The sequence below is a fragment of the Pseudomonas sp. IT-P100 genome, from assembly GCF_949767185.1.
GTDB lineage: Bacteria > Pseudomonadota > Gammaproteobacteria > Pseudomonadales > Pseudomonadaceae > Aquipseudomonas > Aquipseudomonas fluorescens_B.
Window position 1 is genome coordinate 1 of the sequence record NZ_CATKQK010000003.1, and the last position, 114925, is coordinate 114925.

General features: G+C 60.3%; 102 protein-coding genes and 3 pseudogenes (1 of these 105 cut by a window edge). 59 read left to right on the forward strand and 46 right to left on the reverse strand.

Features of this window, described 5'->3' with window-relative positions; translation table 11 throughout:
* Window positions 1–130 precede the first annotated feature (130 nt).
* Window positions 131–1594 (reverse strand): glyceraldehyde-3-phosphate dehydrogenase, encoded by a 1464-nt coding sequence (locus tag ACM6IQ_RS02060; protein WP_017339878.1) that lies wholly within the window; start codon window positions 1592–1594, stop codon window positions 131–133.
* Between the two features lie 363 nt (window positions 1595–1957).
* On the opposite strand from ACM6IQ_RS02060, the gene mfd reads away from it, so the two are divergent.
* Genes mfd through ACM6IQ_RS02075 form a run of 3 tightly spaced genes read left to right on the forward strand, consistent with a single transcriptional unit; the run spans window position 1958 to window position 8689 of the window.
* Window positions 1958–5407 carry a transcription-repair coupling factor gene (mfd, locus tag ACM6IQ_RS02065; RefSeq protein WP_414877973.1) on the forward strand — a complete coding sequence of 1150 codons (3450 nt, stop codon included), beginning with the start codon at window positions 1958–1960 and terminating at the stop codon, window positions 5405–5407.
* A 10-nt stretch (window positions 5408–5417) separates the two neighbouring features.
* A complete protein-coding gene (locus ACM6IQ_RS02070; RefSeq protein ID WP_414877974.1) occupies window positions 5418–5984 on the forward strand; it encodes a CsiV family protein in 567 nt (188 codons plus the stop codon).
* An 11-nt stretch (window positions 5985–5995) separates the two neighbouring features.
* On the forward strand, window positions 5996–8689 hold the full coding sequence (locus ACM6IQ_RS02075) for a DEAD/DEAH box helicase (protein ID WP_017339881.1): 2694 nt from the start codon (window positions 5996–5998) through the stop codon (window positions 8687–8689).
* An 89-nt stretch (window positions 8690–8778) separates the two neighbouring features.
* Here ACM6IQ_RS02075 and ACM6IQ_RS02080 read toward each other — a convergent pair whose 3' ends face one another.
* Window positions 8779–9597, reverse strand: coding sequence for a shikimate 5-dehydrogenase (locus tag ACM6IQ_RS02080; RefSeq protein ID WP_414877975.1), 819 nt, complete (start codon window positions 9595–9597; stop codon window positions 8779–8781).
* A 246-nt stretch (window positions 9598–9843) separates the two neighbouring features.
* Here ACM6IQ_RS02080 and ACM6IQ_RS02085 point away from each other — a divergent pair, with 246 nt between their 5' ends.
* From ACM6IQ_RS02085 to ACM6IQ_RS02095, 3 genes are all read left to right on the forward strand, one after another.
* Window positions 9844–10212 (forward strand): hypothetical protein, encoded by a 369-nt coding sequence (locus tag ACM6IQ_RS02085; RefSeq protein ID WP_031319047.1) that lies wholly within the window; start codon window positions 9844–9846, stop codon window positions 10210–10212.
* 442 nt (window positions 10213–10654) lie between these two features.
* Window positions 10655–10849 (forward strand): hypothetical protein, encoded by a 195-nt coding sequence (locus tag ACM6IQ_RS02090; RefSeq protein WP_017339884.1) that lies wholly within the window; start codon window positions 10655–10657, stop codon window positions 10847–10849.
* 112 nt (window positions 10850–10961) lie between these two features.
* Window positions 10962–11144, forward strand: a complete 183-nt coding sequence (locus tag ACM6IQ_RS02095) for a hypothetical protein (protein WP_017339885.1) — start codon at window positions 10962–10964, stop codon at window positions 11142–11144.
* Here the strand turns inward: ACM6IQ_RS02095 and ACM6IQ_RS02100 are convergent.
* A complete protein-coding gene (locus tag ACM6IQ_RS02100; protein WP_017339886.1) occupies window positions 11141–12202 on the reverse strand; it encodes an AI-2E family transporter in 1062 nt (353 codons plus the stop codon). The genes ACM6IQ_RS02095 and ACM6IQ_RS02100 overlap by 4 nt on opposite strands.
* Before the next feature lie 163 nt (window positions 12203–12365).
* On the opposite strand from ACM6IQ_RS02100, the gene yegQ reads away from it, so the two are divergent.
* Window positions 12366–13691 carry a tRNA 5-hydroxyuridine modification protein YegQ gene (gene yegQ, locus ACM6IQ_RS02105; protein WP_414877976.1) on the forward strand — a complete coding sequence of 442 codons (1326 nt, stop codon included), beginning with the start codon at window positions 12366–12368 and terminating at the stop codon, window positions 13689–13691.
* Between the two features lie 175 nt (window positions 13692–13866).
* Here the strand turns inward: yegQ and ACM6IQ_RS02110 are convergent, their stop codons facing one another.
* Window positions 13867–14730 carry a LysR substrate-binding domain-containing protein gene (locus tag ACM6IQ_RS02110; protein WP_414877977.1) on the reverse strand — a complete coding sequence of 288 codons (864 nt, stop codon included), beginning with the start codon at window positions 14728–14730 and terminating at the stop codon, window positions 13867–13869.
* Between the two features lie 96 nt (window positions 14731–14826).
* Here ACM6IQ_RS02110 and ACM6IQ_RS02115 point away from each other — a divergent pair, with 96 nt between their 5' ends.
* A complete protein-coding gene (locus tag ACM6IQ_RS02115; protein WP_414877978.1) occupies window positions 14827–15732 on the forward strand; it encodes a DMT family transporter in 906 nt (301 codons plus the stop codon).
* A gap of 165 nt (window positions 15733–15897) precedes the next feature.
* Here the strand turns inward: ACM6IQ_RS02115 and ACM6IQ_RS02120 are convergent, their stop codons facing one another.
* Window positions 15898–16059 (reverse strand): hypothetical protein, encoded by a 162-nt coding sequence (locus ACM6IQ_RS02120; RefSeq protein WP_017339890.1) that lies wholly within the window; start codon window positions 16057–16059, stop codon window positions 15898–15900.
* 89 nt (window positions 16060–16148) lie between these two features.
* Window positions 16149–16865, reverse strand: a complete 717-nt coding sequence (locus tag ACM6IQ_RS02125) for a FadR/GntR family transcriptional regulator (protein ID WP_031319049.1) — start codon at window positions 16863–16865, stop codon at window positions 16149–16151.
* A 280-nt stretch (window positions 16866–17145) separates the two neighbouring features.
* Between ACM6IQ_RS02125 and ACM6IQ_RS02130 the strand changes: the two genes are divergently transcribed.
* Together ACM6IQ_RS02130 and gudD are read left to right on the forward strand one after the other, a co-directional pair.
* The gene (locus tag ACM6IQ_RS02130) at window positions 17146–18492 is read left to right on the forward strand and encodes an MFS transporter (RefSeq protein ID WP_017339892.1); all 1347 of its coding nucleotides are present in this window, start codon (window positions 17146–17148) and stop codon (window positions 18490–18492) included.
* A 24-nt stretch (window positions 18493–18516) separates the two neighbouring features.
* The gene (gene gudD, locus ACM6IQ_RS02135; RefSeq protein ID WP_414877979.1) at window positions 18517–19860 is read left to right on the forward strand and encodes a glucarate dehydratase; all 1344 of its coding nucleotides are present in this window, start codon (window positions 18517–18519) and stop codon (window positions 19858–19860) included.
* Window positions 19861–19896: 36 nt separating this feature from the next.
* On the opposite strand, the gene ACM6IQ_RS02140 is transcribed toward gudD, so the two are convergent.
* Window positions 19897–20778 carry a LysR substrate-binding domain-containing protein gene (locus ACM6IQ_RS02140; RefSeq protein ID WP_017339894.1) on the reverse strand — a complete coding sequence of 294 codons (882 nt, stop codon included), beginning with the start codon at window positions 20776–20778 and terminating at the stop codon, window positions 19897–19899.
* Between the two features lie 160 nt (window positions 20779–20938).
* On the opposite strand from ACM6IQ_RS02140, the gene ampC reads away from it, so the two are divergent.
* On the forward strand, window positions 20939–22105 hold the full coding sequence (gene ampC / locus ACM6IQ_RS02145; protein WP_414877980.1) for a class C beta-lactamase: 1167 nt from the start codon (window positions 20939–20941) through the stop codon (window positions 22103–22105).
* A gap of 101 nt (window positions 22106–22206) precedes the next feature.
* Here the strand turns inward: ampC and ACM6IQ_RS02150 are convergent, their stop codons facing one another.
* A complete protein-coding gene (locus ACM6IQ_RS02150; RefSeq protein ID WP_414877981.1) occupies window positions 22207–22569 on the reverse strand; it encodes a DUF6124 family protein in 363 nt (120 codons plus the stop codon).
* 616 nt (window positions 22570–23185) lie between these two features.
* On the opposite strand from ACM6IQ_RS02150, the gene ACM6IQ_RS02155 reads away from it, so the two are divergent.
* Complete coding sequence (locus tag ACM6IQ_RS02155; RefSeq protein WP_414877982.1) at window positions 23186–24553, forward strand: AAA family ATPase; 1368 nt, start codon at window positions 23186–23188, stop codon at window positions 24551–24553.
* Entirely contained in the window at window positions 24546–25181 is a 636-nt protein-coding gene (locus ACM6IQ_RS02160; RefSeq protein ID WP_414877983.1) for a retron system putative HNH endonuclease, read from the forward strand. The genes ACM6IQ_RS02155 and ACM6IQ_RS02160 overlap by 8 nt, the downstream gene beginning before the upstream one ends.
* Window positions 25182–25256: 75 nt before the next feature.
* Here ACM6IQ_RS02160 and ACM6IQ_RS02165 read toward each other — a convergent pair whose 3' ends face one another.
* The gene (locus ACM6IQ_RS02165; protein WP_414877984.1) at window positions 25257–25808 is read right to left on the reverse strand and encodes a DUF4174 domain-containing protein; all 552 of its coding nucleotides are present in this window, start codon (window positions 25806–25808) and stop codon (window positions 25257–25259) included.
* 177 nt (window positions 25809–25985) lie between these two features.
* Between ACM6IQ_RS02165 and ACM6IQ_RS02170 the strand changes: the two genes are divergently transcribed.
* Window positions 25986–26354 carry a VOC family protein gene (locus ACM6IQ_RS02170; protein WP_017339897.1) on the forward strand — a complete coding sequence of 123 codons (369 nt, stop codon included), beginning with the start codon at window positions 25986–25988 and terminating at the stop codon, window positions 26352–26354.
* 18 nt (window positions 26355–26372) lie between these two features.
* On the opposite strand, the gene ACM6IQ_RS02175 is transcribed toward ACM6IQ_RS02170, so the two are convergent.
* Window positions 26373–27158 (reverse strand): sulfite exporter TauE/SafE family protein, encoded by a 786-nt coding sequence (locus tag ACM6IQ_RS02175; RefSeq protein ID WP_017339898.1) that lies wholly within the window; start codon window positions 27156–27158, stop codon window positions 26373–26375.
* 225 nt (window positions 27159–27383) lie between these two features.
* Window positions 27384–28133 (reverse strand): hypothetical protein, encoded by a 750-nt coding sequence (locus tag ACM6IQ_RS02180; protein ID WP_414877985.1) that lies wholly within the window; start codon window positions 28131–28133, stop codon window positions 27384–27386.
* Between the two features lie 236 nt (window positions 28134–28369).
* Between ACM6IQ_RS02180 and ACM6IQ_RS02185 the strand changes: the two genes are divergently transcribed.
* The 3 genes from ACM6IQ_RS02185 to ACM6IQ_RS02195 all read left to right on the forward strand — a co-directional run bounded on the left by ACM6IQ_RS02185 (window position 28370) and on the right by ACM6IQ_RS02195 (window position 31203).
* Window positions 28370–29518 carry an aldose epimerase family protein gene (locus ACM6IQ_RS02185; RefSeq protein ID WP_414877986.1) on the forward strand — a complete coding sequence of 383 codons (1149 nt, stop codon included), beginning with the start codon at window positions 28370–28372 and terminating at the stop codon, window positions 29516–29518.
* 363 nt (window positions 29519–29881) lie between these two features.
* On the forward strand, window positions 29882–30703 hold the full coding sequence (locus ACM6IQ_RS02190) for an aldo/keto reductase (RefSeq protein ID WP_414877987.1): 822 nt from the start codon (window positions 29882–29884) through the stop codon (window positions 30701–30703).
* Between the two features lie 29 nt (window positions 30704–30732).
* A complete protein-coding gene (locus ACM6IQ_RS02195; protein WP_017339902.1) occupies window positions 30733–31203 on the forward strand; it encodes a DUF1810 domain-containing protein in 471 nt (156 codons plus the stop codon).
* Here the strand turns inward: ACM6IQ_RS02195 and ACM6IQ_RS02200 are convergent.
* Window positions 31168–33528: a DNA polymerase II gene (locus ACM6IQ_RS02200; RefSeq protein ID WP_414877988.1), complete on the reverse strand. Its 2361-nt coding sequence runs from the start codon at window positions 33526–33528 to the stop codon at window positions 31168–31170. The two genes, ACM6IQ_RS02195 and ACM6IQ_RS02200, sit on opposite strands and share 36 nt — an antisense overlap.
* A gap of 217 nt (window positions 33529–33745) precedes the next feature.
* Between ACM6IQ_RS02200 and ACM6IQ_RS02205 the strand changes: the two genes are divergently transcribed.
* Window positions 33746–34186, forward strand: coding sequence for a CBS domain-containing protein (locus ACM6IQ_RS02205; protein WP_017339904.1), 441 nt, complete (start codon window positions 33746–33748; stop codon window positions 34184–34186).
* Window positions 34187–34256: 70 nt separating this feature from the next.
* Here the strand turns inward: ACM6IQ_RS02205 and ACM6IQ_RS02210 are convergent, their stop codons facing one another.
* Complete coding sequence (locus ACM6IQ_RS02210) at window positions 34257–34880, reverse strand: glutathione S-transferase (protein WP_017339905.1); 624 nt, start codon at window positions 34878–34880, stop codon at window positions 34257–34259.
* Window positions 34881–35026: 146 nt separating this feature from the next.
* Here ACM6IQ_RS02210 and ACM6IQ_RS02215 point away from each other — a divergent pair, with 146 nt between their 5' ends.
* The 5 genes from ACM6IQ_RS02215 to ACM6IQ_RS02235 all read left to right on the forward strand — a co-directional run bounded on the left by ACM6IQ_RS02215 (window position 35027) and on the right by ACM6IQ_RS02235 (window position 38386).
* The gene (locus tag ACM6IQ_RS02215) at window positions 35027–35821 is read left to right on the forward strand and encodes a DUF4349 domain-containing protein (protein ID WP_414877989.1); all 795 of its coding nucleotides are present in this window, start codon (window positions 35027–35029) and stop codon (window positions 35819–35821) included.
* A gap of 128 nt (window positions 35822–35949) precedes the next feature.
* Window positions 35950–36471 (forward strand): DUF3455 domain-containing protein, encoded by a 522-nt coding sequence (locus ACM6IQ_RS02220; protein WP_414877990.1) that lies wholly within the window; start codon window positions 35950–35952, stop codon window positions 36469–36471.
* A 114-nt stretch (window positions 36472–36585) separates the two neighbouring features.
* Window positions 36586–37113 (forward strand): sigma-70 family RNA polymerase sigma factor, encoded by a 528-nt coding sequence (locus tag ACM6IQ_RS02225; protein ID WP_031319051.1) that lies wholly within the window; start codon window positions 36586–36588, stop codon window positions 37111–37113.
* Window positions 37110–37820, forward strand: a complete 711-nt coding sequence (locus ACM6IQ_RS02230) for an anti-sigma factor domain-containing protein (RefSeq protein WP_017339909.1) — start codon at window positions 37110–37112, stop codon at window positions 37818–37820. Before ACM6IQ_RS02225 ends, ACM6IQ_RS02230 begins: the two co-directional genes overlap by 4 nt.
* 203 nt (window positions 37821–38023) lie before the next feature.
* On the forward strand, window positions 38024–38386 hold the full coding sequence (locus ACM6IQ_RS02235) for a hypothetical protein (RefSeq protein WP_154911523.1): 363 nt from the start codon (window positions 38024–38026) through the stop codon (window positions 38384–38386).
* Between the two features lie 77 nt (window positions 38387–38463).
* Here the strand turns inward: ACM6IQ_RS02235 and ACM6IQ_RS02240 are convergent, their stop codons facing one another.
* Window positions 38464–39558, reverse strand: coding sequence for a DUF1615 domain-containing protein (locus tag ACM6IQ_RS02240; protein ID WP_017339700.1), 1095 nt, complete (start codon window positions 39556–39558; stop codon window positions 38464–38466).
* A 211-nt stretch (window positions 39559–39769) separates the two neighbouring features.
* On the opposite strand from ACM6IQ_RS02240, the gene ACM6IQ_RS02245 reads away from it, so the two are divergent.
* Window positions 39770–41305, forward strand: coding sequence for an FAD-dependent oxidoreductase (locus ACM6IQ_RS02245; RefSeq protein WP_414877991.1), 1536 nt, complete (start codon window positions 39770–39772; stop codon window positions 41303–41305).
* Between the two features lie 26 nt (window positions 41306–41331).
* Here ACM6IQ_RS02245 and hemB read toward each other — a convergent pair whose 3' ends face one another.
* From hemB to ACM6IQ_RS02260, 3 genes are all read right to left on the reverse strand, one after another.
* On the reverse strand, window positions 41332–42306 hold the full coding sequence (gene hemB / locus ACM6IQ_RS02250) for a porphobilinogen synthase (RefSeq protein WP_017339702.1): 975 nt from the start codon (window positions 42304–42306) through the stop codon (window positions 41332–41334).
* Window positions 42307–42440: 134 nt separating this feature from the next.
* Entirely contained in the window at window positions 42441–43283 is an 843-nt protein-coding gene (locus ACM6IQ_RS02255; RefSeq protein ID WP_414877992.1) for a PhzF family phenazine biosynthesis protein, read from the reverse strand.
* Window positions 43284–43316: 33 nt separating this feature from the next.
* A complete protein-coding gene (locus ACM6IQ_RS02260; RefSeq protein WP_017339704.1) occupies window positions 43317–44015 on the reverse strand; it encodes a glutathione binding-like protein in 699 nt (232 codons plus the stop codon).
* 367 nt (window positions 44016–44382) lie between these two features.
* Between ACM6IQ_RS02260 and ACM6IQ_RS02265 the strand changes: the two genes are divergently transcribed.
* Window positions 44383–45057 carry a hypothetical protein gene (locus tag ACM6IQ_RS02265; protein WP_017339705.1) on the forward strand — a complete coding sequence of 225 codons (675 nt, stop codon included), beginning with the start codon at window positions 44383–44385 and terminating at the stop codon, window positions 45055–45057.
* 152 nt (window positions 45058–45209) lie between these two features.
* On the opposite strand, the gene mnmH is transcribed toward ACM6IQ_RS02265, so the two are convergent.
* The 5 genes from mnmH to ACM6IQ_RS02290 all read right to left on the reverse strand — a co-directional run bounded on the left by mnmH (window position 45210) and on the right by ACM6IQ_RS02290 (window position 49575).
* On the reverse strand, window positions 45210–46313 hold the full coding sequence (gene mnmH, locus ACM6IQ_RS02270) for a tRNA 2-selenouridine(34) synthase MnmH (protein ID WP_414877993.1): 1104 nt from the start codon (window positions 46311–46313) through the stop codon (window positions 45210–45212).
* Window positions 46313–47347, reverse strand: a complete 1035-nt coding sequence (gene selD / locus ACM6IQ_RS02275) for a selenide, water dikinase SelD (protein ID WP_017339707.1) — start codon at window positions 47345–47347, stop codon at window positions 46313–46315. Before selD ends, mnmH begins: the two co-directional genes overlap by 1 nt.
* Before the next feature lie 169 nt (window positions 47348–47516).
* Window positions 47517–48473, reverse strand: a complete 957-nt coding sequence (locus tag ACM6IQ_RS02280; protein WP_414877994.1) for a quinone oxidoreductase family protein — start codon at window positions 48471–48473, stop codon at window positions 47517–47519.
* A 30-nt stretch (window positions 48474–48503) separates the two neighbouring features.
* Entirely contained in the window at window positions 48504–48677 is a 174-nt protein-coding gene (locus ACM6IQ_RS02285) for a DUF1427 family protein (protein ID WP_008035179.1), read from the reverse strand.
* A 127-nt stretch (window positions 48678–48804) separates the two neighbouring features.
* Complete coding sequence (locus tag ACM6IQ_RS02290) at window positions 48805–49575, reverse strand: AraC family transcriptional regulator (RefSeq protein ID WP_414877995.1); 771 nt, start codon at window positions 49573–49575, stop codon at window positions 48805–48807.
* 145 nt (window positions 49576–49720) lie between these two features.
* Between ACM6IQ_RS02290 and ACM6IQ_RS02295 the strand changes: the two genes are divergently transcribed.
* Together ACM6IQ_RS02295 and ACM6IQ_RS02300 are read left to right on the forward strand one after the other, a co-directional pair.
* On the forward strand, window positions 49721–49948 hold the full coding sequence (locus ACM6IQ_RS02295) for a DUF6555 family protein (protein ID WP_017339710.1): 228 nt from the start codon (window positions 49721–49723) through the stop codon (window positions 49946–49948).
* 31 nt (window positions 49949–49979) lie between these two features.
* Window positions 49980–50258, forward strand: coding sequence for a hypothetical protein (locus tag ACM6IQ_RS02300; protein WP_017339711.1), 279 nt, complete (start codon window positions 49980–49982; stop codon window positions 50256–50258).
* Between the two features lie 27 nt (window positions 50259–50285).
* On the opposite strand, the gene ACM6IQ_RS02305 is transcribed toward ACM6IQ_RS02300, so the two are convergent.
* The 3 genes from ACM6IQ_RS02305 to ACM6IQ_RS02315 all read right to left on the reverse strand — a co-directional run bounded on the left by ACM6IQ_RS02305 (window position 50286) and on the right by ACM6IQ_RS02315 (window position 51469).
* On the reverse strand, window positions 50286–50450 hold the full coding sequence (locus tag ACM6IQ_RS02305) for a metallothionein (protein WP_017339712.1): 165 nt from the start codon (window positions 50448–50450) through the stop codon (window positions 50286–50288).
* 72 nt (window positions 50451–50522) lie between these two features.
* Window positions 50523–50978 (reverse strand): DMT family transporter, encoded by a 456-nt coding sequence (locus tag ACM6IQ_RS02310; protein WP_017339713.1) that lies wholly within the window; start codon window positions 50976–50978, stop codon window positions 50523–50525.
* Window positions 50978–51469: a DMT family transporter gene (locus ACM6IQ_RS02315; protein WP_017339714.1), complete on the reverse strand. Its 492-nt coding sequence runs from the start codon at window positions 51467–51469 to the stop codon at window positions 50978–50980. The genes ACM6IQ_RS02310 and ACM6IQ_RS02315 overlap by 1 nt, the downstream gene beginning before the upstream one ends.
* Before the next feature lie 240 nt (window positions 51470–51709).
* On the opposite strand from ACM6IQ_RS02315, the gene ACM6IQ_RS02320 reads away from it, so the two are divergent.
* Window positions 51710–52645 carry a LysR family transcriptional regulator gene (locus ACM6IQ_RS02320; protein ID WP_414877996.1) on the forward strand — a complete coding sequence of 312 codons (936 nt, stop codon included), beginning with the start codon at window positions 51710–51712 and terminating at the stop codon, window positions 52643–52645.
* 137 nt (window positions 52646–52782) lie between these two features.
* Here ACM6IQ_RS02320 and ACM6IQ_RS02325 read toward each other — a convergent pair whose 3' ends face one another.
* Both ACM6IQ_RS02325 and ACM6IQ_RS02330 read right to left on the reverse strand, forming a co-directional pair.
* On the reverse strand, window positions 52783–54465 hold the full coding sequence (locus ACM6IQ_RS02325) for a methyl-accepting chemotaxis protein (protein WP_017339716.1): 1683 nt from the start codon (window positions 54463–54465) through the stop codon (window positions 52783–52785).
* Window positions 54466–54629: 164 nt separating this feature from the next.
* The gene (locus ACM6IQ_RS02330; protein WP_162491081.1) at window positions 54630–55946 is read right to left on the reverse strand and encodes a Na+/H+ antiporter family protein; all 1317 of its coding nucleotides are present in this window, start codon (window positions 55944–55946) and stop codon (window positions 54630–54632) included.
* Window positions 55947–56582: 636 nt separating this feature from the next.
* On the opposite strand from ACM6IQ_RS02330, the pseudogene ACM6IQ_RS02335 reads away from it, so the two are divergent.
* Both ACM6IQ_RS02335 and ACM6IQ_RS02340 read left to right on the forward strand, forming a co-directional pair.
* Window positions 56583–57653 (forward strand): annotated as a pseudogene (locus ACM6IQ_RS02335) (HAMP domain-containing protein); the annotation flags it as partial.
* 261 nt (window positions 57654–57914) lie between these two features.
* Window positions 57915–58511 (forward strand): annotated as a pseudogene (locus ACM6IQ_RS02340) (methyl-accepting chemotaxis protein); the annotation flags it as partial.
* A 159-nt stretch (window positions 58512–58670) separates the two neighbouring features.
* Here ACM6IQ_RS02340 and ACM6IQ_RS02345 read toward each other — a convergent pair.
* From ACM6IQ_RS02345 to ACM6IQ_RS02360, 4 genes are read right to left on the reverse strand one after another with little or no spacing between them, the layout of a single operon-like run.
* On the reverse strand, window positions 58671–59984 hold the full coding sequence (locus tag ACM6IQ_RS02345; RefSeq protein ID WP_017339719.1) for a sensor histidine kinase: 1314 nt from the start codon (window positions 59982–59984) through the stop codon (window positions 58671–58673).
* Complete coding sequence (locus tag ACM6IQ_RS02350) at window positions 59981–60649, reverse strand: response regulator transcription factor (protein WP_414877997.1); 669 nt, start codon at window positions 60647–60649, stop codon at window positions 59981–59983. The genes ACM6IQ_RS02345 and ACM6IQ_RS02350 overlap by 4 nt, the downstream gene beginning before the upstream one ends.
* A 3-nt stretch (window positions 60650–60652) precedes the next feature.
* Window positions 60653–60958, reverse strand: a complete 306-nt coding sequence (locus ACM6IQ_RS02355; protein ID WP_017339721.1) for a PepSY domain-containing protein — start codon at window positions 60956–60958, stop codon at window positions 60653–60655.
* Window positions 60958–61266: a PepSY domain-containing protein gene (locus ACM6IQ_RS02360; protein ID WP_414877998.1), complete on the reverse strand. Its 309-nt coding sequence runs from the start codon at window positions 61264–61266 to the stop codon at window positions 60958–60960. The genes ACM6IQ_RS02355 and ACM6IQ_RS02360 overlap by 1 nt, the downstream gene beginning before the upstream one ends.
* 262 nt (window positions 61267–61528) lie before the next feature.
* Here ACM6IQ_RS02360 and ACM6IQ_RS02365 point away from each other — a divergent pair, with 262 nt between their 5' ends.
* Window positions 61529–62608: a patatin-like phospholipase family protein gene (locus tag ACM6IQ_RS02365; RefSeq protein WP_017339723.1), complete on the forward strand. Its 1080-nt coding sequence runs from the start codon at window positions 61529–61531 to the stop codon at window positions 62606–62608.
* Window positions 62609–62682: 74 nt separating this feature from the next.
* A complete protein-coding gene (gene queD, locus ACM6IQ_RS02370; protein ID WP_017339724.1) occupies window positions 62683–63039 on the forward strand; it encodes a 6-carboxytetrahydropterin synthase QueD in 357 nt (118 codons plus the stop codon).
* Window positions 63040–63109: 70 nt separating this feature from the next.
* On the opposite strand, the gene ACM6IQ_RS02375 is transcribed toward queD, so the two are convergent.
* Window positions 63110–65764 carry an RHS repeat-associated core domain-containing protein gene (locus ACM6IQ_RS02375; RefSeq protein ID WP_414877999.1) on the reverse strand — a complete coding sequence of 885 codons (2655 nt, stop codon included), beginning with the start codon at window positions 65762–65764 and terminating at the stop codon, window positions 63110–63112.
* A 152-nt stretch (window positions 65765–65916) separates the two neighbouring features.
* On the opposite strand from ACM6IQ_RS02375, the gene ACM6IQ_RS02380 reads away from it, so the two are divergent.
* The 3 genes from ACM6IQ_RS02380 (at window position 65917) to codA (ending at window position 69456) form a co-directional block, all read left to right on the forward strand.
* Complete coding sequence (locus tag ACM6IQ_RS02380) at window positions 65917–66738, forward strand: alpha/beta fold hydrolase (protein ID WP_414878000.1); 822 nt, start codon at window positions 65917–65919, stop codon at window positions 66736–66738.
* Window positions 66739–66923: 185 nt separating this feature from the next.
* On the forward strand, window positions 66924–68195 hold the full coding sequence (codB, locus tag ACM6IQ_RS02385) for a cytosine permease (RefSeq protein WP_414878001.1): 1272 nt from the start codon (window positions 66924–66926) through the stop codon (window positions 68193–68195).
* A 13-nt stretch (window positions 68196–68208) separates the two neighbouring features.
* Window positions 68209–69456, forward strand: a complete 1248-nt coding sequence (gene codA / locus ACM6IQ_RS02390) for a cytosine deaminase (protein ID WP_017339728.1) — start codon at window positions 68209–68211, stop codon at window positions 69454–69456.
* A 129-nt stretch (window positions 69457–69585) separates the two neighbouring features.
* Here the strand turns inward: codA and ACM6IQ_RS02395 are convergent, their stop codons facing one another.
* The gene (locus tag ACM6IQ_RS02395; protein WP_017339729.1) at window positions 69586–70578 is read right to left on the reverse strand and encodes a diaminopimelate epimerase; all 993 of its coding nucleotides are present in this window, start codon (window positions 70576–70578) and stop codon (window positions 69586–69588) included.
* Between the two features lie 165 nt (window positions 70579–70743).
* Between ACM6IQ_RS02395 and ACM6IQ_RS02400 the strand changes: the two genes are divergently transcribed.
* Complete coding sequence (locus tag ACM6IQ_RS02400; RefSeq protein ID WP_414878002.1) at window positions 70744–71895, forward strand: MFS transporter; 1152 nt, start codon at window positions 70744–70746, stop codon at window positions 71893–71895.
* A 130-nt stretch (window positions 71896–72025) separates the two neighbouring features.
* Here ACM6IQ_RS02400 and ACM6IQ_RS02405 read toward each other — a convergent pair whose 3' ends face one another.
* From ACM6IQ_RS02405 to ACM6IQ_RS02415, 3 genes are all read right to left on the reverse strand, one after another.
* Window positions 72026–74464: a TonB-dependent siderophore receptor gene (locus ACM6IQ_RS02405; RefSeq protein ID WP_414878003.1), complete on the reverse strand. Its 2439-nt coding sequence runs from the start codon at window positions 74462–74464 to the stop codon at window positions 72026–72028.
* 97 nt (window positions 74465–74561) lie between these two features.
* Window positions 74562–75545 carry a FecR family protein gene (locus ACM6IQ_RS02410; protein ID WP_414878043.1) on the reverse strand — a complete coding sequence of 328 codons (984 nt, stop codon included), beginning with the start codon at window positions 75543–75545 and terminating at the stop codon, window positions 74562–74564.
* A gap of 148 nt (window positions 75546–75693) precedes the next feature.
* Window positions 75694–76194, reverse strand: a complete 501-nt coding sequence (locus tag ACM6IQ_RS02415) for a sigma-70 family RNA polymerase sigma factor (RefSeq protein ID WP_017339733.1) — start codon at window positions 76192–76194, stop codon at window positions 75694–75696.
* Window positions 76195–76398: 204 nt separating this feature from the next.
* On the opposite strand from ACM6IQ_RS02415, the gene tynA reads away from it, so the two are divergent.
* Window positions 76399–78687: a primary-amine oxidase gene (tynA, locus tag ACM6IQ_RS02420; RefSeq protein WP_414878004.1), complete on the forward strand. Its 2289-nt coding sequence runs from the start codon at window positions 76399–76401 to the stop codon at window positions 78685–78687.
* A gap of 69 nt (window positions 78688–78756) precedes the next feature.
* Here tynA and feaR read toward each other — a convergent pair whose 3' ends face one another.
* From feaR to paaY, 3 genes are all read right to left on the reverse strand, one after another.
* Complete coding sequence (feaR, locus tag ACM6IQ_RS02425) at window positions 78757–79671, reverse strand: transcriptional regulator FeaR (protein WP_017339735.1); 915 nt, start codon at window positions 79669–79671, stop codon at window positions 78757–78759.
* Between the two features lie 86 nt (window positions 79672–79757).
* Window positions 79758–80681, reverse strand: coding sequence for a phenylacetic acid degradation operon negative regulatory protein PaaX (paaX, locus tag ACM6IQ_RS02430; protein WP_017339736.1), 924 nt, complete (start codon window positions 80679–80681; stop codon window positions 79758–79760).
* A 154-nt stretch (window positions 80682–80835) separates the two neighbouring features.
* Window positions 80836–81432 (reverse strand): phenylacetic acid degradation protein PaaY, encoded by a 597-nt coding sequence (gene paaY, locus ACM6IQ_RS02435; RefSeq protein ID WP_017339737.1) that lies wholly within the window; start codon window positions 81430–81432, stop codon window positions 80836–80838.
* 351 nt (window positions 81433–81783) lie between these two features.
* Between paaY and paaF the strand changes: the two genes are divergently transcribed.
* The 17 genes from paaF to ACM6IQ_RS02520 all read left to right on the forward strand — a co-directional run bounded on the left by paaF (window position 81784) and on the right by ACM6IQ_RS02520 (window position 100893).
* Entirely contained in the window at window positions 81784–82557 is a 774-nt protein-coding gene (gene paaF / locus ACM6IQ_RS02440) for a 2,3-dehydroadipyl-CoA hydratase PaaF (RefSeq protein ID WP_414878005.1), read from the forward strand.
* A 48-nt stretch (window positions 82558–82605) separates the two neighbouring features.
* Window positions 82606–83397 carry a 2-(1,2-epoxy-1,2-dihydrophenyl)acetyl-CoA isomerase PaaG gene (gene paaG / locus ACM6IQ_RS02445; protein WP_017339739.1) on the forward strand — a complete coding sequence of 264 codons (792 nt, stop codon included), beginning with the start codon at window positions 82606–82608 and terminating at the stop codon, window positions 83395–83397.
* A 3-nt stretch (window positions 83398–83400) separates the two neighbouring features.
* Entirely contained in the window at window positions 83401–84918 is a 1518-nt protein-coding gene (gene paaH / locus ACM6IQ_RS02450) for a 3-hydroxyacyl-CoA dehydrogenase PaaH (protein WP_414878006.1), read from the forward strand.
* Complete coding sequence (gene paaI, locus ACM6IQ_RS02455; RefSeq protein ID WP_017339741.1) at window positions 84911–85360, forward strand: hydroxyphenylacetyl-CoA thioesterase PaaI; 450 nt, start codon at window positions 84911–84913, stop codon at window positions 85358–85360. The genes paaH and paaI overlap by 8 nt, the downstream gene beginning before the upstream one ends.
* Window positions 85353–86564 (forward strand): 3-oxoadipyl-CoA thiolase, encoded by a 1212-nt coding sequence (pcaF, locus tag ACM6IQ_RS02460; RefSeq protein WP_414878007.1) that lies wholly within the window; start codon window positions 85353–85355, stop codon window positions 86562–86564. Before paaI ends, pcaF begins: the two co-directional genes overlap by 8 nt.
* Window positions 86565–86663: 99 nt before the next feature.
* Complete coding sequence (gene paaK, locus ACM6IQ_RS02465) at window positions 86664–87989, forward strand: phenylacetate--CoA ligase PaaK (RefSeq protein WP_017339743.1); 1326 nt, start codon at window positions 86664–86666, stop codon at window positions 87987–87989.
* A gap of 603 nt (window positions 87990–88592) precedes the next feature.
* Complete coding sequence (paaA, locus tag ACM6IQ_RS02470; protein ID WP_017339745.1) at window positions 88593–89582, forward strand: 1,2-phenylacetyl-CoA epoxidase subunit PaaA; 990 nt, start codon at window positions 88593–88595, stop codon at window positions 89580–89582.
* 28 nt (window positions 89583–89610) lie between these two features.
* A complete protein-coding gene (paaB, locus tag ACM6IQ_RS02475) occupies window positions 89611–89892 on the forward strand; it encodes a 1,2-phenylacetyl-CoA epoxidase subunit PaaB (protein WP_007943393.1) in 282 nt (93 codons plus the stop codon).
* 8 nt (window positions 89893–89900) lie between these two features.
* Entirely contained in the window at window positions 89901–90662 is a 762-nt protein-coding gene (gene paaC, locus ACM6IQ_RS02480; protein WP_414878008.1) for a 1,2-phenylacetyl-CoA epoxidase subunit PaaC, read from the forward strand.
* The gene (paaD, locus tag ACM6IQ_RS02485) at window positions 90649–91182 is read left to right on the forward strand and encodes a 1,2-phenylacetyl-CoA epoxidase subunit PaaD (protein WP_153649706.1); all 534 of its coding nucleotides are present in this window, start codon (window positions 90649–90651) and stop codon (window positions 91180–91182) included. Before paaC ends, paaD begins: the two co-directional genes overlap by 14 nt.
* 33 nt (window positions 91183–91215) lie before the next feature.
* Window positions 91216–92292 (forward strand): 1,2-phenylacetyl-CoA epoxidase subunit PaaE, encoded by a 1077-nt coding sequence (paaE, locus tag ACM6IQ_RS02490; RefSeq protein WP_017339748.1) that lies wholly within the window; start codon window positions 91216–91218, stop codon window positions 92290–92292.
* Window positions 92293–92467: 175 nt separating this feature from the next.
* On the forward strand, window positions 92468–92776 hold the full coding sequence (locus ACM6IQ_RS02495; RefSeq protein ID WP_017339749.1) for a DUF485 domain-containing protein: 309 nt from the start codon (window positions 92468–92470) through the stop codon (window positions 92774–92776).
* Window positions 92773–94419, forward strand: a complete 1647-nt coding sequence (locus ACM6IQ_RS02500) for a cation acetate symporter (RefSeq protein WP_414878009.1) — start codon at window positions 92773–92775, stop codon at window positions 94417–94419. Before ACM6IQ_RS02495 ends, ACM6IQ_RS02500 begins: the two co-directional genes overlap by 4 nt.
* Before the next feature lie 32 nt (window positions 94420–94451).
* The gene (locus ACM6IQ_RS02505) at window positions 94452–95705 is read left to right on the forward strand and encodes an OprD family porin (RefSeq protein ID WP_414878010.1); all 1254 of its coding nucleotides are present in this window, start codon (window positions 94452–94454) and stop codon (window positions 95703–95705) included.
* A gap of 59 nt (window positions 95706–95764) precedes the next feature.
* Window positions 95765–97819 (forward strand): phenylacetic acid degradation bifunctional protein PaaZ, encoded by a 2055-nt coding sequence (gene paaZ / locus ACM6IQ_RS02510; RefSeq protein ID WP_414878011.1) that lies wholly within the window; start codon window positions 95765–95767, stop codon window positions 97817–97819.
* 363 nt (window positions 97820–98182) lie between these two features.
* A complete protein-coding gene (locus ACM6IQ_RS02515) occupies window positions 98183–99304 on the forward strand; it encodes an HlyD family secretion protein (RefSeq protein WP_414878012.1) in 1122 nt (373 codons plus the stop codon).
* The gene (locus ACM6IQ_RS02520) at window positions 99301–100893 is read left to right on the forward strand and encodes a DHA2 family efflux MFS transporter permease subunit (RefSeq protein WP_414878013.1); all 1593 of its coding nucleotides are present in this window, start codon (window positions 99301–99303) and stop codon (window positions 100891–100893) included. Before ACM6IQ_RS02515 ends, ACM6IQ_RS02520 begins: the two co-directional genes overlap by 4 nt.
* A 33-nt stretch (window positions 100894–100926) precedes the next feature.
* Here the strand turns inward: ACM6IQ_RS02520 and ACM6IQ_RS02525 are convergent, their stop codons facing one another.
* Window positions 100927–103512 (reverse strand): putative mucin/carbohydrate-binding domain-containing protein, encoded by a 2586-nt coding sequence (locus ACM6IQ_RS02525; protein ID WP_414878014.1) that lies wholly within the window; start codon window positions 103510–103512, stop codon window positions 100927–100929.
* A gap of 227 nt (window positions 103513–103739) precedes the next feature.
* Window positions 103740–104180, reverse strand: coding sequence for a carboxymuconolactone decarboxylase family protein (locus ACM6IQ_RS02530; RefSeq protein ID WP_017339756.1), 441 nt, complete (start codon window positions 104178–104180; stop codon window positions 103740–103742).
* Window positions 104181–104439: 259 nt separating this feature from the next.
* On the opposite strand from ACM6IQ_RS02530, the gene ACM6IQ_RS02535 reads away from it, so the two are divergent.
* The 3 genes from ACM6IQ_RS02535 to ACM6IQ_RS02545 all read left to right on the forward strand — a co-directional run bounded on the left by ACM6IQ_RS02535 (window position 104440) and on the right by ACM6IQ_RS02545 (window position 108436).
* Window positions 104440–104946 (forward strand): sigma-70 family RNA polymerase sigma factor, encoded by a 507-nt coding sequence (locus ACM6IQ_RS02535; RefSeq protein WP_017339757.1) that lies wholly within the window; start codon window positions 104440–104442, stop codon window positions 104944–104946.
* Window positions 104946–105905, forward strand: a complete 960-nt coding sequence (locus ACM6IQ_RS02540; protein ID WP_414878015.1) for a FecR domain-containing protein — start codon at window positions 104946–104948, stop codon at window positions 105903–105905. The genes ACM6IQ_RS02535 and ACM6IQ_RS02540 overlap by 1 nt, the downstream gene beginning before the upstream one ends.
* A gap of 101 nt (window positions 105906–106006) precedes the next feature.
* Complete coding sequence (locus tag ACM6IQ_RS02545; RefSeq protein WP_414878016.1) at window positions 106007–108436, forward strand: TonB-dependent siderophore receptor; 2430 nt, start codon at window positions 106007–106009, stop codon at window positions 108434–108436.
* A gap of 148 nt (window positions 108437–108584) precedes the next feature.
* On the opposite strand, the gene ACM6IQ_RS02550 is transcribed toward ACM6IQ_RS02545, so the two are convergent.
* The 3 genes from ACM6IQ_RS02550 to ACM6IQ_RS02560 all read right to left on the reverse strand — a co-directional run bounded on the left by ACM6IQ_RS02550 (window position 108585) and on the right by ACM6IQ_RS02560 (window position 111774).
* Window positions 108585–110027: a mechanosensitive ion channel domain-containing protein gene (locus ACM6IQ_RS02550; RefSeq protein ID WP_017339760.1), complete on the reverse strand. Its 1443-nt coding sequence runs from the start codon at window positions 110025–110027 to the stop codon at window positions 108585–108587.
* Window positions 110028–110208: 181 nt separating this feature from the next.
* On the reverse strand, window positions 110209–110835 hold the full coding sequence (gene ycaC / locus ACM6IQ_RS02555) for an isochorismate family cysteine hydrolase YcaC (protein ID WP_007907677.1): 627 nt from the start codon (window positions 110833–110835) through the stop codon (window positions 110209–110211).
* Between the two features lie 72 nt (window positions 110836–110907).
* Complete coding sequence (locus ACM6IQ_RS02560; protein WP_414878017.1) at window positions 110908–111774, reverse strand: pirin family protein; 867 nt, start codon at window positions 111772–111774, stop codon at window positions 110908–110910.
* 104 nt (window positions 111775–111878) lie between these two features.
* Here ACM6IQ_RS02560 and ACM6IQ_RS02565 point away from each other — a divergent pair, with 104 nt between their 5' ends.
* On the forward strand, window positions 111879–112787 hold the full coding sequence (locus tag ACM6IQ_RS02565) for a LysR substrate-binding domain-containing protein (protein WP_017337618.1): 909 nt from the start codon (window positions 111879–111881) through the stop codon (window positions 112785–112787).
* Between the two features lie 96 nt (window positions 112788–112883).
* Window positions 112884–113114: pseudogene (locus ACM6IQ_RS02570) on the forward strand (PaaI family thioesterase); the annotation flags it as partial.
* A gap of 72 nt (window positions 113115–113186) precedes the next feature.
* Here ACM6IQ_RS02570 and ACM6IQ_RS02575 read toward each other — a convergent pair.
* Window positions 113187–113591, reverse strand: a complete 405-nt coding sequence (locus ACM6IQ_RS02575) for a TetR family transcriptional regulator (protein ID WP_192417984.1) — start codon at window positions 113589–113591, stop codon at window positions 113187–113189.
* Window positions 113588–114925: the 3' portion of an integrase gene (locus ACM6IQ_RS02580; RefSeq protein ID WP_414878018.1), read on the reverse strand. 558 nt of this gene lie beyond the right edge of the window; the window shows 1338 of its 1896 coding nt (coding positions 559–1896); the start codon falls outside the window, past its right edge; the stop codon is at window positions 113588–113590. Before ACM6IQ_RS02580 ends, ACM6IQ_RS02575 begins: the two co-directional genes overlap by 4 nt.

Sequence of the window (114925 nt, forward strand, 5' to 3'; positions counted from 1 at the left end):
TGGCGTTCACAAGCCCCCTGTGGGAGCTAGCCTGCTAGCGATGAGGCCGGTGCCGGCAACAACGATCCAACAGACACACAAACAAAAACGCCCCGACCAAAGTCGGGGCGTTTTCATTTCCAGCTAAGGCTTAGCGCGGGAATGCTGGCGGGTTTACCCCGGCCATGTCTTCCATCACGCGAACCACCTGGCAGCTGTAACCGAATTCGTTGTCGTACCAAACGTACAGAACAACACGGTTGTCTTGAGTGATGGTTGCTTCAGCGTCCACAACGCCTGCGTGGCGCGAGCCAACGAAGTCGGTGGAGACCACTTCCTGCGAATTGACGAAGTCGATTTGCTTGTGCAGATCGGAGTGCAGCGCCATGTAGCGCAGGTACTCGTTCATCTCTTCACGGGTGGCGGCTTTCTCAAGGTTCAGGTTGAGAATGGCCATCGACACGTTCGGCGTCGGAACACGGATCGCGTTACCGGTCAGCTTGCCGGCCAGCTCAGGCAGAGCCTTGGCAGCAGCGGTGGCAGCACCGGTCTCGGTGATCACCATGTTCAGCGCGGCGCTACGGCCACGGCGATCGCCCTTGTGGAAGTTGTCGATCAGGTTCTGGTCGTTGGTGTACGAGTGAACGGTTTCGACGTGACCATTGATGATGCCGAACTTGTCATTCACAGCCTTGAGCACCGGCACGATGGCGTTGGTGGTGCAGGAAGCGGCGGACACGATCTTGTCTTCAGCGGTGATTTCACTGTGGTTGATGCCGTGAACGATGTTCTTCAGCTTGCCTTTGCCAGGCGCGGTCAGAACAACGCGGTCGATACCCGGGCACGCCAGGTGTTGACCCAGGCCTTCAGCGTCACGCCATACGCCGGTGTTGTCCACCAGCAGCGCGTCTTTGATGCCGTACTGGGTGTAATCCACCTCGGTCGGGTTCTTCGCGTAGATCACCTGGATCAGGTTACCGTTGGCGGTAATGGTGTTGTTTTCTTCGTCGATGACGATGGTGCCGTTGAACGGACCGTGTACCGAATCGCGACGCAACAGGCTGGCGCGCTTGACCAGGTCGTTCTCGGCGCCTTTACGCACCACGATGGCACGCAGGCGCAGGCCGTCGCCGCCACCGGTTTTTTCGATCAGGATGCGCGCCAGCAGACGGCCGATGCGACCGAAGCCGTACAGGACAACGTCGGTGCCTTTGCGAGCGGTGGCGTTTTGCTGGCCAACCACATCCGCCAGTTCTTCACGGACGAACTGCTCGGCAGTGCGGCCTTTGCCTTCGACGCGGAATTTGAACGCCAACTTGCCCAAGTCTACCGAGGCCGCGCCGAGCTTGAGCTCGCTCATGGCTTTAAGCAGAGGGAATGTTTCGTGGACGGAGAGTTCGCTATCGTCGGAAGAACGATGGCGAGCAAAGCGGTGAGCTTTGAGAATCGCGATGACAGACTGGTTGATCAGGCTGCGGCCATAGATCGAGCTCACCACGTTGTTATTGCGGTAGAGCTGACCGATAAGCGGAATCATCGCTTCTGCGAGTGCTTCACGGTCGATCCATTCACCAAGACACTGGTCGGGCTTCTGAGTCACGGGAACCTTCCACATGTAGGGGCAGAAAAAAGGGGCTACATTATGCCGCCGAGTGCTCCCCGTAGCAATGCGCGCCTGTCGTGCGAGCCGTAACAAATTTCCGTTCAAAAAAATCACGCATTGCCGCAGCCCTGTAAAACCGCGGCTTTCAGCGCAGTCAATTTTTTGGAGACACCGCTGTCTTATCCGTAACCCTCCGTAACACTCGACCGTTTTGCCACTACATAATCCGTGATTTTCAGGAAAAAACGGGCGTTTTTTGTCTTTACCACTACATTTCGCCAAACCTGCGTAATAGACACAGTCAGCAACTGACAGGCGGCACCCGAGGCCGCTACAATTACCGACTTTGTCGCAACGCTTGGAGCTCAACCTTCCGTGCCCGTTCTGCGTCTACCGCATCTCCCTGCCGCGGCAGGTAAACAGCACTGGGGCAACCTGCCCGGTGCCGCCCTGAGCCTGGCCATCGCCGAGGCCGCCAGCGCTGCCAAGCGCTTTACCCTGCTGCTGACTGCCGACAGCCAAAGTGCCGAACGGCTGGAACAGGAGCTGAGCTTCTTCGCCCCGGATTTGCCGGTGCTGCATTTCCCGGACTGGGAAACCCTGCCCTACGATCTGTTTTCGCCGCACCAGGACATCATTTCCCAGCGCATCGCGGCTTTATACAGGCTGCCGGAGCTGAGCCATGGCGTACTGGTGGTGCCGATCACCACAGCCCTGCATCGCCTGGCACCGACCAAATTCCTGCTCGGCAGCAGCCTTGTTCTGGACGTCGGCCAGAAGCTCGATGTCGAGCAGATGCGCACCCGACTCGAGGCCAGCGGCTATCGCTACGTCGACACGGTGTATGAGCACGGTGAATTCACCGTGCGCGGCTCGCTGATCGATCTGTTCCCGATGGGCAGCAAACTGCCCTTCCGGATCGACCTGTTCGACGATGAAATCGAGACGCTGCGCACCTTCGATCCGGAAAACCAGCGTTCCATCGACAAGGTGGACACCGTTCGCCTGTTGCCGGCCCGCGAGTTCCCCCTGCAAAAAGACGCGGTCACCCGCTTCAAGGCGCGCTTCCGTGAGCGCTTCGATGTCGACTTCCGTCGCTGCCCGATCTTCCAGGACCTGAGCAGCGGGATTACACCGGCGGGTATCGAGTATTACCTGCCGTTGTTCTTCGACGAAACGTCCACGCTGTTCGATTACCTGCCCCAGGACACGCAAGTGTTTTCCCTGCCGGGCATTGAACAGGCGGCGGAAAACTTCTGGAACGATGTGCGCAATCGTTATGAAGAGCGCCGCGTCGATCCATCCCGTCCTTTATTACCGCCGGCAGAGCTGTTCCTGCCGGTGGAAGATTGTTTTGCCCGCCTCAAGAGCTGGCCGCGTGTGGTGGCCAGTCAACAGGATGTTGAAATCGGCGTCGGCCGCGAGCGCTTCCCGGCGCGGGAGTTGCCGAACCTGGCCATCGAGGCCAAGGCAACACAACCTCTGGCGGCGCTGGCTGGTTTCCTCGACGAGTTCCCGGGTCGCGTGCTGTTCACCGCCGAATCCGCGGGCCGTCGTGAAGTACTGCTGGAACTGCTCGAACGCCTGAAACTGCGACCGAAAACCGTCGACAGCTGGCCGGACTTTGTCGCGAGCAAGGATCGCCTGGCGATTACCATTGCGCCGCTCGACGAAGGCCTGGTGCTCGACGACCCGGCGCTGGCGCTGGTGGCTGAAAGCCCGTTATTCGGTCAGCGCGTCATGCAGCGCCGTCGCCGCGAAAAACGCGCAGACGCCAATAACGACGCTGTCATCAAAAACCTCACCGAGCTGCGCGAAGGCGCGCCGGTGGTGCACATCGATCACGGCGTCGGTCGGTATCTCGGTCTTGCGACACTGGAAATCGACGATCAGGCCGCCGAGTTCCTGACCCTGCAATACGCTGAAGGCGCCAAGCTTTACGTGCCGGTCGCCAACCTGCACCTGATCGCACGTTACACCGGCAGCGACGATGCCTTGGCTCCGTTGCATCGCCTGGGTTCGGAAACCTGGCAGAAAGCCAAACGCAAGGCCGCCGAACAGGTGCGAGATGTGGCGGCCGAATTGCTCGACATTTATGCACGCCGCGCTGCTCGTGAAGGCTATGCCTTCGAAGATCCGAAAGCCGATTACGCCACCTTCAGCGCCGGCTTTCCGTTCGAAGAAACCCCGGACCAGCAAACCACCATCGACGCGGTGCGCGCCGACATGCTCGCACCGAAACCAATGGACCGCCTGGTCTGCGGCGACGTCGGTTTCGGCAAGACCGAAGTGGCGATGCGCGCCGCGTTCATTGCGGTGCATGGTGGTCGCCAGGTCGCGATTCTGGTGCCGACCACCCTGCTCGCCCAGCAGCACTACAACAGTTTCCGCGACCGCTTCGCCGACTGGCCGGTGACTGTGGAAGTGATGAGCCGCTTCAAGTCGACCAAGGAAGTGAATGCCGCCGTGGCGGATCTCGCCGAAGGCAAGATCGACATCGTCATCGGCACGCACAAACTGCTGCAAGACGATGTGAAGATCAAAAACCTCGGGCTGGTGATCATCGACGAAGAGCACCGTTTCGGTGTCCGTCAGAAAGAACAGCTCAAGGCCCTGCGCAGCGAAGTCGACATCCTCACGCTGACTGCCACGCCGATTCCGCGCACGCTGAACATGGCGGTGTCGGGCATGCGCGACCTGTCGATCATCGCCACGCCGCCGGCCCGTCGCCTGTCGGTGCGGACCTTCGTCATGGAGCAGAACAAGAGCACGGTCAAAGAGGCCTTGCTGCGTGAGTTGCTGCGTGGCGGTCAGGTCTACTACCTGCACAACGACGTGAAGACCATCGAGAAATGCGCCGCCGACCTCGCCGAACTGGTGCCGGAAGCGCGGATCGGCATCGGCCACGGGCAGATGCGCGAACGCGAACTCGAACAGGTGATGAGCGACTTCTATCACAAGCGCTTCAACGTGCTGATCGCCTCGACCATCATCGAGACCGGCATCGACGTGCCGAGCGCCAACACCATCATCATCGAGCGTGCCGACAAATTCGGCCTGGCGCAGCTGCACCAGTTGCGCGGCCGCGTCGGTCGCAGTCACCACCAGGCCTACGCGTACCTGCTGACACCACCGCGCCAGCAAATCACCCCGGACGCAGAAAAGCGCCTGGAAGCGATCGCCAATACCCAGGATCTCGGCGCGGGCTTCGTGCTCGCCACCAACGACCTGGAAATCCGTGGCGCCGGCGAACTGCTGGGCGACGGGCAGAGCGGGCAGATCCAGGCCGTCGGTTTCACCCTGTATATGGAGATGCTCGAACGCGCGGTGAAGTCGATCCGCAAGGGTGAACAACCGAATCTCGATCAGCCGCTGGGCGGTGGTCCGGAAGTCAATTTGCGTGTACCGGCGTTGATTCCCGAAGACTACTTGCCGGACGTGCATGCCCGACTGATTCTGTACAAACGCATTGCTTCGGCCACCGACGAGGAAGGCCTGAAAGACCTGCAAGTGGAGATGATCGATCGCTTCGGCCTGCTGCCGGAACCGACCAAGAACCTGATGCGCATTACGGCGCTGAAGTTGCAGGCCGAACTGCTGGGCATCAAGAAAGTCGACGGCGGCCCGCAAGGCGGTCGAATCGAGTTCGCGGCGCAGACGCCGGTCGACCCGCTGACACTGATCAAACTGATTCAGGGCCAGCCTAAACGCTACAAATTCGAAGGCGCCACGATGTTTAAATTCATGGTCCCGATGGAGCGCCCGGAAGAGCGCTTTAATACTGTAGAGGCACTGCTTGAATGCCTCATTCCGAAAACTGCTTGAAGGACGCCGCATGCGCCTGTTTCGCTCACTGACTTTGCTGATGACCCTGGCCGCCCCCACAGCGTTTGCCGATGACCTGTATCAGATTGAAATGATTCTGGTCCGGCAGAACGCTGTGCCTGCCATTGTCAGCAAAGCCGCGCCGGAAGACTGGGCTGCCGGTGCCCAACTCGTCAGCAAGGACAGCCTGCGCACGCCAAGCCTGAATAGCGAAGTGGGAAAACTCACCGCCAGCAAAGAATACACCGTGTTGCTGCACAAGGCCTGGCAGCAGAACCTCGGCGAAGAAGCCCGCAAAATTGCAATCAGCGATGGCAAGGAACAGTTCGGCCAGTACCCGATCGAGGGCACGCTGAACCTGAAACTGGGACGCTTCACTGATGTTGACGCCGACTTCTGGGTCAACCAGATCGACGCCAATGGCCTGGTCACTGCCAGTGAACGCCTGAAAACAGAAAGCCATACCAAAAACGGACAACTGAATTTCCTCGACGCCGGTCATCTTGGAATGCTGATCAAGATCACCTCACTGACAGCCCCCGCACCTCGGCCAGTCCCCGATGAAATTCCGGACTGATTGAAGTCCTTATGCCCCCGACCCTGAGTAAACCTCTGGCGCCTTCCTGGGTCAGCCGATTCAAGGAACAGAGCCTGGAACGTGGCCGACGCTACGCGCTGGAGAATCGTGTCAGGATCGTCGAGGTCGGAGACGCAACCATTACCGCCGCCTGCGAAGGCTCTGGCGGCAACGTTTATCGTCAGACCATTCGCCTGCGCGAGTCGGCTAAAGCCACCTTGCTGATGGTCGACGCCACTTGCACGTGCCCGGTTCGCAGCAACTGCAAACATTGCGCCGCGGTGCTGCTGAAGGTGCAGGAAACCCTCGCCTACCCCGCCGCCGCGCAAGACGCCGAACTGCTGGAAAAACTTCAGGCCGTACTGGAAAACCGCAGCCCGAAAGCGCCGCCGCAAGTGCTGGTGGACAACGTGCAACCGGTGCCACGCCTGTGGCTGGCGAGCATCGAGTTCAGCGCCTTCGAACCGCGCAACGGCAAGATGCAGCGCTACATTCAGCATCGTGCAGCGCTGTCCTTCAATTACCTGGATGAATACGTCAGTGGACAGAAAAACGCCGACGTCCTGATTCGCCAGGAAACGCAGACGCTGCGGATAAAACGCCACCCGGAAGTCGAACAGACCTACAGGGAACAACTGCGAATCCTCGGCTTCAAGGTCGCCACCCGTCAAAGCAAAGCCCTGCCGGAAAGCGCCGGCGAACTCTACGAGATGGTCAACGACAGCGCCTGGCTGACCTTCACCCTCAATGAGCTGCCGAAGCTGCGCACTCAAGGCTGGGAGTTGCAGATCGATGAGGATTTCGGTTTCGACCTGACCGCCGTGGACGACTGGTACGCCACCGTCGAACAGGCACCGGAGCGTGACTGGTTCGATCTTGAGCTGGGGATCATCGTCAATGGCGAGCGCCTGAGCTTGCTGCCCATCCTGCTGAACCTGATGCGCTCCCACACCGAAATCCTCAACCCGGAACGTCTCGCCCGACGTCGCGATGACGAGTTGATTTTGGTGAACATCCCCAATCGCCCGAATTCCGAACACGGGCCGCTGCAAGTCGCCCTGCCCTTTGGCCGCTTGAAACCGGTACTGGCGACCCTCGGCGAGTTCTACCTGCAAGAACCCGGCGAGACCACGCTGCGCTTGAGCAAGGCCGACGCCACGCGCCTGAATCCTTTGGAAGACTTGCCGCTGCTCTGGGAAGGTGGCGAGCAGATCCGCACGTTTGCCCAGCGCCTGCGGGACATCAAGGATTACACCGCGACTGCACCGGAAGGCTTGAACGCAACATTGCGCCCGTATCAGCTGGAAGGCTTGAGCTGGATGCAATCGCTGCGGCAACTGGAAGTCGGCGGGATTCTCGCGGACGACATGGGACTGGGTAAAACCCTGCAGACCCTGGCGCACGTTCTCAGCGAGAAAAACGCTGGACGCCTCGATCGACCCTGCATGGTGGTGATGCCCACCAGCCTGATCCCGAACTGGCTCGACGAAGCCGCACACTTCACGCCGCAACTCAAAGTGCTGGCGCTGTACGGCGCCAGTCGCAAGAAGCATTTCGACACGCTGGCCGATTACGACCTGATCCTGACCACCTATGCACTGCTGCCCAAAGACGTCGAACGCCTGGCCGCGCAGCCGTTGCACGTCCTGGTGCTGGACGAAGCACAGTACATCAAGAACCCCAACAGCAAGGCCGCCCAGGCTGCGCGCGAACTGAATGCGCGCCAGCGCCTGTGCCTGAGTGGCACGCCGCTGGAAAACCACCTGGGTGAACTGTGGTCGCTGTTTCACTTCTTGCTGCCCGGCTGGCTTGGCGATGTGAAAAGCTTCAACCGCGATTACCGCGTGCCGATTGAAAAGCGCGCCAGCGAGGTCAGGCTTCAGCACCTCAATGGCCGGATCAAACCGTTTCTGTTGCGCAGGACCAAAGAGCAAGTGGCGACGGAGTTGCCGCCGAAGACCGAGATCGTCCACTGGGTCGAACTCAACGAAGCGCAACGCGATGTCTACGAAACCATGCGCCTGGCCATGGACAAGAAAGTCCGCGACGAAATCACCCGCAAGGGCGTGGCGCGCAGCCAGATCATCATTCTTGAGGCGCTGCTGAAGCTGCGTCAGGTGTGCTGCGATTTGCGCCTGGTCAACGACGCTGCGCTGCCGGCTCGCGGAAGTACCTCGGGCAAACTCGATAGCCTCATGGAAATGCTGGAAGAATTGTTCGAGGAAGGTCGACGGATTCTGCTGTTTTCCCAGTTCACTTCGATGCTCGCGTTAATCGAGATCGAGTTGAAAAAACGCGGTGTTGAATATGCGTTGTTGACCGGGCAGACCCGTGACCGACGTTCTCCGGTGAAAGAATTCCAGAGCGGCAAGCGTCAGATCTTTCTGATCAGCTTGAAAGCAGGTGGTGTGGGCCTGAACCTGACCGAAGCGGACACGGTGATTCACTACGACCCGTGGTGGAACCCGGCGACGGAAAACCAGGCGACTGATCGTGCGTACCGCATTGGCCAGGAGAAACCGGTGTTCGTCTACAAGATGATTGCCCGAGGCACGGTGGAAGAGAAGATTCAGCACCTGCAGAAAGAAAAATCCGACCTGGCGGCAGGCGTGCTGGATGGGCGCAAGACCGGGGACTGGAAGTTGCAGAGCGATGATATTGAGGCCTTGTTTGCGCCGTTGCCGGAAAAGCTGGAGAAACGCTGAGATGGGCGGCGCCTGGTGGATCGCCTTCCTCGGAACGCCGCCCGGACCAAGCCGGTGTTCCGAGGAAGGGGCCGACACAGCCGGAATGATCAGCTTCGGGCAAACTCCACCGCCTTCTGGAACTGCTCCTCCGTCGGACGCACCCCGGTATAAAGCACAAACTGCTCCAGCGCCTGGATCGCGATCACTTCCAGCCCGGTAATCACTCGCTTGCCTTCGGCGCGACCGCGCACGATCAGCGGCGTTTCCGAGGGGATCGCCACCACGTCGAAGACAGTCTGCGCAGCCGCAATGACCTCCCCGTCAAAGGCCAGTTGATCGGCCTCAGGCCCGCCCGTCATACCGATCGGCGTCACGTTGATCAGCATCTGCGGGCGTCGGGTGCCCAACTCGGCTTGCCACTCATAACCCAGTGACTCAGCCAGGGCACGCCCGGCGCGTTCGTTACGGGCGACGATCAGGCCGTTCTTGTAACCGCCATCGCGCAAGGCACTGGCCACCGCCTTGGCCATGCCGCCGCTGCCGCGCAGGGCAAAGGTCGATTCCTTGGGCACCTGATGGGTGTCCAGCAATTGAGCGATGGCGATGTAATCGGTGTTGTAAGCCTTGAGGTGACCATCGGTGTTGACGATGGTGTTGATCGACTGGATGGCGGCGGCGGACGCGTCCAGCTCATCGACCAGCGCAATACACGCTTCCTTGAACGGCATCGATACGCCACAACCGCGAATGCCCAGGGCGCGAATACCCGCGACGGCACCGGTCAGGTCCTGGCTGCGAAAGGCCTTGTAGTAGAAATTCAGACCCAGCTGTTCATACAAGTGATTGTGAAATCGCAGGCCAAAGTTCCCCGGGCGCCCCGACAGGGACATGCACAGCTGAGTGTCTTTGTTGGGGTTCATCTGCATGAAGAATCTCCTTCGGTAGCACTTTCAGATGGACGGGATTAGCCATTCCATCGAGATCTGATCGATCATATCGGCGTGCCTGCTCGTGGCAGCGCACGTGGGTAAGGAAGCCGGTACAGACCTTACACAAAATTTACCCAACGGCTGTGCTGATTTTCAAAAAAACGCTGTCTTAGAAGTATCCCCGCGACAATCCTTGGGTCTATTGCAGACGCAAGCGCCGGGTTGAAGAACCGAGGAATGATCATGATCCGTAAAATTCCCACAGTGGCCTTGCTGATCGGTGCTCTTGCTATCGCAGGGCAGGCAGAGGCTGGCGGCGGTCACGGTTGGCAAGGTCCAGCGGTATTTGGCGCGATCGTTGGCTCGGCCATCGTCGGTTCGGCCATCATCAACAGCAACCGGCCCGTTTATGTCCAGCAGCAACCGGTTTACTACCAGCCGCAACCGGTGTACGTGCAGCAACCGCCACCGGTTTACTACCAGCCGGCGCCGGTCTACGTGCAACAACCGGTCTATTACGCCCCGCCACCGGTCTACTACGGTCCGCCACGTGGCTATTACGGCCCGCCACGCGGTTATTACGGCCATCCCCATGGTTACGGCCGCTGGTAACAGGCGCACAAGGCCCCGCTTTTATAGCGCAATGTTGTTCACTTAAGAGTGTCTGAATCAAAGGAAACTTGTGGCGAGGGAGCTTGCTCCCGCTTGAGTGCGTAGCACTCACAAAACTCGGCAATAGTTGTCAGATTTTTGGGGCCGCTACGCAGCCCAGCGCGAGCAAGCTCGCTCGCCACAAAGGTATGCACGATTCAAGAGCGCGCTTAAGTGAACAGCATTGCTTTTATAGCGGGGCTTTTTTATGCCCGTTCGTCGGCGAAGGTCTGAAAAAATCTCGCCAAGGTCGCTATCGGGACAGTCCCGCCGGTTCAAGCGGGCAAGATTGACTTGAGCGCCCTTTCCCCGCGCAGGGGAACCGGTCATGTTTATGTCATGTCAGGTCCGCAAGCTTGGATCTGTCCGTCAACAACAGGTTGATAACAACAAGGACGACCTCATGCCCACGCAAAATCCGCACCGCGATATCAGCTTGTGCACTTCCAGCAAGGTGTACAACACCCTGACCGAACTCAAGCACCTGGAAGGCCATCGCAGCGCCAAGTTCTTATCGCTGCTGACCGAAAACCTGGTGCGCAAAGGCCTGCTTAACGAGCACGAAGTGGTCCACATGCTGGATCTGGTGGTCGACTGACGGATAGACGGTCGTTTGGGACCGCTAACGTCAATGACGACTATCGAAAGCGTTGATTTCTCGTTCAAGCGCAAGATCCGTAAGGTAGCTCCATAGATTGATGGAGGTACTTATGTCCCAGGTTCAGATCATGTCCGTTATCGGCAGCGCCGTTCCCGCCCCGCTCAGAGAGCTGGGATTGCTCGCCTGTTGGTATCTGGTGCAGGACGGCGAAGCAATCAGCGGTCCGCTCACCTCGCTTAACGCCGCCAAGGCCCTGTCGCAGAGCCTCGACACCGGTCGACTCAGCGCCTAAGGCAGCTGTACCCGCGGTTTGGTTTCGATGAAAATCGCCCAGCTCGACATGAACAGTGCCGCGATCAGGGGCCCGATGACAAAGCCGTTGAGCCCGAAAATCGCCAGGCCGCCCAAGGTCGAGATGAGAATCAGATAGTCCGGCATCTTGGTGTCCTTGCCCACCAGGATCGGTCGCAGCACATTGTCCACCAGGCCGATCACGAACACGCCGAACAGCCCCAGCACCACGCCCTGCCAGATCGCTCCGGAGAACAGGAAAAACGCCGCCACCGGCGCCCAGACAATCCCCGCGCCCACCGCTGGCAACAGCGATAGAAACGCCATCAACACCGCCCAGAGCAAAGCGCTCGGGATGTCGAGAAACCAGAAAATCAAACCGCCCAAGGCGCCCTGCGTAATGGCCACCAGCAGGTTGCCTTTCACCGTGGCGCGCACCACGCGGTTGAACTTGAGCTGCAAGCGGCGTTTCTGGTGTTCCTCCAGCGGCACGGCTGCGCGAACCTTGCGTGCAAGCTCTGCGCCGTCGCGCAAAAAGAAGAACAGCAAGTAGAGCATGATGAAAAAACCCACCACGAAATCAAACGTACCCTGCCCGAAACTGAACACCTGCGTGGCGACAAACTCGTTGCCCGTCACCGCACTCTTGATGATTTTTTCCCGCAGCCCGTCCAGCTCACCGACCCCGGCCCGATCGAGCAAGTGCTGAAAGTACGGGGGCAGGCTGTGTTTGAAATGCGTCACGTACCCTGCGATGTCCAGCTCGCCGCTTTCGATGCTTTTGTACAGCGTGGCCCCCTCTTGCACCAGCAGGATACTGAGGATGATCACCGGCAGAATAGCGATGATCAGGCAGATGCTCAGGGTGAGCAGCGACGTCACGTTGCGTTGCCAGCCAAACTTCAGTTGCAGGCGACGCTGCAGCGGTGCGAAGAGGATGCCGAGGATCACCGCCCAGAACACCGCGCCGTAGAACGGCAGCAGAATCCAGATAAACGCCGCCGTCACCAGCCCAAGCAGAATCACCAGTGATTTGTTTTTTACCGTCTCTTCGTTCATGTCCGATCCATGTCAGTCCGCAGGGACGCAATGTCGCGTCCTGATGCTTAGTCCGCCACGGTTCGCGCGAGTGCCATCCGCTTGTTCATCAAGCATAGATCCAGATCAATGAAACCTGTGGGCAAGCCGATTACCCTCGCGGTCTTTTGCGATCGACCCGCCCATGACCCTCGCCACGCCTGAACTGCTCGCCCCCGCCGGCACCCTGAAAAACATGCGATACGCCTTCGCCTATGGTGCCGATGCGGTGTACGCCGGCCAGCCGCGCTACAGCCTGCGGGTGCGCAACAACGAATTCGATCACGCCAACCTCGCGCTCGGCATTCGCGAAGCCCAGGCCCAGGGCAAGCGTTTCTACGTGGTGGTGAACATCGCCCCGCACAACGCCAAGCTCAAAACCTTTCTCAAGGACCTCCAACCGGTGATCGCCATGGCACCGGACGCGCTGATCATGTCCGACCCCGGCCTGATCATGCTGGTGCGCCGGCACTTCCCGCAGATGCCGATTCACCTGTCAGTGCAGGCCAACACGGTGAACTGGGCGAGCGTCGAGTTCTGGCAGCAACAAGGCTTGAGCCGGATCATCCTGTCGCGTGAGCTGTCTCTGGAAGAAATCGCCGAAATCCGCCAGCAAGTGCCCGCCATGGAACTCGAAGTGTTCGTTCACGGCGCACTGTGCATGGCCTATTCCGGACGCTGCCTGCTGTCGGGCTACATGAACAAACGCGATGCCAATCAGGGCAGTTGCACCAACGCCTGTCGCTGGAAGTACACCGCGCAAGAAGCCACGGAAAACCAGCTCGGCGAAATCGTGCAGATGTTCCAGCCCGAACCGACGCTGGGGATTGGCGCACCCACCGGTCAGGTGTTCCTGTTGCAGGAAGCCAATCGTCCGGACGAACTGATGCCGGCGTTCGAGGACGAACACGGCACCTACATCATGAATGCCAAGGACCTGCGCGCCGTGCAGCATGTCGAGCGTCTGACGCAGATGGGCGTGCACTCATTGAAAATCGAAGGCCGGACCAAATCCCATTTCTATTGCGCGCGGACCACTCAGGTGTATCGCCGGGCAATCGACGATGCGGTGGCCGGTCGTGAGTTTGACCGCGGCCTGATGACCGATCTGGAATCCCTCGCCCAGCGCGGTTACACCGAAGGTTTTCTGCGTCGCCATGTGCATGACGAATACCAGAACTATCAGCATGGCAGCTCGGTGTCGGAACGGCAGCAGTTTGTCGGTGAGCTGACCGGCGAGCGGCGTGACCGCTTGGCGGAGGTCAAGGTGAAGAACCGGTTTGGCCTGGGCGACCACATGGAACTGATGACGCCCAAGGGCAACTTCCACTTCGATCTGCATCAGCTGCAGAACGTCAAAGGCGAGGCCATCGACGTGGCGCCGGGGGACGGGCACACGGTGTACCTGCCAATTCCGGATGCGGTGGATTTGCGGTTCGGGTTGTTGATGCGGGATGTGGGTATGAAGTAGCCCGGTAGTCCAGATAAAACCTGTGGCGAGGGCGCTTGCTCCCGCTCGAGCGCGAAGCGTTCGCCAAGGGTGATCAGTGTTCAACCTGAAGAAATCCATGTTCTGGTTTGGGGGTACTTCGCTCCCAGCGGGAGCAAGCTCCCTCGCCACAAAGTCCCCTGTTTCACAATGTCGTCTACGCGAACTCCTCCCGCAACATCGCCACAAATGCCTCTCTCGCCGGGTGCACCCCGGCGTTTTCGTGCCAGTAAAACAGGTTGTCGATGGCCGTCAGCTCAGGGAATTCGTACCCCGCGCACCCGGCGCCCTTGGCGTATTGATCGAACACACCTTTGGGCACCAGCGCGACACCCGCCCCTGCGCTGACGCAACCGACAATCGCGCCATAACTGGCCAGGCTGACAATCGGCAGCGCCTGCCCCTGACGCAACAACCAATGCTCCAGCGCCGCGCGGTATGGGCAGCCCTGCGGCCACATGAACACGGTTTTGTCCTGCAAATCGGCAATGTCACGCACCGGCCCCAGGGACGTCGAGGCGATCAGCAGCAGCTCCTCGCGGTACATCGGCGTGCGTTTGAGGTGCGCACGCTCGACATCCACCGCGACGATCGCGCCGTCGAGCCGGTGGCTGACGGTGTCATCGAGCAATTGGCCCCAGGTGCCGGTGGTCAGTTCCAGCGCCACCGCCGGGTAGCGCTTGTGGAACTTGGCGAGCAAGCGCGGCAAGCGCCCGGTGGCCGAGGATTCGATGGCGCCGATGCGCAGCGGGCCAGACGGCTCGGCCGCGGGATCGACCGCGCGTTTGGCCTCCGCCGTGAGCGCGAGAATCTTCGAGGCATAGGCCAGAAACGTCTGTCCCGACGGGCTGATGCGCAATCCCCGGCCTTCCCGTAGAAACAGCGCGACGCCCAATTCCGCCTCCAGCGCCTTGATCCGTGCCGTGATGTTCGACGGCACGCAATGCAGCAACTCGGCCGCACGGGCGATGCTGCCGACGTCGGCAACGGTCTTGAACATGCGAATCTGCGCGAGCTCCATACATCACCCAAAGTGAACAGTAGGCGCAGTATAAGTCAGTTGTGGCGAATGGTTGGAGTTCTGATACTCGATGCATCTGTCCACAGGTGCTCGACCATGCAAACGCACACTCATCCTTCGCCCTTCAAAATCATGCTGGCCATGGCGTTTGTCGTGGCCTGCTGGGGTTATTCCCCGACCGGCATTCACATCGGCCTGCAAGCCTATGACCCAGGGCATCTGGCGCTGCTGCGGTTCCTGGTGGCGTCTGTGTTCATGGCGCTGGTCGCGCTGGTCAACGGCATCAGCCTGCCCAACCTGCGTGATTTGCCGCTGCTGTTCGGCCTCGGTTTTTTTGCCGTGAGCCTGCATCACGTGGCGATCAATTTCGGCCAGCAAGGTGTCAGCGCCGGCGCGTCCAGCGTGCTGGCGCAAACAACGCCACTGTTCAGCACGCTGCTGGCGCGTTTCGTGTTCAAGGACCACGTGAGCGCCTGGCGTTGGGGTTGTGTTTTTCTGGGGCTGGTCGGCGGAGTGATCGTGGTCGCCGGGGATCGCGGGGTGGGCAGCATCGACGCCCACGGCTTGTTGATCCTGCTGGCGGCGGTGTCCTGGAGCTTTTACTTCGCGTTGCAGAAACACCACTCCGGGCGCTACGACGGACTGACGCTGGTTTGCTACACGGTGTGGTCGGGAACGGCGTTGTTGCTGGTGTACCTGCCGGGGTTGGCGGCGCAAGTGGTCAACGCACCGATGCATGTACAACTGGCGGTGATGGCGCTGGGGGTGTTTCCAAGTGCGCTCGCGTACCTGGCCTGGGCGTTTGTGTTGGCTCACGTTGATTTGAGCCGGGCGACGATGACCTTGTATCTGGTGCCGCCGACGGCGATGGCGATGGCCTCGTTTGCGCTGGGCGAGCGGCCGACGTTGATGATTGTCGTGGGGGGCATCGTGGTGTTGGTGAGTGTGTTGGCGTTGAATCTGGAGCGGCGGTGGGTGGCGATTCGGGTGGCGGAGGTTTGATTGGGGATTTGTGGTGATGCGTCTGGCGTTATCGCGAGCAGGCTCGCTCCCACATTGACCTCACCAACACTGAAGATCCCCTGTGGGAGCGAGCCTGCTCGCGATGAACGATGACGTGGCCAACCGGCCAGGCACAAAAAACCCGGCACACTGGCCGGGTTCTGTTCAGCGCCTGTCATCGGACAGCGGCGTGGGTTCATCCGGCGGAGGCACGTCCTCCTCCGCGGCGGGGTCCATCCAGTCTTCAGGTCGGTCAGGCTCTGCGGCGGCCGGGTCCCGCGCAGGGTCCATGCCAGGTGGAGCATCGTGATCCATTGGGTTAGCCATGGCGCACCTCATTGGTGAGGTCCAGCAAATCTGGGCCGTATTCGTTGGAAGCAAGCGCACGAACGGCGTGCTATCGAATAGACAGACGGCTAGTCGCGATCCGCCAAAAACCGGTCCCGACTGTTGGTCAGGTGCAGCCACATGGCCGCCCGCGCCGCGTCCGCGTCCTGGCGTTTGATGGCGTTGAGAATCGCCTCGTGCTCAAGGTTGGCAAGGTGCCCGAGCTTGCTCAAATCCGCCGCGCCACGCTCGGCGGCATTGACCCGGGTCCGGGGAATCATGGCGCTGCCCAGGTGCTGCATGATTTCGGTGAAGCAGACGTTGCCGGTGGCTTCCGCGATCAACAGGTGAAAACGCTTGTCGGCTTCGACGCAGCTGTCGTTGTTGGCGAGCAGGCTTTGATAGTCATCCAGCGCTTCGCGCATTTGCGCCAGTTGCTGATCCGTGCGACGCATGGCCGCCAACGCGGCGGCCTGGGTTTCGAGGCCCATGCGCAACTCCAGAATGCTGCGCACCCCCAGCGCCGTATCGACATTCAGTCGCAGCCCCTGCTCCGGCGCGCGTTCGATCACGAACGTGCCGATGCCGTGCCGGGTTTCCACCAGGCCGGACGCCTGCAATTTCGAGATCGCCTCGCGTACCACCGTGCGACTGACGCCGTGCTCCAGAACGATCGTGTTCTCCGAGGGAAGTTTGTCCCCCGGCAACATCTGGCCCAGCAGAATGCTCTGGGTCAGTTTCGCGACCAGGTCGTGGGCCAGGTTGTGAGTGCGCTTGCGGGCAGGCGCGTCGAGGTCTTCTTGCATGGCGGTCATCCGAGAGCAGAGCTGACGGAATCGTAGCACCGCGATCAAGTGAAAGCCCCAAAAAATACCACCCTACTTGTATGACAACACTCAACAACGGCAGCAAATCCAGTTCAAAAAGACCGACTCACAACCAGCCACCACCACAAAAATTTCGAGATAACAGCCATTTTATTGGACATTGCAGCTTGCAGAATAAAAAAACGCAGTTGTATGATGTCTAGCAACAACGCAGCACCCGCAACACCCCGCATAAAAATAATCAGTGGGAGAAAACCAAGTGAATACATCCATCTCCGGGATGCACGACGGCGCCGATTCGGTCCTGAAATCCGCCATCTCGAAAGTGAAACGCCACGTTCTGCCGCTGTTCGTGATCATGTTCATCGTCAACTACATCGACCGCGTGAACATCGGCTTCGTCCGCGCCCACATGGAACACGACCTGGGCATCGGCGCTGCCGCCTACGGCCTCGGTGCCGGTCTGTTCTTCATCGGTTACGCGCTGTTCGAAGTCCCCTCCAACATCCTCCTGCAAAAAGTCGGCGCGCGAATCTGGCTGACCCGCATCATGCTGACCTGGGGCCTGGTGGCCGCATGCATGGCCTTCATCCAGAACGAAACCCACTTCTATATCCTGCGATTCCTGCTGGGCGTGGCTGAAGCCGGGTTCTTCCCGGGAGTGATTTATTACTTCACGCGCTGGTTGCCGGGGGTGGAACGCGGCAAGGCCATTGCGATTTTCCTCAGCGGCTCGGCGATCGCTTCGCTGATCTCCGGCCCGTTGTCCGGGTTGCTCCTGCAGATCAGCGGGTTCGGGATGCACGGCTGGCAATGGATGTATTTCATTGAAGGCATGTTCTCGGTCGGGCTGTGCGTGTTCGTCTGGTTCTGGCTCGACTCCAAACCCCACGACGCCAAATGGCTCAGTCGCGAAGAACAGGACGCACTGGTCAAGGCCATCGACGACGAACAACTGGCCCGCGAAGCCGCGACGCCGATCAAACCGTCGCTGGGCAAGTTGCTCAAGGATCGCCAGATCATCCTGTTCTGCCTGATCTATTTCTTCATTCAGCTGACCATCTACGCCGCGACCTTCTGGCTGCCAAGCATCATCAAGAAGATGGGCGACCTCAGCGACATTCAGGTCGGGCTGTTCAACTCGATCCCGTGGCTGCTGTCGATCGTCGGCATGTACGCCTTCGCATCGCTGTCCGCGAAATGGAAACACCAGCAAGCCTGGGTGGCCGCTGCCCTGCTGATCGCGGCGGCCGGCATGTTCATGTCCACCACCGGCGGGCCGGTCTTTGCCTTCGTGGCGATCTGCTTCGCAGCACTGGGCTTTAAATCCGCTTCGTCACTGTTCTGGCCGATTCCCCAGGCGTACCTCGATGCACGGATCGCCGCAGGCGTCATCGCACTGATCAATTCGGTGGGCAACCTCGGCGGCTTCGTTGCACCGACTACGTTCGGCCTGCTGGAAGAACACACCGGCTCGATTCAGGGCGGGCTGTATGGCCTGGCCGCCACGTCGATCATTGCTGCGATCATCGTCTTCTCCGCACGGAACACACCGAAAACCGTACCTGCCGTTGCCTTGGACGAAACCGCGCCCCACCGCGCCTGAACATTGCTTTTTAAGGACAAGAAAATGAATCCACAAGACACCGCAAAAGCCCCGATCATCACCAGCATGCAAGTGGTTCCGGTGGCGGGTCACGACGGCATGCTGCTCAATCTGAGCGGTGCCCATGGTCCGTTTTTCACCCGCAATATCGTGATCCTCAAAGACAACGCCGGCCACACCGGCGTCGGCGAAGTGCCCGGTGGCGAGCGTATTCGCCAGACGCTGGAAGATGCGCGCAGCCTGGTGGTCGGCAGCCCGATCGGCTCGTACCAGAAGATCCTCAATCAGGTGCGCCAGACCTTCGCCGATCGCGATGCCGGTGGCCGCGGTTTGCAGACGTTCGACCTGCGCATCACCATCCATGCTGTCACCGGCCTGGAAGCGGCGTTGCTCGACTTGCTCGGTCAGCACCTGGACGTGCCGGTCGCCGCCCTGCTCGGTGAAGGCCAGCAGCGCGATGAAGTGAAGATGCTCGGCTATCTGTTTTATGTCGGTGATCGTCACCAGACTGACCTGGCCTATCGCAGCGAACCGGACGCGGACAACGAATGGTTCCGCGTACGTCACGAAAAAGCCATGACCGCCGACGCCGTAGTGCGCCTGGCCGAAGCCGCCCACGCCAGTTACGGCTTCAAGGATTTCAAACTCAAGGGCGGCGTGCTCTGTGGCGATGAAGAAATCGAAGCGGTCACCGCGCTGGCCGAACGCTTCCCCGAGGCGCGCATCACCCTCGATCCGAATGGCGCCTGGTCGCTGAAAGAAGCCATTCGTTTGTGCCGGGACCAGCATCATGTTCTGGCCTACGCCGAAGACCCGTGCGGTGCGGAAAACGGCTTTTCGGGCCGGGAAGTCATGGCTGAGTTCCGCCGCGCCACCGGCCTGAAAACCGCAACCAACATGATCGCCACCGACTGGCGGGAAATGGGTCACGCGATCCAGTTGCAATCGGTGGACATTCCGCTGGCCGACCCGCACTTCTGGACCATGCAAGGCTCTGTGCGCGTGGCGCAGATGTGCCACGAATGGGGCCTGACCTGGGGCTCGCATTCCAACAACCACTTCGATATTTCCCTGGCGATGTTCACGCATGTCGCGGCCGCCGCACCCGGCGACATCACCGCCATCGACACCCACTGGATCTGGCAGGACGGCCAACGCCTGACCAAAGCCCCGCTGCAAATCGTCGACGGTTGCGTGCAAGTGCCGAAGAAGCCGGGGCTCGGGGTCGAGCTGGACATGGACCAGTTGGCCAAGGCCCATGAACTGTACAAAGGCATGGGGCTGGGTGCGCGGGACGACAGCGTGGCGATGCAGTTCCTGATTCCGGGGTGGACATTTGATAACAAGCGGCCGTGCCTGGTGCGCTAGGCCCTTCGAAACCACCTCATTTTGTGGGGGCTGTGTTCACCCGTTTTGCTGTGCCGTTTGCAACAGCCAGCTCTTGAACGCCGCCATCGCCGACGTCTCGGCCCGCGACTGCAAGCGGGTCAGCCAGTAGCTGCCGGTGGTGATGCCGATGGCGAAGGGTTGCTCGATGGCGCCCGTTGCCAGCAGTCGGGCGAACATCAGCGGTGGTGCCAATGCCACGCCCATTCCTTGCAGTGCCGCCTCCATCATCGCCAGCGAGGAATCGAAGACGATGCTCCGGGGTGGCGCGGCATGGGCCGCAAGGCCGGTGGCCTGAAACCATTCGGGCCACTCATCCGTGCGATAGGAACGCAGCAGCGTTTGCTGCAACAGATCGGCCGGCGTGCGCAGTTGCCGGGCAATCTCGGGCACGCACAACACCGATAACGGCGCCTCGATCAAGCGCACCGCTTCAATCCCGTGCCACGCCCCCGCGCCAAAGCGAATCGCGTAATCCAGCCCTTCCGCCGCCACATCCACCCGATTGTTGTGGGTCGACAGGCGCACATCTATGAACGGATGTTTCGCCTGGAAGTCGGACAATCGCGGCAACAACCAGCCCACCGCAAACGTTCCCACCGCGCCCACCGTCAGCACTTCGCGAAAATGCCCGCCCTCGAAGCGCTCGAGGGTTTCAGCGATGCGGTCAAAGGACTCGCGCAGCACCGGCAACAACGTCTCCCCTTCACTGGTCAGCATCAGGCCGCGGGGCAAGCGTTTGAACAGCGTAACGTTGAGCTGGGCTTCCAGGCTTTTGACCTGGTGGCTCACCGCTGCCTGCGTGACGCACAACTCTACTGCAGCCCGTGTGAAACTCAGGTGGCGTGCCGAAGCCTCGAAAGCGCGTAGTGCGTTAAGCGGTAATTGCGGCCGAATCATGCCAACCCCTAATTTTTCTAATGGCTCATCTGAAATAACGTCGTTTGTCGATGGCCGGCAAAGTGACTAGATTTGGCACGCTCATTCGGCGCACCACTGTGCAAACCGCTCGCTGTGTAGCGGGCACACCTCTTGAAAACTCATGGACAGCGGCACACACATGCAGAACTTCAGACTCAGCAAGGTCTTATCCTACAGTGCTTTCAGCCTTTTCCTCGGCGCGGGCTACTGCGTTGCCGCAACCCCCACGGACCCGCAGATCGAAACAGCGGTCAAAAACGCCGTCGTTCCGGTCATGCAGCAACAGCACATTGCGGGGATGGCGATCGCCATTACCGTCAACGGCAAACCGCATTACTTTAACTACGGCGTGGCCTCGAAGGAAACCGGAACGGTTGTCACCCAAGACACCCTGTTCGAGATCGGTTCGGTGAGCAAAACCTTCACCGCCACCCTCGCCGCCTACGCCCAGGCCAGTGGCAAACTGTCCCTGTCCGACAAGGCCAGTCACCTCCTGCCGGCTTTACGTGGCAGTGCGTTCGATAACATCAGCGTGCTGCAACTGGGCACCTACACCGCCGGTGGCCTGCCGCTGCAATTCCCAAGCGATGCCGATGCGCCGGACAAGATGCTCGGCTATTTCAAACAGTGGAAACCGGTCTACGCGGCTGGCAGCCATCGGCAGTATTCGAACCCGAGCCTGGGGCTGTTCGGTTATCTTGCGGCCCACAGTATGGGCCAGCCGTTTGAGGCGCTGATGGAAAAAACCTTGCTGCCGAAACTCGGGTTGCAGCACACCTTCCTGAAGGTGCCGCCCACGCAAATGGCGCTTTACGCCCAGGGCTACAGCAAGGATGACAAGCCTGTGAGGGTTGAGCCAGGCGCACTGGACTCAGAGGCGTATGGCGTGAAAACCAGCGCCTCGGACTTGCTCCGATACGTCGAAGCGAACATGAAGCCAACGGGCCTGGAAGCGCCGATGCAGCAGGCAATCGCCGCGACGCATACCGGCTACTACACAGTTGGCGACATGACTCAGGGCCTGGGCTGGGAGCGTTACACCTACCCGATCGCCCTCGACAAACTGCTTGCCGGCAACTCGTCGCAGATGGCGATGGAGGCTCATAAAGTCCAGTGGTTGAACCCGCCGCAACCGCAACCGGCCAATGCGCTGTTCAATAAAACCGGCTCAACCGGTGGCTTCGGTGCCTACGTGGCGTATGTGCCTTCGAAGGACATTGGCATCGTGATTCTGGCCAACAAAAACTACCCGAACCCGGAGCGGGTCAAAATCGCGCACTCGATTCTGAGCGCGCTGGCTCCCTGACCGAAGATCGATGTGAACAAAAATGGGCGACCTCTTGAGGTCGCCCATTTTCGTTTGCAAGTCGGCATCGAACTCGAGCGTGTTTTAACTGCTGTTGCCGGCTACTCAATGGGGTCGAGTTGATCCAGTGCGCGGTTCACTTTGATTTCCGCCAACATGATGATTTCAGCAACGCCCAGCAGGGAGTTGCGACTTGTGCCCGTCTCCCGGTCGGCGACATCCATGATGATGACGCAGGCGGATGCCAGCGACTCGCTCGCAGAGCCAAGCAGGGTTTGCACATCAACTTCAGGGTTGACGATGTACATCGAGCAGGGCGTGCGCGGGATGGCTTTGATGTCGGCGCAGGAGAAGTGAGCGTCATCGACGTCACGGTCGGTGGCGGCAACGGGATTTTCTTTATGGGGGCTTTGGTGCGGAGACTCGTTGTCCGCATTCGGTGGGTTAGGAGTTACTTTCGGCATAAACAACATTCCCTATTGGTGCCAACCCCCCTTCGCTGCTAAACGAAAAAGGGTGGCAGCTGCACGCAGGTTAGCAGACCGGGGAACGTTGCAAAGCCGGCGCGCCCTAAGGCGCCCTGCGTACAGCCACCATCAAACCGCAGGCATGAAAACACCTGTGCGATGGATGCACGTGCAACGATAGCCGCAGGCTGCTAAACCCGGCCACTGATGAGCAGTGGCAGGCCAACGATAGAACCCGTGGTCAGGCTGCACAAGCCGGCGGAGTCTGGCGTAACCGTAGGCAACGGCGCAAGGTTGTGTGGCTTACAAGAAGTAAAACCAAACGCAGTTAAACAGACGTGGCAAGCCAGTCACACCTCTGACATACGCGACTCCCGAGCGAGTTTTTCCGGCGTAAATTGAGGAAGCGTCTGACGAGGTCACCGACTCTCGTGACTACGCCTGAAATCGTCTTTGGAGTTTTGATGGAATATGCTGCAACTGGTTTTTACTGACGGCCATTGTGATGCGATCGAAACCGTTGTATCTAAACGGCAGCAGATCAATCCATGGCAGGGAATGACATAATGCGCGCCAAAGCCTTCAAACCGACAGACCCCAAAAGGGCGATGTAATGGAAATCTACAGTTTCACGCTCACGGACGTCGGTCGGTTTACCGATATAGATATTCGGTTCGCCCCTACCGACAGACACCACTCGAACGTCACGGTGCTGGTGGGAAACAACGGTGCCGGGAAAACCACACTTCTAAAGTCATTGGCAACCTCACTGAGTTGGTTGGTTGCCAGGATTCGTACCGAGAAAGGCAATGGCAGTCATATTGCTGAAGAAGACATTCGAAACGGCGCCCCGGCCGCATTGATTATTATTGGTGTGATAGACGATTCGCAGGTCCGTTCAGATTCTTTCGATGCTGATATTGAAGATGGAATGTTCACGTGGGGCATCGCACGCACCAGGCAAGGGCGAAAGTCGGTTGTCCATAGCTCGTTAGTAGATGTTAGCCGGCTAGCCGATCACTACCGGAACGGACTAACTGCGTCTGATAAAGCCTCGCTCCCTTTGATAGCTTACTACCCGGTCGAGCGCTCAGTCCTCGAAATCCCGCTAAAAATCAAAACCAAACACACCTTCGATCAACTCGACGGCTACGACAACGCGCTGAATCGCGGCGTCGATTTCCGTCGCTTCTTCGAATGGTTTCGCGAACGCGAAGACAGTGAAAATGAGAGCGGAGTATCCAGCACGGCTTTGGCAGAAATCTCCGACAAGTTCGGAAAAGACAGTGACATCTGGAAAACCCTTTCCCAGCTGAAAGCCTCATCCCGTGATCGTCAGTTGACAGCCGTTCGCTCCGCCATCGCCGCGTTCATGCCAGGGTTCAGCAACTTGAGAGTGCAGCGCAAACCACGCCTGCACATGGCCATCGACAAAGATGGCGTGACACTTAACGTATCCCAGCTCTCGCAGGGGGAAAAATCGATGATGGCGTTAGTCGGTGACATCGCTCGCCGACTGGCGATGATGAATCAATCTTTGGACAATCCGTTAGAAGGCGACGGCATCGTACTGATCGACGAAGTCGATTTGCACTTGCATCCCAAATGGCAGCGCAGTTTGATTCGGCAGTTGAGCGAGACGTTTCCGAACTGCCAGTTTGTGCTGACCACCCATTCGCCGCTTGTCATCAGTGATGCAAAAGATGTGCTGTGTTACGTGCTGGACGACGGGGAACTACAAGAGCGCAATGACCTTTATGGACTGGATGCCAATCAGGTTCTTCTGGAAGTCATGGACACTGACATTCGTAACAGCGATGTGCAGCAGCGCTTGAACCGATTGCTGGAGCGTTTGCAGGACGGAGATTTGGACGAAGCTAAAAAACTGTTTACCGAGCTTTCACTGGAGCTACCAGAAGGTCATCTAGAGCTGGCAAAGGCAGCATTGCTGATCCGAAAGTTGGAGCTACGGCGTGCGTAAGATCGACAAAGGCATGGAACCGCAATCACTATCCCGCTGGAAACGCTCGAACAACGCGCTACGTTACCGGGACTTACCACCGGAAGAGAGCCGGTCCATACGTTCTTCATGCATCTCGGAACAGTACGGTTTATGTGCGTATTGCTGTCAGTCGATCACAATTGATAACGCTCATAACGAGCATGTCCAGGCTCAGGATCACGCACCGAATCGGACGTTGGATTTTTCCAACATCGTCGCCAGTTGCCAACGCGCACATCAATGCGGTCATGGTCGCGGTACACAACCGTTGCCGCTCACGCCATTAATGGCTAAATGCGAAACCGAGCTGAAGTTCTACTTGTCCGGGTTGGTCAAAGGACAGACTGAGCGGGCAAGAGTTTCTATTGCAGCATTAAATCTGGGTCATACCGAAAAGAGTAATAGAGGACTTATCGGTAGACGCAAAGCAATGATTGATGTGTTGATTTATAACTTAGGCGCGCGTCCGGAAGACTTGCTGGATGAAGATGCAGAACTCCTGAATTTAATTCTTGCGGATCTGAAAATGCCCGGTGCAGCGCAAAGCTTGCAGCCTTTTTCACCCGTACTGGTCAATGTAATCCATCACTTTCTGACTCAACCTTGAAATAGCCTCAACGCCCCTTTACGACTGCTTCGCAGCCGGACGCACGTTGCGCCAGCTGCTACACAAGGTCCGGGCTCAATCGTCAGGCATTTCCGGTGGCTTGGCAGGCTTCGTCGGCTTGCCCGGTTTGGTACCTTTCGCACCTTTGGCCGGTTCGGCTTCGGTGACCGGCGGCGTGGGCGTGGGCACCGTGGCTTCTTTTTCGGTCGGCGGCAATTGGTCGATGGTGCTGAAGATCGCCTTCAGATCAACCGCATCCGATTGCTCGAGTTTCTTTTCGCCATCCTTGCCGACCAGAATCACTTTGGTCTTTGCACCAGCGCCCAGCTTGAGCGAACGGATCAGTGCCGCCGTGTCTTGTGGTCCCAGGTCTTTGCCTTCGCGCTGGCCCATCAGGTTTAGCACGGTGTACAGGACCATATTCCGGTCGGTGAATTCTTTGCGATTGGCCGGCTCATCCAGCGACTTTTTCAGGCTGACCCACGTCGGATCGACCGTGCTCGGAGCGATGACAATCAATGGCCGGGACCTGCCCTTGTCCATGTCCAGCGGTGAGTCGCCATCGGCGGCGAGCAAGGGGCCGGCAATCGCCAGCAGGGTTGTCAGGGTCAATGACCTGATGAGCATGCGCATCTCCTTTTGATATCCACGCTCTAATGATTGCGCATCGCGGCGTTCGTTCCGGGTGACGCACCGCAATTGTGTCTCGCCTTGACCCAAGTTTAGGTCAGGGCGGTCATTGCGCAACAGGCTGAGCTAATCTCATGACTCGATACGCACCTGAACCGCCGTGAGGATCACACCATGAGCGCTCAGTTGAATCACACCATCGTCTGGTGCCAGAACAAACACATATCCGCGACGTTTCTCGTCGAGATTCTCGGCTTGCCGCCCCCCGAGCCCTTCGGGCCGATGCTGATCGTGAAACTCGATAATGGCGTGTCGCTGGACTACTACGACAATGATCCGCCGATAGCCTCCCAGCACTATGCGTTCCTGATCGGCGACGACGATTTCGATGCGGCCTTCGCGCGCCTGCAAGCCAGAAAACAACCCTGGTGGGCTGATCCAGGCAAGCAGCGCCCAAAAGAAATCAATGATTTTGCGGGAGGACGGCGCGTGTATTTCGATGACCCGGACGGGCATCTGCTGGAGATTTTCACCCGTGAATGACTGACGCCCGGACAACCATCAGAACGCCAGTTTGTAGCCGATCAACACCAGCATCGTGGCCAGGCAAGGACGCAGCACTTCATCGGAGATGCGGCCCGTCAGGTGACTGCCCAGGTAAATGCCCGGCAGTGAACCGATCAGCAAGAAGCCCAGTACATGCCAATCCATGTTGCCCATGCTGGCATGGCCAAGACCGGCGACCAGGGTCAGTGGCACGGCGTGGGCGATTTCCGTGCCGACCAGGCGGCGTGTCGGCAGCAGCGGATAGAGGATGAACAACGCCACGGTACCCAGCGCACCTGCGCCGATGGAGGTCAGGGCCACCATGGTGCCGAGGACGAGGCCGGTAATCACGGTCAGCACATTCAAGCGCTTGCCGCTTGGGTTGTACTCGCCGCCCGCGCGTTTGTGGGCGAAGTCGAGCAAGCGCTTCTTGAAGAAAATCGCCAGCGCCGTGGCAAACAGCACAAAGCCCAGCGCCTGTTTGATGACGGCGTTCATCGCGTCGGGGGAAGTTTGCAAACTGCTGAGGAACCACAGCGTCAGCGCCACCGCCGGCACACTGCCGAGGGTCAGCCAACCGGTAATCGCCCAGTCGATGTTCTTGTTCTTGCGGTGCACCAGCACACCACTGGACTTGGTGATCGCGGCGTACAAAAGGTCCGTGCCCACCGCGGTGGCAGGATTGATCCCGAACCACAGCAAGATCGGCGTCATCAACGAGCCGCCGCCCACGCCGGTCATGCCGACGATGAAGCCCACCACCAAACCTGCAACCACCAACCCGAAGTTAACGAATTCCATTAACACGCCCACTGAAAACGCACGAGAAATCTGGCCCGCAGCATAGCGATTTTTCTTATAACCACTTATATCGATAAGGACTATCGTTATGCCTTCCCCAATGGGTAGCGAGCCTTTGTGGCGAGGGAGCTTGCTCCCGCTGGGCTGCGTAGCGGCCCCTTTTGTGAGTGCTGCGCACTCAAGCGGAAGCAAGCTCCCTCGCCACAAAGGGGTTACACATCAGGATCACTGCACAGGCAGGAAATTGAGGAACAGCAGACTCTGCGCGTAATTCAGGCCGATCCGTCGGTAGCGTTCGTCCAGCATCTGGGTCAGCAGGTCCAGGCGCGCGACGATCTTGCCGAACTCCACGGCGAAACTCAGGTTGCTGCCCTCCTCCGAGATTTCGTTGGAGAACAGCAAGGGTTCGCCGTTTTTGTTCTGCCGCTGACTGAGGATCCAGGTGGCTTTCTCGATGTTACGCGCGGCGTTGTTGACGAAGGTCGGGTTGATCGCATCGGTCATGTAGAACTCCAGCCGGTTGCCGTGCGCGGTGACCAGCATACTGCCGATGGCATAGATGAAGGCACCGACCCGGTCGCCGAGGAACTCCGGACTCATGGCGTAACTCAGCGCCGCCAGATCCTTCTTGCCCCCCAGGGTCGGCAGCGGCTGTTGTTGCTCAATGGCCATGCGCACCTGTTTGCCGGCGGTGCGGGCGTCGAGGAATCCGGACTTTTTCAGCTCCTGCGGGTTACGCAGGTAGAGCTTGCTCATCAGCAGGTAGAGGCTGTCGAGGTTGTCGCGCATCGCCAGGGTGGCCATGCGGTCGACGCTGGTCTGGAGGAATTCCTGGGGCCGGCCTTCGCGAAACTGGCTGACGATGTCGCGGCCCTGCTGCTGGCTGCAACCGGTCGTGATGAGCATCGACAACACGGCGAGCAGCAGACAATGGCGGCGGATGTGCTCAGCGGTGAGGGGTAAAACTCGGGCCATGGGCGCTTGAACTTGGCATGGGCCGGCGGAGGGGATCGCCGCGGGCTGACCAAAGATAGAGCCGTGGATGTCGAAAAAGTGCAGTGCCTGCAGTCCACAAACATGAGCGACAAGCTAATTAGTCTGACTTTATTCAGACGCAATCGCAAATATCGACTATAAATCCTTCCTGATCGATTTATTGATCAACAACTAGTATGACTACTTCATAAAAAACAAAAACAGGAAGGTCAACCATGCTTCTATCCCGGTACCCACTTTGCGGCCTCGGAGTGTCCCTGATGATCGCCACCCTCACCTCCCAGGCCGCCGGCCTGTCCAGCGAACACAAAGCCTTCGGCAAAACCAATGACGGTACGCCCGTCGAGCAATATGTGCTGCGCAACAGCCACGGCATGCAAGCCACTGTCATCACCTATGGCGCGACGCTGCAGGCGCTAGAGGTGGCGGATAAAAACGGCAAGTTCGAGGACGTGGTGCTCGGCTTCGACGATGTCCAGGGTTATCAGAAAGGCACCGCCTACTTTGGCGCGACCATCGGCCGCTTCGGTAATCGCCTGGCCAACGGCGCGTTCGAACTCGACGGCAAGCGCCTTCAGGTGCCGCTCAATGACGGCACGAATTCGCTGCACGGCGGGCCGCTGGGTTTTGACAAACATGTGTGGAAAGCCGAACCGGCCAAAGGCAAGGACTCGGTTGGCGTGACACTGACGTACCTGTCGGCGGACGGCGAGATGGGTTTCCCCGGCAACCTGAAAACCGAGGTCACTTACAGCCTCAATGACAAAAACGAGCTTCGCATCGAGTACAAGGCATCCACCGACAAACCCACGGTGTTGAACCTGACCAACCACAGCTACTTCAACCTGGCTGGCGCGGGTAATGGCGACGTGTTGCAACAGGTCGCGACGTTGTATGCGAGCCATTACACGCCGGTCAACGGCACGTTGATCCCTACCGGCGAAATCGCGCCAGTGGCTGGCACGCCGATGGACTTCACCCACCCCACTGCAATCGGCAAAAACATCAAGGCCGATCATCCGCAGTTGAAATTCGCTGAACCGAAACACGGTGGCTTTGATTTCAACTGGGTGCTGGACGCCAAGGGTGACCAGGGCAAACTTGCCGCCGACGTCAGCGATCCGCAGTCCGGGCGCCGCTTGCAGCTCTACACCACTGAGCCTGGCGTGCAGTTCTATACCAGCAACTTTCTCGACGGTTCAGTCAAAGGCAAAGCCGGCAAGACGTACGCGCACTGGAGTGCATTTACCCTGGAGACCCAGCATTATCCGGATGCGCCGAATCAGCCGAACTTCCCCTCTACGCGGCTGGATCCGGGCAAGACGTATACCCAAAGCACTGTGTTGAAATTTTCAGCTCATTAAAATACCGAACGCCGGTTCAGTCGGGTTTGGTGTCGGAGCGTTTGGGGTATCTGCGTCTCGGCGGTAACGGCTGACAGGGGTTTCCCCCCTGCGGCGGGCTACGTGGAGAAACACAACGCCGCCCGGCACCCGGAAACCGGGTGCACCGGCAATTTTGGCGAACCCGGTGTTCGGGTATGACACCGGTCAACTGGAGCTGGCTTGCCGGCTCCTACAAGGGAAATACGTACGCCCCGCCGCAATTAAGGACAACGCGGATAGCAAAAGAGCCAGGCCGGCCGGCAGGCCGTCTCGGCAACGAACGGAACCCATGGGCTATTCTGCTGCCAACCTAAGTATCCATCGAATACACAGGAGGTTTGCATGCGGACCCTGGAACTGGCCGGCATCCACGTACCCGTCATCGGCCAAGGCACCTGGCGCATGGGCGAGGATCCCGCTCGATACCGCGAAGAAGTCGCCGCGCTGCGCCTGGGCATCGAGTTGGGCATGACCCTGATCGACACCGCTGAAATGTATGCCGAAGGTGGCGCCGAAGAGGTGGTGGGCGAAGCGATTGCCGGCAGGCGCGACGAGGTGTTTCTCGTCAGCAAGGTCTATCCGCACAACGCCAGCCGCAAAGGCATTCCGCAGGCCTGCGAACGTAGCCTGCGCCGCTTGAACACTGACTACATCGACTTGTACCTGTTGCACTGGCGCGGCCAGTATCCGCTTGAAGAAACCGTCGAAGCCTTCGAGCGCCTGCGCGAAGACGGCAAGATCGGTCGGTGGGGCGTGTCCAATTTCGATGTGGATGACCTTCAGGAACTGGCCTCCCCGGCGTGCGCCACCAATCAAGTGCTCTACAACCTGGAGGAACGAGGCATAGAATTTGATTTACTGCCGTGGTGCCAGCGGCATCGGCAGCCATTGATGGCGTACTGCCCCATCGGCCAGGGTGGGAAGTTGCTGACCCACCCGACGCTCAATCAGGTGGCCGCTCGTCACAGTGTGGCGCCGGCACAGATAGCGCTGGCATGGATTCTGCGACAGGAGGGTGTGATCGCCATTCCCAAAGCGGTTCTGCCTGAACACGTGCATTTGAATGCGCAAGCCGCGCAATTACGGCTTGAGGCCGGGGATCTGGAGGCGCTGGACCAAGCGTTTCGCGCGCCACAACGCAAACAGCGACTGGCCATGGTCTGAGCCAGCGCGGTGTTGTCAGAGGGCTTCTCATGAGAAGCACCGATCAGCTCGACGCCTTCAACCTGCAGCGCTTTATCCAGGCGCAGGACCCGGTGTTCGAGCGAGTGAAAAAAGAACTCGGCACAGGACGAAAGCGCAGTCACTGGATGTGGTTCATCTTTCCGCAATTCGCCGGGCTGGGCGGCAGCAAGATGTCTCAGCACTTCGCAATCCGTTCAGGCGCAGAGGCAACGGCCTACCTGAACCATCCCCGGCTGGGTGCCCGCCTCCTTGACTGCACACAAAAGGTGCTGGATATCCCGGACGGCTCCATCAGCGAAATTTTCGGCCATCCGGACGACATTAAATTTCGTTCATCGATGACCCTGTTCGCGCAGTTCGCCCCGGATGACAGCCTGTTCCATCAGGCACTGGACCGCTATTTCCACGGTATTGCGGACGAGTGGACGTTAACCCTGCTGGACTCAAAACAAGCCCAGTTGCCCCCCAATCAGGGTTGAGAAATCGTCGTCCACGAACGGCAGGATCGCATCGGCCACCGGTTGCAGCTGCCGGGTGACGTAATGGTCGTAATCGATCGGCGCACTGCGGATCTCCAGCGGCTCGGGCCCGGCGACGGTGATCACGTAGCTGATCCAGCCGCCGTTCTGGTATTGCCGCGGCCGACCCTGCTGATCGTTGTAATCGTCGGCAGTCCGCGCCGCGCGCACATGCGGGGGGACGTTGCGTTCGTAGTCATCCAGGGTCCGGCGCAGGCGCTTGCGATAGATCAAGCGATCATCGAACTCGCCCGCCAGGGTTTTGCGCACGTACTCACGCACATAATCCTGATAAGGCTGGCGGTGGAAGATCCGCGTGTACAGCTCTTGCTGGAATTGCCGCGCCAGCAGCGACCAGTCGGTGCGTACGGTTTCCAGCCCCTTGTAGACCATCTCGTCAGTGCCGTCGTCACGTGTGACCAGCCCGGCATAACGCTTCTTGCTGCCCTCTTCGGCGCCACGAATGGTCGGCATCAGAAAGCGTTTGTAGTGGGTTTCGAACTGCAACTCCAGTGCGCTTTCCAGCCCGTATTCCTGTTGGACATGCTCGCGCCACCACTGGTTGACGTGGTCCACCAGCGCGCGGCCGATCTGCGCCGCTTCCTGCTGACCGTGGGCTCGGCGCAACCAGACAAATGTCGAGTCGGTGTCACCGTAGATCACCGTGTGCCCCTGGGCTTCGATCAGTTGCCGGGTGCGCAGCATGATTTCGTGGCCGCGCAAGGTGATCGACGAGGCCAGACGTGTATCGAAGAAGCGGCAACCACTGGAACCGAGTACGCCGTAGAAGGCGTTCATGATGATCTTCAGCGCCTGGGACAACGGCGCGTTGTGTTCGCGCTTGGCGGTTTCGCGGCCTTCGGCGACCCGGGCGACGATGGCCGGCAGGCAATGCCGGGTCCTGGAAAAACGCGCACCGCGGAAACCGGGCACGGACTCGCTGTCATCGGGATGCTTGAGCCCTTCGATCAGGCCCACCGGGTCGATGAGGAAGGTGCGGATGATCGACGGATAGAGGCTTTTGTAGTCGAGTACCAGCACCGATTCGTACAGGCCCGGCTGCGAGTCCATGACAAATCCGCCGGGGCTGGCCTGCGCCGGTTTGGTGCCGAGGTTGGGCGCGACGAAACCCTGGCGGTGCATCAGCGGCATGTACAGGTGCGTGAAGGCCGCTACCGAACCACCACTGCGATCCGCCGGTAATCCGGTGACGCTGGCTCGCTCAAGCAGGAAAGTGAGCAATTGGGTCTTGGCGAAAATCCGCGTGACCAGTTCGCAGTCCTTGAGGTTGTAGGTGGCCAGGGCCGGTTTGTCCTCGGCGAACATGCGGTTGATTTCGTCCATGCGCTGGTACGGCGTACTGATCGCCTTGCCTACGCCAAGCAAGGTTTGCGCGACGTTTTCCAGGCTGAACGAGGGGAAACTCCAGGTCGCCGAGCGCAGGGATTCGATGCCATCGATGATCAATCGCCCGGCGGCCGAAGCGAAGTAATGGTTGCGGCTGCCGTGTTCACGCCACTGCATTTCTTCGCCGCCCCGCCCCAGTTTCAGCGGCACCGCGAGCCGTCGTGCGTGTTCGTGCAGCACGCGCAGATCGAACTGCACAACGTTCCAGCCGATGATCGCGTCCGGGTCATGCCGGGCGAACCACTCGTTGAGTTTTTTCAGCAGCAGGGTTCGGGAGTCGCAATATTCGAGCTGGAAATCCACCTCGCTGTCGTCGCCATTCGGCGGGCCGAGCATGTAGACCTGGCGTTCGCCGCAGCCTTCCAGGGCAATGGAATACAGATCGCCTTGCGCGGTGGTTTCGATGTCCAGGGACACCAGCCGGAGCGTTGGCCGATAGTCGGGGTCGGGTTTCATCTGCGCGTCGAGCAGCAGGCCTTCGGCATTCGGTGTGCCACCGAAGATCACCGGCGCCGTGATGAAGCGCTCCATCATGTAGCGTTCCGGCGGGCGCACATCGCCCTCGAACAGCTCGACGCCAGCCCTGCGCAGCGCGGTGTCCAGGCGCATCAACTGACCGTGCTGCCGGCAATACAGGCCGAGCACCGGGCGATGTTCGAAATCCAGCAGTGCCAAGGGTTTGAGCTCGACGTTTTTTTCGTCGCGCAGCACTTGCTCCGCCTGTTCACGCTGCTCGGCCGGGATGAACGCCACCGACGGTTGATGCGGCAGGCGGATGCACCGGGGACCGGTATCGGTCGCCAGCCAGAACTCGACTTCCGTACCGGCCGGGGTATCGCGCCAATGCCGGGTCAGGACGAAGCCCCGCTGTAAATCCACCACTGCAACCTCAAATCCGATTCAGGTGGCAATTCTACGCGTCATCGCAGGCGATAGCGCTCCTGAAGTGGGTGCCCGCAGTGGGTGCGCGTTTGCGTTTTTTTGAAGAAAAACCGCTGAATGACGTTTTTTGCGCGTTATCTGCCGCTTTCTGCCTTGCCCTCAGCGCTTGCGTCTACGATTCTTCAAGAACAACGACAACACCCGAGAAGCCACCATGAAAACCGTCGCCCAACTGCTCAAGTTGAAAGATCAGAAAAATCAGGAAGTGCATCAGATCAAGCCGGATCACATGGTGCTGGAAGCGCTGATGAAGATGGCCGAGAAGAACGTCGGTGCCTTGCTGGTGGTAGAGAATGAAGAAGTGCTGGGCATCATCAGTGAACGTGACTACGCGCGCAAACTGGTGCTGCATGGCCGTTCTTCGGTGGGCACGCCGGTGCGCGACATCATGGTGTCACCGGTGATCACCGTGGACACCCATCAAACCGTCGATACCTGCCTGGGCATCATGTCCGACAAACGCCTGCGCCACCTGCCGGTGGTGGAGAACGGCAAGCTGATCGGGTTGCTGTCGATCGGCGACCTGGTCAAGGAAGCCATCGCCGAACAGGCTGAACTGATTCGTCAGTTGGAGCAGTACATTCGCGGCGAATAAGTGCAGATCAAAAGATCGCAGCCTTCGGCAGCGCCTACATTGAGAGGGTGTTTACACTCTAGCGATCTTTTCAGGATGGCCAATGCCGCGCAAAGACCGGTGCCAGTGTCGGGTGCCGGTCGATTCGCTCCAGCCAGGCGAAAAACCCCGGTCGGGCGCTGCGCAAATGTTCCCGGCTGCCCGCCCAACGCGTAATTACCGCCGCCAACACATCAAGCGCCCCGGGCGACTCATCGCCCAGATACAACTCGCCCGAGAACTGATCGGCGAACACCTCCCAACTCCAGTGCAGTCGGTCGCGAGCGCCCGCCATGAGGTTGTCTCTGGAGGGCTTGTCCGCCACGGCCAGCCACCGTTCCGGATAGTCGATGATGCCGATCGCCGCATAACAATTGCTGACGATATACACCAGGCCACGGATCGCCTGGTCGCGTTCGACAGCGTTATCCGGCAGCAGGTTCGACTTGGGAAACGTGAGCCCGAGATGAATAAGGATCGCCGCACTTTCCGTGAGAACGCTGCCGTCGGGCAGCTGCAAGGTCGGAATCTGCTTGAGCGGGTTGAGTTTCTCCAGGGCGTGGGCCGCCTCCGTGGAGACCTCGACGTCGATGAAGCGGTAAGGAATCTCGCAGAGTTCCAGCGCGGCTTCGATGGCGGCGGCGCCGGAGTTCTGGTGTCCGTATAGCTGATACATATCGCGCTCCTGGCGAGACGAACAGATAGTCAGTAGACGAGCGGGTACAGGTCACGTTCCCTGCCATTTGGCGGATCGATGCAGGTAAGATGCGCGATCCCGGGGCTCTCTTTCAGTACCCCCGCAGCACTCTTCAAGGAAAGACCATGCGCCAACAGGATGGCCAGCGCGCCTCACTTTTTCGTACCTTCGGGTTCATTCTGGCCTGCCTGGCGATAAGTGCCTGCTCGCCGAGCGACCATTCGTCATCGGCCAGTCTAGCCGGTGAACAAGGGCGTGGCGGGGCCATGCTCGCCTACGAACACGAACTGCAGCTGTTGCTGCCCCAGGCACTCATCGCCCCGCGCTTGCAGGCCACACGTGAGGCGTGCGAAACCGCGCGTTTCGGCGCCTGCAACGTGTTACGCATCGAGCAAGGCGCAGGCCGTGCCGACATCACCCTGCGCATCGCTCCGGCCGGCGTCGAACCGCTGGTGGCCATGGCCGCCGAGGGTGGAGAACTGGGTCAGCGGATCACCAGTGCCGAAGACCTGGCCGATGCCGTGGACGACACTCGCCGACGTCAGGAACGACTCAAGGCCCAACAGCAGCGTCTGGATGAACTGGCGACCCGCAAGGACATCAGCGTCACTGACCTGATCACCCTGAGCAAGGAACAGGCCGGGATCGAGAACGATCTGCAAGCCCTGGCGCAGATTGCCGCCGGGCACCAGCGGCGTCTGGACACCAATCGGGTCACGCTGTCGTTCCTGCCAACGGGCGCCAGCAGTCGCTCGTCGCACCTGAGCCAGGCGTTCAGCAATTTGCTCGACAACCTCGCCGACGGCGCCGCCGATGCGCTGGAAAAAACCAGCTACGCGCTGCCCTTCCTGATCCTCGCGTTCCCGCTGTTCATGCTGTGGGTCTGGTTGTGGCGCAAATTTGTTCGGCGTCGGACCTGAGTCGGGCGGGCGCCAACGGCATTCAATTATTTTTTTTTGCCACTGCATCCAAATCGCTTTTCGCCGGGTAGTCCTTGTAGCAGCCCTTGTTGCTGCACAGCGGATGACTCATTAACGGAGAGAATGTCATGAACGCCAGTCACCTGATTTGCCTTGCTGCTTTGTTCACCGCAGCGCCTGCGGCCTTTGCCCAGACCGGTCTGCCCGACACCATCAAGGTTCCGGACGGGCACAAGGTTGCCATGGAAACCACCGGCGTCGGTGAGATCACCTACGAATGCCGTGACAAGGCCAACATGGCCGGCCAGACAGAGTGGGTGTTTGTCGGGCCCAAGGCGGTGCTCAATGATCGCGCAGGCAAGCAAGTCGGCACCTACTTCGGCCCCCCGGCGACCTGGCAAGCGAAGGATGGCTCGAAAGTCACCGGCACCCAACTGGCCGTCGCACCGTCGAGCCCGGGCAATCTGCCCTATCAACTGGTCAAGGCCAATCCGGCCGAGGGCAAAGGTGCGATGAGCGGCGTCAGTTACATCCAGCGCGTGGCCCTCAAAGGGGGGGTCGCCCCGAGCGCCGAGTGCACGGCGGCTGACAAGGGCAAGCAGGAAGTGGTGAAGTATCAGGCGGATTACATTTTCTGGGCGGCCAGCTAACCCTCGGCCTGACGCAATCCTGTGCAGGAGCCGGCTTGCTGCGAGCGGTTCCTACAGGAATGGGGATTGTTTGCTAGATTGCATTTGGACTGCCCCACATTACGGCTGAGATCTGTGTCCTTGCCCGAACCCATTTTCGACTATGAAGCTCACCTCGCCGCGTGTGGTCGGGGCGAGCGTCAGGCCTTGCGCGATTTGTATGTGCAGGAGAGTCCGCGCCTGCTCGGCGTGGCCAGGCGCCTGGTGCGCGACACCGCGTTGGCCGAAGACATCGTCCACGATGCGTTCCTCAAGATCTGGGCCGGCGCTGCGGGTTTCGACCCGACGCGGGGGTCGGCACGGGGCTGGATGTTCAGCGTGACCCGGCATCTGGCGCTCAACTTCATCCGTGACAACAGCCGCGAAATCCAGGGCGATATCGACGTGCAGAACGACGCTGAAACCTTCGATGCCCAGGTGCACTCCTCGCGCATTCATCTGTGCCTGGAGCAGTTGGACCCTGCGCGGCGCAGCTGCATCCTGCACGCCTACGTCGACGGTTATTCCCATGCACAAATTTCACGCAAACTCGGCACCCCGCTGGGCACTGTCAAAGCGTGGATCAAAAGGAGCCTGACGGCATTGCGGGAGTGCATGGGATGACGATCAGGCCTGTGGATGAGACCCCGGAGCAACTCGACGAACTGGCCAGCGAGTATGTGCTGGGTACGCTCTCGGACGAACGACGCCGCACGGTACAGCGACGCCTGCCCGACGATGCCGAACTGCGCCAGGCGGTCGACACCTGGGAGCGTCGCTTGTTGGGCCTGACTGACTTTGCCCAACCCGAGACGCCCTCGCCCGCGCTGTGGCAGCGCATCGAGCGCAGCGTCACCGCCCTGACCCGAGCGCCAAAGGTCGAACCGTCATCCTGGTGGAATCGGTTACCGCTGTGGCGCGGGCTCGCCGGTGCGGGGCTGGCGGCCACGTTGCTGCTCGGCACGCTGCTGCTCACGCAAACCACGGTCAAGCCGACCTACCTGGTGGTGCTGGTCGCGCCACAGGACAAATCACCGGGCTGGGTGATTTCTGCCAGCAATCCCAGGGAAATCCAGTTGATTCCGCTGGGGGTCGCGCAGGTTCCGGAAGACAAGGCGCTGGAGTTCTGGACCAAGGCCGAAGGCTGGCAAGGGCCGGTGTCGCTGGGCTTGGTCAAACCGGGGCAAACGCTGTCGGTGCCTGTGGATAAACTGCCGCCGCTGCAACCCGACCAATTGTTCGAACTGACCCTGGAAAACCGCACCGGCTCGCCGATCGGCAAGCCGACAGGGCCGATTCAGTTCATCGGGCGGGCGGTGAAGGTGATCTGAACGTCACGCGCCTGCCCCCGTGTAGAAGCGTCGGTCAACTGACCTTAGCCAGTCGACGAATGAACCATCACGCCCACGCACGGGGAGTTACCCGATCCATCATTGCCGTCGATGTTCACCATCACGTCAATGAAGTTCTCTTAAAAATTCTGCGGCGTAACATCGGCTCCATACCAAACAACTACACCCCGGAGCACACACTCATGAAACGCCAAATCCTCCTCAGCATCGCTTTCTCGGTTTTTGCAGTTAACGCTTTCGCCGCTTCTTCTGCTCACCCGGTTGTCGCTGAAGGCGGCTCGGATCGTCTGATTGAAAGCCGTGTGGCTGAGGGTGGTTCGGATCGTCTGATCGAAAACCGCGTCGCCGAAGGTGGCTCTGATCGTCTGATCGAAAACCGCGTCGCCGAAGGTGGTTCCGACCGTCTGATCGAAAACCGCGTCGCCGAAGGTGGCTCTGATCGTCTGATCGAAAACCGCGTTGCCGAAGGTGGTTCTGACCGCCTGATCGAAAACCGCGTCGCCGAAGGTGGTTCCGACCGCCTGATCGAAAGCCGTGCGGTGTGAATGAATGGCGTTACCGCAAGACTCGACAAAAAACCCGGCCTCATCAGCCGGGTTTTTTTACGCTTTCTTGAAACCGGTCACTTCCCTGCCCGCGCCATGCAGCGCTGATAACGTTCGTCGACCCGCTTGGCAAACCACGCTGTCGTGAGTTTGCGGGTTATTTTCGGGCTCTGCAGCACGATCCCCGGCAACACCGCACGCGGCAATGAACGGCCTTCGGCTTGTTCGGCCAGCTCGAAGACCCGCTGATACAACCGGGTGTCCTCGAATTCAAGGCTTTTGCCCTCCTCCAGTTGATCCCTGATGGTCGTGTTGCGCATGCCCAGGCGCTTGCCGAGGGTACGCACGGCCAGTTCCGTGGTGCCGGGCATGATCGAGTCGTAGCGCACCAGATCGCCGTCCAGCGCCAGAGGGATGCCCGAGGCACGGCTCACAGCATTCTGAAACGCGGCATTGCGGCTCGCGTACCAGCCAGCGTTGAAATCGGCGAAGCGGTACAGCGGCTGTTTGTAGCTCACCGGATAACCGAGCAGGTGAGCGATGCCGAAATACATGCCGCCGCGACGGCTGAACACTTCATGCCGAATCGTGCCGTCCACCGGGTAGGGGTAATTCCGTGCCTGTTGCTCGGCGAAGTCGATGCTGACCTGCATCGGGCCACCGGTGTGCACCGGGTTGAAGCCGCCGAACAGCGTCCGCCCCATGGGCACCATGCCGATGAAGTCATCGAAGATCGCGCTCAGCTCCTTTTCACTGCGCGCGGCATTCAAACGGTCGCTGTAGCTTTTGCCGTTGCTCGAACTCACCTGCAACGCCCCGCTCACCAGCAGGCCGGGAATGTGGACCTTCGCGGCACGCCGGTCGATTTCATCCCGGGCGATCTTGCCCAGGCCCGGCACCGACGGATCAACCTGAAAGGTCGATTCCTGCTCGGTGACGGCCAGAACGGAACACAGGTTTTGTGTGGATGGATAAATGTCCTGCGCGACAAAGGCGGCGTAAATATCCGTGGCCCAGCCTTGGCGGTCCGCGGTTTTGGCTGGCAGCAGGCGCACGATCTCTGCCTTGACTTCGGCAGATGGTCGGGCCGGGGCTTCCTGGCTGCGTTGCGTTCCGCAACCGGCCAGCACCAAGAGCGTCGCGACGCTCGTGATCAATCGATTGGCTTGCATGCTGCTCCATCAAATCCGTTGGGCCGGGGTAACCATACGATCAATCCCATGACGCAGGCTATGACTGTACTGACGACACACTGTTCCCTGCACAGGTTCAACCCTTGGATTCCACTCCACGGCTGTAGGGCCTTTTTCCGTTGGGCAGTCCGTCTGGCGGCCCTCCCCGCCTGAACCATACTTGAGCCAAACGCCCGGGGAGGACAGGCGCATGAACCGTAGCGATGTATTGATCATCGGCGCCGGTCCCACCGGGCTGGTGCTCGCACTGTGGCTGAGCAAACTGGGGATCCGCGTGCGGATTCTCGACAAGACATCGGCACCCGGCACCACATCCCGGGCGCTGGCGGTGCAGGCGCGGACGCTGGAGCTGTACCGCCAGCTCGACCTTGTCGACGCCGTGATACAGGGCGGTCATCGCGTGGCAGCGGCCAACTTCTGGGTCAAGGGCGAACCGGTAGCGCGCTTGCCGTTGAGCCGGGTGGGCGAAGGGTTGACGCCCTACGCGTTCCTCGAAATATTTCCTCAGGACGAGCACGAGCGTTTGCTGATCGAACGCCTGGAAGCCTTTGGTATCCGGGTCGAGCGCAATACCGAGCTGGAGGGTTTCGAGGAAACCGGCGACGGCATCACCGCACGCCTGCGCTTGCCGGATGGCCAACAGGAAACCTGTCAGGCCTGTTACCTCGCCGGATGCGACGGTGCCCGCTCGATCGTGCGCAAAACCCTGGACACCGGATTTCCCGGCGGGACATACCAGCAGATTTTCTATGTGGCCGACGTGCAGGCCCGCGGGCCGACGTTCAATGGCGAACTGCACGTGGATCTCGACGAGGCGGACTTTCTCGCGGTGTTTCCATTGGCCGGCGAAGGCCGCGCGCGGCTCATCGGAACGGTGCGCGACGAACGCGCCGAGCATGCGGAAACCCTGCAATTTGAAGACGTCAGCAGCCGGGCCATCGAGCATCTGAAGGTGCAGATCGAACAGGTGAACTGGTTCTCGACCTACCGCGTGCATCATCGGGTAGCTGACCACTTTCGCAGCGGCCGCGCGTTTCTATTGGGCGACGCGGCGCACGTCCACAGCCCCGCGGGCGGCCAGGGCATGAACACCGGGATTGGCGATGCCATCAACCTCGCGTGGAAACTCGCCGCCGTGTTGAGCGGCGGTGCCGCGCCGCATTTGCTCGACACCTATGAAACCGAACGCATTGCGTTTGCCCGCAAACTGGTCGCCACCACCGACCGGGTGTTCAGCTTCGTCACCGCCGAAGGACGCGTGGCCGATTTGCTGCGCACCCGTCTGGCACCGTTCCTGCTGCCGAAAATGGCCGCGTTCGAGACCTCCCGCGAATTCCTGTTCCGCACGGTGTCGCAGATCACCCTCAATTATCGCGGGATGCCATTGAGCACCGGTGTTGCCGGACACGTGCATGGCGGCGACCGCCTGCCTTGGGCGCACGACGGTGAAGGGGATAATTTCAGGCCGCTGAAATGCCTGAGCTGGCAGGTGCATGTGTACGGCGACACCAGCGACGAAATGATCGCCTGGTGCAACGAACATCACTTGCCGTTGCATGTGTTCGACTGGCGGCCGGCGTTTGAAGCGGCAGGCCTGGGGCGTAACGGGTTTTACCTGTTGCGGCCGGATACCTATGTGGCGATTGCCGAGACGTGCTCGGACCCGAAAGTGATCGAGCGGTATTTCCGGGATCGCGGGATACGGCCGTTTTTTGGCCCTCTCTGATTCACACATTGGGTGTTGTGTATTTTTCAGATCCCGGCCAGGGCCAGGTCCATCGCAAAGTAGGTAAAGATCAAATCCGCCCCCGCCCGTTTGATCGCGCCAAGGCTCTCGCGTACCACGCGGTCTTCATCGATCGCCCCGGCCTGTGCGCCGAACTTGATCATCGCGTACTCGCCGCTCACCTGATACGCCGACAGCGGCAGGCGCGAGACTTCGCGGATGTCGCGGATGATGTCCAGGTATGCACCGGCCGGTTTGACCATCAGCGCGTCGGCGCCTTCCTGCTCGTCCATCAGCGACTCACGCACCGCTTCGCGGCGGTTCATCGGGTTCATCTGATAGCTTTTGCGGTCGCCCTTGAGCGCGCTGCCGCCGGCCTCACGGAACGGGCCGTAGAGCGCGGAGGCGAATTTGGTCGAATAGGCCATGATCGCGGTCTGGGTGAAACCGGCGTCGTCCAGCGCCCGGCGAATCGCCTGGACCTGCCCGTCCATGGCCGCCGACGGTGCAATCACATCGGCACCGGCACGGGCCGCCGCAACGGCTTGCCTGCCGAGGTTGATCAGGGTCTGGTCGTTGTCGACTTCGTGGTTGTGCAGCACGCCGCAATGACCGTGATTGGTGTACTCACAAAAGCAGGTGTCGGACATCACGATCATGTCCGGCACTGCGTCCTTGGCGATGCGCGACATGCGCGAGACCAGGCCATTGTCGTTCCAGGTGTCACTGCCGCTGCTGTCCAGGTGATGCGACACGCCGAAGGTCATCACCGACTTGATCCCTGCCCGGGCATAACGCTCGATCTCGCCGGCCAGTTTCGACTCCGGAATTCGCATCACGCCGGGCATGCTCTTGATCGGTACGAAGTCGTCGATTTCTTCCTCGACGAAAATCGGCAGCACCAGGTCGTTCAGGGTGAATTCGGTTTCCTGGAACAGGCTGCGCAGGCTCGCATTGCGGCGCAGACGGCGTGGACGTGCTTCGGGGAACTGGCTGGACATGGGGGTTCCTGAATTCGGAGGAAGAGACGAAAGTCGTAAGGGCCGGAAGCTTATGCCCTGTGTGCTATCAGTGACAAACCTCAGCGGAGTAAAAACCCTTACCGCTTCGGCAACAATTCCCGCTCCCACAGGTTTCAGAGGTTCAGCGTGCCGGTAATGCAGGTCACAACGGAACCGCCAATCCAGATCTCATCGCCGATCCGCTCGACCTGAATACGCCCCGCGCGCCCCATGGTCAGGCCCTGGCTGACCACGTAGGACGCCGGCGCCAGCCCCTCGCCGAGCAACCACTGGGCAATCCCGGCATTCAGGCTGCCGGTGGCAGGGTCTTCCGGCATGCCGTCGCCGGAGATGAATGCACGTACTTCGAACTGGGCATCATCGCCGTCACGCTCCGGACGCCACGGCGCGATCACGCCGACCGCGAGGCCAAGCATGTGCGTGTGATCCGGTTGCAGGTCCAGCACCTGCTGGCGATCCTCGACCATCACCGCCAGCCAGCCCGCACCGTTATCAACCCACTGCGCCCGCACAATGGCATCCGGTTGCAGCCTGAGCCCGCGTCGGACGCGCTCCATGACATCGGCTTCCACCGGCCCGGTCCTGAGCAGTGGCGGCGCGAGAAAAGCCAGTTCCGCACCTTGTCGACGCACCCGCACCAGGCCGACGCCGCATTCCTGAATGATCTCCTCGCCCCTGGGCACGCCACCGGCTTCGAGCCAGGCATGACAAGTGCCCAGCGTCGGGTGCCCGGCGAACGGCAACTCGCTCTGCGTGGTGAAAATCCTCACCCGGTAATCGGCCCGGGGATCCTGCGGCGCGAGGATGAACGTGGTTTCACTGAGGTTGGTCCACGTGGCGAATGCCGCCATGCGCTCATCGCTGAGCTCGTCCGCGCCGAACACCACGGCCAACGGATTGCCCTTGAGGGCGACGCGACTGAAGACATCTACTTGCTTGAAATCGAATGAATGCATGGCCTGCCCTGGTCCTGATGAAATCGAAACGTCCTATTTGGGAATTTCCAGCCCGCGCATCACTGCTGGACGTGCGAGGAAGCGCTCCAGCACCCGCGTTACGTTCGGGAAATCCTTGATGCCCACCAGATCGCCCGCCTCATAGAAACCGATCAGGTTGCGCACCCACGGGAATGTCGCGATGTCGGCGATGGTGTAGCGCTCGCCCATGATCCAGTCGCGGCCTTGCAGGCGTCCATCAAGAACTTTTAACAAACGTTTACTTTCCTCGACATAGCGATCCCGAGGACGTTTGTCTTCGTAGTCCTTGCCGGCGAATTTGTTGAAAAAACCGAGCTGGCCAAACATCGGTCCGATACCCCCCATCTGAAACATCAGCCACTGGATCGTCTCGTAACGCGCCGCCGATTCCTGGGCCAGCAATTGCCCGCTCTTGTCCGCGAGGTAGATCAGAATCGCCCCGGATTCGAACAGCGGCAGCGGCTTGTCGTCCGGACCGTGGGGGTCGAGGATCGCCGGGATCTTGTTGTTGGGGTTCAGCGAAAGAAACTCGGGAGACAGCTGGTCGTTGGTATCGAAGCCCACACGATGCGGTTCGTAGGGCAGACCGATCTCTTCGAGCATGATCGACACCTTGACGCCGTTGGGGGTCGGCAAGGAGTAGAGCTGAATCCACTCGGGGTACTGGGCCGGCCATTTCCGGGTGATGGGGAACGCAGACAGATCGGTCATGGGAAGGATCCACGATGAGATTGAGGAAGACGATCATAGTGTGAGCAGCCGAAGGGTGCGATGTCTGGGTATCGATATTGATGATTAGCAAGATCAATGCAATGCAGCGCTCTGCGCGGCCATCCCCGTGTACCGTGTCCATAAATCCGCAACATCCTGCCGGTAACCTGTGTTCCAACCCGTTCAAGGTTGTCGGTGGATTGCTGCTTGCTCCGCCGGAATCGAACCAAACGGGCTTCAGTGGACTCTGAGTGTTGCCCTTTCGGAAACGGACCGGCTTAACGACATGGAAAACACCCGACGCTGGGAGCGCGGGGTGTAAAGGTTTGTCAGCCTTAACCGAATGCGCTGAAGACTCCCTATTTCCATGATGAACTTTCTGAAATTCGTCCAACGCTTCAAGCATCGCGCGTATGTCGTGCTGCCCTCCCTGTTGGCGGCCAGTGCGCTCTTCCTGTCACTGGAATCCAGCGAAAGCCGCGCCCAGCCGGTTGACGGCACCCAGACCCTGGTGTTCCTGCGTCACGCCGAGAAACCTGCCGGCGGCCTGGGCCAGCTCAACTGCCAGGGCCTGAACCGCGCCATCGACCTGGCGACCCTGCTCCCGGAAAAATTCGGCAAGGCCAATTACGTGTTTGCGGCCAACCCGACGCGCAATGTCGAGGAAGGCGAACTGGACAATTCCTACAGTTACATTCGCCCCCTGATGACCATCAGCCCCAGCGCAATCAAGCTCGGTTTGCCGGTGAACATCAACTTCTCGGCCAATGACACCAGCGACCTGGCCGATGAGCTGCTCCACGACAAGTACCACAACGCAGTGATCTACACCGCCTGGTCCCACGGCTACCTGCCCGAACTGATCAACAAGGTCGCTGGCGAAGCCGTCGGCAAGAAACAGAAGATCACTGAAGACTGGGAGTCCAGCGATTACGACTCGTTGTTCGTGCTGACCCTGACCTGGCATAACGGCAAGGCCAGTCTGCAGAGCCACAGTTACAAGCAAGGGCTGGATAACGGTCGGGAAACCTGTCCGACTTGAGGGTGATGGTTGAAATCTTGTAGCGGCTGTCAGGGCCCTATCGCGAGCAGGCTCGCTCCCACACTGGATCTTCAGTGGACATGAATTAAGTGTCCGACAGAAATCAAATGTGGGAGCGAGCCTGCTCGCGATGAGGCCGGAAAATCAACACATCACCCCGGGCGATGGCCACGCGCTTGCAGGTATTCGATAACCGCCCCCCGCTCCCCGGCAAACTCGATCCGCGCCCCTTTCTTCTCCCGCTGGAACGCGTACATCGGGTCGTAATATTCACGCAGCAACCCTTCGATCCAGCCCCGGTGCAAATCCACCGCCCCGCTGCGCGCCTGCTCCGCCAGCGCATCCTCCATCAGGATCAGCATCCGCCGATGACGCTCGCCGCCCAGCCGCTTCTGTACGTTGTTCAGGCTCGCCAGCAAGCGTTCGGCAAACAGCCCGAAACCTTCCTCGCCATGCACGTCGCTGAACTCGGCACTCAAGTCCACCACGTAATCACGCAGGATCCGTTCGACCCGTCCTTCAAGGCTGTCTTCGAGCCAGACCATCGGAAATTGCTGCATGCCCTGATACAACGGCAACGGCAGCGCGCAACTGCCGATCGCGCGGCTTTCATCTTCCAGCACAAACTGCTCGATACCGCGGCTGCGTTTCTTCAGCACGTCCACGGCCAGGCGGTTTTCAAAATCGATGTTGGACGGCTGGCCCGTGGCGCGTTTGCCGAAACTGGAACCGCGATGGTTGGCATGGCCTTCAAGGTCCAGGCCGTTGCGCAGTTGCGTGAGCACTTCGGTCTTGCCGGTGCCCGTCATGCCGCCCAGCAGGACAAAATCACACTGAGCCATCGCCTGATCGATCGTCTCCAACAGGAAGCCACGCAGGGCCTTGTAGCCGCCGCCGACCCGCGGATAATCGATACCCGCCTCACTCTTCAGCCATTGCTGAACGATCTGCGAGCGCAAGCCACCGCGAAAACAATACAAAAGCCCTTCGGGATGAGCCCGGGCAAACTCGGCCCAGGCCTGAATTCGCGCGGCCTTGATCTCGCCTGACACCAACTGATGCCCCAACGTTATAGCCGCCTGCTGACCCTCTTGCTTGTAGCAGGTGCCGACCCGTTGCCGCTCGTTATCATTCATCAGCGGCAGGTTGATCACACCGGGGAAGGAACCCTTGATGAATTCGACCGGCGCGCGCGCATCCATCATCGGCCGGTCATTGAGGAAAATGTCGCGGTAATCGGTGAATTCGCTTGCCATCAGAACACCTCGACCGCGTTCGTCTGTCGCTCGACCAGTTCACCGATCGGCGCCAGAGTCAGGCCCAGTTCGGCAGCGACGCTGAGGAATTGATCGTTGCCTTCGGGAGTGACCGCCACCAACAGACCGCCACTGGTTTGCGGATCGCAGAGCACGCGTTTGTGCATTTCCTGCAGTCGCCCGAGTTTGCTGGCGTAGCTGTCGAAGTTGCGCAGCGTCCCGCCCGGCACGCAACCCTGGTCGAGGTAATACTCGACGCCCGGCAGACGCGGCACGCGGTCATATTCGATGCGTGCTGTGAGGTTGCTGCCGTCGGCCATTTCCACCAGGTGCCCGAGCAGGCCGAAACCGGTGACATCGGTCATCGCGGTCACGCCGTCGAGCTTGCCGAAACGGCTGCCGGGCTTGTTGAGGGTGCACATCCAGTCGCGGGCCAGGCCGATGTCGGCGTGGCGCAACTTGCCCTTTTTCTCGGCGGTGGTGAGGATGCCGATGCCCAGGGGTTTGGTGAGATAGAGCAGGCAACCGGCAGTGGCCGTGTCGTTGCGCTTCATGTGGCGCTTTTCCACCAGCCCGGTGACAGCCAGGCCGAAGATCGGCTCCGGCGCATCGATGGAGTGCCCGCCCGCCAACGGGATCCCGGCTTCATCGCACACCGAGCGCCCGCCGCGAATCACTTCCCGGGCAATCTCCGGCGCCAGCACATTCACCGGCCAGCCAAGGATCGCGATGGCCATCAACGGATCGCCGCCCATGGCGTAGATGTCGCTGATGGCATTGGTGGCGGCGATGCGGCCGAAATCGAACGGGTCGTCGACGATGGGCATGAAGAAGTCGGTGGTCGAGACCACGCCGCGTTCTTCATCGATGGCATACACCGCCGCGTCATCGCGCGAGGCATTGCCGACCCAGAGTTTGGGATCAAGGTTCTGCGCCCCGCTGCCGGCCAGAATCACTTCCAGCACCTGGGGGGAAATTTTGCAGCCACAGCCTGCGCCGTGGCTGTATTGGGTCAGACGAATCGGCTCGCTCATGGGGGCATCTCGTGAAGTCAGTGCCGATGAGTCTACAGCAAGGTTATTTTCAGGGGCTTTAACGAACAACACAAAACCTGTGGGAGCCAGCCTGCTGCGATGGGGTGTCAGCCGCCATCAATGCAGCTGATACACCATCGCCAGCAGGCTAGCTTCCACAGTGGTCGGGTTACGGCAGCAGGATTACCTTGTCGCCACTGCCCTGATTCACCTCGGCATAGCGCTCCAGCCCCTCTGCCAACGGCGACTCAAACAACCCTTGCGGCAATGGCAACAGGTCCTGATCGAAGAACCGGCCGAACTGATCGAGCATCGCCGCGCACGCCTGTACCCCGTACAGAAGCGAGTTGATCCCCACCACCGAACCACCCTTGCGATACAACGCCAGGGCCGGCAATTGCACCAGACCATCCACCGGCGCGGCGATGATCGCGATGCGGCCGAACGGTGCCAACGCGGCGACCGAGGCCGGCAGCCAGAACCCGGTGGTGTCGAAAATCACGTCGGCGCCACCGGCATAAACCCCGTTCACCTGTGCGCCCAGCTCTTCGGGTTTATCCAGTTGCATGGTTTGATAACCCTGATCCTGCAAGTCCTTCACCTGCTCCGGCCGTCGCGCCGCCGCCAGCACCTGGGCGCCGCGCACCTTGGCCAGCGCCAGCGCCGCACTGCCGACTGCGCCGCCGCCGATCACCAGCAACCGTGTTTGCGCGGTCACCAGGCTGCGTTCCAGCGCATCCCACGCCGTGGTGTAAGGCACGCCGAGGCTGGCGGCCTGCGCGAAGCTCAAGTGGGTCGGCTTGAGTGCCACGCCGTTGGCCGGCAATTTGACGAACTGTGCATGGGAGCCGTCAGCGAAAAAGCCTAGTTCCCGGCCGGTGCCCCAGACCTCCTGACCGATCAATGCTTGCGGACCTTCAACCACGACCCCGGCGAAATCACGACCGGGAATCCGCGGCAGCGTGGTGTAGGGAAACCGCCCCAGCACGTTCTTCACATCGCTGGGGTTGAGGCCGGCGGCCTTGATCTGCACCAGCACTTCATCGGCGCCGGGAACGGGGGTCGGCACTTCGACGTAGCGCAGGGCCGAGAGGTCGCCGGTTTTATCGAACTGCAATGCTTTCATGGGAACGTCCATCGAACAGAGGGGAGAAATTCAGGAGATCCAGCCAGTGACCAGTTGTCGGCCCATCGGCCACAATTTTTCACCGGCGAGCATGCCCAGCAGGCCCACCAGCGCGATGGCCGGTGGTGCGGGGGAACGAAAATCCAGTGCGCCGTAGAGCAAACCGACGCCCAGACCGATGACCAGCGAGATGAGGTAGCTCATGGCAGACTCCGTGGGCAATTGAGGTATGCCTGAAGTCTAAAGGTGGGCAACGGCGAGCATCGGCCAAGTGCTTCTGAATTTCGGCCAAAGCACTTGATGTCGCCGCAACGCGAACCTGCGGCAGCGCCTACAGGCTCGCGGCAAATTGCGACGGCGCAACACCCAGCTCGCGACGGAACATGTCGCTGAAGCTGCTCGGCGAATAGCCCAGTTCCCGGGCAATCGTGCTGACGGCGACGCCCTGTATCAACTCGGCCGCCGCCGTCGCCAGTTGCACTTGCCGTCGCCACTCGGCGAAGCCCATGCCCAGGCCGTCCTTGAACAGCCGCGCCAGGGTGCGCACGCTGGCGCCGGCGTTTTCGGCGTGTTGTTCGAAGGGAATGTCCAGCGACGGCGCGGCCATGACCGCCTGACACAGGTTCATCAGGCGCCGGTCGGAATCGTCCGGCAAGGGGATCTTCAGCAGCGAACGCCGGGCACGTTTGAGTTCCAGCAGCGCCAGCCCCACCAGCGCTTCGTAGTACTCCGGCGCGCCGTCGTCACCCTGTTCCACCAGGCCGATGATCAGCTCTCGCAGCAACCCGCCCACTTCGATCACATGAACCGTCGCGTCCAGCGTTGCTGCCAGCGAGGGCCGCAGGTAGATGTTGCGCATCTGCAGGTCCGAGACCACTCGAATGCCGTGAGGCACGCCTGGCGGCAGCCACACCGCCCGTTGCGGCGGCACCACCAGCGCTTCGTGGGGCGTTTCGACCCACATCACCCCGCTCATCGCATATAACAACTGGCCCCAGACATGCTCGTGAGGCTCGATATACAACCCGCGCGGGTAAGTGCGCGCCAGCGGTTGCACGGGCACATCGGTGTCACTCAGGTCAGGGGGCGCGGCAAGGGCCATGGGCAGCAATCATTGGGGGTTTCAGGAAATGCATGGTAACCAGCCGCACGCCTTGTCGCCACTGGCGGCCGCCGTCTGACAATCCGACTGAATTTTCCGCAGCCGCGACGATCCCTCTAATACCACAGGGAGGAATACGGGCTTTATGAACAACGCAAAACTTTTCGTCATTGAATACACCCTTCATGGCGCCCCCAAGTCTTTCATTATCCGTCTGGACAAGATGGATAATGCGGAGGCCTGGCATTGGGCGAGCTGTGACGCCGGCGTGGGTCGCATCCCGCGGTTTGGTCGGGAAAAAGTGCAAAAGACCACTAAACCGATGGCAGAGAAGTTCGGTGTGGAAAACGTCACGTGGCGGCCAGCGAACTAACCGAAGGGCAGGATCTGGAGGGATCGGGCGCATGACAGCGACACAACTTACCAGCACGGCACACATCGACTACGGCCTCGATACGCTGTTCGGCCGAGTCACCAAAAGCGCCGAGTGTCAGGTCGGCCTCGAACAGGTCGAGCATGATCCGACCCGCTTCGCACTACGCGTCCAGCCACCCTTGCCGCCCGATCTGGAGCAGGCGAAAACCCTATTGGTACGGGTGGAGGGACGGCGACTCAATGGCATCGTCCGCCATACCGAACGGCTGGAAGATCAAAGTCTGAAACTGGAAGTGGAGCCCGAATAGGCTCCACTTTTTTGCGCGCGGCTGATCTCAGCCATGGGCGCACTTGCAGCCCTTGCTTGTGCATTCTTCACCGTGTTCGTGGTGCTTGGCGCAGGCTTCGCAACAGTAGTGTTTGCCGTGGCGAGCAATCGGATGCTGGCCCAGTTTGCACGCGCATTTCGGGCAGTCGCATTTACTTTCACTGTCGATCATAAGTCTGACTCCATGGGTGGTGGTCGTCCGGACTCGCGAATACGATCCGTCTCACCAGTGTAGGAGCTGGCGTCAGGCCTGCCGCGTACTGCTGCGATACATGAACACCAAGGCCAACCCGAGCAACACCATCGCCAATACCCGGCTCCCGGACAGCTCGATCGCCGGGTTGCCCAGCCAGCCGAAGTTGTCGATCAGCATCCCCATGCCCAGTTGCCCGACGATCACCGCGACCGTCGCGACCGCCGTGCCAACCCGCGGCACCGCCCCCACCATGACCATCATGTACACCACGCCGAACAACGCGCCGCTGAGTTGCCATTTCGGCACGTCCAGCAGGCTCACGGCATGGGCCGGTTCGAAAAACAGGATCAGCAAACCGGTGCTCACCGCGCCCACCACGAACGTCAGCAAACTGCTGCGCAACACACCGACCGTTTCGCCCAGACGTCCGTTGATCGCCGCCTGCACACTCAACACCGCACCGGCGGCCACGACCACCGCCAACAAAATAATCAGATTCATCATCAACCCCGAGCAATCAGAACAAGTGCCGCGACAATCAGCAGCAAGGCCAGCCAGCGTTCACCGTTGACCTTTTTGCGGGTGGTGCCGAACCAGCCGAAGTGGTCGATCAGCACGCTTTTGCCGACCTGCCCGGACAGAATCGCGATCATCGTCATCGCAATGCCGATGTGCGGCGTGGCCAGGGTCAGCACCACCACGTACATCGGCCCGAGGAAACCGCCGATCAACTGCCAGCGCGGCAATGCGTTCAAGGCCGGGCCACGTTGCGGGCCGCTGAACAACAGCAGCAGGAACAGAATCGCCGAGCCAACGCCGAAGATGCTCAGCGTCGCCCACAAGTGCCCGACCTGGACGCCGAGGGGGCCAAGCAGACCGGCCTCTACGGAAAGGCCCATGCCGGCGAGGATGACCAGGGGCAACAACAAGAGCCGTAACCCTGGTTTGGTGGTTGGCGTTGTGGCAACGCCCACGTCGATTGAAGAAGATTGCATGAATGAACACCTGCCATTTATCAGAAAAAACACCTTCCCTTGTGGGAGCGAGCCAGCTCGCGATAGCGATTTGTCAGTCACCGTGATGTTGGATGTCTGGCCGCTATCGCGAGCAGGCTCGCTTCCACATGGGTTTTGAGTAGTCAGTGGAACAGGCGCGCATTATCGGCGGGTGCTGCTTTGCGATAAACGGGATCATACTGACAACACTTTTGCGAAACTCGCACAGCAGGAACCGCCATGCACGGCCTCAACGAATTGGGATTCAAGGCGCTTCGGCTATTTGTCGCGGTGCTCGATCACGGCAGCTTTTCCGAGGTAGCCCGCCGAGAAGGCCTGGCGCCCTCCTCGATTTCCCGACAGATCCAGTTGATGGAACAAGCCCTGAGCCAGCAATTGCTCTACCGTCACACCCGCGCCGTCTCGCCCACCGAAGCAGGACGAATGCTCGGCCACCATGCGCGGCTGGTGCTGGTGCAACTGGAAGAAGCCGAACAAGCCCTGCAGGAACAGCAAAGCGAGCCCAGCGGGTTGGTGCGGATCAATGCCCCCGTGGTGTTCGGGCAACGGCACCTGACACCGTGGCTCGGGCAGTTGTGCGAGCGCTATCCGAAACTGCAACTGGACATCCAACAGACCGACAGCTACATCGACCCGTTGCAGGAAGGCGCCGACCTGTTGTTCCGCATCGGCCCGCTGCACGATTCGAGCATGCAGGCGCGCATTCTGGCGCCCCACCGCTTTCAGGTCGCGGCAAGCCCGGCCTACCTTGAGCGCCATGGCATCCCGCAACATCCCCAGGACCTGGCGGCGCATCAATGCCTGGCCTACAAAGGTGTAACCGGCCAGCAGCGCTGGTTTTTCCGCCAGGGTCGGCAGGACTGGACGCCCTATTCGGTGAAGGGACCGCTCACCGGCAACCACGCCGACACACTCACCCAGGCTGCCGAACAGGGCCTGGGGCTGGTGATGTTTCCGTCATGGCTGATTGGTGAGGCCGTGCGCAACGGCACGCTGGTGCCGGTGCTGGGGGACTATCAGGTGTCCAACAGCCTTGAGCCGCAGCAGATCGCCGTGCTCTGGCCCGGCAGCCGACGGTTATCCGTGAAGGTGCGCACGGTGATTGATTTCTTTGTCGAATGCTTTGGGCCGGTGCCGTATTGGGACAGGCCCTAGAACCTGAGTCGAACACGCGAGTGTGGCGAGGGAGCTTGCTCCCGCTTGAGTGCGCAGCGCTCACAAATTTTCAGGGCCTCTGCGCAGCCCGGCGCGAGCAAGCTCGCTCGCTCGCTCGCCACAAGAGCATCATCAAATCAGATACGGAACTGTCCGACCAGACTGCCCAGGCGCTGACCCAGATCCGCGAGGCTGCGGGAGGTCTGGGCGCCGAGCTGGGTTTCGTCAGCCACGTTGTCCACAGCCACCGCGATCTGATGCACGCTGCGGTTGATCTCTTCGGCCACGGCGGTCTGCTCTTCGGCGGCGCTGGCGATCTGTGCGTTCATCGAGTTGATGGTGCCGATCAGTTGGGCCATGGTGTCGAGGGACGCGCCCGCTTCGTTCGCCTGTGCGGACGTACCGTCGCCAGCCTCGCTGGAACGGCGCATCGCTTCCACCGCCGATTGAGTACCCGCCTGCAGGCGATCGATCATGCCCTGGATTTCCTGGGTGCTGATTTGCGTGCGGCTGGCCAGCGCGCGGACTTCGTCGGCCACCACCGCAAAACCGCGACCGGCCTCACCGGCACGGGCCGCTTCGATCGCAGCGTTGAGCGCCAACAGGTTGGTCTGTTCGGCAATCGAACGGATCACCCCAAGCACACTGACAATCGACGACACGTCCTTTTGCAGGCTGTCGAGGGACACGCCGCTGCTGCGAATATCGTCGACCAGTGCATGAATCTTGACGATGCTGCCCGCCACCACACGCTTGGCGGTCTGGCCTTCTTCGTCGGTCTGTTGCGCGGCGACGGCGGCGTTCTGAGCACTTTTGGCAACTTCCTGCGCGGCGGCCGACATTTCGTTGATCGCCGTGGCGACCTGATCGGTCTCGTGACGCTGACGCTCCATCGCCTGATCCGAGCGCTGAGCCTGATCGGACACCTGATTCACCAGCCCGGTCAGTTGCGAGGTCATTTCAGTGATCTGGCGCACCAGGCCGTGGATCTTGTCGACAAAACGGTTGAACGAACCGGCGAGCTGGCCGAGTTCGTCCTGGCTGGTGATGGTCAGGCGCCGGGTCAGGTCGCCCTCGCCTGCCGCGATGTCATCGAGGTTGGCTTTCATCAGGTTCAGCGGACGCAGGATGGTGTTGGCCAGCAGCATGCCGGCGGCGGCGATCACCAACAGCACCACTACGGCGATGCCGATGATGCTCAGCAACACGCCTTCCATGCGCTCCTGAACCTTGGCCTCGACCACCGCCACCTGCGCTTCGATGCCGTCGAGGTTGACCGAGGTGCCGACGGCCATGTCCCACTTCGGCAGGTATTCGGTGTAGCCGAGTTTCGGCACCAGCACCTTGGTATTGCCGGGCAATGGCGAGCTGTATTGCAGGTAATGCGTACCGTCCTTGGCGACTTTCACCAGGTCGCGGTTGACGTAGACGCCGTTCGGATCACGGTTGTCCTTGAAGCTTTGGCCCACGCCTTCGGGGCTGTTGGCCTTGAACAGGCGCACGGTGTTGGAGTCGTAGCCGAAGAAGTAACCTTCCTTGCCGTAGCTGACGCTCGACAGCAATTTGATCACCTGGGCCCGCGCCGCGTCGTCACCCGGGGCTGCGGCGTCGTAGAGCGGTTTGATCGTAGTCATCGCCACGGCCACGTAACTTTGCAGGGTGGCCTTGGCATCGCTGAGCAGGCGTTGGCGCGTCTCCTCGACTTCCTTGCGGGCCTGCTCCTGCAGCACGAACAACGTGGTCAAACTGATGACCAGCGCAAAGAGCAACACCGGGAGTACGGCAAGGGACAGTACTTTAGCCTTCAGGCTCATGCGCATGACGGTTCACTCTTTTTGATTTTTGTTGGCGTGGTTAAAGGCTTTAACGGCACGCCGGATCAAAAGTTGAATGCTCAAAAAAGATCGCAGCCTTCGGCAGCTCCTACAGGGTGTGTGCCATTCCTTTGTAGGGCTGCCGAAGGCTGCGATCTTTTGATCCTGAATCAGAGCACCATCGCCGCCACCCAACCGAACGCCAGCAGCGGCAGGTTGTAATGCAGGAAGGTCGGCACCACGGTGTCCCAGATGTGGTGATGCTGGCCGTCGATGTTCAGGCCGGAGGTCGGGCCCAGTGTCGAGTCCGAAGCCGGCGAACCGGCATCGCCCAACGCGCCGGCGGTGCCAACGATGCACACGATGGCGATCGGGCTGAAACCCAGTTGCACACACAGCGGCACGAAAATCGCCGCCAGAATCGGCACGGTGGAAAACGATGAGCCGATGCCCATGGTCACCAGCAAGCCGACCAGCAACATCAACAGCGCGCCGATGCCCTTGCTGTGGCCGATCCACGACGCCGACGTTTCAACCAGCGTCTGCACCTGGCCGGTGGCTTTCATCACTTCGGCAAACCCCGAGGCGGCGATCATGATGAAGCCGATCATCGCCATCATCTTCATGCCTTCGGTGAACAGGTCGTCGGTGTCGCGCCACTTGACGATGCCCGACACCGAGAAGATCAGGAAACCCGCCAGCGCACCGATAATCATCGAATCCAGCAGTAGCTGAATGATGAACGCCGCCGCGATGGCCACACCCGCGACCATCAGGCTCAACGGGTTGTACTGGACCGCAACCTGTTCGACCTGCTCGATCTTTTCCAGGTTGTAGACGCGTTTCTTGCGGTAGCTGATGAACGCTGCCGCCAGCCCCACGACCATGCCCAGCGCCGGAATGCCCATGGCATGGGTAACGTTGATGCCGCTGATGTCCACGCCGCTGCGGGCCACGTTGGCCAGGAGGATTTCATTGAGGAAGATGTTGCCGAAACCCACCGGCAGGAACATGTACGGCGTGATCAGGCCGAAGGTCATGACACAGGCGATCAAGCGGCGATCCAGTTGAAGCTTGGTCAGCACATACAACAGCGGCGGCACCAGCAACGGAATAAACGCGATATGTATCGGCAGAATATTCTGTGAAGCGATGGCCACCACCCAGAGCAAACCGATCAACAGCCACTTGACCGAGCCACCACCGTTGGCGTGCTGGCGATCGACCATGGCCAGGGCCTTGTCCGCCAGCGCATGGGCGAGGCCGGACTTGGCAATCGCCACCGCGAAGGCGCCGAGCAAGGCATAGGACAAGGCCACCGTGGCCCCGCCGCCGAGGCCGCTGTTGAACGCTTTCAGGGTGGCGTCGATGCCCAGGCCACCGGTCAGGCCGCCCACCAGCGCGCCGATAATCAGCGCGATCACAACGTGCACGCGGGACAGGCTGAGCACCAGCATGACGCCGACCGCGGCAATTACAGCATTAATCATCGTTACCTCAAGGCAAGCGAAATGGACCCGGCCGGCAGTCTGCGAAGAGACGCCAGCGGGACAAGGAATGGGTTTTATTAGACGGCGCGCACTGTGCCGCAGAGTGGGGCCGGTGTCAAAGCGAGTGGTGCCAACGAACATGTAACGGCCAGTGATACCCCTGTGGCGAGGGGATTTATCCCCGTTTGGCTGCGCAGCAGCCACAATCGATTCGTCTGGATAATTGCAGGGGCCGCTTCGCGACCCAACGGGGATAAATCCCCTCGCCACACGTCCCACTCCTCACCACAGATATATATCCCTTCTCCAGAGATAAACCTCTTGCCACAAAAGCTCCGCACACCGAATAAAGAAAGCGGATTCGCGGCCGTTACAGTGCAAAGTCTCAGATATTTATCGAATAAGGACGTCTCCATGTCGCTCAGACAACTTTCCATTCAATGGAAAATCACCCTGCTGGCCGGGCTTTGCCTGGCGGGTATCGTGACCTTGCTGGTAGGTCTTTCGCTGTACCGCATGGAGCACAGCTCCGAGCTGGTGAAAGCCTCGAGCATGGAGATGCTCACCGAAGCTGCCCAGGCCCGGATCGAGTCCCAGGGCGAAAACCAGGCGCTGGGGATTCGCCAGCAGTTCATGGACGCCTATCAATATGGCCACGGCTTTTCACGTCAGGTGTTGTTCCTGCGTGATCAGGCCGAAAAGCGCTTTCTCGATGCCTTCGACCTGCGCGAAGACCTGACCCGCCAGGTCAAGTCCGCGCTGCAAGCCAATCCAGAATTGCTCGGCCTGTCCCTCGTGTTCGAGCCCAATGCGCTGGACGGCAAGGACGAACTGTTCGCCGGCCAGTCGGAACTGGGCAGTAACGACAAGGGTCGTTTCGCGCTGTACTGGTCGCAATCGACACCCGGCAAGGTGACGTCGATGGCGCTGCCCGAAACGGACATGGCCGACACCCGCACCGGCCCCAGCGGCGAGCCCGCCAACGCCTGGTTCACCTGCCCACGCACCTCGCTCAAACCTTGCGTGATCGAACCCTACTTCTACGTGATCGACGGCCAGAACGTGCTGATGACCAGCATCGTGTTCCCGCTGATGCTCAACGGTAAAGTCATCGCTTCGCTGTCGGTGGACATCAACCTCAACAGCCTGCAAGCGGTCAGTCAGGGCGCGAGCAAAAAGCTCTATGACGGCCAGACCCACGTCAGCATCATCAGCCCGGCCGGTTTGCTCGCCGGCTACAGCCCGGACGCCAGCAAACTCAGCCAGCGCCTGGATGCCGTGGATAAAACCAACGGCGCCGAGCTGATCCGCCTGCTCGCCAACAGCAGCAAAACCACCAGCCTGCACAGCGACCAGCAGTTGAAAGTGCTCTCGCCGTTCCAGCCGATCCCCGGTGGCAAGTCGTGGGGCGTGTTGCTCGACGTGCCGGAAAAAGTCCTGATCGGCCCGGCCGAGGCGCTGAAGAAACAACTCGACGACAGCAATACCGCCGGCACGCTGGTCGAACTCGGCCTCGGTGTGCTGGCGGCGTTGATCGGCCTGTTGCTGGTGTGGTTGATGGCGCGCAGCGTGACCAGGCCGATCCTTGGCGTCGCGCACATGCTCGAAGACATCGCCAGCGGTGAAGGCGACCTGACCCGGCGTCTGGCTTACGACAAAAAGGATGAATTGGGCCAACTGGCTGGCTGGTTCAACCGTTTCCTCGACAAGCTGCAACCGATCATCGCCGAAGTGAAACGCTCGGTGCAGGACGCGCGCAGCACGGCGGATCAGTCTTCCGCCATCGCCACGCAAACCAGTGCCGGCATGGAGCAGCAATACCGCCAGGTCGATCAGGTGGCCACCGCCTCCCACGAAATGAGCGCCACCGCCCAGGACGTCGCCCGCAGCGCTGCGCAAGCGGCACAGGCTGCAAAGGACGCGGACCAGGCGACTCGCCGCGGATTGACGGTGATCGACCAGACCACCAGCAGCATCGACAACCTCGCCGCCGACATGAGCGCGGCCATGGTGCAGGTCGAAGGCCTGGCGGCGAACAGCGAGAAGATCGGTTCAGTGCTGGAAGTGATTCGTGCCATCGCCGAGCAGACCAACCTGCTGGCCCTCAACGCCGCCATCGAAGCCGCCCGTGCCGGTGAAGCCGGTCGTGGTTTTGCCGTGGTGGCCGACGAAGTGCGCAACCTGGCGCGACGCACCCAGGAGTCTGTCGAAGAAACCCGTCTGGTGATCGAGCAATTGCAAAGCGGCACCCAGGATGTGGTGGGGTCGATGAACAACAGCCATCGTCAGGCCCAGGGCAGTGTCGAGCAGGTCAGCCAGGCGGTCACGGCGTTGCGGCAGATTGGCGACGCAGTCACGGTGATCAGCGACATGAACCTGCAGATCGCCAGCGCGGCGGAGGAGCAAAGCGCGGTGGCGGAAGAGATCAACAACAACGTGGCGACGATTCGGGACGTGACCGAGTCGTTGTCGGGGCAGGCGAATGAGTCGGCGCGGGTGAGCCAGTCGTTGAATAGCCTGGCGAATCAGCAGCAGAGTCTGATGGATCAGTTCCGGGTTTAACGCCAATCCAATGGGAGCGACTTGTGGCCAGGGGAGTTATCCCCGTTGGACTGCGAAGCAGGCCCAAGTGTTTGGGGCGGCTGCGCCACCCAACGGGGATAAATCCCCTCGCCACACAAGCCTGCGCCCACAGGGTTATCGGTTGGCTTCGGATCGCTGTCAGCGCTTGGGGAGTTCGATGACAACGCTCAACCCACCCCACTCGCTCTCCTCCAGCCTCAGCCCCCCGCCCCACGTATCGACGATGTCGCGCACAATTCCCAGCCCCAACCCATGCCCATCCGTTTGTTCATCCAGCCGCGTCCCCCGGCTGAACACCTGATCGCGCTGGTCCTCGGGAATCCCCGGCCCATCATCTTCCACACTCAACTGAAATCCTTCAGCCGTCTCGACCACGCTCAACCGCACCTCGGCATCCGCCCATTTGCAGGCGTTGTCGAGCAGGTTGCCCAGCAGTTCCAGCAGGTCTTCGCGATCCCATGGCAACTGCAAACCGGCCGGTGCGCGATAGCTCAGGTCGAGGTGTTCGCCGTGGATCAGGTTCAACGTGGCGAGCAATCCCGGCAGTTCCGCATCGCAATCAAACAGCGCTCCCGGCAGCGCATCGCCGGACAGCCGGGCACGATTGAGTTCGCGGTTGAGTCGCTGCTGAACCTGTTCCAGTTGTGCCTTGAGGATCTTGCGCAGCTCGGGATGGGCGTCGAGTTTTTCGCTGGACGCCAGGCTCAACAACACCGCCAGCGGGGTTTTCAAGGCATGCCCGAGATTGCCCAGCGCATTGCGCGAACGCTTGAGGCTGTCTTCGGTGTGGGCGAGCAAATGGTTGATCTGCGCCACCAGCGGTTCAAGCTCCACCGGCACCTGATCATCCAGTTGCGAACGCTGCCCCTGCTGCAACTGGGCAATTTGCTCGCGAGCCCTTTCCAGTGGGCGCAAGGCGCGGCGCACGGTGATCCGCTGCAACAGCAGAATCAGCAACAGCCCCGCCAACCCCAGGCCCAGCCCCACTTGCTGCATGCGCTTGAAGCTGTCGCGCACCGGGGTGTAGTCCTGGGCGACACTGATGGAAATTGACTGGCCCAAACGGCGATAGTCCGAACGCAAAACCAGCAATTGCTGGCCTTCCGGCCCCAGTTGCAGGTTGCTGTGCAGGCCGGGATGGTCGAGACGCGGCAATTCCTGATCCCACAACGAACGCGAGCGCCAATGGCTGTCGGCAAAATCGATGCGAAAGTAATGCCCGGAAAACGGGCGCTGATAGGCCGGTGACAGGTGCCGCTCATCCAGTTGCAAGCCCTGTGGTCCGCGCACCAGCGCCACCAGCAAGTCTTCGCTGTCGTTGCGCAGCCCCGCCTCGAGGTAACGCTGCAAACCCACTTCGAACAGCCACAGACTGGTTTGCGCCAGCACCAGGCCGACGACCACCATCACGCTGATCAGTCCCAGGCTCAAGCGGCGCTGGATCGACCTCACTGCGCTTGACCGCCAAACAGATAACCCTGGCCGCGACGGGTTTCGATCACGCTGCGCCCAAGCTTGCGCCGCAGGTGATTGACGTGGACTTCCAGCACGTTGGAGTCGCGCTCGGTTTCGCCGTCGTAGAGGTGTTCGGCGAGGTGGCTTTTGGAGAGGATCTGCTCGGGGTGCAACATGAAATAACGCAGCAGGCGGAATTCCGCGGCGGTGAGCTGGATGTCGGCGCCATCGCGGGTCACGCATTGGCGCCCCTCGTCCAGGTGCAAGCCCGCCGATTGCAGCGTCGGTTGATTGACCTTGCCATGGGAGCGGCGCAACAGCGCCTGGATGCGCAGGTGCAGTTCTTCAGGATGGAAAGGTTTGGTCAAGTAATCATCGGCACCGGCCTTGAGGCCTTCGATCCGTTCGGCCCAGGAGCCGCGCGCCGTCAGGATCAGCACCGGCGTGGCGAGCCCGCCCTTGCGCCACTGCGCCAGCACGTCGAGCCCCGGCAAACCCGGCAAACCCAGGTCGAGGATAATCAGGTCATAGGGTTCGCTGCTGCCCTGATACACCGCGTCACGGCCGTCGGCCAGCCAGTCCACGGCGTAACCCTGACGGTTGAGGCCGGCGATCAGTTCGTCGGCCAGGGGCACATGGTCTTCCACCAGCAGCAATCGCATCGGTCAATCTTCCTTGTCTTTCAGTAACTGGCCTGTGATGGCGTCGACGTCCAGCTCACGGACCACGCCTTCGGTGGTCAGCAACTCGACTTCATAAATGTAGACGTCGTGTTTCTCTTCGAGCTCGGCTTCCAGCAGTTTCGACCCGGGATAGCGGTCCATTGCCTGCTTCAACAACTGTTCGAGCGGCATGATCACGCCCTGCTGACGCAGGCGCAGGGCTTCGTCCTGATCCAGGTCGCGGGCCATGACCACCGAGCAAAACGCCAGGAGCACCAGCGCCATGCGTGAAAATGAACACACCTTCATTACGTATCCTGATGATCCTTGAGAACCTGCCCGCTGACAGCGTCCAATTCCAGGTCCCATTCAATGCCTTGTGGGTCGCGCAGCTCCACCTGATAGATGTACTTGCCGTACTCTTCTTCCAGCTCGGTTTCGGTAATTGTCGAGCCAGGGTGTTTGGCCAGTGCCGTGGCGTTGAGCTTCTCGAAAGACACAATGGTACCAGCGTCGCGCAGCCGCAGAGCTTCGTCGGGGCCCAAATCACGGGCATGGGCGAGGCTGGCGGTGATGGCAATGAGGGAGGCGGTGATCAGGGCAGTCAGCGTTTTCATGGGGTGTCTCCGTATTTTTTATGTGTTGCGTACGGCAGTCACCTTAGCGATTCGAACTTAATTGAAACTGAATTGCCATCATCGATGATTGCAGCACGATATCACTGACGCCCCCCTCCTGCCGAAGGCTGCGATCTTTTGATTTTTGGCGGCTTCATAGGCGCCAACAAGCAAGATCAACAGATCGCAGCCTTCGGCAGCGCCTACATTGATTGATTGCGACACGCTTATAATCCCCCGCTTGCCAGACATCGAGACCGGTATGACCGCCATCCACATCAAGTTCCCTTCCCTGACCCTCAAGGCCGGTCCCCGCGCCTTCGCGCGCATCCGTGAACACGGTTTGAACGCCGCCGATGTCGGCACATTGCCGGGCGCTGCTGGCGGGCCCAAGGCGTTGGGAATTCAAGGCCTGGACCTGGCGCTGTTCGGCGAATGGCTGCCCGCCGCGCCACGCGAACGGTCGCTGATCGGCGCATCGGTCGGCTCCTGGCGCTTCGCCAGCGCCTGCCTGCCCGATGCCGCCGAAGGCATCCGCCGTCTCGGTCATCTCTACACCGAGCAGAATTTCGCCAAGGGCGTGACCATGGCGCAGATCAGCCAGAGCTCGCAGCGCATGCTCGATGACCTGCTCGACGGCCATGACGCCTCGATTCTGGACAACGCCCATTACCGACTGAACATCATGGTGGTCAAAAGCCACGGCCTGCTCGCGGATGATCATCGCGGTCGCCTCGGGCTGGGCCTGTCGTCGGTAATCGCCGACAACCTGCGCAGTCGCGCACGGCTATCGCGGCATTTCGAGCGGCTGATCCTCCACGACCCGCGCCTGGCGCCACCGGTCGATGCGCTGAATGACTTCCCGTCACGCTTCGTCGCGCTGAATGTCGGCAACCTGCGTCAGGCCCTGCTCGCCTCGGGTTCGATCCCGATGGTGATGGAAGGCGTGCGTGACCTGCCCGGCGCTGGCGCCGGAACCTTCCGCGATGGCGGTCTGCTGGACTATCACCTCGACTTGCCCTACAGCGGCAACGACATCGTGCTGTACCCGCACTTCACCGACCGGGTGATCCCCGGCTGGTTCGACAAAACCCTGCCGTGGCGCCGCGCCTGCACCACGCGCTTGCAGGATGTCCTGTTGCTGGCACCGTCGAAGGAATACCTGGCGCGCCTGCCCTACGGCAAACTGCCGGACCGTAACGACTTCAAGCGCTTCATGGGCGATGCGCCGAGCCGGCAGAAATACTGGCGTGCGACGATGGATGAGAGTCGCAGGCTGGGCGATGAGTTTCTCGAACTGGCCGCCAACGGTCGACTTGGCGAACGCTTGCTGACCCTTTAGTCAGGACAAACTGTTAAACTCGCCGCCTGCCCACATCGCCGCGGCGATCGCCACCTGACAGAGCTGAAACCACTGTGGAAATCTTCAAAGAATTTACCTTCGAATCCGCCCACCGCCTGCCCCACGTCCCGGAAGGCCACAAGTGCGGCCGCCTGCACGGTCACTCGTTCAAAGTGGCGATTCATCTGAGTGGCGACCTTGATCCGCATACCGGCTGGATTCGTGACTTCTCGGAGATCAAGGCGATCTTCAAGCCGCTGTATGAGCGGTTGGATCACAACTATTTGAATGACATTCCGGGGTTGGAGAATCCGACCAGTGAAGTGCTGGCGAAGTGGATCTGGGGTGAGTTGAAGCCGTTGTTGCCGGAGCTAAGTGCGATTCGGATTCATGAGACTTGTACGAGTGGGTGTATTTATCGCGGGGAATAATTAGGCCAATACAAAACCACCATCATCGGTGGTTTTTTATCCCTTTTGTTCGACAGAATCACAGAGCTCGTCACTCCGGCAGCTTACCTCCATGCTTTCTTCTTAAATGACTCCGTAACGACGCCTTCGTGTTAATCCGGCTAGCACATTCAAGATATGGGCAACTGCTCTTTATTTTTGGGTGGGTAGTGACATGTTGATCACGCTCGGATCCCGACTCAAAGACCATTTCGCAATCGAGCATGGGACACGGAAACCTTTGAACTTTGGTGGAATGAACCATTCGCATGTGCCTTGCAAGGTGACCCGAGGTCCCATACGCGGCATTACAATTTTCTCTAAGGCAGCCGTATTTTTTTTCTCCTGTATGCGATCGCATATGAGCATCGAGATCCTGTCGTTGTGAAAATGCTTTAACGCAATTAACCCATTCACACTTAAATGGCTTATCTCCAGTGTGTGTTCGCATATGCTTGGAACGATTGCTCCGCTGCGAGAATGTTTTTTCACATATAGGACATGGGTATCGCTTGTCTTCCACTAGCGAATTTGTCGACGACGGACCGGCAACAGGAGAACTGGAGGGCTGCGTTAACGTACTCCACTTTTCAAGCATAAGGGCTTCCTGCTCAGGTCTTGGAATCGCGAGTACATCACTTAAACTCCACGCCGAAGCCTGAGAGTCGAAATCTCCTTCGTTGATGTCGATGCGAGTCAAGGTGCTCGATCTGGCCATTGCCTCAACCGTTGACGATAACGAAGCTTGGGAGTCCTCGTCGAACAATGACCCTGCGGGACTTCCTATCAGCCCATCCACATCCACATGCCCCACTGGCGAATTCCCCACAAAACAATACACATTCAACCCATCCACCGCCCCCGCCGGATCCGGGTTGATCCAGCGGCATAACCACGGCGCAAAGTACCGATAACCGTAGTAATACAACCCGGTCGCATCGCGTTCCTTGCCTGAATAACGAATGGTTTTGTATGCGCCGCTCTGATCGCTGTGATCCTCCCAAGCTGTACCACCAAACGGGTAGAACTCTTCGCGGCTCTGCACCTTGGCCTGTTCATCGAGTTCCAGCGTGCCGGAACCGAGGTGGTCGGTCAGGTGGTAGCGCAACGAATGCTCCGGCACATCGGCGCCGTGCAACCAGTTCACCCGATTGCGTCCGGCCGCCAGATCGAGCACTTCATGCTGCTTGCCGCCGGGGCGATGATGGATTTCAAGCCCCGGCAGGTAACGCACTTCGGCAATCACGGTGCGAGCGGCGGCCAGTGCGGTGCGGACCTTGCGCAGGCGTTTGCCCCCGCCGCCGTACACATAAATTTCAGTGTCATCGTCTTCGCCTTCGCGCACCACTGGCGATACGCGGGACAACTGGTTGCGCAGGTCCCAGGCCAGGGTTTGGCCACGCTGCAAAAACTGCAGGTTGCCGTTGGCGTCGAAATGACTGACGAAATCCGGTGGCTGATCGCCCTCAAGCAGGCTGCGGTTGCTGTTCGTGGCCACGGCCCATAGGCGGGTAAACGGTTGAGCACCGAGATGCCGCAGTTCGATCATGTTGCCCGTCGCGTCGTAGTCGTATTCTTCGCGGTAGTTGACCACGGCATCAGGGTTGGTCGAGGGGTGGTACGGCGCGAAGGGATAAAAGGATGACTTTTCGGCTTCCCAACCCGTAGCGTGGGTTAGCTGTCCCAGGGTGTCGTAGCCGTAGGTGCATTGAGCGTCGATACGCTGGTTTTTGTAGTAACGGATTGGCAGTGCGTGATCGTCTATCTGGACAATGTTGCCACCCGGGTCGACGGTGTAGCGAAGGTCTTGCACTGGAGCGGCGTTCGGCAACCCGGCGCACAAGCGCAGCAGACGGCCATCATCGAGCGCGTACTGCGCCTCGGTGACCACGCCATTGCCAGCGGTTTCCCGCTCGACTTTGCCACCAGGGTTATAACGGATGTCGTGCACCAGGCATTGTCCGGGCGAGGCGGTGTTCGCCGGTTGCAACCAGCCGTCCTTGACCTGGCCGGCCACGGTGTAGGTGAAGTGGCGACGATGGGCTTTGGCGTCGGTGAGGTTCAGCAGATCGCCGAGCGGATTGTAGGTCCAGCGGCTTTCGAAGCCGGGGGCGGGTTCAAGCAACCCATCGCGTACGGAGCTCTCCTGCGGCCAGTCCGGTGGATCGAGAGCGGCCAGAAAGTGGCTGATTTCATTCAGCGCCAGCCCCAGCAAATCGTACTCCGGCATATGCCGTGTACCGGCCGGGTCATCATGGCGGATCAACCGGCCGCATTGGTTTCCCGGATTCGCTTCGGGACCACAGGTTCCGTACTCGAAGCGCTCCACAACCCGTGCCTGCTCCATCACGACAAGAGGACGCAGCAACGTGTCGTACTCAGTCTCTTGCCGAGTACCCCGACCGTCCCACCCGCTCAACACCTGAGCGGCCTGCCCAAACAAAGCCACCCGCCAACCGGCATCGACACTGTCAGTCGCCACCACCCTGCCGGTCAGGCTGAAACAATGCCTCAATGCCGGTGCGGACAACCGCGCATCCCACTGCTCAACTCCACGCCCCGCCGCATCGAACCCCTGCCGCGTCACCCGCGCCTGCGGCGTTTGCCCGCTCTCCCCACGCCAGTACGTCACGCCGCGCACAGCGAGGCTGCGCGGGTCGATGACCGCCAGCTTCGGTGTTCCGTGATGCAGGCTGAAATTGTCCATGGACTCTGGATAGCATCTGCGCCCAAAAGCCGTCTACTGTCACAAATCACAGGTATTCATCCCGCTGATCCGACAGATCAAAAAAACTGCCGGGACTGGCTGTTTTTTTATGCCTATGCTTTTTGGCTGGTACCCGCCAAGAGGACGCACCCATGACTGACTGGCCGCTCGCTCAGACCTACCGCTTCAACGGGCACTCCGTTCGCTACGCCGTTCGGGGGGACGGCCCGCCGCTGGTGTTTGTGCATGGCACACCCTTCTCTTCGTATGTGTGGCACCGGATTGCGCCGCACTTCATCACGTCACACCGGGTGCATTACTTCGACCTGTTGGGTTATGGCCTGTCCGAGAAGGTCGAGGGTGATGTGTCCCTTGGTGTACAGAACGAGCTATTGGCGCAACTGCTGGAGCACTGGGGCCTGGACTGCCCGGATGTGGTGGCCCACGATTTCGGCGGCGCCACGGTGCTGCGCGCGCATCTGCTGAACGGCAAGAATTACCGCAGCCTGACGCTGATCGACCCGGTGGCGCTGTCGCCCTGGGGTTCGCCGTTTGTGCAGCATGTGCGCCAGCATGAGGCGGCGTTCAGCGGACTGCCTGATTACATTCAGCGGGCGATCGTGCCGGCCTACATTCGTGGGGCGATCAAGCGGGAAATCCCCGACGAGGAACTCGCCCATTACGTCCAGCCGTGGCTGGGCGATCCGGGACAAGCGGGGTTTTACCGGCAGATCGCGCAAATGGATGAGCGCTATACCCGCGAAGTTGAGGGACTGTACCCGACGATTCGCTGCCCGGTGCAGATTCTCTGGGGTGAAGATGACCAGTGGATTCCCATCGAGCGGGGGCAGGCGTTGCAGCAGATGATTCCGGGGGCGCAGTTTCACCCGATCCCCAATGCCGGGCATCTGGTTCAGGAGGACGCGCCTGAAGCCATCGTCGCGGCGTTGTTGCGGTTCTTGCCCTCTTTCTGAAAAAACGAATATCCCCCTGTGGGAGCAAGCTCGCTCCTACATGGTTCCTGTGTTCATTCAGCTGCACCGGTTTCGTGCCCTTCCCCCGCCCCAATCCTCTCCGCTCGTCTATACATAACGGCATCCACCCGCTTGGCACGACCACTGCAACCCCTCCGCGTCACCCACTCAGCAAGGAACGCCCCATGACGCAAAATGATCCCGGTAACGACTACCCCCTCAGCGAAGTGCCGATGCACGCCCGCAAAGGCCTGGCCTCCACGGCCATGGTGCTGCTGGGTTTCACCTTCTTCACGGCCACCATGTTTGCCGGCGGCAAGCTCGGTGTGGCGTTCAGTTTCGGCGAAATGATGGCGGTGATCATCGTCGGCAATCTGCTGCTGGGGATCTACGCCGCAGCGCTGGGCTACATCGCCTTCAAGAGCGGGCTCAACTCAGTGCTGATGGGGCGTTTCTGCTTCGGGGAAGTGGGCAGCAAACTCAGCGACCTGATCCTCGGTTTCACCCAGATCGGCTGGTACGCCTGGGGCACCGCCACGGCGGCCGTGGTGCTGGGCAAGTATTTCGAGTTGAGCGAAGGCACCGTGCTGGGTCTGATGGTGCTGTTCGGTCTGGCGTTTTGCGCCACGGCCTATGTCGGTTATCGCGGACTGGAAATCCTTTCATACATCGCAGTGCCGGCCATGATGTTGCTGCTGATGCTGTCGATGTGGGTCGCGACGGTGAAAGTCGGCGGACTCGATGGTTTGCTGGCCGTCGTCCCGACCGGCACGCTGGACTGGTCCACCGCGATCACCCTGGTGTTTGGCACCTTCGTCAGCGGCGCCACGCAAGCCACCAACTGGACGCGTTTTTCCCGCTCGGCGCGGGTCGCGGTGCTGGCGAGCCTGATCGGTTTCTTCATCGGCAACGGACTGATGGTGCTGATCGGCGCCTACGGGGCCATCGTTTATCAGCAACCCGATGTCGTCGAAGTGTTGCTGTTGCAAGGCTTCGCCATGGCTGCGATGGCAATGTTGCTGCTCAACATCTGGAGCACCCAGGACAACACCATCTACAACTTCGCCGTCGCCGGCTGCAACCTGCTGCGCACCCGCCGTCGCAAGACCGTGACCCTGTCCGGCGCGGTGATCGGCACACTGCTGGCATTGCTGGGCATGTACGATCTGTTGGTGCCGTACCTGATTCTGCTGGGCACCGTGATTCCGCCGATCGGTGGCGTGATCATGGCGGACTTTTTCTTTCGCTACCGTGGTCAATATCCTCGACTGGCCGATGCTCGGCTACCGGCATTCAACTGGCCGGGTCTGAGCGCTTATGCGGTCGGCACGGTTGCCGCGTTCGGTTCGCCATGGGTCGCGCCGCTGGTAGGGATTGCCGCTGCGGCGCTAACGTATGTGATATTGACTGGCGTACTCGGTGCCCGTGCCGCCAACGCACCACTACAAGATCTCTAAAAGGATTCACCTGATGCACATCATCAACGCCCGCCTGCGCAACCAAGAAGGCCTGCATGAATTGCACCTGGAAAACGGCCTGATCAGCAACATTGCCCGTCAGACCGAAGCGCCGACCCTGGGCCCCGATGACCTGGACGCCGGCGGCAACCTGGTGGTGCCGCCCTTCGTCGAACCGCACATCCACCTCGACGCCACGCTGACTGCCGGCGAACCGCGCTGGAACATGAGCGGCACGCTGTTCGAAGGCATCGAATGCTGGGGCGAGCGCAAGGTCACGATCACCGAAGAGGACACCAAGACCCGGGCCAAGAAAACCATCCAGACCCTCGCCGCCCACGGCATCCAGCATGTGCGCACCCACGTCGACGTGACCGACCCGCAGCTCACCGCGCTGAAGGCGATGCTCGAAGTGCGCGAGGAAAGTCGGCACTTGGTCGACATGCAAATCGTCGCGTTCCCGCAGGAAGGCATCGAGTCGTACCGCAACGGTCGCGAACTGATGGAAGAAGCGATCCGTATGGGCGCGGACGTGGTCGGCGGGATTCCGCATTTCGAATACACCCGCGACCAGGGCGTGAGCTCGGTGAAATTCCTCATGGACCTGGCTGAGCGCACAGGTTGCCTGGTGGATGTGCATTGCGATGAAACCGACGACCCGCATTCGCGCTTCCTCGAAGTGCTGGCAGAGGAAGCCCGCAGCCGCGACATGGGTTCGCGGGTCACGGCCAGCCACACCACGGCCATGGGTTCTTACGACAACGCTTACTGCGCCAAACTGTTTCGCCTGCTCGGGCATTCGGGGATCAGTTTTGTTTCCTGCCCGACCGAAAGCATTCACCTGCAAGGACGCTTCGACAACTTTCCGAAACGCCGCGGCGTGACCCGGGTGAACGAGTTGCTCGAAGCGGGGATGAACGTGTGTTTCGGCCAGGACTCGATCGTCGATCCCTGGTATCCGCTGGGCAACGGCAACATCCTTCGGGTGCTCGAAGCAGGTCTGCACATCTGTCACATGCTGGGGTATCGCAACCTGCAAAGCGCGCTGGACCTGGTGACCGACAACAGCGCCAAGGCCATGGCGTTGGGTGAGCGTTATGGACTGGAGCGCGGACGGCCGGCGAATTTGCTGATTTTATCGGCGGACAGCGATTACGAGGTGATCCGCAGTCAGGGATTGCCGCTGTATTCGGTTCGTGGCGGGAAGGTATTGATGAAGCGGCAGATGCCGGTGGTGGAGTTTTTTGGCGAGCAACCCTGAATTTTGCGTCGACAGTAATGGCGCCTTCGCGAGCAAGCCCGCTCTCACATTTGATTTTCAGTGGACATAAATTATGTGTCGGACAGAGATCTAATGTGTGTGGGCTTGCTCGCGAAGGCGCCCCTGAGATCACCGCATCAACCGCGCCGTACCGAACAGGCTGACCCGACTCAATTCACCGCCCATTTCCTCCAGCAAAATCGGCGCCGTACCACCGGGCATCGCCACGCTCACCTCACCCGCCGCCACCCAGCCCACCCGCCACGCCGCACACGCTACTGCGCTCGCACTGGTGCCGGACGACGCGGTCGGGCCTTCCCCGCGTTCAAACACTCGAGCGACAACTCGCCCTTCTGACGCCCGCATCGCCCATTGCAAATTGATACCCGCCGGGCACGGCCGCCCTGCTCCCGTCGGCATGGCGTAGGCAATTTGCGTCAAGCCTTCGGACAACCTCCCTTCGCGCATCTGCTCATTGGACGGCAATGCCTGCGCGTCCTCCACAAGCGTCACGCAGTGCGGATTGCCGACTCGCACGAACTGGCTGCGGGACCACGCCGGCTCCAGTGCCGACAGCGGTTGAACCTGGCTGAGTTCACGACCGTTCATTGTCACCCCTTCAACCCCGTGCGCACTGACCGCCTCAGGCCCGAACGCCGGTTTGCCCAGGTCCAGCCAGAAACCCTGAACGCCCTCGACCTGAGCGGCGCTCACCGACGTTTCACCCGGTGAAGGCGTATCGGCCTTGTCGTGATGAACCCTGAGCACACAGGCTTCGCGGTCCGGAAAAAGCCCTTGGTCGCTGAGCGCCTGAGAGAAAATCGTCAACCCGTTGCCACTGCGCTCAGCCAATGTGCCGTCGGTGTTGACGATCAACAGATCGAACGGCGGCGCTGATTGAAACGGCCCCACCAGTAGCCCATCGCAGCGATGGTCCTTGCTGCCGGCCGGTTGCGTGCCCGGCGCCCAGGCGCAGAATGCCTCGATGGCCGACTTCGCCCATGCCGCGCGGGTTTGCGCCGCCAGACCGGCCTGTTCCGGTAAGTCGATCCCTTCGCGACGCACCGCGTCAGGCGCCACTACCGCATAGATGTTGCCTCGAGCATCGTAGAACGGCGTCATGACGCCTCCCGTATAACCATCGCAGGCGTGCAACATATCGCGAAACCGAGACAAGCTGTGCAAGGATGTCACCCTGCCTGAACGCGTAACCGTCCGGACGCTGATCGAACCTCACCGGTGAGTCACTGTCCCTTGGGGACGCGACGTTTTTTGCCAAGGATCGATATGACCAACCTCAACACCCAGACCACCTTCGTGCCCGGACGCCTGGAACAAATGTCCACGCGCGTGGCTTTTTTCATCGCCGGGTTCGGGATTGCCGCGTGGGCGCCGCTGGTGCCTTACGCCAAGGCGCGGGCCGGGCTGGATGAAGGAACCCTCGGCCTGCTGTTGTTGTGCCTGGGGGTGGGCTCGATTCTGGCGATGCCGATGGCTGGGATTCTGGCCACGCGCTTCGGCTGCCGGCGGGTGGCGGTCGGTGGCACCCTGTTGATCTGTGCGGCGCTGCCGCTGCTGGCGACGGTGTCGTCGATTCCGGCGCTGATCGCCGCGTTGTTCATGTTCGGCGCGGGCCTGGGCACGGTGGATTCGACGGTGAACCTGCAAGCGGTGATCGTCGAACGGGCCAGCGGCAAGACCATGATGTCGGGTTTCCATGGGCTGTTCAGCCTGGGCGGGATTGTCGGTGCGGCGGGCGTCAGCGCCTTGCTCGGCTTCGGGGTTTCGCCGCTGGGGGCGATGCTGGTGGTGGTCGTGCTGCTGCTGATCGCGCTGTGCAAAGCCTCGCCGCACATGTTGCCGTATGGCAGTGAACGTTCGGGGCCGGCGTTTGCCGTTCCCCACGGCATCGTGCTGTTCATCGGCGGAATGTGCTTCATCGTGTTCCTCGCCGAAGGCGCGGCGCTCGACTGGAGCGCAGTATTCCTGACGCAGGAACGCGGGATCGACACGGCGTACGCAGGCTTGGGCTACGCCGCATTTGCGTTGACCATGACCGTGGGCCGGTTGACCGGAGACGCGATTGTCCACCGCCTTGGTGCGACACGGGTGATCGTGTTGGGTGGGCTGACGGCCGCTGGCGGCCTGTTTCTCGCGACATTCGCACCGAGCTGGGAGCTGGCGCTGGTGGGTTATGCACTGCTGGGGGCTGGCTGTTCGAACATCGTGCCAGTGCTGTACACCGCCGTGGGCAAACAGACGGTGATGCCGGAAAGCGTGGCCGTGCCGGCCATTACGACGCTCGGTTATGCGGGGATTCTGGCAGGGCCTGCGGTGATCGGGTTCATCGCCCACGGCAGCAGCTTGAGTTTTGCCTTCGGGTTGATGGCGCTGTTGCTGGTGGCCATCGCTATCGGCGGGAAAGTGTTGAAAGTCTGAAAAGCACTGCGATTAATTGTGGCGAGGGAGCTTGCTCCCGCCGGGGTGCGAAGCGGCCCCGAAAAATGGGACTGCTGCGCAGTCCAGCGGGAGCAAGCTCCCTCGCCACAGGTTAATCATCGCTCGTGCATTAAAAGCCGACGCTTGCCTGCACAAAGAACGTGCGTGGCGCGCCGACGTACATGCCCGAGTTGTTGTCGCTGGAGCGGGTGAAGTACTGCTTGTCGAAAATGTTTTTCACCCCGGCACCGACCTTCAGGTTCGACAGTTGCGCGCCAAAGTCATAACCGCCCCGCACGTTCCAGGTGACGTAACCCGGAATGTCGCCGTACTGGCCGTCGGCGGTGCCTTCGGTGATGTAGTTGTTGGTGAAGCTGCCATTGGCATTCACCGCTACGCCCGGCGAGCGCTGTCTGGACTGGGCAAACGCATCGAGGTTATACGTCCAGCGGTCGATGTCGTAGCGCAGGCCGGCAGTCGCAACCTGGCGCGAATAGAACGGCAGGTCGCGGCCCTTGAAGCCGGGAATCTCGCCTTCATAAACGGCGCGGGTGTAGGTGATCCCGGCGTTGGCGGTCAGGCCGTCGAGCCGTGGGTCCAGTGCCGCCATGTCGTAGTGAACCGAAGCCTCGATGCCCTGGTGCGTGGTTGCGCCGAGGTTGGTCCAGCCCGCGTCGTTGCTGATGTACTGCAACTCTTTATCGAAGTCGATGTAGAACAGCGTCACTTCGCCACCCCACACGTCATCGTTGTAACGCGTGCCGACCTCGTAGGTCTTGGCCTTCTCCGGCTCCAGGCCATTGGCGGGTTCGTCACCCGTGCCGCCCTGGCCGAGCTGGAAATACTGCAGGCTGCCAAACGAGGTTTCGTAGTTGGCGAACAGCTTCCAGGCATCGGAGAGGTGATACATCACGCTCAAGGCCGGCAGCGGCTCGTTGCTTTCGATGCTGCGATTCTTTTCCTGCACGCGCTTGCCGGCGGTGTCGAGCACGGGGCGATCGTGCCAGTCGGTGCTGATGTGTTCGAAACGGATACCGGGCGTGATCGTCCAGTTGCCGACGTCGATTTTGTTATCGATGTACACCGAGTTGGCTTCAGTGCCGCCGGTGCGGTCCTGATAGACATGGCCGTCCGAGGCCTTGGTCGCGACCGGCTCGTTGTTGACCAGCGCCAGACGGCTGGCCTCTTCGTGCATGGCTTCCTTGAGGTAGCGATAACCGACGCTGACTTCCTGGGTGGTCGGGCCGACGTCGAACACATGGGACACCCGCGGTTCGATGCCGAGGGTGTAGTAAGTGCGCGGGAACGAGCCAAGGGTTTTCTGATCGCGGGCGGCGATGTTGCTGCCACGGAAGCTGTCGGAGTAGTAGGTCAACACTTCGGCCTGGGTGCGGTCATCGATCTGCCGCGTCCACTTGAAGGAAATGTCCTTGCGACGTCCGCTGAAGTTGTCGTTGTTGCGGTCGGACTGAAACGGATTGGCATCGTATTGCGCCTGGGTCAGGCCGCCGGGCATGTCGGCGCTGGCGTCGTAGTAATGCAGGTTGAGGCTGAAATCGTCGACATCGGTCGGTGCCCAATGGGTCTTGAGAATCACGTCGTCGATGTCGTTGCCCTGGTTGCGCTCACGGTAACCGTTGCCGTTCACGCCCGAGTACAACAGCGCCACGCCGATGCCGTTGTCCGCCGTACCGCCGACAAACGCCGTATCGATGTGTTTCCAGCCACCGTGTCGGGAGGTTTCCAGGGTAGTGCCGATTTCGGCGGAAGCTTTTTCCGGGATGGCGCGGGTCACGAAGTTGATCACACCGCCGACGTTTTGCGGCCCGTAGCGCACGGAACCGGCGCCGCGAACCACGTCGATGCTTTCAAGGTTGCCCGAGGAGATCGGCGCCATGGACAGCTGCGGCTGGCCGTAAGGGGCAAACGCTGCCGGCACGCCGTCGATCAGCACCGTGGAGCGTGGCGACAGGCGCGACGTCAGGCCCCGTACGCCGACGTTCAGGGAAATGTCGCTGCCGCCGGTGCCGTTGGCTTCCTGCACTTGCACACCGGGCACACGCTTGAGCACGTCACCGACGTTCATCGCACCCTGCTCGACCATGGCTTCGCGACGGATCACCGTACGCGCGCCGGGGTGGTTTTGCACCACGGCGGCATCGGCGTCGCCGAGCCAGTCGCCGACCACTTTGATGTCGGTCACGCCCAGTTCCAGCGGGCCGTTGGCGGCGGGAGTCGACGCCTGGGTCAGGGTCACCGCCCCCTCGTCGATCTGATACTCGAGGCCGCTGCCTTGCAACAACTGGCGCAAGGCCTGTTCCGGCGAGAGGTTGCCATCCACCGCCGGGGCTTGCTTACCGGCGACCAGTTCAGGACTGAAAAAAACCTGCAACGAGGTTTGCTGGCCGAGTTCACTGAGCGCCTGACCCAAGGGTTGCGCCGGAATGTGAATGGCATCGGCGGCAAAGGCCTGAGGCAGCGCAACGTTGACCGCCAGCGCAAGGGCCAGCGGCAACCAAGGACGTTTGTTGTTTCGAGCAGCGTTGTTTTTAGCGGTGTTTTTTTTCACGTCGAACCTAGCCCTGTGGATCGCAAGAGTATGCGTTTGTTAATGCAAACCAGTTGCAGTTAGGCTAGAAGACGATGAACTCGAAAAAAACCTGAATTTATTGTGAAATTATTTCCTGACTGCCGTCATCGAGGGTGCGCACGGCCACCGGCAGGATGTTCGGCAAGGCCTTGAGCAGCGCATCGGTGTTGTCGGACTTGAACACACTGGTCAGGCGCAGATTGCCGACTTTGTCGTTGCCGACGGTGAGGGGTTTCTCCCGATAGCGCGACACTTCCTCAGCCACTTCGGCAAGGCTGGCGTTGTTGAACACCAGTTTGCCGCTGCGCCAGGCGGTCAGTTCCGCCGGGTTAACGGCATACGCCACCGCGACGGTGCCCTGGGCGTCGACACGTGTACCGAGGCCGGCAGTGAGGCTGATGAATTCGTTGTCGGGCGCACCGCGCCCCTGAACCTTGACCGTGCCTTGCTCCACCACGACCCGGGTGTCGCTGACGCCGCGACGCACATCGAAGCGGGTCCCGGTGACCGTGACTTTGCCGCTGCCCGCCTCGACCACAAACGGCCAATCGCTGTCGTGCGCGACGCTGAACATCGCCTCGCCTTCCATCAGCTCAATGTCTCGATGGCCTTTTTCATAGCGCACTTGAAGGCGGCTGCGGCTGTTCAGATCGATCACCGAACCGTCCGGCAACGCCACCTGGCGACGTTCGCCCAGGGCCGTCGAAAACTCGGCGGTGTAAGACGTGGGTTGATTCAAGCCGCTGAACAGTCCCAGGCCGAGCGCCACGGCCAGTACACTGGCCGCCACGGCATAACGCACCAGCGGATGACGTTTGCGGCGCACCGGCGGGGTTTCGCACAAGGCTTGCAGTCGCGCACGTGACACCAGGTCTGCGGCGGTCCACAGGCCCTGAAGCAATTGAAATTCATCGCGGTGCTGAGAGTGCTCGTTCAGCCAAAGCTCAAAACGTCGACGCTCTTCGACGTCGACGGCCGGTTCCTGCAAACGCACAAACCACTGCGCCGCCTCATCGCGAACCGTTGTTTGCCCGCACGCACAATCACGAGTATCCATTATGGAAGTTCCTGTTTGGCTGGGGGTGAGAAGGCGCGGCGCCTTTGTTTCGTGCAGGAGCTGCCGAAGGCTGCGATCTTTTGGCGGTGTTGAAATCGCCGAACATCAAAAGATCGCAGGCTTCGCCAGCTCCTGCAAAAGCCAACGCACATCATGATTGCAGTCCGTCGAGGCGGTCGCGCAGATGCCGCAGGGTGCGGATCATATACTTTTCCACCATGTTCTTGGACAGTCCCAGGCGTTCGGCGATTTCGGCCTGGGTCAGGCCTTCGATCTTCTGCCAGACAAACACCTTGCGACAATTGACCGGCAGCTCGGCCAGCGCCCGTTCGATGCAATCAGCCAATTGGATCGCCTGCATGAAATGCTCCGGGTCGCCGGACGACGACACACTGTGATCGATCGCCTCCGACTCCATGGCACCCCGTCGATCCTCACGCCGATAACCATCCACCGCGATATTGCGCGCAGTCTGGTGCAAATACGCCCGAGGCTGCGCCACCACCGCCGAATCCGACTCAAGCAACCGCACGAAGGTGTCGTGGGCCAGATCCTCGGCCTGCTGTCGATTTCTCAGGCGACGGGTCCAGGTGCCAACCAACTCTTCGTAATGCTCGAAAAAGCCGTGTCTGCGGGGCAGCTTGGGGGACATTGCGGTGTGCTGTGGAGATGGGGCGTGAATAGTAATGCTTCCTATTAACTGGAAGCAATGGATTCCAATCCGAGGCAGATCAACGGGAAAGTTGATTTAGGCACGGAGCCAAAGGATTCTGGCAGGCATCCAAAAGAAGCCAGTCACTGGCTGTAGCAAAGTGTGCTAATGCCAGTCATCGGCTTTTGTCCAGGAACCCCAGACATGTTCACCTCCTTTGCCTCACTGAAAAGAAAACCCCTCGCCCGCCTCGCGCTGGCCATCAGCCTTGCCACGCTCGGCCTGCCGTGTTGGGTCAACCAGGCCAGTGCCCACGGTGGCGCCGCTGAAATGGTGCCGTTGCAATCGGGTCTTGAAGAGTTTGGCGCAACCGTCAAATGGGACGACTACGCCGATCTGTTCGTGATTGCCAAGGACGGCGTTTATCTCAAGGTCAAGCCGGGCAGCAAAGTGGCGGTGCTCAACGGTAAACGGATGGAGCTGAGCGTGCCGGTGGTGTTCAAGGGCAAGATCGCCTTCATGTCCAAGGACTTTATCAATCAGGTGTTCCAGTCCGGTCTGGACAAGACGTTTGTCGTCGAGACACGCCCCAACCCGCTCAACCCGCTGAGCGCGGACGAGATCAAGACCGCTGTCGAGATCATCAGGCAATCGGAGCACTACAAACCCGGTTTCCGTTTCACCGAAGTCTCGGTCAACGAGCCGCCGAAGGAGCAGGTGTGGAATTTCGTCTACACCGGGCAGAACGTCGCCCAGCCGCGTCAGGCCAACATCGTGGTGCTCGACGGCAAGCATGTGATCGAGGGCCTGGTCGATCTCGACAGCAAGACGCTCAAGTCGTGGAAACCCGTCGAAGGCGCCCACGGCATGGTCCTGCTGGATGACTTCGCGACGGTGCAATCCGCCATCGAAGCGAGCCCCGACTATGCGCAGGCGCTGGCCAAACGCGGGATCACCGACGTGAAAAAGGTCGTGGCGACGCCGTTGACGGTCGGTTACTTCGACGGCAAGGACGGCCTGGCGCAGGACAAGCGGTTGCTGAAAATCGTCAGCTATCTGAATACCGGTGACGGTAACTACTGGGCGCACCCGATCGAGGGTCTGGTGGCGATTGTCGACCTGGAGCAGAAGAAGCTGATCAAGATCGAAGACGACGCGGTCATTCCGGTGCCGATGAAACCCACGCCGTATGATGGGCGCGGGCGCAAGGGCACGTCGGTCAAGCCGCTGGAAATTACCGAGCCCGAGGGAAAAAACTACACCATCACCGGCAACAGCATTCACTGGCAAAACTGGGATTTCCACGTTCGCCTCGATTCCCGGGTCGGTCCGATCCTGTCCACGGTCACGTATGACGACAAGGGCAAGAAACGCAAAATCATGTACGAAGGTTCGCTCGGCGGCATGATCGTGCCCTACGGCGACCCCGATGGCGGGTGGTACTTCAAGGCCTATCTCGACTCGGGCGATTACGGCATGGGCACACTGACCTCGCCGATTGCGCGCGGCAAGGACGCGCCGGAAAACGCCGTGCTGCTGGACGCCACGATTGCCGACTACACCGGCGCACCCACCTCGATTCCCCGCGCCATGGCGGTGTTCGAGCGTTACGCCGGCCCGGAATACAAACACCAGGAAATGGGCCAGCCCAACCTCAGCACCGAACGGCGAGAACTGGTGGTGCGCTGGATCAGCACCGTCGGCAACTACGACTACATCTTCGACTGGGTTTTCCAGCAGAACGGCACCATCGGCATCGACGCCGGCGCCACCGGGATCGAAGCGGTCAAGGGTGTTAAATCGAAAACCATGCATGAAGCCACGGCCAAGGAAGACACGCGCTACGGCACGCTGCTGGACCACAACATCGTCGGCACCACGCACCAGCACATCTACAACTTCCGCCTCGACATGGACGTGGACGGTGAAAACAACTCACTGGTGGAAGTGAACCCGGTGGTGGCCCCGAACGACCGTGGCGGACCGCGGACCAGCACCATGCAGACCGAGCAGCAAGTGGTCGGCACTGAACAGCAGGCCGCGCAGAAATTCGACCCCTCGACCGTTCGCCTGCTGACCAACTTCAGTAAGGAAAACAAAGTCGGCAACCCGGTTTCCTATCAGTTGATTCCGTATGCGGGCGGCACGCACCCGGTGGCCAAGGGCGCCAACTTCGGCAAGGACGAATGGCTCTATCACCGCCTGAGCTTCATGGACAAACAACTGTGGGTGACCCGCTACAACCCGGAAGAAAAGTACCCGGAAGGCAAATACCCGAACCGTTCGGACAAGGACGCGGGACTTGGGCAGTTCACCCACGACAATCAGTCCATCGAAAACGCCGATGATGTGGTCTGGTTGACCACCGGCACCACGCACATCGCCCGCGCGGAAGAATGGCCGATCATGCCGACCGAGTGGGTGCATGTGCTGTTGAAGCCGTGGAATTTCTTTGATGAGACGCCGACGTTGAACCTCAACGCGCCGAAATAAGACACACACAACCCTGTGGGGGCGGGCTTGCTCGCTCCCACAGGGGTTAGGTGTTTATTCAATTGGATCTCAGGCGTGTTTTTTGCGGTATTCACCGGGCGAAATGCCGAACCGCGATTTGAACGCCGTGGAAAAGTAGCTCGAATCGGAAAAGCCCCACGAATACCCCAGCACCGACAACTTCTGCTCCGTGCGCGATTGGCGCAGGGACTCCGCGCACAAATCCAGCCGACGATTCTTGATGTACCGCGCCACCACCAGGCCCTTCCTGGCGAACATCCGGTACAGCCCACGCGTCGACATGCCCACTTCTCGCGCCAGCCATTCGGGGCAAAGGTCTTCCGAGCGGATGTGCTCATCAATAAAGCCCAGGGTCTTGCGAAAGAGGCGCTCCTGCACATCCGTGCACGCTTCACTGTGGCTGATGGCCGGACGCAGCAGGCTGACAATCGCCTCCAGCGTCGCTTCGCTTTCTGCCCGGCTCAGGCATTGCTGGTGCGTGGCGTCCAGAATCAGACGGTGCGACAGCATCGCGATGGGCGATGTCGCGGCAATCCGGTGGCCGCACTTGACCTGACTGAAGCGCAGGGTTTGCTCGACCAGTTGCGAGGGAAGAATCAAGGACAACTGCCGCGAGTTTTCACTGTAGGTAAAGTCGCTGGGGCGCGAAGCGTCGATCAGCGTGATATCCCCGGCCGACAGCAACACCTTGCTGTCGCCCTGGGCCATACCGGCGGTGCCATCGAGCTGGAACACCGCAAAGTATTTGCCACCCTCGCCAGCCGCGACTTCCTGAGGCGTGCGGTACAGCCGAGCCTGGCGGGCATCGACAAAACTGAGCTTCAGCGCGCCGTCCTGGTGCTCGCGAATGTGTCCGGCAAACTCGTCACCCAGAGGCTGCGCGTTGAAGGCGCCACAGATCTGGTTGATCTGATGAATCCACTGATCGAAGCCATCACGGCGCTGTGCAATTGAAGAAATCATGTCGGGCCTCACGCAGGCTTGTTTTTATTATCTACGCCAATCCACGGGTTCTCCTGAACAGGGACGCTCCTTCGACAACAAGCGGGTTATTTAAGCCCGCCAAAACGCCGATAGAAGCTTTCGCCCACATCCGGCAACGGACCATCGGCGGTCTCCAGTGCGCTGTTCAACCATTCCTCGGCCTTGGCGTAGATCAGCCGGTAAATATTGCGGCACAACTGCCGGGCGGCGCGCCCTTCCCAATCGCCGGGCAACAATTCGTCCGGCAGCTGCGGGTCGCGCAACAGCAGTTTGCGGTACTCATGAATAAGCAGGACCCGTGCCAGGAAGCAGTCGGACGGCTGCAGGTTTTCCTGCTCGCGAAGCGCTTGCCAGAGCGGTCGGAACAGCTGGATGAACTCGCTGTAATGGGCCGCCAGTTCCTCGATGTTCCAGCTCTCGCGTACCTGCAGACGCAGGGCCTTGGAGGCCAGCACGTCTTGCGCGGTGGTTTCGAAAACGATGGTGTCTTCCTGGGCGCCAAGGTCGAGCAAGGTCGCGTTGACATCGGCCCGATCACTGCGCGGACAGGCCAGCACCGCCGGCGAGATCGCACCAAAACCTTGCCACTCCAGTTCTTCGCGCACTTGTTTGCGCTTGTCCTGGGTCAGTTGCGTGAGCATCACCAGGCACCACGAACCGTCCCATGCCGGAACGGTGGAGCTGTAGACGCGCTTGAAGGCCTTGTCGAAACGCCGGCGACCGGTGCCGGTCAGGCTGTAGTAGCTGCGACGCCCGACTTTCTCGGCGGTCAGCCAGCCTTCCTTGGTCAGGCGAAAAATCGAGGTGCGGATCAGCCGTTCGTTGATGCCGATGGGTTCGAGCAACTGAATCAGACTGCCCAGCCACACCGTGCCGCCGTGGGGTTCGATGGCATCCCCGTACAGCGTGATGATCAAGGAGCTGGCGCGGATCGGCGTCTGTTCCTGGAAGCGGGTAATCAGGTGGTTCAAGGGTGTCAGGGACGACATGGGCGTACCGAGCTGAAAAAAGAAAAGGAATATACCGAATGCGCCTCTCCCTGTGGGAGCGAGCCTGCTCGCGATTGCGCTGTGCCAGATAACAATGATGGTGACTGACACTCCGCAATCGCGAGCAGGCTCGCTCCCACAAGGGGATCAGCGTTCAAGAGACGCTGCCCTTGGGCCGCAGGCCGCTGTCGCTTATGCGCGGGCGGTCGGGTTCCGGTTCGGTCAGCGGCTCGCAGACGCGCATCTGCTCAAGGCAACGCCTGGCCAGTTGCTGATATTCGCGAGTACCCGCCTGTTTCCACGACACCTCTTCATCGCTGAGGCTGCGCTTGACACTGGCCGGCGCGCCCATGATCAGCGACTGCTCGGGGCATTCGAATCCCGCCTTGACGAACGCGGCCGCCGAGACGAATGAGCGAGCACCGATGCGCGCATTGTCCATCACCACCGCATTCATCCCCACCAGCGCATCTGCGCCAATCCGGCACCCGTGCAACACCGCGCCGTGACCAATGTGACCGTTGCGTTCGACCACGGTGTCGCTGTCCGGGAAACCGTGCATCACGCAGGTGTCCTGCAGATTGGCGCCCTCCTCCAGCACGATCCGGCCGAAGTCCCCGCGCAGGCTGGCCAGCGGCCCGACGTAGCACTGGGGACCGACAATCACATCACCGATCAAAACGGCTGACGGATGAACGTAAGCAGTGGGATCAACCACCGGGGTCAAGCCATCGAGGCTGTAGCAGGTCATGGGACGTTCCTTTTCATAAAGCGATGCAGATACTGGATCAGTTTGTATCACATCGCTTTTACCTTAACAAAGCACAAAAACCGTATCACTTATTAATCCCGCGATGCGAGGCGCTCCCGCACGCGCAAAAACCAAAGCTTAAGCCAATAAAAACGGCGACTTCAGCGAGTTTAGAATTTAATCAAAACCTTAACTGGCAAATCAAACAACCCCAAACAAGACACATTAATTAGACATTACTATTGCATTTGCGTATCACGTTGCAGGTATACTCGAGCAAAACCGGCCTACCGCGCCGATCCAATAATGAGCCGGCATTACAGCCGAGCGTGCACCGTGAGGGCATCCGCCATGCCTCTAACCCTTGCTGTCGAGATCATCGAGCCGGGCGTTCGCCTGATTACCCTGCAGCGTCCGCAAGCGCTGAATGCCCTGACCACCGAATTGCTCGGTGAACTGGCCGATGAACTGAGCACCGCCCAAGCCGATCCCGACACCCGCGTCGTGGTCCTGACCGGTAGCCGCAAGGCCTTCGCCGCTGGCGCCGACATCAAGGAAATGGCCGAGCGCGATCTGGTCGGCATCCTCGACGACCCGCGCCAGGCGTCGTGGCAAACCATCACCCGTTTCAACAAACCGCTGATCGCTGCCGTCAACGGCTTCGCCCTCGGCGGTGGCTGCGAACTGGCGATGCACGCCGACATCATCATTGCCGGTGAAGACGCCCGCTTCGGCCAGCCGGAAATCAACCTCGGGATCATGCCTGGCGCCGGTGGCACCCAACGCCTGTTGCGCGCCGTGGGCAAATCCATGGCCATGCAGATGGTCCTGACCGGCGAACCGATCGATGCCCGCCAGGCCCAACGCGCCGGTCTGATCAGCGAAGTGACACAACCGGAATTCACTGTCGAACGCGCCCTGCAGGTCGCCCGCAGCATCGCCGCAAAAGCGCCGCTGGCCGTGCGCCTGGCCAAGGAGGCGTTGCTCAAGGCCATGGACACCGACCTCGCCAGCGGCCTGCGTTTCGAACGCCACGCCTTCACCGTGCTCGCCGGCACCCGTGACCGCGACGAAGGCATTCGGGCCTTTCAGGAAAAACGCACACCGACTTTCACCGGGCAGTAACCCGGTCAGCCAATGAATTCGAACGACCTCTCAGAGAGCGCCAAGACCATGAACTTCGAACACATCCTGTTTTCCATCGAGGCCGGCGTCGCCCTGCTCAGCCTCAATCGGCCGGACCAGCTCAACAGCTTCAATGCGCAGATGCATGGCGAAGTGAAAGAAGCGCTGAAACAGGTCCGGCAGAACCCGGACGTGCGCGTCTTGCTGCTGACCGGTGAAGGTCGCGGCTTCTGCGCCGGCCAAGACCTCAGCGATCGCAATGTCGCGCCGGGCAGTGCCGTGCCGGATCTGGGCGAGTCGATCGAGAAGTTCTACAACCCGCTGATCCGCCAGTTGCGTGACTTGCCGCTGCCGGTGATCTGCGCGGTCAACGGCGTGGCGGCCGGGGCTGGCGCGAACATTCCGCTGGCGTGCGACCTGGTAGTGGCGGCGCGTTCGGCGAGCTTCATCCAGGCTTTCTGCAAGATCGGCTTGATCCCCGATTCCGGCGGTACCTGGACCCTGCCACGCCTGGTCGGCATGGCCCGCGCCAAGGCACTGGCCCTGCTGGGCAATCGCCTGACGGCGGAGCAGGCCGAGCAATGGGGGCTGATCTATCGCGTGGTCGACGATGCCGACCTGCGCCATGAAGCCCTGACGCTTGCCCGCCATCTGGCCACACAACCGACGTATGGGTTGGCGCTGATCAAGCGCAGCCTGAACGCCAGCCTGAGCAACACGTTCGACGAACAACTGGAGCTGGAAAAAGACCTGCAACGCTTGGCCGGGCGCAGCGAGGATTACCGTGAAGGCGTCAGCGCCTTCATGGAAAAACGCAGCCCAAGCTTCAAGGGGCGCTGAGTCATGACCGCACTGAACACCAACGCGCGCATCGCGGTGATCGGCGCCGGGGCCATGGGCGCAGGCATCGCTCAGGTCGCGGCACAGGCCGGTCATCCGGTGCTGTTGCTCGACAACCGTCCGGGCGCTGCCGCTCAGGCCATCGACGGCATTGACCGGCAACTGGTCAAGCGTGTCGAGAAAGGCAAGCTGTCGGACGAAGCACGGAAGGCAACGGTCTCGCGTTTAGAGGCGGTGGAAGCCATCGAAGCGCTGGCCGATTGCGAGCTGATCATCGAAGCCATCGTCGAAAACCTCGAGGTCAAGCGCGCTCTTTTTCGTCAGCTGGAAGGCATCTGCGGTGAGCACTGCATTCTGGCCAGCAACACTTCTTCGCTGTCGATCACCAGCATCGCTGCGCAGCTGAGTCATCCGCAACGCTTGCTAGGCCTGCACTTCTTCAACCCGGCGCCGGTCATGGCGCTGGTGGAAATTGTCTCGGGTCTGGCCAGCGACCCGGCGCTGGCCGAGTGTCTTTACGACACCGCCAACGCCTGGGGCAAGAAACCGGTACACACCCGCTCGACACCGGGCTTCATCGTCAACCGCGTCGCTCGCCCGTTCTACGCCGAAAGCCTGCGCCTGCTGCAGGAGGGCGTGGCCGATTGCGCGACGCTGGATGCGTTGATGCGCGAAGCCGGGGGCTTTGCGATGGGCGCGTTTGAACTGACTGATCTGATTGGCCATGACGTCAACTATGCCGTGACCTGTTCGGTGTTCGACGCCTATTACGGCGACACGCGTTTCCTGCCGTCGTTGATTCAGAAGGAATTGGTGGAGGCCGGGCGTCTCGGTCGCAAAAGCGGTCATGGTTTCTACAACTATGCCGAAGGTGCGGAGCGTCCACTGCCGACATTCATCAGCAGCAAACAGACCGTCGCAACCTGCACGGCCGAAGGTGATCTGGGCATCGCCAACGCGCTGATCCAGCGATTGCGCAAACACCGGATCGACGTCATTCAGCGCGATGGACAAGGCTTGCTGCGAGTCGGTGATGCGGTGCTCGCATTGAGCGACGGGCGCATGGCCGGTCAGCGCGCCAAAGAAGATGGCTTGCGCAATCTGATCCTGCTCGACCTCGTAGCCGACTTCGGCCAGTCGACTCGAATAGCGATCAGTTGCTCGGCCGGCATCAGCCCCGATGCGCTCGAACACGGCGTTGCGCTGCTGCAACAGGCCGGACTCACCGTCAGCTTACTCAACGACAGCCCGGCACTCGCCGTCTTGCGCACCGTCGCTATGCTCGCCAATGAAGCCGCCGACGCCGTGCTGCAAGGCGTGGCCTCGGCCGCCGACATCGATCTGGCGATGCGCGCCGGGGTCAATTACCCCCAAGGCCCGCTGGCCTGGGCCGATGCCATCGGCCCTGCGCACATCCTCAACGTGCTGGAAAACCTGCAAGCCAGTTACGGCGAAGAACGCTATCGACCGTCGCTGCTGTTGCGCCGCCGCGTTGCCGAAGGGAGGACTTTCCATGACTAACCATGAAGCGATGAATCTGGCCAGCACCTGCGCGCAAACGCTGTTCAAGCGCGACACCGCCAGCCAGGCGATGGGCATGCGCCTGCTCTCGACCGCTCCGGGTTGCGCCCGCGTCGGCATGAGCGTGCGCGCCGACATGATTCAAGGCCACGGCACCTGCCACGGCGGCTACCTGTTCGCCCTCGCCGACTCGGCGTTCGCCTTTGCCTGCAACAGCTACAACGAAGCCACGGTGGCCATCGGTTGCAGCATCGACTACATCGCCCCGGCACGCCTGGGCGACACCTTGACCGCCGATTGCACCGAGCAAAGCCGCTCCGGTCGCACCGGCAACTACGACGTGCGCATTGAAAACCAACTGGGCCAGCTGATTGCCCTGTTCCATGGCAAATCCTACAAAGTGCGCGGCACAGTGCTCGCGCAGGAGACCCCGAATGAATGACGCCTTGATCATCGATGCGGTGCGGACCCCGATCGGCCGCTATGCCGGCGCCTTGAGCGGCGTGCGCGCCGACGACCTCGGCGCGGTGCCGTTGCGTGAATTGCTGCGCCGTCACCCGCAGGTCGACTGGAACGCGGTCGACGATGTGATCTACGGCTGCGCCAACCAGGCCGGCGAAGACAACCGCAACGTCGCGCGCATGTCGGCGCTGCTGGCCGGACTGCCGGTCAGCGTGCCGGGCACCACACTCAACCGTTTGTGCGGTTCCGGGCTGGATGCGATCGGCACGGCGGCGCGGGCGATTCGTTGCGGCGAGGCCGGGCTGATGCTGGTCGGCGGCGTCGAATCGATGTCCCGCGCACCGTTGGTGATGGGCAAGGCCGAGCAGGCGTTCTCCCGGGACGCGCAGCTCTACGACACCACCATCGGCTGGCGCTTCGTCAATCCGCTGATGAAAAAAGCCTACGGCATCGACTCGATGCCGGAGACCGCCGAGAACGTCGCCGAGCAGTTCAACATCTCCCGCGCCGACCAGGACGCTTTCGCCCTGCGCAGCCAGCAGCGTGCCAGCGCGGCCCAGGCCAGCGGGCGTCTGGCCAGGGAAATCGTCGCAGTCGAGATCCCCCAGCGCAAAGGCCCGGCCAAAGTCGTCGAGCACGACGAACACCCGCGCGGCGACACCACGCTTGAGCAACTGCAGAAGCTCGGCACACCGTTTCGTGAAGGGGGCAGCGTCACTGCCGGCAACGCCTCCGGGGTCAATGACGGCGCCTGTGCACTGTTGCTCGCCAGTCCGGAAATCGCCAAACGCCATGGTTTGAAAGCACGTGGCAGGGTCGTCGCCATGGCCACTGCCGGCGTCGAGCCGCGAATCATGGGCATCGGCCCGCTGCCGGCCACGCGCAAGGTGCTGGAACTGGCCAACCTGAGCCTGGCGGACATGGACGTGATCGAACTCAACGAAGCCTTCGCCGCGCAAGGCCTGGCGGTGCTGCGTGAGCTCGGCCTGAGCGACACCGATCCGCGGGTCAACCCGAACGGCGGCGCGATTGCCCTCGGCCATCCGTTGGGCATGAGCGGCGCACGCCTGGTGACCACCGCCCTGCACGAACTGGAAGAACGTCAAGGCCGCTACGCCTTGTGCACCATGTGCATCGGCGTCGGCCAGGGCATCGCGCTGATCATCGAGCGTCTGTCCGACTAAAGAATCGCGATTCCCGGGGAGCCGAGAGGTATCCTTGGGGCATGCACTCAAAGCCCGGCTGAGGCCGGGCTGGAACACAAAAATAATTCGAGTGAAGTTATGAACATGCCAATTGCCAAAGCCGTGCTTGATCCTGTGCTGGACCCGATTGAAACCGCCAGCATCGATGAACTCCGTCAGCTCCAGCTGGATCGCCTGCGCTGGAGCCTGAACCACGCCTACAACAATGTGCCGCTGTATCGCCAACGCTTCGATGCGCTGGGCGTACACCCGGATGACATCAAATGCCTGGAAGATCTGGCGAAGTTTCCGTTCACCACCAAATCCGACCTGCGCGACAACTACCCCTACGGCATGTTCGCCGTGCCGATGCACGACGTGGTGCGCCTGCACGCGTCCAGCGGCACCACGGGCAAACCGACCGTCGTCGGTTATACCCAAAACGATATCGACACCTGGGCCAACGTAGTCGCTCGTTCGATCCGCGCAGCGGGTGGCCGACGGGGCGACAAAGTGCATATTTCCTATGGCTACGGCCTGTTCACCGGCGGCCTCGGCGCGCACTACGGTGCCGAACGCCTGGGCTGCACGGTGATTCCGATGTCCGGTGGCCAGACTGAAAAGCAAGTGCAACTGATCAAGGATTTCCAGCCGGACATCATCATGGTCACGCCGTCCTACATGCTCAACATCGCCGATGAAATCGAGCGCCAGGGCATCGACCCGCACAAACTGGCCCTGCGCCTGGGCATCTTCGGCGCCGAACCCTGGACCGGCGAACTGCGCAGCGCCATCGAAAACCGTTTGGGCATTACCGCACTGGACATCTACGGCCTCTCGGAAATCATGGGGCCGGGTGTCGCCATGGAGTGCGCGGAATCCAAGGACGGGCCGACGATCTGGGAAGACCACTTCTACCCGGAAATCATCGACCCGGTCACCGGTGAAGTGCTGCCGGACGGGCAGATGGGCGAGCTCGTGTTCACGTCGCTGAGCAAAGAAGCCCTGCCGATGATCCGCTATCGCACCCGCGACCTCACGCGCTTGCTGCCGGGGACTGCGCGGCCGATGCGGCGGATCGACAAGATCACCGGGCGCAGCGATGACATGTTGATCATTCGCGGGGTGAACGTGTTCCCGACGCAGATCGAAGAGCAGGTGCTGAAAATCAAACAGCTTTCAGAGTGTTACGAGATTCACCTGTATCGCAATGGGAACCTGGACAGCGTTGATGTGCATGTCGAGCTCAAGGCTGAACACCAGCACCTGAACGATGAACAGCAGAAGGCTGTTTGTGGCGAGTTGAGTCGGCATATCAAGACGTATATCGGGATCAGTTCGCGGATCGTCTTGCAGCCGATGCATTCGATCAAGCGCTCTGAGGGCAAGGCTTGTCACGTGATGGACAAGCGCCCGAAGGCATGACTGCTGCACCCTTTTTGGCCCCGCTTTTGCGGGGCTTTTTTTTGGGTGTACTCGGGCTCTGTGGGAGCTGGCTTGCCAGCGATGACGGCCTGATAGCCGGCCTGCAGCTCTTCAGAATCATCGGCGGTGAACGCCCATGTCATGCCCGCCAACAATCCCTGTGGGAGCTAGCCTGCTAGCGATGGAGGGCCAGACACTGCGTTCATTCAGACAGCACGCGTTTTCGTTGGCGGCCATCGCTAGCAGGCTAGCTCCCACAGGGAATGTACACATCCGAAGAGCCTGGCCGGCCGGGAGGCCGCCTCGGTTGCATGGGCGGCGGGCCCACGGAGCAGGACCGGAGCGAGGGCACCTTGAGCCTGGGCGAAGGGCCGAACGAAAGGGGCAAAAGCGCTTGGTTACTTGGCGCTTCTCCAAGTGACTCGCCGTAAGGGCGAAACCAATAGCCGCCGTTACCGAAGAAACGGATATGTACACCCACCCCCTCCCCCCCAAAGCGATACAAAAAATAATACGACACTATATTTTCTGTTTGATATTAAATTCTGTATCGCTTATAAAGTTCTCCATGCCCTCGATTCAGATTCAAGGCGGGAGACCCCCATGTACGCACAGCTCGTAGAAACCGGCGTAAAGCGCATCAAAGACCTCTCGGAGATGTCCGAACAGGAACGTGCCTTCCAGGAAAAAATCGATTCAGAAATCAAGATCGAAGCGAAAAACTGGATGCCTGATGCCTATCGCCAGACCCTGATCCGCCAGATCTCCCAGCACGCCCACTCCGAAATCGTCGGCATGCTGCCCGAAGGCAACTGGGTCACCCGCGCGCCATCGCTCAAACGCAAACTGCAACTGATGGCCAAGATTCAGGACGAAGCGGGCCACGGCCTGTACCTGTACAGCGCCATGGAAACCCTCGGCGCCGACCGTGACGAGGAAATCGCCAAGCTGCACAGCGGCAAGGCCAAGTACTCGAGCATCTTCAACTACCCGACCTTGAACTGGGCCGACATGGGCGCTGTGGGCTGGCTGGTGGATGGCGCAGCGATCGTCAACCAGGTCGTATTGCAGCGCACCTCGTATGGCCCCTACTCCCGGGCCATGGTGCGCATCTGCAAGGAAGAAAGTTTCCACCAGCGCCAGGGCTACGAAATCCTCCTGACCATGATGCGCCACGGCAATCAGGCACAAAAAGACATGGTCCAGGACGCGATCAACCGCCTGTGGTGGCCGTCACTGATGATGTTCGGTCCAAGCGACGAACACTCCCCCAACAGCGCCCAGTCCATGGCCTGGAAAATCAAGCGCCAGAGCAACGACGAACTGCGCCAGCGCTTTATCGACCAGACCATCCCGCAACTCGAATTGCTCGGTTGCACCTGCCCCGACCCGGACCTGAAGTGGAACGCCGAGCGCGGCCACTACGACTTCGGCGAAATTCAGTGGAGCGAGTTCTACGAAGTGCTCAAGGGCAACGGCCCGTGCAACCAGGAACGCGTCGCCACCCGCCGCAAGGCGATCGAAGACGGCGCCTGGGTCCGTGAAGCCGCGGTCGCACACGCTCGCAAAAAACACAACAAGAACGCCGCCTGATTCGGCCACCTGATCTGGAGACACCGCCATGTCCGAATGGACCCTTTTCGAAGTCTTCGTGCGCAGCAAGCACGGCCTCAACCACAAGCATGTGGGCAGCGTGCACGCCGCCGACACCACCATGGCCATCGAAAACGCGCGCGAGTTGTACACCCGTCGCAGCGAAGGCGTGAGCCTGTGGGTGGTGCCATCGGCGCTGATCACCGCCTCATCGCCGGATGAAAAAGACCCGCTGTTCGACCCCTCGGACGACAAGGTCTACCGCCACGCCAGCTTCTACGAGCTGCCGGCCGAAGTCGGGCACATGTGAGGTCGACCATGAACACCAAGACTGATCTGATCGAATACCTGTTGCGCCTCGGCGACAGCGCCCTGATCCAGGGCCAGCGCCTGTGCCAATGGTGCGGCAAGGCCCCGGCGCTTGAAGAAGAACTGGCGCTGATGAATGTCGGCCTCGACCTCGTCGGCCAGGCACGCAACTGGCTCGAATACGCCGCCGAACTGCTGGACGACGGCCGCGATGCCGATCACCTGGCATTCCGCCGCGATGAGCGCGCCTATCGCAATCTGCTGCTGGTGGAACAACCCAACGGCGATTACGCGGTGACTATCCTCAAGCAGTTCCTGTATGACGCCTGGCACCTGCAAGTGCTCAGCGGCCTGAGCCAATCCAGCGACGAGCGTATCGCCGGGATCGCCGCCAAAGCGGTGAAGGAAGTGACCTATCACCTGCGCCGGTCCGGCGAGTGGGTCGAGCGTCTGGGCGACGGCACCGAGGAGAGCCACCAACGCATGCTCGCGGCGATCCCTGAGGTTTGGCGCTTCACCGTTGAACTGACCAGTGCCGATGGCAGCGAACAGCGTTTGCACGCAGCCGGCATTACCCCGGACGCCGCCCAGGTCGCCGCGGCCTGGCAAGCCAAGGTCAACGAGATTTTCGCCAGCGCCACCCTGCCCGTGCCGGCCGCGCCGAACTATTTCTATCTGAATGCACGCAAGGGCCTGCACACCGAACACCTGGGCATTCTGTTGGCCGAGATGCAATTCCTGCCACGAGCGTACCCCGATGCGACCTGGTGAGCTGATCGCCAGCGACCTCGGCGCCCGGCCGGCACAACCGACCGACCTGGCCGCCGCGTGGGCGACTCTGGCGCAAGTCATGGACCCGGAAGTGCCGGTGGTCAGCGTCGTAGACCTGGGCATCGTGCGCGATCTCGACTGGCAAGCCGGGCATCTGCATGTGGTGGTCACACCGACCTACTCCGGCTGCCCCGCCACCGAAGTGATCGAAAGCGATATCCGCGATGCGCTGGAGCTCGCCGGTTTTCGGGCGCCGCAGCTGGAACGCAAATTGACCCCGGCCTGGACCACCGACTGGATCACCGACAGCGGCCGCGAACGCCTGCGTGCCTACGGCATTGCACCGCCCGACGGCAGCACCAGCAAGCGCAGCCTGCTCGGCGAAAGCCCGGTGATCGTCTGCCCGCAATGCGGCAGCGCGCACACCGAAGTGCTCAGCGAGTTCGGCTCCACCGCGTGCAAGGCGTTGTACCGCTGCGTCGATTGCCGGGAACCGTTCGACTATTTCAAGTGCATCTGAGCGGCGATCGGCCGTCCCAGCTGGAGAACAATAATGAGTAAATTTCACAGCCTGACCATCAAGGACGTTCGCGCCGAGACCCGTGACGCGGTGTCCATCGCCTTCGAGATTCCGCAGCACCTGCAAGACAGCTTTCACTTCACCCAGGGCCAGCACCTGGTGATGCGTACGCAAATGGACGGCGAAGAAGTGCGTCGTTCGTATTCGATCTGCACCGGCGTCAACGACGGTGAATTGCGCATCGCCATCAAGCGCGTCGCGGGCGGGCGTTTTTCAGCGTTTGCCAACGAACAACTGAAGGCCGGACACAGTCTGGAAGTGATGCCGCCGGCCGGGCATTTTCATGTCGAGCTCGATCCGGCTCGCCATGGCAACTACCTCGCGGTTGCAGCAGGCAGCGGCATCACGCCGATCCTGTCGATCATCAAGACCACCCTGCAAACCGAACCGCACAGCCGCGTCACGCTGCTGTATGGCAACCGTTCAAGTTCCGGCGCGCTGTTTCGCGAACAGCTCGAAGACCTGAAAAACCGCTACTTGCAGCGCCTGAACCTGATCTTCGTCTTCAGCCGCGAACAGCAGGATGTCGACCTGTACAACGGCCGGATCAACGCCGAGAAATGCGAGCAACTGTTCACTCGCTGGCTCGATGTCAAAGCCCTCGACGCGGCGTTCATCTGCGGCCCGCAGGAAATGACCGAAACCGTACGCGACAGCCTGAAAGCCAACGGCATGCCGGCTGAGCGTATCCACTTCGAACTGTTTGCCGCCGCCGGCAGCCAGCAAAAACGCGAAGCGCGGGAAGCCGCACGGCAGGTGGATGCCGCGGTCAGCCAGATCACCGTCATCAGCGACGGCCGCGCCCTCGCCTTCGATCTGCCGCGCAACACCCAGAGCATCCTCGACGCCGGCAACGCCCAAGGCGCCGAACTGCCCTACTCGTGCAAGGCCGGCGTGTGCTCGACCTGCAAATGCAAGGTCATCGAAGGCGAAGTGGAAATGGACAGCAACCACGCCCTGGAAGATTACGAAGTGGCTGCCGGTTATGTGCTGTCGTGCCAGGCCTTTCCGGTCAGCGACAAAGTCGTCCTGGATTTCGATCAGCTCTAAGACGCAACGCAAAACACCTGTGGGAGCGAGCCTGCTCGCGATGAAGGCAGTCCATCCAGCATCAATGGAGGCTGACCCACCGCTATCGCGAGCAGGCTCGCTCCCACAGGGGGCCAGTGATCGACCGGAATACACCGTTTCACCCCACAACAAAAACAACAACCGAGAGCGCGCCATGACACCCAAAGACGTAGAACTCATCCGCCAACACCCCGACTTCATCCAGTTGGTCCGCCGCAAACAGAACCTCTACTGGTCGCTGTCGCTGATCATGCTGGTGATCTATTTCGGCTTCGTCCTGCTGGTGGCGTTTTCCCCCGCCACCCTCGGCCAATCCCTGAGCGGTGGCGTGACCTCCGTGGGCATGCTGGTCGGCGTGGTCATTGTGGTGCTGGCCTTCGCGTTGACCGGCTTCTACGTCTATCGCGCCAACAACGTCATTGACCCACTCAACGAAAAACTGAAACAGGAGTGCGCCCGATGAGCCGTCTTCTCGCGTTGTTCCTACTGCCTCTGGCTTTCATTGCTGACTTTGCGGCAGCCGCCGACGGCGCGTCCCGCCCGCTGAACTGGAACGCCATCGGCATGTTCCTGGTGTTTGTGCTGTTTACCCTTGGCGTCACCCGCTGGGCTGCGTTGCGCACCCGCTCAGCCAGCGATTTCTACACCGCGGGCGGCGGCATGACCGGTTTCCAGAACGGTCTGGCGATTGCCGGCGACATGATTTCCGCGGCGTCCTTCCTCGGCATCTCGGCGATGATGTTTCTCAATGGCTACGACGGCTTGCTCTACGCATTGGGCGTGTTGGCGGGCTGGCCGATCATTCTGTTTCTGATCGCCGAACGCCTGCGCAACCTCGGCAAATACACCTTCGCCGACGTAGTGTCCTATCGCCTCGAACAAACCCCGGTGCGCTTGACCTCGGCGTTCGGCACGCTGACCGTCGCGTTGATGTACCTGGTGGCGCAGATGGTCGGCGCCGGCAAACTGATCGAGTTGCTGTTCGGCATCGACTACCTCTACGCGGTGATGCTGGTCGGTGTGTTGATGGTGTTCTACGTGACCTTCGGCGGCATGCTCGCCACCACCTGGGTGCAGATCATCAAGGCCGTGATGCTGCTGTTCGGCACCACGTTCATGGCGTTCATGGTGCTCAAGCATTTCGGTTTCAGCACCGAGGCGATGTTCGCCGGCGCCACCGCCGTCCATGCCAAGGGCAACGCGATCATGGCCCCGGGCGGTTTGCTGTCGAACCCGATCGATGCGATCTCGCTGGGGCTGGGCATGATGTTCGGCACGGCCGGCCTGCCGCATATCCTGATGCGTTTCTTCACCGTCAGTGATGCCAAGGAAGCGCGTAAAAGCGTGTTCTACGCCACCGGCTTTATCGGCTACTTCTACCTGCTGCTGATCATTGTCGGCTTCGGCGCCATCGTGATGGTCGGCACCGATCCAGCGTTCCGCGATGCCAACGGCGCGATTATCGGCGGCGGCAACATGATCGCTGTGCATCTGGCGCAAGCCGTGGGTGGCAACCTGTTTCTCGGCTTCATCTCGGCAGTTGCCTTCGCCACCATTCTGGCGGTGGTCGCCGGTCTGGCGTTGTCCGGCGCCTCGGCGGTGTCCCACGATTTGTACGCCTGTGTGATGCGCAAAGGGCAGGCTACCGAGCAGCAGGAAATTCGCGTCTCGCGAATCGCCACGCTGTGCATCGGCGTGCTGGCGATCATCCTCGGCTTGCTGTTCGAGTCGCAGAACATTGCCTTCCTCTCCGGCCTGGTGCTCGCCATCGCGGCGTCGGTGAATTTTCCGGTGCTGTTCCTTTCGATGTACTGGAAAGGCCTGACCACTCGCGGCGCGGTCACCGGCAGCCTGACGGGGCTGATCTCGGCGATTGTCCTGTTGGTGCTGAGCCCGGCGGTATGGGTCAACGTGCTGCATCACGACAAGGCGCTGTTCCCCTACTCCAACCCGGCACTGTTTTCCATGAGCCTGGCGTTCTTCAGTGCCTGGCTGTTTTCGGTCACCGACACCTCGCCGCGAGCGGCCCTTGAGCGCGGCCGTTACCTGGCGCAGTTCATCCGTTCGATGACCGGCATCGGTGCTTCCGGCGCCAGCAAGCACTAACAACGACCGACTGATGGCAGGGAATAAAAACAATGAAGCCCGCACGTTCTACACCTTACGAATCACTGTTTTCACTGGCCGCCGCATTGAGTCTGCCCATGGTCGCCCCCAGCGCCATGGCCGACTTCATCGACGACAGCAAGGCCCGTATTGAAATGCGCAACCACTACATCAATCGCGATTTCCGTCAGGACAACGCGCCTCAATCCAAGGCTGAAGAATGGGCGCAAGGGTTCACCGCGCGCATCGAGTCCGGGTTCACCGATGGCACCTTCGGCTTCGGTCTCGACGCGCTGGGGGAACTGGGGTTGAAACTCGACTCCAGCCCGGATCGCCGGGGCACCGGTCTGCTGCCCTTCGGCCCGAACAGCCATGAACCGGCGGACGAGTTCAGCGAACTGGGGCTCACCGGCAAGCTGCGGGTATCCAAGAGCGTGTTGAAGCTCGGCACCCTGCAACCCTTGCTGCCGGTGGTGACCTACAACGACACCCGTCTGCTGGGCTCGACCTTTGAGGGCGGTTTGCTGACCAGCCAGGAGATCACCGGCCTGACCGTGAATACCGGGCGCCTCACCAAGGCGAACCTGCGGGATTCCTCCAGCAACGATGACATCGGTTACGGCGCCGCCAGCAGCGATCACTTCGACTTTGCCGGCGGCAGCTACGCGTTCAGTCCGCAACTGAACCTGAGCTACTACTACGGCAAGCTTGAGCAGATTTATCGCCAGCAGTTCGTCGGGCTGGTGCATACCCAGCCGCTGGGCAATGGTTTCAACCTGCGCAGTGACCTGCGCTATTTCGACAGCCGCGGCGACGGCGCCGAGCGGGCCGGGCGTATCGACAACCGCAATTTCAACAGCATGTTCACCGTGTCCCACGGTGCCCACAAAGTCAGTGCCACGTACCAGCAGTTGTCCGGCGACAGTGCTTTTCCATTCCTCAACGGCGGCGATCCGTACGTGGTCAACCTGGTGACCTACAACACCTACACCCGCGCCGACGAAGACTCCTGGCAGCTGCGTTACGACTATGACTTCGCCGCGCAAGGCATCCCCGGCCTGACCTTCATGACCCGCTACACCGACGGCCGCCACGTCAAGGCCGGTGCCGTCGACAACGGCCGCGAACGCGAGCGCGACACCGACATCAGTTACGTCATCCAGAGCGGCCCGTTCAAGGACGTCAGCCTGCGCTGGCGCAACGTGACCTTCCGTTCCGGCAATGGCTTGAGCACCGCCCTCGATGAAAACCGGCTGATCGTCGGCTACACCGTGGCGCTTTGGTAATGCCTGAAAGGGCGCGGTCACGGCTGCGCCAGACTTTTTCTTAACCCGGAGGAATCGTGATGCCTCACGCCCCTACCCTGCAAAGTTTCATCGCCGGTCGCTGGATCGGCCAACACGGTGCCCAGGTGCTGCGCAGTGCCATCGACGGCCACGAGATCGCACGCACCCACGAAGAGCGTCCGGACTTCGCCGAAGCCATCGAGCACGGTCGGCGCCAGGGCGTCAGCGGGTTGATGGCGCTGGATTTCCAGCAACGCGCCCAGCGTCTCAAGGCATTGGCCTTGTACCTGAGCGAACGCAAGGAACAGCTTTACGCGATCTCCCACCACAGCGGCGCCACCCGCGCCGACAGCTGGATCGACATCGAAGGCGGCAACAGCACGCTGTTCACCTACGCCAGCCTCGGTTCGCGGGAACTGCCGTCGGGCAACATCGTCCACGAAGGCCCGGCGCTGCAACTCAGCAAACTGGGCACCTTCGCCGGCACGCATATTCTGGTGCCACGTGGCGGCCTGGCAGTGCACATCAATGCCTTCAACTTCCCGATCTGGGGCATGCTGGAAAAGTTCGCGCCGAGTTTTCTCGCCGGCATGCCGTGCATCGTCAAGCCGGCCAGCGCCACCAGCTACCTGACCGAAGCCGTTGTGCGCCTGATGGACGAATCCGGTTTGCTGCCGGCCGGCAGCCTGCAATTGATCATCGGCGGCACCGGTGATCTGCTCGACCGCCTGCAAGGCCAGGACGTGGTGACCTTCACCGGTTCGGCCGACACCGCGGCCAAGCTGCGGGTCAACCCGAACCTGATCCGCAACTCGGTGCCGTTCAACGCCGAAGCCGACTCGCTGAACTGCGCGATCCTCGCCCCGGACGTCACCCCGGACGATGAAGAATTCGAACTGTTCATCAAGGAAGTCGCCCGGGAAATGACCACCAAGGCCGGGCAGAAATGCACCGCCATCCGCCGTGCGATTGTGCCAGCCAGACACATCGATGCAGTCGCCAGCCGTTTGCGCGATCGCCTGAAGAAAGTCGTGGTCGGCGACCCGTCGGTGGAAGGCGTGCGCATGGGTGCGCTGGCCTCTCACGATCAGCAAAAAGACGTCGCCGAACGCCTGGAAAGCTTGCTGCAAAGCAGCGATATGCTGTTCGGCGCCCGCGACGGTTTCGAACCGCGTGGCGAAAACGTCAACCAGGGCGCGTTCTTCGCACCGACCCTGTTGCAGGCCCGCGATCCGCACGCCGAGGGTGGCGCCCACGACATCGAAGCGTTCGGCCCGGTCAGCACCTTGATGGCCTATGACGATCTGGATGAAGCACTGGTTTTGGCCGCTCGCGGCAAAGGCAGCCTGGTGGCCAGCTTGATCACCAAGGACCCGAAGATTGCCGCCAAAGCCATCCCGGTCGCGGCCGCCTGGCACGGGCGCTTGCTGGTGCTGGATCGCGAATCCGCCGCCGAATCCACCGGCCACGGCTCGCCCCTGCCGCAACTCAAACATGGCGGCCCGGGCCGTGCCGGCGGCGGTGAAGAGCTCGGTGGCCTGCGCGCGGTGAAACACTACTTGCAACGCGCCGCGGTGCAAGGCTCGCCGACCATGCTCGCTGCGGTCACCGGCGAATACGTGCGTGGCGCCAAGGTTATCGAAACCGACGTGCATCCGTTCCGCCGGTTCTTCCAGGATTTGCAGATTGGCGAGTCGCTGCTGACCCACCGCCGTACCGTGACCGAGGCCGATCTGGTGAACTTCGGTTGCCTGTCCGGCGATCATTTCTACATGCACTTCGACGAGATCGCAGCCAAGGAATCGCAATTCGGTAAACGCATCGCTCATGGTTACTTTGTGCTGTCAGCGGCGGCCGGGCTGTTCGTATCGCCGGCGCCGGGGCCGGTATTGGCCAACTATGGTCTGGATACGTTGCGTTTCATCAACCCGGTGGGGATTGGCGACACGATCCAGGCGCGCCTGACGTGCAAGCGCAAAATCGATCAGGGGAAAAAGAGCCCTCAGGGCATTCCGCAGGGTGTGGTGGCGTGGGACGTGGAAGTCACCAACCAACTGGGTGAACTGGTCGCCAGTTACGACATCCTCACCTTGGTCGTCAAGCGCGAGGATTGACGCAACCCTGTAGCTGGCTTGCCGGCGATGACGACCTGAGGATCAATGCAAATCCAAAGGCCGCATCGTCGGCAAGCCCGCTCCGACAGTGGCTTTCAGTGAACGCCCGTTTCACGCGGTACATCGATCAATGACTGTAACCGAACCACTGCGCGCTCAAGCCCAAGCGCTGGAACACGAAAGGACCGAGGTTCTGGTCGCTGAACAGGGCGCTATTGTTCATTGCCTTCTTCACGGACATGCCCGCCCCCCTTCCTCTTAAATAAGTACCTGACGGTCGGTATCAAAAATAAATTGCCGCGAAATATTACATACGTCATATTACGAGCATAATTAAACGCCGATTTCCACAGGTAATCCTCTATGACCAGCATGCCCAGCCTTGAACCCGACGTCGCTGTTGCGGTGAGCACGCACAAGCCTCCCCTGCTCAAGCGCCTGATCCTGCTGACGCTGGCCATTGCTGCCCTGGTATTTGCAGGCCTTTACGCCGCCCACTGGTGGACCGCCGGGCGTTTCATCGAAGAAACCGACGACGCCTACATTGGCGGCGACGTGACCGTGATCGGGCCGAAGGTCGCGGGTTACATCGAAGAAGTGCTGGTCACCGACAACCAGAAAGTGCAGGCCGGCGACGTGCTGATCCGCCTCGATTCCCGTGACTACCGCGCCCACCTGGCCAAGGCCGAAGGCGCGGTCGCCGCCGAAGAAGCCTTGCTCGCCAACCTCGACGCCACCGAACAACTGCAACAGGCGGTGATCGGCCAGGCCCGTGCCGGGATTGCTGCCACGGGCGCCGAAACGGCCCGCTCCCGGGATGACGACGTGCGCTACAAAAAACTGGTCGGCAGCAACGCTGTCTCGGTAGAAAGCGCCCAACGCGCCAACGCCACCTTCAAGACCGCCCAGGCACTCAGTGCCCGGGCCCAGGCCGAACTTCTGGCCGCGCAACGCCAACTGAATGTAATCGCCACGCAGAAACAACAAGCCCGTGCCGCGCTGATGCAGGCCCGCGCCGAGCGTGACCTGGCGCAGTTGAACGTCGGTTACACCGAACTGCGCGCGCCCATCGACGGCGTGATCGGCAACCGCCGGGCGCGGGTCGGCGCGTACGCACAGGCCGGTTCGCAACAGTTGTCGGTGGTGCCGGCGAGCGGGTTGTGGGTCGATGCCAACTTCAAGGAAGACCAACTGGCACACATGACGCCGGGTCAACGGGTGATCATTCATGCCGACGTGCTCTCGGGTCAGGTATTCCACGGTCATCTGGACAGTCTCGCGCCAGCCAGTGGCTCGCAATTCAGTGTGTTGCCTCCGGAAAACGCCACCGGCAACTTCACCAAGATCGTGCAACGGGTGCCGGTGCGGATCGTGCTCGATCCGGCCGATGGCGTGCTCGGTCATCTGCGTCCGGGCCTGTCGGTCACTGCTGAAGTGGACACGCGCAAGGAGCCTGAAACCCCTGCCGTGGCCCGCGCACCATGAGCCGCGCCCTCGCCGCCCCTGCGCAACCGTTCAACGCCGCCAGCATGGCGACGGCAACCAAGGTGTTGGCCTTCGCCAGCATGTGCATCGGCATGTTCATTGCGCTGCTGGATATCCAGATCGTCTCCGCGTCATTGCGCGATATCGGCGGCGGACTGTCGGCGGGCACCGACGAAACGGCGTGGGTGCAGACCAGTTACCTGATCGCAGAAATCATCGTGATTCCACTGTCCGGCTGGCTCTCGCGAGTGTTCTCGACACGCTGGCTGTTCTGCGCTTCCGCGGTGGGTTTCACCCTGGCCAGCCTGCTCTGCGGCGCGGCCTGGAATATCCAGAGCATGATCGCCTTCCGCGCGTTGCAAGGTTTTCTGGGCGGCTCGATGATCCCGCTGGTGTTTACCACGGCGTTCTTTTTCTTCACTGGCAAACAACGGGTGATCGCCGCCGCGACCATCGGTGCGGTGGCGTCATTGGCGCCGACATTGGGCCCGGTGATCGGCGGCTGGATCACCGACATTTCGTCCTGGCACTGGCTGTTCTACATCAACCTGGTGCCGGGGATTTTCGTCGCGGTGGCGGTGCCGATGCTGGTGAAGATCGATCAGCCGGAACTGTCGCTGCTCAAGGGCGCCGACTATCTGAGCATGGTGTTCCTGGCGCTGTTCCTTGGTTGCCTTGAATACACCCTCGAAGAAGGCCCGCGCTGGAACTGGTTCAGTGACCGCACGATTCTGACCACCGCATGGATCAGTGGCCTGGCCGGTCTGGCGTTCATTGGTCGAACCTTGCACGTGGCCAATCCGATCGTCGATTTACGCGCCCTCAAAGACCGCAACTTTGCCCTCGGCTGCTTCTTCTCATTCGTCACCGGGATCGGCCTGTTCGCCACGATTTACCTGACGCCGCTGTTTCTCGGCCGAGTGCGTGGCTACGGCGCGCTGGACATTGGTCTGGCGGTTTTCTCCACCGGGGTGTTCCAGATCATGGCGATTCCGCTGTACGCCTTTCTGGCCAACCGCATCGATCTGCGCTGGATCATGATGACCGGCCTCGGGTTGTTTGCGTTATCGATGTGGGACTTCAGCCCGATCACCCATGACTGGGGGGCGAAAGAATTGATGTTGCCGCAAGCCCTGCGCGGGATTGCCCAGCAACTGGCAGTACCGCCCGCAGTCACCCTGACACTCGGTGGACTGGCGCCGGCCCGGCTCAAACACGCTTCAGGACTGTTCAACCTGATGCGCAACCTCGGCGGCGCCATTGGCATCGCCGCGTGTGCAACCATCCTCAATGACCGGACCAACCTGCATTTCACCCGCCTGGCGGAAAACCTCAACAGCACCAACGAAGCGCTGAATCAGTGGCTGTCCCAGGTCGGCAACAACTTCGCCACCCTCGGCCAGAGCGGTGACGTGGGCATCACCGCCAGCCTGCGCCAGTTATGGCTGCTGACCTACCGCGAAGCGCAGACGCAAACCTACGGCGACGCGTTCCTGATGATCGGCGCTTGCTTCGTCATCGCCACGGCGATGGTGCCCTTGATGCGCAAGGTGCAACCACCGGCCGCGCCGAGTGCGGATGGTCATTGAGTCGTGTGGGTTACATCTGTCAGCAACGCTTTATCAGGACTCGTCTGCCATCGCAGGCCAGTAGCTGGACAGACTGAGAACATCCGGCCTGCTAACATGAACATGCTGCACCTGCGCCGTCGAAGTTGCCTCCTGATTATGATTATTTACAATTCGGGCGCGTACGGGCTCCCTATGCATAACAGTCAACTTAGTTCCAGGCACAAAAGGTAACTCCACGTCGAGCGCTTCTGCCGGCACGTCCCCGCGTAGTTCATGAAAATGAATGATTTCTCCCTCAGGCGATTTCAACATGATCGATATATACACAGAACTGAAATACGCATGAGGGCGAACAGCATGCATCACCAGACGAATATTCCCCGCCCAGGTATTCATTTCCATGTCAGCTACACTATGCCCGCCAAGTCCTTCAAGACGCCATGTAAAACGAGTACCGGAAATTGTTTGATTGACCGGTGCAGGGTGGAATTCAAGCGTGCGATAGCGCTCAAACAGCTGACTTTTAATCGGCTCCGCAAATGTATTGATCGCTCGACGAAAGTCCTGTTTGATCGGATGCCCATCGTGCAGAGCAAGATGTGGAAGCCGTGCAAAAATCGCCGTATTCTTATCAATTTCAAGCCTTAAATTTTCGCCCGCATCGGTCCCATAACTGATATTCACTAGCCCCTGATTGGTTATCTTCAATGTATTGTTTTCAATGTTTTCAATCACCGCCGATGCCGAACTATTAGAGACGGACATACGACTGGATTCCTTATGAAATAATTCGATAACATACCCCATTGCAATTGGAACTTCCACAGAGAACAATTCCGTGTACTGGCCCTGCATTTCACGAGAAAAAACAACATCCCCCTGTTCATCCTTTACTATGACTCGGGCATACACAGCCTCCTTGAAATAGACGTGTGGTCTTGAGTAAACAACATCCATCAAAAGGCACCCAGTCGAAACATTTATGCCAATTTTACAAAAAATGCCAGCCAAGCCTCCGAGGAATATGGTTTGATCCGCCAAACCACTTGCATAAGATTTTCTGTAAACACAGTTAAATACACCACCCGCTTGGGTTACTGCTACATAACAGCTAACGGGCTGATATTCGCCATCTTCAGCAGACGGCAACTCCACGACATAAAGCCCCAACGGCAACTTTTCTACGAAAATTGTTGCATTCTCTATTTTTACAACCCTCGCCGCTCCCCGCCCATCGCTCAATAAAAACGACTTACCATTCAGTTCATTATAAACATCAGGTTCAAAAACAAATGACATGTCAGCTGTCAACCCTGTAACGCTGAGCTGCTTACAGCTGACCAGGTCCAGAGGACTTCTCAGCCCCAGCTGCGCCTGAACAGGTTTGAGATGATTTTGCTGAACAAGTCGATAAACAGGGTAAAAAGGTATGGCGTTACTATATGCATTCTCAATCATCTGTCGCGGAGTCAGTGACACTTTTGCAAATGACATAAACTCGGAAACATTGACATTGGCCACATCGATGGCGACAGCACTCAATAAATCCATCGCAAGGTAATTCTCTGGTTTAAACCCGGCACCATTACTCAAGCGACGATAGCGCCGGTAAAACTCGATAATACCTTGCTCGCCAGTACGATCGAATATCAACAACAAGAAAAATAAAATCGCACTCAAATCCCCGCCAACCGTACCCGAATCAAAGTGCTCCCTGAGTAACCCGTAAAGACGTTCCTCACCGCTGGCGTATAACCATCCAACTTTATAGTAATCCTCCCCCAACACCTTTTTCTGATAGTGCGCAGCCAGAACGTTATTCCAAACTTCCCGGAGATAGACGGTACTATAATTCGCGAACATCCCCTCGTACCCATGACCTATTTCATGAATACTTCCCCAATTGGAACCCTTGATATTCAGCCAAAAATTCGCGACAGAATCAGAGGATTGAGCAGTCCATGCGTGTCCATAATAGGCCGCACCACGTCCTGACTTATCGGCCTTCATAAAAAAACGATTAGGTATGTTTTTGTCGGTAAGCGCGACCGGATTGAATGAGAGGCCCGCCAGGTAATTGAAGTACTCGAAAATGCCGTCATAGTAATCGACCAGACTCTTCAACCCGGTTGCCTGATGCAATGCTTTCAAGGTGTCTTTATCTTTAGCTGGAATAAGAATCTTCGCGCAAGCAGAGTCAACCACTGCGTATTCGGCTTCCTGGGAATCCCAATCCTGAAAAAAAAGATCGGCATCATACGCCACACTATAAAAAGGAAGACACTTTAAATCACCAAGCACCTCCACTTCAATATTGACGATTTCACCTCCTTTTTCGGTATATGGAGTAGAAAAAAATGGGACAGATACGTAACTTACATAAACTTCCGCCCACTCAGTAGTTATCTCGTAATGAGCTTCAGTTTTAGAGTCATCGTTCAAACAGTTCAACGTTACGCCGCTGTTTGACGCCGGGAATGTTTGCCGAAATCGCATCTTCCCCCCTGCCAGAACGATTATCATCAAGGGGGATCGATCGTGATAGATACCTTTACTTAAACCCGAGTCAAGCAACCAGCCAGGTCTTTCAAGGCAGCAAATCTCATAGAGACGAGATTTGAAATCTACGCGGGTCATAATCATTCCTTCGACAGTGCAGTAATGGACGTCGAAGGAATACTAAAACTGGCAGACAAGCCTGAGTAACTGTCACAATTAACAGCTAACTAGATCTTTTCCACATAAGCCGGCCGAATAAAATAATTAACCAGTAAAGCAAATTGTAGCGACACCCTGACCGCGGCCAGTGGACCTTGATGCGCAAGGAATAACCACCGGCGGCGCCGTCAGCGGACGCTCATTGATCAGGCTTGAGGCGTCTTGCGGAAACCGACAGCCAGGCGATTCCAGCTGTTGATGGTGGAAATCGCCACGGTCAGGTCGACCATTTCCTTGGGGCTGAACTGCGACGCAACCACTTCGTAGTCTTCATCCGGGGCGTGGGTCAGGCTCAGTTGGGTCAGGGATTCGGTCCAGAGCAGCGCCGCGCGTTCGCGATCGGTGAAGAACGGTGCCTCGCGCCAGGCCGTTACGGCGAACAGGCGACGTGGGGTTTCCCCGCCCTTGATGGCATCGGCGGTGTGCATGTCGATGCAGAAGGCGCAGCCGTTGATCTGCGACGCACGCAGCTTGACCAGTTCGATCAGGTTCTTTTCCAGCGGCAGCTTCGATACAGCGGTTTCCAGGGCAATCATGGCTTTCAGTGCATCAGGGGAAGCGGTGTAGAAATCGGTACGAGCTTTCATGTCGGGCTCCAGGAGCAAGTGAGGGTGGAGCTACGTTAATCCCGCAGGCCGGCTGCTCAAATAGCCAATATTCCAGAAGTCGAGGAGGCCACCGGCCTGGCCACCGCAGGCTGCGCCTACAAATAAGCAGCGTTCGCTCAACTCCCATAAAAAATAAAGTCTGTCAGGCTGATTGCCAGCACTCGGTCCACGCCACTAGAATGCGATCAATTCTTAATTGCAATCAGGCCCGGACGCCCGAAACGAGTATCTGCCCCCCATGTCGTCAGCCGACCAGCCTTCGAACCAGCACATCCACACCCTCTACAGCGAACACCACGGTTGGCTTCAGGGATGGCTGCATCGAAAACTCGGTAACCGCTGCGACGCGGCCGACCTGGCCCACGATACCTTCCTGCGCCTGTTGACCCGACAAGCCGTCAAACCCTTTGGGAGCGAGCCTCGTGCCTTGCTGACGCACATCGCCAAGGGACTGGTGATTGACCGCTGGCGACGCCAGGACATCGAGCGCGCCTATCTGGAAACCATCGCTCAACTGCCGGTCGCCGAAGTGCCGTCGCCGGAAACCCGCCTGCTGATTCTCGAAACCCTGATGCGCATCGAAGCGCTGTTGCGCGAATTGCCGGCGATCACTCGCGAGACCTTTATGCTGTCGCAGATCGAGGGGTTGACCTATGTGCAGATCGCCTCACGCCTGAGTGTGTCGCTGATCACCGTCAAACGGCACATGCGTGCCGCGTTCATTGCCTGCCTGAGTGTCGCCTGATGAATTCGACGATGATCAACCCGCAGATTCTCGGCGAAGCCGCCGACTGGCTGGTGCAGTTGCATTCAGGGACCGCAACGCCGTCCGACCATCAGGCCATTGCCCATTGGCGCAGCCGCAGTGCCGAGCATGCCCAGGCCTGGCTGCGGGCCGAAGCGCTGCTCGGCGAGTTTCGCAGCGTTCCGGCCAATCTCGCCATCCAGACCCTGCAACGGGCTTCGCGCAAAGAAGGCCTCAGCCGTCGCCAGACCCTCACGCGCGTGGGCTTGTTCCTGATGGCCGGCCCCTTGGGCTTCGCCTCGCAACATATGCCCTGGCAGCAATGGACGGCCGATCAGCGGACCGCCGTGGGCGAACAGAAACGCCTGCAACTGCCTGACGGCAGCGAGGTGCTGCTCAACACGGAAAGTGCCGTCAACATTGCCTCCAACGGGCTTGAGCGGCGCGTCATGTTGCTGGATGGCGAAGCGTTGATCAGCGCCGCGAGGGATTCAGGTGCACGGCCGTTTATCGTGGAAACCCCGCAATGCATAACCCGCGCGTCGGGTGCCCGGTTTTGCGTGCGGATCCATGGTTCGCGCAGCCAGGTGTCCGTGCTCGAAGGGCTCGTGGAGGTCACGCCGCTGTTGGTTTCACAGGGCGCCACCCTCAAGGCTGGTGAACGCCAGAGCTTCAGGCTCGACCGGTTCGACCCGGTGGAACGTTTCGACACCAGCGCCCTGGCCTGGGACCAGGGCATGTTGCTGGCGAACAATATGCGCCTGGATGAGTTGCTTGGTGAGTTGGGTCGCTACCGTCCCGGCGTGTTGCGCTGCCATGCGGATGTCGCCGGGCTGCGAGTGTCGGGCGCGTTCTCCCTGCGTGACACTGACGCCAGCCTGCGTCTGCTCAGCGATACGCTGCCGCTGAAAATCAGCAGCCTGACCCGCTATTGGTTGTCGGTCGAACCGCGGGTCTGAAGGCACCGCCATTTTCTTTCACTGCTCCCTGATACCTTTCCGCGTTTCGTTCGGTGTGTGGATAGACCCTTTCAATTCCACGCGCTCGACAGGAACGCCGAATGACTTCAACGCCATTGCACCGCCCCGCCGATTTCCCGCTCAAGGCCCTGAGCCTGAGCATTGCCCTGGCCTTTAGCGCGTTGATGCCCGTGTCCAGCCAGGCCGCCGACGCCATCCATGAAAATACCAGCCGCAACGTCAACATCGGACCGGGGTTGCTCAGTCAGACGCTGGCGCAATTCGCCGTGGCGACCGGGGTGCCGCTGTCGTTCGATCCGGCACAACTGGGCGATCGCCAGAGTCCGGGATTGCAGGGCAACTACAGCGTGCAATCGGGCTTCGCGCAATTGCTTGAGGGCAGTGGTTTCGAGCTGATCAGCACGGAAGGGAACGGTTACACCGTGGCGCCGCGAATCGCCATCGACGGCGCGCTGGAACTGGGCGCTACCAACGTCAGCGCCATGAGCGACGACAACGCTGACACCTACGGCGGCGGCCAGGTCGCCAGGGTGGCGCAGGTCGGCATGCTCGGTAATCAGGCCGTGAAAGACTTGCCCTTCAGCGTCACCAGTTACACCGCCAGGACCATCGCCGACCAGCAAGCGCAGACCGTGGGCGATGTGTTGCTCAATGATGCCTCTGTGCGCCAGTCCGCCGGGTTTGGCAACTTCTCCCAGGTGTTCATGATCCGCGGTTTGCCGCTGCTGTCCGATGACATTTCCTATAACGGTCTTTACGGCATCTTGCCCCGGCAGATCATCGCCACCGAAGCCCTTGAACGGGTCGAGTTGTTCAAAGGACCGAATGCTTTCGTGAATGGTGTCACGCCCAGCGGCAGCGGGATTGGCGGTGGCGTCAACCTGCAACCCAAACGCGCCAGCGATGTGCCGACCCGCAGCGTCACCCTCGATTACAGTGACGATGGCCGAGTGGGTGGGCATCTGGACCTGGGCCGGCGCTTTGGCGAAGACAACCGCTTCGGAGCCCGGGTCAACCTGCTGCAACGCGAAGGCGCCACCGCCGTCGATGACGAAGACCGTCGCTCGTCGCTGATCAGCGTCGGCCTGGACTATCGCGGCGATCGCCTGCGTGTGTCCACGGACCTGGGCTACCAGAAACAGGTGATCAATCAAGGTCGTTCGGTGGTGTACGTCGACTCGTCCTTGCTGAAAGCGCCCAAGGTACCGGACGCCAACGCCGGTTATGCGCAGAGCTGGAGCTATTCGCAACTGGAGGACACCTTCGGCATGGCCCGCGCCGAATACGACCTCAGCGACAGCTGGACAGCCTACGTCTCCGGTGGCGCCAAACACACCCGGGAAAACGGCGTGTATTCATCGCTGACCGTCACCGACCTCAACGGCAATGCCCGGGGCGGCATGCTGTACTCGCCACACGACGAGGACAACAAAAGCCTGATGACCGGCCTCAACGGCCACTTGTACACGGGGTCGATCAGTCATCAATTGAACCTGGGCCTCGCGGGTATCTGGGGCCAGCAACGCTCGGCGTTCGAAACCATAGGTGCCGCCAGGCGCTACAGCACCAACCTCTACGACGTCACCGATAAACCGCGCCCAAGCCCCACATCATTCGCCAGCGACATTCACGATCCGCGCATCGTCGGAAAGAACACCCTGCGCAGCGCGGCGGTGTCCGACACCCTGGGCTTCATCGACGATCGCGTCTTGCTCACCCTAGGCCTACGGCGCCAGACACTGAACGTCGACGGCTGGAACACCACCACCGGCGCGCGCACTTCAAGCTATGAAGAGTCGATCACCACGCCGGTCTACGGGCTGGTGATCAAGCCGTGGGAACACGTTTCGTTTTATGCCAACCGCATCGAAGGCCTGGCCAAGGGCCCGACGCCGCCGACCACCGCACTCAACCGCGACGAAACCTTCGCCCCGGTGCGCAGCAAGCAAATCGAAGCCGGCGTGCGCCTGGACATGGACACTTATGGCGCGAGCCTGGGCGTGTACCGCATCGAACAGCCCTCGAGCTACACCCAGAACGGCCTCTTTCGGGTCGACGGCCAGCAGCAAAACAAAGGCGTGGAATTGAACATATACGGCGAACCGCTCGACGGTCTGCGCCTGCTGAGCGGTGCGACGCTGATGAAGACCGTGATCGAAGGCAGCACCAACGGTATCAACGACGGCAACCGCGCGGTCGGCGTGCCACGCTTTCAACTCAACGTCGGGGCCGACTGGGACGTGCCGGGAATCGAAGGCGCGGCGCTCAGTGCACGGATGTTGCGCACGGGTGGGCAATACCTGAATGCTGCCAACACTCAGAGCATTCCAGCGTGGAACCGCTTTGATGTCGGGTCGCGGTATGCGTTCAGGCTTGATGAGAAGGAAATCACCTTGCGCGCCAACCTGGAGAACGTAGCGAACAAGGCGTATTGGGCGTCGGCAAACGGTGGGTATCTGACGCAGGGAACGCCCAGGACGTTGAAGGTGTCGGCGACGGTGGATTTCTGATCTGAGTCAGGCGGTGAACCTGCCGCCGCCATCGCGAGCTGGCTCCCACAGTTGATCTCCAGTGAACCGAAAATTTGCGTTCGACACAGATCCATTGTGGGAGTTGGCTTGTCGGCGATCCGCGCAGCGCGCCATCCAGCACAGATCACTAGGCCCGACTGCGCAACCACTGCAAAAACCCCTTCTTCGCCACCACCTTCGGTGCTTCCTGGGTCAACGTCTGCGCCTTGTGCAAACGAAAATCCAGCAGCGCCTTCATCGCTTCGCCGATGTCATGCCGCGCATCCAGGCACGGTTTGAGGTAGTCCTTCTCGATCCGGTACAGGCTGCAAGCGGTCTTGGCACTGAAGTCCGCCGGCAGCGCCGTATCCGACAGGATCCCGCCCTCGCCGATCACTTCGCCCGGTCCCATGCGCCCGGATTCGAACTTGACCCCGGCACGGCTCAGCGTCACCGAGACCACGCCGGATTCGATGATGAACAAATGATCGCTGACCTCCCCCGCCGGCAGGATCACCTCCCCCGGACGGAAGGTTTGCAGGGTCATGTGTTGTGCGAAAGTTTCTTTCTCTTCCTGACGCAACGTCGAGAATATCGCCGAGCTTTCCAGCAACGCCCGTGGCCGTGACAGCCCCGCCGGCGCATTCGATTCGACGCTGGACAAAAGGCTCACGCCCGATGCCTGCAAATGCCGGAACGCGAGGTCGAACAGCAGATTGCGCACCATGCGCTTCTGGTCCATCGAGACCACGAAGCCACTGATTTCGTACTCCACGCCGGTGGCGCTCGAGCCTTTGAGGGCCACGCACGGTGCCGGTTTGGCCAGCAGATATCGGCACCCCTCCATCGCCCGTTCCAGCGCATCGATCACTGTTTGCGGCCGCTCATGCGGGCTGAGTTGCAGACTGATCGATACACCGAAAATGTCACTCGGCCGGCTGAAGTTGATGATCTTGGCCTTGGCCGCCAGCGAGTTGGGAATCACCGCCATGCTGCCCTGGGCGGTTTGCAGGCGCGTGGCGCGCCAATCGATGTCGGTGACCCGACCCTCGGTGCCGTCGATGGAGATCCAGTCATCCAGTTGATAGGGTTTGGTGGTGTTGAGGACGATCCCCGAGAACACGTCGCTGAGGGTGCTTTGCAACGCCAGGCCGACGATGATCGCCAACGCACCGGAGGTCGCCAGCACGCCTTTGACCGGCAGGTCGAGCACGTAGGCCAGGGCCGCGATGATCGCGATCAGGAAAATCACCGCGCCGAGCAAATCCTGGAGCAAGCGCCCGGTGTGCCCGACCCGCTGCATCATCACCGCGCCAATCAGCACCGTCAGGGTGCGCGCGCCGAACAGCCACCAGCCAATCTGCAAACCGGTCGCCGCCAGGTGCAGCGGCACATTGTCAGCCCAGGGCGCTGGCTCCAGCGGATTCAAACCCTCGTTGAACAGCAGCATGCTGAACAACGCGAAAATCACCAGCCGCACTACCAGTTTCCAGTTGCTGCCGCCGGCACTGATCAGGCGCCACAATCCCAGGTCGATCAGGATCAGGATCAGGGCGCTGATCAACGGGTGATTGGTGAGCAGTGACAGCATCAAACGACTCCAGGCATGTACGGATGGGCACAGTGTAGGAGCAAACGCGGGCCAGTGGACAATACAAAAACCTGTGGGAGCGAGCCTGCTCGCGATGGCGGTTGAACAGACACATTTGCAGTGACTGATCGACCGCTATCGCGAGCAGGCTCGCTCCCACAGGTTATGGGTGTTGCCAGATTTATTTGCTGTTGGTCAGCGTGTTGTAGCTGGTCATCAGGTTGCGGTAGTCCGGGATGTGGTTGGAGAACAGGGTCGCCAGGCCTTCCACATCGTTACGCCAGTCGCGGTGCAGCTCACACGCCAGGCCGAACCAGGTCATCAGTTGCGCGCCGGAAGACGACATGCGGTCCCAGGCCGATTGGCGGGTCAGCTCGTTGAACGTGCCGGAAGCGTCGGTCACCACGAACACTTCAAAGCCTTCCGCCAGGGCCGACAGCGCCGGGAATGCCACGCACACCTCGGTCACCACGCCGGCAATGATCAGTTGCTTCTTGCCGGTGGCCTTGATCGCCTTGACGAAATCTTCGTTGTCCCAGGCGTTGATCTGGCCAGGACGGGCAATGTACGGCGCATCCGGGAACAGCTCCTTGAGTTCAGGCACCAGCGGACCGTTGGGGCCGGTTTCGAAACTGGTGGTGAGGATGGTCGGCAATTTGAAGTACTTGGCCAGGTCGGCCAGGGCCAGCACGTTGTTCTTGAAACGGTCTGGATCGATGTCCCGCACCAGTGACAGCAGGCCCGCCTGATGATCCACCAACAGAACGGCGGCGTTATCCTTGTCGAGACGTTTGTAAGAAGTAGTCATGGGGTAATCCTCGCTTTTATATCGATGCCGAACGGGCCGGCGACTGGGTTTGGTGATTTCGTTTCAATCTGTTCAACCGCTCATCCGCCCAAACCGACCCGACTGAAAGTCGGCAAAGGCCTGGTGGATTTCCTGATCGCTGTTCATCACGAACGGGCCATGGCCGACGATCGGTTCGTCGATCGGCTCGCCGCTGAGCAGCAACACCACTGCATCGTTATTGGCTTCCAGACTGATCTGGTTGCCATTGCGTTCGAACAACGCCAACTGTCCTTCGCGCACCAGTTCCAGGCCGTTGACCTGAACCGTGCCGCGCAGCACCACCAACGCGGTGTTGCGGCCTTCATGCAGGTCGAGGGCCAGCAACTTGCCGCCGTTGAGGCGCAGGTCCCAGACGTCGACCGGGGTGAATGTCCGCGCAGGACCGGTGTGGCCATCGAACTCGCCGGCGATCAGACGCAGGCTGCCGGCCTTGTCCTTGAGCGGGACTCTCGGGATGTCGCCATCGAGAATCGTCTGGTAACCGGCGTCGGCCATTTTGTCCTTGGCCGGCAGGTTGACCCACAGCTGGACCATTTCCAGGGTGCCGCCGGTTTTGGCAAAGCCTTCGGAGTGGAATTCTTCGTGAAGAATTCCCGAGGCGGCGGTCATCCATTGCACATCGCCCGGGCCGATCTTGCCGCCGCTGCCGGTGGAGTCGCGGTGCTCCAGTTCGCCCTTGTAAACGATAGTCACGGTTTCGAAACCGCGGTGCGGATGCTGACCAACGCCACGACGCTCGGTGGTCGGGGTGAATTCAGCGGGACCGGCGTGATCCAGCAGCAAAAACGGGCTGATGTGTTTGCCCAGGTTGTCGTAGGAAAACAGCGTACGAACCGGAAAACCGTCGCCGACCCAATGGGTCCGTGGGCTGGTGTAAATGCCGATGATGTTTTTCATGCTGCCTCCAAATCTGTGGTTTGACGCGATGAACAAAGCTTAAAACCGAACCCTTTGGTGCGCTAGACTGCAAAAATCAGCCTTAGCGTTCTATATGGAGAACGATGGTGGAAGACCTCAACACCCTCTACTACTTCACCCAAGTGGTGGAACATCAGGGTTTCGCCGCGGCAGGGCGGGCGCTGGACATGCCCAAATCGAAGCTCAGCCGGCGCATCGCCGAGCTCGAAGAGCGCCTCGGCGTGCGCCTGTTGCATCGCACCAGCCGGCATTGTTCGCTGACGGAAATCGGCCAGGCCTATTACCAGCGCTGCCTGGCCATGCGCGTAGAAGCGGAAAGCGCCGCCGAACTGATCGAACGCAACCGTTCCGAGCCCCAGGGCCTGGTGCGCATCAGTTGCCCGACCGCGCTGCTCAATTCCTGGGTCGGGCCGATGCTGACCCGCTACATGCTCAAGTACCCGCTGGTGGAGTTGTTCATCGAGAGCACCAACCGCCGGGTCGACCTGATCCACGAGGGCTTCGACATTGCCCTGCGCGTACGTTTTCCGCCGCTGGAAAACACCGACATGGTGATGAAGGTGCTGGGCAACAGCACCCAATGCCTGGTGGGTAGCCCGGCGTTTGCCGAGCGCTTGTCGACGCCCGCCTCCCCGGCCGATCTCAGCGGTTTGCCCAGCGTGCACTGGGGCGCGGCGCAGCGTGAATACCAGTGGGAGTTGTTCGGCGCGGACGGCGCCAGTGCGCTGATTCGGCACGCGCCACGCATGGTCACCGATGACCTGCTGGCGTTGCGTCACGCGGTGCTCGCGGGCATTGGCGTCGCGCACCTGCCTTGCGTGGTGGTGCGCGATGACATCGCCGCCGGACGCCTGGTCGAACTGGTGCCGGGCTGGGCGCCCAAGTGCGGGATTGTCCACGCGATCTTTCCCTCTCGCCGTGGACTGCTGCCGTCGGTGCGGGCGTTGATCGACTTTCTGGGGGAGGAATTCAGTCACAGCGATATTGCGTGAGGGATTCGACACGCGGGGCTGGCGGAGATTTTATTTCGGACATAATATCAGCGCAGATTACAACCATAATATCAGCGCCCGTCCGAGGACATGATCATGCAGAGCCCCAACCGAGAAGCCACCCTCGCCCAATGGATTGCCCAGGAAGACGCCATGCGCGCACGTCTGGCCGCCCCCGGCAGTCTATCGATGGCCGAGGTCAGCGCGCTGTCGCCCAGCGAATTCTTCGACGGCATCGGCAACGGTGAACTGCCCTCTCCGCCCATTGGCACACTGATGGATTTCATCCCCATCGAATGGTCGGCCGGGCTGTTCATTTTTCATGGTTTCCGGAGCCTTGCTAACAGTTAGTTATACGTTTGCGTAAGACTTTCAACGACTTATTGTTGGTAACGGTTTTTATGGTTTTGGTATTAGGTCAAAGATGTTGAGATGGCTTTGTTTTGACTTAAGCAGGCAGTTTTCGTTTAGCAGCATCTCATTAATGGAAGCTAGGCGGGCCACCTTGCTGCGCAGTTCCTCGATTTCCTCGCGTAGTTCACGATTCCTCTTACGCTGCGCAATGAGTTCCTGATGCTTCACATCCCGCAGCGCGCGACTAGCGCGTCCCTGAACGGTGCGAATGGCCTCAGCGATCTTCGGATAATGATTATGGATCAGCGCTGATGAAACGCCCGCCTCACGCGCCACCGCAGCAATGCTTACTTTAACTTCACCTGTGCGTGATCGATTTCGTTGGATACGGGCTAGCGCAAGTTGCAAATCCTTTTCGCGTGCATCAGCCGGTTTGCGCTTGATGGTCATTCGTCCTTTGTCTCCGGGTCGTACCCTAGTTGCACCAGCAAGTCCCGGTATCGCGCCTGATCGCGCAGAACACGCCGGCGGCCACCCTCACCAATATCTTTACATGCCAGCAACTCTTTTAAGTTTTCATAGAGCCGCTTGTAGATGCCGATATGCCCCTGAGCAATCACTGCGTTGTTGCAGTCAGTACAGCGACTCCGATCCAGGGTGTTGCCGATGCAGCCATCGTTATCTGCGGTACACCAGGCGTGACCGTTGCTGCGGATTGCCGTACTTTCGGCGATAGAGGACACCAATGTTTTATGATTCTCAAAAATGGCAAGGTTGTCCGGGTCCCGCTTCCACCGATGAATCGCCCGACCATATCCCCCCGCTAACGGCTCATTTCCCAACCAGGTGTTAACCACACTAAATTTGATATCTGCCAATTCGGACTGAATGTCATTGAATAGTTCGAAATCAAGGCGCAGGCTCCAACTCTCGTCGATTGCATAGCCCAATGTCATGTCCATTGTCCAATGTGCAAAGTGCTCACGTAGATAACGGAGATCGCCAAATTTGCTGTGAGCAACATAGTTGGCGAATTTTCTGCGAAACTGATGACTGGCGAGATTCCAATCAACACCACATTCGCGCGCGAATGTGCTGAGCCAATGGTTCCACCGACGGTGGCATAACGTCCGAACGCGATTGCCCCGCTTCGAATCCACCCCTATAAATAGAGCTCGGCGATGCTGTTGTGCCTTGGCGATCTCTGGATCAAGAGGATTGCTCCGGCGGCGAGATGCAATCTCATTGGCAAGCATGGTTTGATACGGTTGAGCCCAGCGTTCCATCAAACGTAAAACTCGCACCCCCACGTCCGGAATCATCCAATCGTGTAAACCAGCGTCTGTTTTATCGGAGCGGGATCTCATCCAATGAAAGATTGTCCCCTCATAATCTTCGGTACGGTGGTGTGCACCTATCTGCAGATAGGCCAACTCATGATTACGGCAACCCGAGATGCTAGCTAGAACGATATAGCACGCCGTTCGTAAACGTAAAAAGGCTACCTCAAATGCTTCAACTCCTCCTTCCCAGCCGAAAGAGGTAAGACATTCTGTTCTGGCTCGTAGAAGTGTGGATGCGGAGCGACTTTTTTGCGCTCTGACGGCGCCTATCAACGCGTCGCGAATATTAAGTAAATCCTTTCCACTCTCAATTGCCCGGTAGGCATTCTCAAACAAAATACAGAACACATCATCTGGAATTAGAGGTGTCTTGATTCCCCGTGATGCCTCTTGACCTCTGCCCGGCAACCCTGAGATTGCCAATGCTGAGCTATCAGCCCA

Coding starts and splice junctions, on each gene's coding strand:
- ACM6IQ_RS02060 (WP_017339878.1), bottom strand. CDS start 1,594: ATGTGGAAGGTTCCCGTGACTCAGAAGCCCGACCAGTGTCTTGGTGAA.
- ACM6IQ_RS02070 (WP_414877974.1), top strand. CDS start 5,418: ATGCGCCTGTTTCGCTCACTGACTTTGCTGATGACCCTGGCCGCCCCC.
- ACM6IQ_RS02075 (WP_017339881.1), top strand. CDS start 5,996: ATGCCCCCGACCCTGAGTAAACCTCTGGCGCCTTCCTGGGTCAGCCGA.
- ACM6IQ_RS02080 (WP_414877975.1), bottom strand. CDS start 9,597: ATGCAGATGAACCCCAACAAAGACACTCAGCTGTGCATGTCCCTGTCG.
- ACM6IQ_RS02085 (WP_031319047.1), top strand. CDS start 9,844: ATGATCCGTAAAATTCCCACAGTGGCCTTGCTGATCGGTGCTCTTGCT.
- ACM6IQ_RS02090 (WP_017339884.1), top strand. CDS start 10,655: ATGCCCACGCAAAATCCGCACCGCGATATCAGCTTGTGCACTTCCAGC.
- ACM6IQ_RS02095 (WP_017339885.1), top strand. CDS start 10,962: ATGTCCCAGGTTCAGATCATGTCCGTTATCGGCAGCGCCGTTCCCGCC.
- ACM6IQ_RS02100 (WP_017339886.1), bottom strand. CDS start 12,202: ATGAACGAAGAGACGGTAAAAAACAAATCACTGGTGATTCTGCTTGGG.
- yegQ (WP_414877976.1), top strand. CDS start 12,366: ATGACCCTCGCCACGCCTGAACTGCTCGCCCCCGCCGGCACCCTGAAA.
- ACM6IQ_RS02110 (WP_414877977.1), bottom strand. CDS start 14,730: ATGGAGCTCGCGCAGATTCGCATGTTCAAGACCGTTGCCGACGTCGGC.
- ACM6IQ_RS02115 (WP_414877978.1), top strand. CDS start 14,827: ATGCAAACGCACACTCATCCTTCGCCCTTCAAAATCATGCTGGCCATG.
- ACM6IQ_RS02120 (WP_017339890.1), bottom strand. CDS start 16,059: ATGGCTAACCCAATGGATCACGATGCTCCACCTGGCATGGACCCTGCG.
- ACM6IQ_RS02125 (WP_031319049.1), bottom strand. CDS start 16,865: ATGCAAGAAGACCTCGACGCGCCTGCCCGCAAGCGCACTCACAACCTG.
- gudD (WP_414877979.1), top strand. CDS start 18,517: ATGAATCCACAAGACACCGCAAAAGCCCCGATCATCACCAGCATGCAA.
- ACM6IQ_RS02140 (WP_017339894.1), bottom strand. CDS start 20,778: ATGATTCGGCCGCAATTACCGCTTAACGCACTACGCGCTTTCGAGGCT.
- ampC (WP_414877980.1), top strand. CDS start 20,939: ATGCAGAACTTCAGACTCAGCAAGGTCTTATCCTACAGTGCTTTCAGC.
- ACM6IQ_RS02150 (WP_414877981.1), bottom strand. CDS start 22,569: ATGCCGAAAGTAACTCCTAACCCACCGAATGCGGACAACGAGTCTCCG.
- ACM6IQ_RS02155 (WP_414877982.1), top strand. CDS start 23,186: ATGGAAATCTACAGTTTCACGCTCACGGACGTCGGTCGGTTTACCGAT.
- ACM6IQ_RS02165 (WP_414877984.1), bottom strand. CDS start 25,808: ATGCTCATCAGGTCATTGACCCTGACAACCCTGCTGGCGATTGCCGGC.
- ACM6IQ_RS02170 (WP_017339897.1), top strand. CDS start 25,986: ATGAGCGCTCAGTTGAATCACACCATCGTCTGGTGCCAGAACAAACAC.
- ACM6IQ_RS02175 (WP_017339898.1), bottom strand. CDS start 27,158: ATGGAATTCGTTAACTTCGGGTTGGTGGTTGCAGGTTTGGTGGTGGGC.
- ACM6IQ_RS02180 (WP_414877985.1), bottom strand. CDS start 28,133: ATGGCCCGAGTTTTACCCCTCACCGCTGAGCACATCCGCCGCCATTGT.
- ACM6IQ_RS02185 (WP_414877986.1), top strand. CDS start 28,370: ATGCTTCTATCCCGGTACCCACTTTGCGGCCTCGGAGTGTCCCTGATG.
- ACM6IQ_RS02190 (WP_414877987.1), top strand. CDS start 29,882: ATGCGGACCCTGGAACTGGCCGGCATCCACGTACCCGTCATCGGCCAA.
- ACM6IQ_RS02195 (WP_017339902.1), top strand. CDS start 30,733: ATGAGAAGCACCGATCAGCTCGACGCCTTCAACCTGCAGCGCTTTATC.
- ACM6IQ_RS02205 (WP_017339904.1), top strand. CDS start 33,746: ATGAAAACCGTCGCCCAACTGCTCAAGTTGAAAGATCAGAAAAATCAG.
- ACM6IQ_RS02210 (WP_017339905.1), bottom strand. CDS start 34,880: ATGTATCAGCTATACGGACACCAGAACTCCGGCGCCGCCGCCATCGAA.
- ACM6IQ_RS02215 (WP_414877989.1), top strand. CDS start 35,027: ATGCGCCAACAGGATGGCCAGCGCGCCTCACTTTTTCGTACCTTCGGG.
- ACM6IQ_RS02220 (WP_414877990.1), top strand. CDS start 35,950: ATGAACGCCAGTCACCTGATTTGCCTTGCTGCTTTGTTCACCGCAGCG.
- ACM6IQ_RS02230 (WP_017339909.1), top strand. CDS start 37,110: ATGACGATCAGGCCTGTGGATGAGACCCCGGAGCAACTCGACGAACTG.
- ACM6IQ_RS02235 (WP_154911523.1), top strand. CDS start 38,024: ATGAAACGCCAAATCCTCCTCAGCATCGCTTTCTCGGTTTTTGCAGTT.
- ACM6IQ_RS02240 (WP_017339700.1), bottom strand. CDS start 39,558: ATGCAAGCCAATCGATTGATCACGAGCGTCGCGACGCTCTTGGTGCTG.
- ACM6IQ_RS02245 (WP_414877991.1), top strand. CDS start 39,770: ATGAACCGTAGCGATGTATTGATCATCGGCGCCGGTCCCACCGGGCTG.
- hemB (WP_017339702.1), bottom strand. CDS start 42,306: ATGTCCAGCCAGTTCCCCGAAGCACGTCCACGCCGTCTGCGCCGCAAT.
- ACM6IQ_RS02255 (WP_414877992.1), bottom strand. CDS start 43,283: ATGCATTCATTCGATTTCAAGCAAGTAGATGTCTTCAGTCGCGTCGCC.
- ACM6IQ_RS02260 (WP_017339704.1), bottom strand. CDS start 44,015: ATGACCGATCTGTCTGCGTTCCCCATCACCCGGAAATGGCCGGCCCAG.
- ACM6IQ_RS02265 (WP_017339705.1), top strand. CDS start 44,383: ATGATGAACTTTCTGAAATTCGTCCAACGCTTCAAGCATCGCGCGTAT.
- mnmH (WP_414877993.1), bottom strand. CDS start 46,313: ATGGCAAGCGAATTCACCGATTACCGCGACATTTTCCTCAATGACCGG.
- selD (WP_017339707.1), bottom strand. CDS start 47,347: ATGAGCGAGCCGATTCGTCTGACCCAATACAGCCACGGCGCAGGCTGT.
- ACM6IQ_RS02280 (WP_414877994.1), bottom strand. CDS start 48,473: ATGAAAGCATTGCAGTTCGATAAAACCGGCGACCTCTCGGCCCTGCGC.
- ACM6IQ_RS02285 (WP_008035179.1), bottom strand. CDS start 48,677: ATGAGCTACCTCATCTCGCTGGTCATCGGTCTGGGCGTCGGTTTGCTC.
- ACM6IQ_RS02290 (WP_414877995.1), bottom strand. CDS start 49,575: ATGGCCCTTGCCGCGCCCCCTGACCTGAGTGACACCGATGTGCCCGTG.
- ACM6IQ_RS02295 (WP_017339710.1), top strand. CDS start 49,721: ATGAACAACGCAAAACTTTTCGTCATTGAATACACCCTTCATGGCGCC.
- ACM6IQ_RS02300 (WP_017339711.1), top strand. CDS start 49,980: ATGACAGCGACACAACTTACCAGCACGGCACACATCGACTACGGCCTC.
- ACM6IQ_RS02305 (WP_017339712.1), bottom strand. CDS start 50,450: ATGATCGACAGTGAAAGTAAATGCGACTGCCCGAAATGCGCGTGCAAA.
- ACM6IQ_RS02310 (WP_017339713.1), bottom strand. CDS start 50,978: ATGATGAATCTGATTATTTTGTTGGCGGTGGTCGTGGCCGCCGGTGCG.
- ACM6IQ_RS02315 (WP_017339714.1), bottom strand. CDS start 51,469: ATGCAATCTTCTTCAATCGACGTGGGCGTTGCCACAACGCCAACCACC.
- ACM6IQ_RS02320 (WP_414877996.1), top strand. CDS start 51,710: ATGCACGGCCTCAACGAATTGGGATTCAAGGCGCTTCGGCTATTTGTC.
- ACM6IQ_RS02325 (WP_017339716.1), bottom strand. CDS start 54,465: ATGCGCATGAGCCTGAAGGCTAAAGTACTGTCCCTTGCCGTACTCCCG.
- ACM6IQ_RS02350 (WP_414877997.1), bottom strand. CDS start 60,649: ATGCGATTGCTGCTGGTGGAAGACCATGTGCCCCTGGCCGACGAACTG.
- ACM6IQ_RS02355 (WP_017339721.1), bottom strand. CDS start 60,958: ATGAAGGTGTGTTCATTTTCACGCATGGCGCTGGTGCTCCTGGCGTTT.
- ACM6IQ_RS02360 (WP_414877998.1), bottom strand. CDS start 61,266: ATGAAAACGCTGACTGCCCTGATCACCGCCTCCCTCATTGCCATCACC.
- ACM6IQ_RS02365 (WP_017339723.1), top strand. CDS start 61,529: ATGACCGCCATCCACATCAAGTTCCCTTCCCTGACCCTCAAGGCCGGT.
- ACM6IQ_RS02375 (WP_414877999.1), bottom strand. CDS start 65,764: ATGGACAATTTCAGCCTGCATCACGGAACACCGAAGCTGGCGGTCATC.
- ACM6IQ_RS02380 (WP_414878000.1), top strand. CDS start 65,917: ATGACTGACTGGCCGCTCGCTCAGACCTACCGCTTCAACGGGCACTCC.
- codB (WP_414878001.1), top strand. CDS start 66,924: ATGACGCAAAATGATCCCGGTAACGACTACCCCCTCAGCGAAGTGCCG.
- codA (WP_017339728.1), top strand. CDS start 68,209: ATGCACATCATCAACGCCCGCCTGCGCAACCAAGAAGGCCTGCATGAA.
- ACM6IQ_RS02395 (WP_017339729.1), bottom strand. CDS start 70,578: ATGACGCCGTTCTACGATGCTCGAGGCAACATCTATGCGGTAGTGGCG.
- ACM6IQ_RS02400 (WP_414878002.1), top strand. CDS start 70,744: ATGACCAACCTCAACACCCAGACCACCTTCGTGCCCGGACGCCTGGAA.
- ACM6IQ_RS02415 (WP_017339733.1), bottom strand. CDS start 76,194: ATGTCCCCCAAGCTGCCCCGCAGACACGGCTTTTTCGAGCATTACGAA.
- tynA (WP_414878004.1), top strand. CDS start 76,399: ATGTTCACCTCCTTTGCCTCACTGAAAAGAAAACCCCTCGCCCGCCTC.
- feaR (WP_017339735.1), bottom strand. CDS start 79,671: ATGATTTCTTCAATTGCACAGCGCCGTGATGGCTTCGATCAGTGGATT.
- paaX (WP_017339736.1), bottom strand. CDS start 80,681: ATGTCGTCCCTGACACCCTTGAACCACCTGATTACCCGCTTCCAGGAA.
- paaY (WP_017339737.1), bottom strand. CDS start 81,432: ATGACCTGCTACAGCCTCGATGGCTTGACCCCGGTGGTTGATCCCACT.
- paaF (WP_414878005.1), top strand. CDS start 81,784: ATGCCTCTAACCCTTGCTGTCGAGATCATCGAGCCGGGCGTTCGCCTG.
- paaG (WP_017339739.1), top strand. CDS start 82,606: ATGAACTTCGAACACATCCTGTTTTCCATCGAGGCCGGCGTCGCCCTG.
- paaH (WP_414878006.1), top strand. CDS start 83,401: ATGACCGCACTGAACACCAACGCGCGCATCGCGGTGATCGGCGCCGGG.
- paaI (WP_017339741.1), top strand. CDS start 84,911: ATGACTAACCATGAAGCGATGAATCTGGCCAGCACCTGCGCGCAAACG.
- pcaF (WP_414878007.1), top strand. CDS start 85,353: ATGAATGACGCCTTGATCATCGATGCGGTGCGGACCCCGATCGGCCGC.
- paaK (WP_017339743.1), top strand. CDS start 86,664: ATGAACATGCCAATTGCCAAAGCCGTGCTTGATCCTGTGCTGGACCCG.
- paaA (WP_017339745.1), top strand. CDS start 88,593: ATGTACGCACAGCTCGTAGAAACCGGCGTAAAGCGCATCAAAGACCTC.
- paaB (WP_007943393.1), top strand. CDS start 89,611: ATGTCCGAATGGACCCTTTTCGAAGTCTTCGTGCGCAGCAAGCACGGC.
- paaC (WP_414878008.1), top strand. CDS start 89,901: ATGAACACCAAGACTGATCTGATCGAATACCTGTTGCGCCTCGGCGAC.
- paaD (WP_153649706.1), top strand. CDS start 90,649: ATGCGACCTGGTGAGCTGATCGCCAGCGACCTCGGCGCCCGGCCGGCA.
- paaE (WP_017339748.1), top strand. CDS start 91,216: ATGAGTAAATTTCACAGCCTGACCATCAAGGACGTTCGCGCCGAGACC.
- ACM6IQ_RS02495 (WP_017339749.1), top strand. CDS start 92,468: ATGACACCCAAAGACGTAGAACTCATCCGCCAACACCCCGACTTCATC.
- ACM6IQ_RS02500 (WP_414878009.1), top strand. CDS start 92,773: ATGAGCCGTCTTCTCGCGTTGTTCCTACTGCCTCTGGCTTTCATTGCT.
- ACM6IQ_RS02505 (WP_414878010.1), top strand. CDS start 94,452: ATGAAGCCCGCACGTTCTACACCTTACGAATCACTGTTTTCACTGGCC.
- paaZ (WP_414878011.1), top strand. CDS start 95,765: ATGCCTCACGCCCCTACCCTGCAAAGTTTCATCGCCGGTCGCTGGATC.
- ACM6IQ_RS02515 (WP_414878012.1), top strand. CDS start 98,183: ATGACCAGCATGCCCAGCCTTGAACCCGACGTCGCTGTTGCGGTGAGC.
- ACM6IQ_RS02520 (WP_414878013.1), top strand. CDS start 99,301: ATGAGCCGCGCCCTCGCCGCCCCTGCGCAACCGTTCAACGCCGCCAGC.
- ACM6IQ_RS02525 (WP_414878014.1), bottom strand. CDS start 103,512: ATGACCCGCGTAGATTTCAAATCTCGTCTCTATGAGATTTGCTGCCTT.
- ACM6IQ_RS02530 (WP_017339756.1), bottom strand. CDS start 104,180: ATGAAAGCTCGTACCGATTTCTACACCGCTTCCCCTGATGCACTGAAA.
- ACM6IQ_RS02535 (WP_017339757.1), top strand. CDS start 104,440: ATGTCGTCAGCCGACCAGCCTTCGAACCAGCACATCCACACCCTCTAC.
- ACM6IQ_RS02540 (WP_414878015.1), top strand. CDS start 104,946: ATGAATTCGACGATGATCAACCCGCAGATTCTCGGCGAAGCCGCCGAC.
- ACM6IQ_RS02545 (WP_414878016.1), top strand. CDS start 106,007: ATGACTTCAACGCCATTGCACCGCCCCGCCGATTTCCCGCTCAAGGCC.
- ACM6IQ_RS02550 (WP_017339760.1), bottom strand. CDS start 110,027: ATGCTGTCACTGCTCACCAATCACCCGTTGATCAGCGCCCTGATCCTG.
- ycaC (WP_007907677.1), bottom strand. CDS start 110,835: ATGACTACTTCTTACAAACGTCTCGACAAGGATAACGCCGCCGTTCTG.
- ACM6IQ_RS02560 (WP_414878017.1), bottom strand. CDS start 111,774: ATGAAAAACATCATCGGCATTTACACCAGCCCACGGACCCATTGGGTC.
- ACM6IQ_RS02565 (WP_017337618.1), top strand. CDS start 111,879: ATGGTGGAAGACCTCAACACCCTCTACTACTTCACCCAAGTGGTGGAA.
- ACM6IQ_RS02575 (WP_192417984.1), bottom strand. CDS start 113,591: ATGACCATCAAGCGCAAACCGGCTGATGCACGCGAAAAGGATTTGCAA.